Origin of the sequence: Terribacillus saccharophilus, assembly GCF_002272075.1 — a bacterium.
In the GTDB taxonomy this organism is placed as follows: Bacteria; Bacillota; Bacilli; order Bacillales; family Amphibacillaceae; genus Terribacillus; species Terribacillus saccharophilus_A.
On the sequence record NZ_NPBJ01000003.1, the window covers coordinates 1 to 115,343 of the forward strand.

The following is a 115,343-nucleotide window of genomic DNA, read 5'->3' on the forward strand; positions in this document are numbered from 1 at the left end:
GGATTAACGGGCCCGACCGGAGCAGCCGGAATCACGGGCCCGACTGGAGCAGCAGGAGCAACCGGTCCAACCGGAGCAGCCGGAATTACAGGCCCAACCGGAGCAGCCGGAATCACGGGACCAACCGGAGTAGCGGGAATCACCGGTCCAACCGGAGCAGCCGGAATCACCGGTCCAACCGGAGCAGCCGGAATCACGGGACCAACCGGAGTAGCGGGAATCACCGGTCCAACTGGAGCAGCCGGAATCACAGGACCGACTGGTTTAACAGGATCAACGGGAATCACCGGAGCAACTGGAAATACAGGTAGCGCTTTGCCTTCTGTTAGCGCTCTTGCGGCAAACCAAGTGACGGCAACTCTTCCTTTACCCCTTAGTACAGATACAACAATAAATACAATTACACCAACAGTAGTGGCAGGTAACAACGAAAAACTGGATTCAATTGCACAGATTTCTGTTGTGACAACTGCCAACTGGTCAGTCTCTATCACAACTACATTGCGAAGAGGTGCAACTATTCTTGAACAGGTTATAATTACCAGAACTGGTCAAGGAGCAGGGACGCAGCGAATTCTTGTATCGAACACATTTGTAGACGTGGTTCCAACCACTGGAACCGCTACCTATACAATAAGTGTAAACGTGGTCCCAGTAGCAAATATCACATCCGCCTCAGTGGAAACTCGTAATCTGAATGGTACACGTTTTGTATAACAGTGAAAGGCCATAGCTAAGGTGCTATGGCCTTTTCCTTTTGAGAGTATTGCTGAAAAATATCGAACACTAAAACTTTTCAGTTAATATACCAAAGCGTATAATAGAAAGGTAGTTTCAAGGAGGTATACATATGACAAATAAGTACGGACAAACATGGGATCTGGATGCAATTTTCCCTGGTGGCAGTGACTCTTCTGCACTTGCGGAATTCGCTGAGAAAGCAGATCAAGCTTTAAATGATTGGAAACAGGCTCTAGAAGATTTTCAAGTACCTGATCAAGCTGAAGATACTTCTGGCTTGGTACGTATCGTTGAGAAGTGGGAAACATCTGCTAAACATGTATTCGAGGTTGTTGCATTCGTTGAGTGTCTGGTAGCACAGGATGTTACAGACAAAAAAGCAAAGCAATGGTCTGGGAAGAAAGATGAACTCATGGCTGCTTACAGCGGAACGCTTACGGGTGTGGATCAAGTCATCACACAAGTGCCGCAGCAGACATGGGAGCAGTTGCTGGAGCAGCCGGAATTGATCAATTATGCATTCGTTCTTGATGAACGCAAAAAAGAGGCTGCTGAGAAGCTTTCACCGAAACAAGAAGTATTGCTGAATGATTTGGCGATTGATGGCTACCACGGTTGGGGAGGCATGTATGATACGATTGTCGGCAGCATCCAGGTACCGTTGAAAATCGATGGGGAGGAGAAATCCTATTCTGTTGGTCAAGCTGCCAACAAATTAGATGCACCTGATCGCAAGGTAAGGCAGCATGTGTTTGCTAGAATGCAAGAGGCTTGGACAGAAAAAGAAGATTTTTTTGCAGAAACAATTAATCATCTAGCTGGATTCCGTCTTCAGACATACAAGCATCGTAAATGGGACAGTGTGCTGAAAGAGCCGCTGGCTTATAACCGTATGTCCCAAGAGACGCTGGATGCTATGTGGGGAGCTATTTCGGATGAGAAGGATTCATTCGTAAAATACCTGCAGCGAAAAGCGGAGATCCTTGGTCTGGAAAAATTGAGCTGGTATGATATCGATGCGCCGCTCTCCTCTGCGACAAAACATGTATCATACGACGAAGCTGCTGACTTCATTGTGAAGAATTTCCGGACATACAGTAGCCAAATGGCTGATTTCTCACAGCAAGCATTTGAAAAGCGATGGATTGAAGCGGAAGATCGTAATAGCAAACGCCCTGGCGGCTTTTGTACCAGTTTTCCAGAAAAGAAAGAAAGTCGTATTTTCATGACTTTCAGTGGAACAGCTTCAAATGTGTCAACGCTTGCGCATGAATTAGGTCATGCGTATCATAGCTACGCAATGAATGATGTAGAGCAGCTGAATCAGCAATATGCTATGAACGTAGCGGAAACAGCTTCCACATTGGCAGAATTAATAGTCTCCGATGCTGCAGTCAGAGAAGCTGCGACGAAGGATGAGAAAATCGCGTTGATCGAGGAAAAAATCCAACGTAGCATTGCTTTCTTCATGAATATCCATGCGAGATTCTTGTTCGAGACAAGATTCTATGAAGAACGCAAAAATGGACTCGTATCTGCTGCACGCTTGCGTGAGTTGATGGTCGATGCTCAGAAAGAAGCATATAATGACCAGCTAGATGAGTACGATCCGACATTTTGGGCGTCCAAGCTGCATTTCTACGCAACTGATGTACCGTTCTATAATTTCCCGTATACATTCGGATATTTGTTCAGCACAGGTATTTACGCAAAAGCAGCAGAAAATCCGGAAGACTTTGAACGTTCCTATAATGCTTTACTTGAGGATACTGGCCGCATGACGGTTGAGGACTTAGCGATGAAGCATTTACAGGAGGATTTGACCGATAAGGCATTCTGGCTTAAAGCTATCGAAGTTTGCAAGCAGGACATCGAGGAATTCTTGAGATTGACTGCAGAATAATTAAGGGAGACCACTCAATAGAGTGGTCTTTTTTTATGACAATTGTCATTCTTTTTCATGACATTACTTCCTTACTCCTTGTAATCTATCTTGTTATTCTGATAGCAGGAGGTGGGGTTATGCTAAGGATAAATCACGTTAGCAAATCATTTAAAGGACAGCAGGTGCTGAGAGATATTACTTTCCAAATAGCTGAGGGTGAGAGCATTCTCCTGCTAGGTGCGAATGGGGCGGGTAAGTCTACTTTGCTAAAAATAGTTTTACAAATGCTGAAACAAGATCGAGGAAGTATGGAATGGAAAGGCAAAAAGCCTCATATTGGGTATGTACCACAAGCACCTTCTATGATTGGAAATTTAACAGTCTATCAGTTCGCTTCGTATGTGCTTTCTTTGCATGGCAAAAGAGTACAGGTCCTTACAGTTTTACAGGATGCAGGACTGGAACCGAAAAAAAAGGTACTGACAGGGAATTTAAGTACCGGTCAGATGAAACGTCTATTATTCCAGCTTGCTGTTGCAGTTAAGCCAAAGCTGCTAATCATGGATGAACCAACAGCCGGTATGGATTTGGAAGCTAAACGGCAATTTCGCAAGCGGTTGTTAGACGTACGTGCAGAAGGAATCAGTGTTTTAGTAACGACACATATTCTGTTAGAAGCAGAAGAGCTTGCCGATCGATTATTATATCTGGAGGATGGAGTTATAAAAGTCGACCGTCCAATTGAGGATATAATGCTGGATAGAAAGTCAATAAGCTTCCGAACCGATTTCAAGTATAAAGGTTTTTTACTCTCTATGGGATATACACAGCAGGAAGGCTTATACCAAAAGCTGACGGAAGACGCGGATAAAGAACTGCAGTTGCTAATCCAGCATAATATCAAATTTACGCAGCTTGAGATAAAAGGTGATACTCTTGAGCAGTATGTTGAGGGACTGGAAAGAGAGGAAGTTGGCACATGAAATCTATTGTTGTAACAGTGGGGATGGAACTCCAAAGAATGATAAAAGATAGATACTTTCTATGTTTCTCTTTACTAATGCCTTTCATTTTTTATATCCTATTTACTTACATTAATAGAGGTGCGGCTGTCGACGGAATTGAATTTGATTATTATTTTCTCATTTCCATGACCTGTTACAGTTTAGTAGTAACTTCTGTGCAAACATTTGGTATTCAAATAATGTATGATCGCATGCAAACTTGGATGGACTATTTGTTTACCCACCCTCTTACGCCATCACAGTATTTCATTTCTCGTATTATCACGCAGCTTTTGCTGAACACACTCATTGTTTCTTTGTTTTTCCTTGTTGTAAATGCATGGAAACAATTTGATCGCCCCTTGGAAGAATGGATAATGACTAGTTTATGGCTGCTTGCTGGATCGATTCTATTTCTAACAATCGGAATCTTGATTGCTCAGTCTAGAAAGGTTGAGACTGCATCTGTGACCGCCAATATAGTAGTGTTAGGACTAGCTATTTTAGGAGGTCTCTGGATGCCGCTGCAAACATTTCCGAACTGGGTGCAAATGATTGGTGAATGGCTGCCATCATACTTGTTTGCACGGGGTGCTTGGACTATAGCCTCAGGAGAGGGTATTGAAATTTTCAATATTATAATTCTTACCTGTTATTTTTTGGTATTATTTATAGGTGCAATGATTTTACAGTATAGGCAAAGGAGCTGACTACGTGAAGAAATTCCGCCTGTTTCCGGAAGAAGATGGCTATATACCTCATCTTTGGCTTGCCTATTACTACTTCACTTTACTGTATTTGATTGGAGAGCAAGGTTTTCGATTCTGGATCCCTCTCTTAGTAATGGTTGTCATCTTTTTCTGTTATAGGGAAATTTATTGGAGGCCAGAACGGACTTTTTCTTCAGCAATTGTCTTAACCATACTAGTAGCATATTTAATTTTTTTTATCGAACAGGATTTTTTCTATTTGCTCTTATATGCGATTAATATGCTTTATGCAGTGAAAAGTCCAGCTAAGTTCTGGACTGGTTATTTAATTGTTAATGCTGTTACAGGCATCATGCTGCTTACGGATATATATGGGATTCATGATTGGACATGGGGATATATTTCTCCCGGTATCCTGATCAGTCTCATTACACCAGCAGTTTGGAAAGTACAAGAAAAGTGGTACCGCAAATGGGAGGCAGTAAATGAGGAGCTTGCTGACACAAAAAAGCAAGTGGAGGAATTAATAAAAGAGCGAGAACGGGACAGAATTGCACGTGATCTGCATGATACAGTAGGACAGACGTTATCAACGATCTCAGTGAAAAGTGATATATCGAAGAAGCTTTTATACAAGAATCAAGAGCGGGCAGAACAGGAATTAGATGATATCCAGCAGTTATCTCGATCCCTGCTTCAAGAAATGCGGGAAATCGTGAGCGATTTGCGTTTTGTATCTTTGCAGGAGGAAGTGGAAGCAGCGCAGCTTAGATTAAAAGAAGCTGGTATTGCTCCTGAATTAGAACAGCAAATTTCTTCGATAGAAGACAGTTCAAAGGAAACAATGATTGCCTATATACTCAAAGAAGCTGTCACAAATGTCATTCGTCATAGTAACGCTACCGTTTGTAAAATCCGAGTTATACAATCTAATAACTATCTGCATTTACAGGTGGAGGACAATGGCGGCTATGATAATATGCTGTCACAAGACGGAAACGGCTTAGATGGAATTAGAAAAAGAGTCAGTCTAATGAAGGGGGAAGCCCATTTTCATAAGCGGATAAATGGCGGCTTGCACTTGATAGTAAAAGTTCCTATGCAAACCGAAGGAGGAAATAGTAATGATTCGTTTGCTGTTGGCGGATGATCAGAATATGCTTCGAGGTGCCATGGCGGCGATGCTCGATCTTGAAGAAGATTTCGTTGTCATCAAACAAGCTGCCAATGGTGAGGAAGTATTGCAAGCACTTCAAACGCAAACTTTCGATTTACTAATCCTCGATATTGAAATGCCTAAATATGATGGCTTGGAAGTGGTCAAGCAAATGCGGCAAAACAGCCGTAAAGAGAAGATGCTGCTGCTTACTACCTTTTCTACGGCTGCTTATGTTAAAGAAGCTATGAAAATGAAGGTTGAGGGTTATTTGCTAAAGGATACGCCAAGTGAGCAACTGGCTCATGCAGTGAGGGATATTGTGTATCACGGACGCACGGTAATTAGTCCAGAGATAACGTATCAATTTGTACAAGGCGTTGATAACCCGCTAAGTGAACGAGAAATGAAAATCCTTTCTCTTGCGGAAAAAGGCTTCTCAACAAAACAAATAGCAGCTGAACTGTTTTTGTCACCAGGCACCATCCGGAACTATTTTTCGGAACTTCTGGATAAGCTGGGAGCACAGAACCGTTCACAAGCAGTCTACATAGCGAAAGAGAAGGAATACATATAAAAAACACAGCTCCCGTAAGGAACTGTGCTTTTAGGTTTAGTCTCGTGCATCCAGCATGGATTGCAGTTTCTTGGAAACAGCTAGCAGGATTAGACCTACTACGATAGCGACTGCACCGATTATACTGAAAATCTCTACATAACCGAGTGATTCTGTCAATGCAGCAAGCTGTCCAGCGATAAGGCTGGCAATACCAGTTGCGGCCATCCAGACACCCATCAATAGAGAAGCAATTTTCACTGGTGCTACTCGGCTTACCATCGATAGACCAACAGGTGATAAACATAGTTCACCTAATGTGTGGAACAGGTAGGTGAAGACGATGAATAGAATATTAGCTCTATGAACAATATCTCCTTCGTCACTGCCTGTATATAGTACTGCTGGAACTAAGATCATAAATCCTAATCCTAATAGAATCATACCCATGGACATTTTTGTCGTTGTCCGAAAATCTCCGCGTTTTGATTTACTCAATTTCAGCCAAATAGCAGAAATGATTGGTGCAAGGATGACAATGAACAGTGGGTTCACTGATTGGAACCAGGAAACTGGTATAGTGTAACCGCCAATGTTTCGATCAATAAAATCTCTCGTATATAGTGTTAGGGAAGTACCTGCTTGTTCGAAGCCAGCCCAGAAGAAAATGATGAATACAGCTAAAATTAATACTGCACCTGTACGTTTCTTGTCAGCAGCAGTCATTTTGGCTGGAACGCCATCAGCAGAAATATTAGATCGCGCAGGTTTTGTTCCGATATCACCTAAATATTTCTTACCCAAAGTGCTGAAGATCAATTGGCCGATGACCATACCAATGGAAGATGCCAAGAAGGCCCATTTGAAGCCAAAGTGTTCGATACCGGCAGCATCAGTCGTATGGAAAAGATCCTCTGCAAGAAATCCTGCAATTAGAGGAGAGAAGAATGCACCGATGTTGATGCCCATGTAGAAGATGGTGAATGCAGCATCTTTACGTTTATCCATCGGGTGATACAACTCACCAACATGTGTTGAGATATTCGGTTTGAAGAACCCGTTACCAAGTATGAGGAACAACATACCGATGTATAATCCCCACTGATTGTTGAATAGGAATATTGTGAAATCTCCGATCGCCATCGTTACGCCACCAATAGTGATAGCAGTACGCAGGCCGATATACTTGTCAGTCAAGTAACCACCGATAATTGGTGTGAAGTAGATAATTCCTGTGTACAAACCATAAATTATTGCGGCTTGTTGCGTATTCATTCCTAATCCACCGCTAATAGCTGCAGCAGTTAAGTAAAGCATCAGTACAGCACGCATGCCATAGTAGCTATATCTTTCCCACATTTCTGTGAAGAAGAGAAGATACAATCCCTTTGGATGCTTCTTCCCTTGTGGGATTGTAGCTGGTGTATCCATTTTGAATCCTCCCTTTTTTAGAACATTGTCCATTATACGTCATAGTTTTTCTCGAATTCAAACAATTTCGTTAGATGAAGTAAAAGTAATAAAATTGCTAAAATTAGCACTTGGGTAATATTTCATCTAGTGGAAATATTAATATTTCTTGCTAGCGCTATCAATTTTCTATATAATGGATAGACAACAGAAAACAAAACGGTACAAATAAGCCTGCAGGGGGAGCCATTTTGGCTGAGATGGACATATGTCCAGACCCTTCGAACCTGTGAGTTAGCACTCGCGTAGGGATGTAGCTTCTTTGATGGGGAAACAATGCACTTTGGGCCATCGGAAGAGATCCCTCTGCAGCATTGTTTTTTTGTTGCATTCTTTTATTAGGGGAGAAAAAATATGCAATCAAGAAGCAAGGTTTTATTTTTAGTAGAGGTGGCAATATTTGCCGCACTCGCATTCGTACTGGACTTATTCTCATTCAAAGCATGGGCGCAGGGAGGCAGTATCTCCTTGCAAATGGTTCCGATATTCTTAATGGCATTTCGCTGGGGGTGGAAAGGCGGACTTACAACAGGGTTAGTTGTAGGATTGCTGCAGTTAGTCACCGGCCCTTATATAATACATGTTGTCCAAGGTTTTTTAGATTATCCTTTGGCCTTCACTTTAGTTGGACTGGCAGCTGTAACAGCTGGTCCAGCGCGTAAAGCGGCAAAAGAAAATAACCGAACTAAGCTTATTGGGTTCTTAATCATCGGAACATTGATTGGCAGTATCGGGCGGTTCGCTGCGCATTTTGTAGGAGGAATGGTCTTTTTCGGATCTGCAGCTGCTCCTGGACAAACGGTTTGGGCATACTCGCTTATATATAATGGCTCCTACTTGCTGCCAAGCTTTATAGCCAGCATTATTGTTATTCTGATTTTGGTTTTGGCTCAACCGAAACTTATCTTACCAAAGAAATAAAAAAAGGCACTGTCTCATTGGACAGTGCCTTTCCATTTAGATTAGCAAGCCTTCGACGTTGTCTGTTTCTGTGACAATCAAGAAGATTTTCCCTTCATCGAGATCCTCTTCAAAATCCTCAGCTTCTTCCTGAGAAAAACCGATTTCCTTCAATTTCGCACGTAGTTCATCACCTTGTTTACTGAACATGCTGCCTACAGCACTTTTAGCTCCCATCTCGGATAATCCAATCGTATTGGCATCCACTTTACTGGATACACGTTTCGTTCTGTCATCATCATGTGACAATACATAGATGTTATCTTTGTTTACGCCTTTTGTGCTTAAAAGTTGAATGTCTTCTTGCAGCTTTTCATCGTTTGTGTACTCTTTTAAATATGGTTTCATGTTGAATTCTCCTTTTTAAGCTAATTTGATGTACTAAATATCTACCCGCTGGCTAGAAAATAAAACCAACAATAATAGTTACAAAAATTCAATATAGTATGACTATTTATCTGAAAATCGGCATACAGACGCTGTGTGTTGTGATAAACTGAATGTAAATTGAGGTTTCCAGTCCGGGTGAGGAGGAAACAATATGGCAGATATTATTGATATGGATCAAGTTAAAACTAAGAAATGTTTATGTCAGGTCGCCAAAATGAAAGGCATCGAATACGAAATCTATCTTACTGTCGTTAAATATATAGATAAACATACGGAGAATGTACTTCCTGAATATGCTTTCAAAACGACAGCTTCTGATTTGTCTGAAATATATAATGGTAATCGCGAGCTATTTTTGAGAAGTTATTATGAATTGCTGCGTTATTGGGATATCCCGCTGGTTGATGCAGAGAATCCTGCTAATATGGAATTTGAACGCTTTCCGAAAATAGGAGATCTATGTTACTTTATTGACCGCAAAATTCAAACGGGCAAATATACGAGTTGAAAGGACAGCTGAATGGATCAGCTGTCCTTTTTAGATTCAGGATAGAAAATGTTAATGCGTGAGAGCATAGGGAAGATACGTTTAGCTTTCGCATTGGGAGGGCAATACAGAACTAATTGATTCAAAAGGAGAGAGTTGTATGGCGAATAAAACAACAGAAGTTTCCGCAGCAGAAGTGGTGGGGCTGTTGGAAATAGAAGGCGGAGAAAAAGTGATAGTCTTTGGTGCTGGAAATGGGGAACTGGTTATTCCTATCGCACATAAAACAAAAGATCGCGTCACAGCCCTGGAGAAAGACGAAACTTTATTAGAAGAATTAGCCCTTCGTGCAGAGGAGGAAACGCTGGCGAATATCGACCGGATGCCTAGCGGATTAGGCAGGCTGAATTTCCCCGACGCATCCTTCCAACGAGGTCTTGCAGCATTTGTGTTGGATAATACAGATGACCCCGAGCTTGCAGCACAGGAAATGTACAGAGTTACAATTGAAAAGGGTATTATGGTAGCTCTCGGCTACAGCAGAGATCACAGCGCGGATCTGCTTGCAGATAAATTGACTAAGGCTGGATTCGAAGTGACGCAAGGAGACTTTAATGAAGAAGTATATTATGTAAAAGCATATAAAGCATAAGAAAACCGCCAGATATGGCGGTTTTTTCTTGTTCACTGAAGCATGCTAGGAATATCGCTATCCGCTGTCGGATAAGCCCAAAGCAAAGACTGCAGTATTTTAACTGGTGCTTCCATTTCAATTGCCAATGTAAAGACATTAATTAAATGTTCAGCATGAGCTGCATACAAATGCGCACCGACAATAGTTTGTTTTTCTTTATTCAAAATGATTTTGCTGTATCCTTCTTCCAGTCTTGTCGTCTTATTTGTGAAGAAAGAGCTCAAATCTTGTTCGATGACAGAATACTTGTCCTGAGATTTTAGAGCTTCGTCTGCTGATACACCAACTGAAGCAATTCCAGGAATAGTATAAACAACGGAAGGCTGAATATGATTGAAATCATCCTGCTGTTTCCCTTCCAGCATGTGATTAATAACACGGCTTCCGGATTCTGTAGCCAGCGGTGTAAGGGGGAGCTTCCCATCATCAGCACAATCTCCTGCAGCGTAAATATGAGGTGCTGATATACTTTGCTGATTTTTATCTACCTTAATACCCTTCTTGCTATAAGAAATGGATGTCTGATCCAGACCCATATCTTGGACATTTGGTGCTCTGCCAGCACCGTGAATGACGATATCAGCAGATAGCTGTTCTATGTTGTTTTCAGAACGGATGGAAACGGTGAATGCATTCCCTTGCTGTTCTACAGCTTCCAGCTCCGTATTCGTTCTAATATCGATGCCAAGTTTTTTACTGTAGTCGACCAAATGATTGACGACATCCTCATCAAATCCTTCCAGAGGACGTTCTCCACGATGAATAATGGTTACTTTTCGATTAAAACGGACAGCAATATGTGCAAATTCAAAACTGATATATCCTCCACCGATTAGCACCAATTCCTGAGGTAAATCATCGAGCTCAAAAAAAGCATCACTTGAAATGAGATTTTCGTATCCATCTATCGGCAGTTTAGTGGGGGAAGCCCCTGAAGCGATTAGAATATACGCAGCTTGAAGTCTTTCTCCGTTAACCTCTATTGTATGATCATCAATAAATTGTGCGTGTCCTTGGTACACCTCGATGCCGTCATTTTCGAATTCTTCGACAGTCGATTCGGGAATAGGTTTCGTGAATGTCTCCTTATGTTCGCGTAGCTTGCTCCAATCTAGCTGTGCATCTCCAGTCAAACCAAAACCCTTCATCCGCTCAAAAGCATCCTGGATTTTAACTGTTTCAATCAGTACTTTCTTTGGATCACATCCCCATTGAGGGCATGTACCTCCAAATGGTTTATCATCAATAACGGCTACAGTCCAACCCTTTTTTCTAGCTGCTGAAGCCGTGCTGTGACCACTTACGCCAGAGCCTATTACGATTAAATCCAGTTTATGCATAAATATCATCCTTCCTGGCAATATCCTAACTCTGTACCCTGGCACTATGCACAGAAAACATCCTATACACAATACATACGGATCGGAAAAGTTCTGATAAGATAGAGAAAAAGACTTAATTGGACATGTTAAAAGGAGAGGTTATTTGTGAAAACATTTAAACTGGTAGAGCTGACTTTATATCCGACAGATCAAGTGTCATTAAATGAGAAAGAAATGAAACTGTCAGAGGGGTTAATCATCAATAAAGAAGAAGATAACGAATGGGTGCTGGAAGCGGTTCTCGGCAAAGCAGATTTGGAAAGCGTACAAGAAATATCTGAAGACCGAAAAGTACTGCTTGCCCAAGTGCGAATCACAAAACCAGAAAACCGTCCGGCAATGTTCCTTGTTCAAGTACAGGAAGTGAATGATTTAGGTGATGAAGGGAATGTAATCATGAAGGGCACGCTTGCAAGGGAAGAAAAATCGGAACTGTTCGCTTCAATAAAAAGAATGCGTCAAGAAGGAATGGAAGAGGAAGAGATTTTGACCAGCGGAGCCGGAACCACGGAGTGAGTGCGCTTGAAAAAGAGAGCTATTCTCCAATATGCCTGCTATAATAGACTACATTTGAAACGAAACGTACTTTTAAAGGAGCACTTGTATGCGTACCTATGACCCGCGTTGGCGATGGCTCAATAACATTTCGCCAACCAGATTGATCATCTTGTTTTATTTAGCTGCTGTGGTTATTTCTACGTGCTTATTGGCATTGCCAGTGGCACATAAAGAAGGAACTGATATATCCTTCGTAGATGTATTATTTACGGCTGTCAGCGCCATTAGCGTTACAGGACTTGCTTCTGTTCCGATTAATGAATATTTCAACACGACTGGCATCATTTTTATAGCCTTCACGATGCAGTTGGGCGGAATTGGCGTCATGACACTAGGGACGTTTGTGTGGCTGCTGTTTGGTAAGAAAATTGGTTTCAAGGAACGGAGACTGATCATGGTTGATCAGAATCAAGTATCGTTTCGCGGAGCAGTTTATCTTATGCGACAAATTCTGGTTGTTGTCTTGTCGATAGAACTGATTGGATTCCTTGTCCTAGGTACTTATTATCTGCAATATTTCCCTACAGCGGGTGAAGCTTATTTTCAAGGTTTATTTGCTTCAATTAGCGCGACGACCAACGGCGGCTTTGATATAACTGGACAGTCACTTATTCCTTTTCGACATGATTATTTCGTGCAATTCATACATATGCTGCTCATAGTTCTAGGAGCAATCGGTTTTCCGGTTCTGATTGAGGTGAAGCAGTATATCTTTGCTTCTAAGGATGAGCGCACTTTTATCCGATTTTCTTTATTCGCTAAGCTAACAACAATTACTTTTATGGTACTTATTTTTGCTGGTGCAATCATTATTGCATTGCTTGATTCCAGGAATTTCTTTGTAGGGAAATCCTGGCACGAGATACTATTTTACTCCCTTTTCCAATCGGTGACGACTCGAAGTGGGGGACTTGCAACAATGGACATTGCGCAGCTGACAGAACAAAACCAGCTGTTCATGTCTGCACTAATGTTTGTCGGAGCTTCTCCTAGCAGTGCCGGAGGAGGTATCCGTACTACCACCTTGGCATTGGTTGTTATTGCGCTTTACCACTTTGCCAGAGGGAACAAGCAAATTACTGTCCTGCGGCGGGAAATTCACCCGGAAGATCTTTTCAAGGCAATTAATGTGACGATCTTCGGCATGATTTTAGTATTCACCTCAGCTGTGATTCTTGCCTCCATTGAGCCATTTTCGCTGACTGAAATACTATTTGAAGTATGCAGTGCGTTCGGGACGGTCGGCCTAAGTCTCGGCATTACACCGGAGCTGAGTGATACAAGTAAGATTGTTTTGATGTTACTCATGTTTCTTGGGCGTGTCGGTATTCTGACGTTCTTGTATTCCTTGCAGCGAAATTCACAGACAGCTAACTTCCACTATCCTAAAGAGCGAATCATTATTGGTTAAAAAAAAGACGGCATCCGCTTAGGATGCCGTCTTTTTTTTGGTATTAGCAGTAGAACGCTGCACCAACAATAATCAACAAGATGAAAAGTACTACGATCAAAGCAAAGCCATTGCCGCAACCATTGCCGCCGCCGCCGTAGCCGCCTTTGTTGTCACAACCACACTCGTAACCTCCGCCTCCGCCGCCGAAACCGCCGAAGCCACCGTATCCGTAACCCATTCTGTTTCACCTCCTAAAGCTTACACCTTACTATATGGCGCAGAGCTAGAAGGGGTATAGTCGTTAGCCCATTTTCCAATACTATTTCCATCGCGTATTATTGTTCTGTAAAAAGGACGACTGTTGCCTTTATGAATAAAGTTCTAATTTCGTTCCGTCGTCTTTTGACGAATGATAGGAAAGAAGGAGGAAGCTTGTCAGTTACTTATGTAAAAAGTGTGAAAAGTGCTTGTTAAACTTTACTTTCATTCGATCTTTTGGCATGATAAGTTATGGAAAAGATTTGTAACTAATGAGGGATAATGGTGATCAAATGATATTGCCTGAACACGCCAGATATTGTCTGCAGCACTCAAACAAACTAATCAATCTTAATAGGCTGACGCAGCAGATCGAGGTACTGCGTGAGCAGATGGCAGAAGTAGCATTTGAGAAAGGTTTTACAAGCAGTGAATCCATTGCTAAAAGCCAGGAATTGGACAAGCTGCTAAATTTATATGAAGCAAAAAGAAAGATATAAAAAAGGACAGGTACCCCGACCTGTCCTTTTTCTTATAGCAACTTATTAGAAGTTAGGAAACGTTCCAGTCGATCCATGCCTTCTTGGAGCAGCTCCATATTGTACGCATATGAAAGCCGCATATACCCTTCTCCAAGATAAGAGAATGCGTCTCCTGGTACGATAGCAAGACCTGCTTTCTCCACTAGTGCCAAACCAAGTTCCAATGACGTCATTTCCTTGATCGGGAATTTCGGGAAAATATAGAAAGCCCCATTTGGTTTCTCAACAGTCAATCCCATGTTTTTCAATCGCTCCAAGCAGTAGTCCCTGCGTGCACGATATGCTTCGCGCATGTTGACTGGATCGTCCAAACCACTCGTCAGTGCTTCAATTGCAGCATACTGGCTGACAGAAGTTGCGCAAGTAGCGTTGTATTGATGAACTTTGAGCATATGCGTGCTCAGCCATGCGGGTGCCAAAGTAAATCCGATTCGCCAGCCGGTCATGGAATGGGATTTACTCAAGCCGTTAATAATGATCGTCTTATCTCTAACCTGTGGGAAACTGGCAATCGATATATGTGTCTCATCGTACGTCAACTCACTGTAGATCTCGTCTGATAATATGAATATTTCCTTGTCAGCTAAAAAGTCCGCAATCTCTTCCAAGTCATCATATGTAAGTGTTACTCCAGTCGGGTTGGATGGATACGGCAGGATGACACATTTCGTCTTTGGTGTAATGTATTGTTTCAATATGGAAGCCGTCAATTTAAATCCATTTCCGGTTGTATCTGCCAGAACAGGCTTTCCTCCCGCCAGCGAAATAAGCGGTTCATAACCAGGATAAACTGGACCGGGTAAAATTACTTCATCTTCTGGCTGCAGAATAGTCCGCAGCGTGATATCAATAGCTTGTGATGCTCCAACTGTGACGATGATTTCTTCTGCCGGACGGTATGGTGGAGCGTATTTTGTGTAAAATTCACTGATTGCCTGACGTAAAGGCATTAAACCAGCATTTGGTGTATACGTCGTCTTGTCAGAACGGATAGCATCGATTCCTGCTTCCTTGACATGAAGCGGAGTAGGGAAGTCAGGCTGTCCAATCGTCAGACTGATCATATCCTCTTTATCTGCAACAAGATTGTAAAAGCGGCGAATGCCGGAGATTTGTATGTTTGTAACGCGTGGATTGATAAGATGTTCCATCTGAGATCCTCCATTGTCATACTTTCTTAACATAATGTTCAAACAATTTTGATTATAACGTGATAGTATTGGGAATAGCTAAAGGAAAATATATAGGGAGGCTAATAATTATGAGACCCCGCAAGCTTTCTTTAGAAGAATTGATCACGCAAAACAAAAATGAGTTATTACAGGATGATCAGGCAATGCTTAAGATTGAAGAGTCGCTCGATGATAGATATGGCATTCCGGCTGATCATATGGAATAACGATTGATACATTATAACATAGTGTGAGAATACAAAGGAATCCCGGCCGCTAAAGGGATTCTTTTTTTGTTTAGGTGCTTTATTTTTAGTCGAAACTATTGAGAGGAGGTATGGCGTTGATGATTTTACCTATAATGAGTCTGTTGGGCATTCTATCTGTATTTGCAGTTATATTCTTCAGTATCAGATGGCTCGTAAGAAAGCAGTGGTACTATTTTTTATCTGTATTATGTGCGCATGTGGTATTGGATTATTTACATCGTATCGGTTGGCTGCAGTGGGAATCTTTAGAAGGAAATCTCCTCCTGGTAATGACCTTGGTTTGCAGTGTGCTTATCTTATTTAGATTATTTACTATTGTAGCGGAAAAGAAGAAAAAGTGTACAGCGTAGGGGTCAGTCCCTTAGCTGCGACGCTTTTTCTTTTCTGGCCAGGTGAACTGACCAAGTGAGGATGGAGTATAATATGCCGATCTGCTCACAGGTGTCTGCTGTTTTGGTTTGGTATCCTGCTGAGGTAAATCCAAATAGCTGGAAAGGATCCGCTTTGCTTGAGAAAGGGAGAGGTTTGGCCTCGGGTTCCGAAAGGTCTTGTCCAATTCTCCAAGATGCGGCAGTGTTTTGAAATCTTCCTTTGCAGCCGGGATATGAAAGTAATAGTCTGCTATTTGTACCAGCATGGTAGAGTGCTGCCTGCTGAGTTTAGGGTGTTCCGAGAAATGCAGGCCAATTTTCTTTGCTTTGTTCTGTTCCAGCAGTTTTGCTACTGTTTGTTTCTTTAATTGATATAAGTGGCTTGGATCAGAAGCTGTTTTTGCGTGCCGATTGACAACGAACAACGCTTTTGCTATATCCTCTAATGTCCAGTTCACTTTCATGCGATTAAACCTCCTATTGTAGGAATTGACCCTATCGGAGAATGGTACTATAGTACAGAAAAGCTGTACGCTTGGCAAGCTCTTTCTTATTTAAGCTCGACATGCTTTGGTCCATGCTGCAGGGTAAGTATTGATATTTCTGGCGGACATGCAAAACGAATTGGCATCCTGGTCGTGCCGACACCTCTTGAGACGAAGACATGCAAGGGTCGTGAACCGACTTCATAATGACTATCCACATATCGTCTGCCATATGGAGGTACAATCACTTCGCCGTAAAAAGGAATTCGCACCTGGCCGCCATGCGAGTGGCCGGATAATTGAACGTCAACAGGTAAATGTCTGACATTCTCAGCTAAATCCGGTTCATGTGCCAACAGGATGGTAAAGGAATCTTCATCGCTATGACGAGTCGCTGCATGCAGGTTCGGTGTACTTCGGATGACATCATCAATGCCAGCCAGAACGATATGTTCCTGTCCGCGTTTTAGGAATGTAGCTGTGTTGTGCAGGGCAGTGAATCCTCCAGCTTTCATATACTTCGCAACAATTGCTTCACTTTCGTCACGATAATCATGGTTGCCATATATCCAGTACTTTCCGAATGGAGCCTGAAGTGTCGTTAAGCAATCGACAATCTCTTGCTTCCATTTCAGTCGGATCGGACGATCGGCAAAATCGCCAGTAAATACAATGACGTCTGCTTGCTGTTCTTGAATATGACGTACTAAACGTTTAAGCTTCCTAATGGAATAATGATAACCTAAATGCAAATCACTGAACTGAACAATTTTCAGTCCATGGAAAGATTTCGGTAGCCTTTCACTAGTAAGTGTATATGACTTAGTCACCAGTTTTGCTGGTTCTATATGTCGTGCATACATATATCCAAGGCCAGCTGCGGCAACAATAGTTCCCGCAGCAGCTGAAATCCAATTCTTATTCATAACAATCATGCACCTTCTTTTATCCGTAATAAAGGCACTCTTCCCCAATACAATGGAGAGAATGCCTTTTTTAATTAGATGATGAACAGGATGGCGAAGAAATGGAACGCCGAGCCTGCCAGCACGAACAAATGCCATACAACGTGATGGTAGGGAATCTTTCGCCAAACATAGAACACAGCACCAATTGTATAGAAAAGGCCGCCAATAGCCAAATAAAGAATCGTCTGATGCGGCAGCGCCGCCAGCATTGGTTCCCATACTAGGACGATCATCCAGCCCATCAATAGATAGAAGACTGTAGACATGATCAAGAATTTCTTGACAAAGAAAATCTTAAAGATGATTCCTCCAAGTGCAATGCCCCAAACGATGCTAAAAATGGTCCAACCGAGTGAGCTTCTGAGGCCGATCAGCAGTAAGGGTGTATAGGTACCAGCGATGAAAAGATAGATAGCTGCGTGATCGATAATCTGGAAAATATCCTTCACTTTTCCCTCGGGCAAGGCGTGGACGATAGTCGAAGAGAGATACATGAGCAGCATCGTTGTTCCATAAATCGTAACAGAGACGATGATCCATGGATCCTTCGTAAAGCTGGCCAAGACTACCGCAACAACAAGCGCTGCGATACTCAGTAAAGCACCGAACCCATGCGTGATGGAGTGAGCTGCTTCTTCTTTTTTCGTGAAAATATAAGTTTCCAATTATTTACCTCATTTCTGCTTTGTTTCAGTATAATGCTTTTTCTAGCTTTTCACCATAAAAACAGAGTCAATCCTGGAAATATTTTATGGTGCAGATGCCCAAATGTGACACATTGCGGACGTTGTCGAAATTGGTAGCCTGCAGTGGGTTGTGGTAAACTGGTATAGGTGATTGACCTCCTTCTATTGCCGCTGACAAAAGGAGAGATCGAATGGCAAAATTAGAGTTGCAGGAACTCACTGGAATAACGGTAGAGGACTTGATGATCGAGTCTGAAAAAGTTGCTCATGTTCAATTGAATAACCCGTTGGAGCACGCTTTGCTCGTGCTTGTTAAATCAGGTTATTCGGTCATTCCCGTACTTGATCATACGTATAGACTGCAGGGCATGATATCGAAGACAGCAATCCTGAATGAAGTTCTCGGTATGGAGAGATTCGAGATGGAGAAGCTTTCTGAAATTAAAGTGTCGGAAACGATGCTGCCAGATGTACCCGTATTGAAAAAGTCGGATTCGTTTCTAACAGCATTGAAAGCTGTGGTGAACCACGCTTTTCTTTGTGTGCTTGATGAGGAAGGATACTTCGAGGGCATCCTGACTCGAAGGGCGATTCTCAAAAAAATGAACAGGTACTTGCATGAACAAGTGCATTACCATCCAACCGGCGATAAGACCAATGTCTGATGACGTGTTTCCGGCGAACAGCCAGATGGCCGAAAAAGCTTGTTGATTAGTAAAACTTTTGATAAAGTAATTCCATACGTTGTTACATAGGAGGCAAAAACCGTGAAAATGATGGACGCAAATGAAATCATCTCTTTCATTTCGAATAGTAAAAAATCTACACCAGTTAAAGTATATGTAAAAGGAAAAGGCCTGGACACGCTAGCTTACCCAGAAAGCGTAAAAGCTTTCCCTGAAGCGAACACAGCAGTTCTATTCGGCGAATGGAGCGAGTTGGAAGGTTTCTTGACAGATACAGAAGCAATTGAGGATTATGTCATCGAGAATGACCGCCGAAACTCTGCGATTCCTCTATTAGACTTGAAGGGAATCAATGCCCGCATCGAGCCAGGAGTTGTCATCCGTGACCAAGTGGAAATCGGCGATGGAGCTGTTATCATGATGGGGGCTTCCATCAACATTGGTTCTGTTATCGGTGAAGGTACAATGATCGATATGAACGTCGTGATGGGCGGACGAGCAACTGTTGGTAAAAACTGCCACATCGGAGCTGGTACTGTCTTGGCAGGTGTTATCGAACCACCTTCTGCAAAACCAGTTGTCATCGAAGATGATGTTGTCATCGGTGCTAACGTTGTTGTATTGGAAGGCGTTACAGTAGGTAAAGGAGCGGTTGTTGCTGCTGGCGCAATCGTGACAGAAGATGTAGCTCCAAATACACTTGTTGGCGGAACACCAGCACGTGTATTGAAAGAAATCGATGACCAGACGAAAGCAAAAACAGAGATTCGTCAGGAACTTCGTAAATTGAACTAACAAGGAAAAAGGAGCAGCTGCTGCTCCTTTTTTTATTATCAAATAAAGCAGGTGATTGCATGGAAGATACATTGATACAGATCAGACGGGATTTGCATCGTATACCCGAACTTGGATTCCAGGAAGAAAAGACACAGGCATATTTACTGGATTACATCGGCGAACTTCCTCAGGAATATTTAGAAATAAAAACTTGGCGGACTGGTATTGTCGTGAGAGTCACCGGATCTGTCGGATCAAAAACGATCGCATATCGTACTGATATCGATGGATTGCCGATTACGGAAGCCACCGGACTGCTATATCAATCTGAGCACAACGGCCGTATGCATGCCTGTGGGCACGATCTGCATATGACAATTGCTTTAGGAGCATTGACTGCTTGTGCTAAAGATCAGCCTGCACAAAACGTCGTATTTATTTTTCAGCCTGCAGAGGAAGGTCCGGGAGGAGCTCTGCCGCTTATACAAAGCGGCATTTTGAAAGAGTGGTGGCCGGATGAAATATTCGCTCTTCACATTGCTCCTGAGCTGCCAGTTGGTACTGTTTCCTCCAGAACGGGATTGTTATTCGCTAATACAAGTGAGCTTTTCCTTGACTTCAAAGGGAAAGGCGGACATGCTGCATATCCGCATTTGACGAAAGATATGGTTGTGGCGGCTAGTACTTTTGTAACGAATATGCAGGGGATAGTAGCGCGTAATTTGGATCCACTGCAAAGTGCCGTCATAACAATCGGGAAGATGGAAAGTGGATTTGTGCAGAACACAATCGCTGAGACTGCTCGCTTGGAAGGAACAATCAGAACGATGGATCCGGAAGCTATTGCCCTGGTGAAGCAGCATATCGAGCAGCAGGCAAGAGGACTGGAGATCAGCCATAATTGTCAGATTGAGATAGATTATGGTTCGAATTATTACCAGGTGTATAACGACGGAACCAAGGTGGAAGCATTCCGAGAAGTTATAGCAAAAACTTCCTTGACGTATAAGGAAGCTCCGCCGGCAATGACTGGGGAGGATTTTGGCTATATGTTGAAGGAAATTCCCGGATTTATGTTTTGGTTAGGAGTCGATTCACCTTATGGATTGCATCATAGTAAGTTGCAGCCTGATGAAAAGGCATTGGGACATGGAGTCGAAGCTGTTTTAGCTTATATAAATCATGCATAAGAAAAGCGCAAAGCTTATGGCTTTGCGCTTTCTTCTTTTCGCTGCATAAAAACTTGATGCGGATAAGGAATTTCAATACCTTCTCTATCGAAGGCTTCCTTGATTGCCTTTTTCATATCGCGTTCTGCTCCGTATTGTTCCATATTGGCTGTGTGACCAATGATTCGCAAGGTGATTTCAGATGCTCCCAGTTCCTGTACGCCAATCACATCTGGTCCTTCGCGGAAACGTTCATCCTGCTGGAAAGTATTACATATATCCTGCAGAACCTTGAGAGCATGATCAATATCATCCTCATAGCTGATGCCGATATCAACCATAGCGCGCATGTTTCCGCGAGAGTGGTTGCTTATTCCGTTGATATTACGGTTCGGAATGAAATTCAACGTACCATCGAAGCTTCTCACCTGTGTCGTCCGTAACCCTACTTCCTCTACAACACCATTGTAGCCAGATGTGGTAATCACATCACCAACTTCAATTTGACGCTCCAAAAGGATGAAGAATCCAGTCACGATATCACTCACCAAACCTTGGGCACCGAAACCGATGGCAAGTCCGATTATCCCAGCTCCTGCAATCAATGGGCCGATTTGAATGTCGAACACACCAAATATCATGACAATGAGGAGGAAAATCAAGGTATACCCATATGTATTGATAAGCAGTTTTTCTAATGTCATCATTCTGCTTGTAGAAATACGCTGTTTGGAACTTGCTTTGCTTAAGCTCGTAGAGATCAGTTTTTTTCCGACAGCTCGTAAAACGAAATAACCGATAATGATTAGCAGCAGCTGCAGACCGATTGACACGGATTTTTCGATTAAGCCATCGTAGTTGAATTGTAGTCCGTCTGTTAGAAAGTTCATACCATGTCTCCTTTTACAATTTTCTGCTCCTAGGTGAGTTCCCGGAATAGTCAAAGATGAAACGCTCTGTAACACATGCTGCTTCTATGCATATAGTGACACAGGTATAAATGAAGGGGGAGAGCCCATGATCGGAAGTGTTGCACCTCAGTTCGAGCTGCCAGCTGTCATGCCGGATGGTAAGACGGCAACCATCAGCTTGAAACAGTTTGATACGAAGAAATGGCTGGTGCTCTTTTTTTATCCTCGTGATTTCAGTACAGTTTGTCCTACTGAATTGAATGATTTAGCAGATCAAATTAATACAGTACGTGAATTGGATGCAGAAGTAGTTGCAATTTCTACAGATAGTCTCATGTCTCACGCTGCATGGCAAAAATTACCTCGGGAGCAGAATGGTATTCAGCATATCACCTATCCATTAGCTTCGGATTTTACAGGTGACGTGTCACAAGCTTACGGTGTGCTGGATGGGAAAAGCTATACTTCTGTACGAGCTACGATTATCGTCAATCCGGAAGGCCAGATTTGTTATTATTTAATGCATGCTGATTTGGTAGGGAGAGAGACATCAGAATTGCTGCGTGTATTGGAGGCTCTTCAAACAGGAGAAGCCTGTGGTGTGAATTGGCAGCCTGGTGATGAAGTACTTGAGAGGGAGGATGTTCCATTATGATGCCACAACTACCAGATGCAATTGACCAGCAGACATCAAATTGGCTTTATCCACCTCAGCAAATTGCCGGCGGTCGGCCAGTAATCATTTACTTTTGGTCTATTAGCTGTTCAGTCTGTAAAGATAAAATGCCTGTTTTTCTGGATTTTGCAAAACATGAAGGCCAGTTTTTTGACATTCTATTAGTTCATGTTCCTCGCTCAACATCGGATCTAGATATTGAAACGATACATGACTATTTGCTTCCAAAGAATATAGATCTGCCTGTCTATCTCGATCAAAGACATCAGATGAAGAATACATTCAGAGTACAAAAGCTGCCTTGCATTGTCTTGCTGGACAGAAAAGGCAGAGTTCGACATTTACAGTCTGGCGGTAATTTTACGACTATGCTGACAAATCAGCTAGATGCGCTAAGATACAGTTAAGCAGACTTTCTACTTATAAGTGATTCATGGTAAGCTTGCTCTATCAGAACATAAAGGATGATCGATATGAGCAAGCTACTATACAGAGAAGACGCATTTTGTGAGAAGTGGGAAACGGAAGTTGACAATACATATGAAAAAGATGGCCTCTATTATGTATCACTGAAAGAAACAGCTTTTTACCCTGGTGGAGGCGGGCAGCCAGCAGATCGAGGTACAATAGCCGATTTGGAAGTTAAAGCTATAGAAAGCAAGGATGCTGTACCATACTACGGTTTGGAGTCCCGCATCAAAGGAAAGGTCGAATGCCGGATAGAATGGGATTATCGCTTTGATTTAATGCAGCAGCATACTGGACAGCATCTACTTTCTGCTGCTTTTCGTCTCGTTTTAGATCGACCAACGATTGGATTTCATTTAGGACAGGAAGCTGTGACAATTGATGTATCTGGTGACAAACTGACAGAAGCTGAACTGCAATTGACAGAACAAAAGGTGAATGAACTAATCTATGATAACCGTCAGATTTCCAGCTACTATGTGACAGCTGCACAGCTAGCCGAACTGCCTGTTGTCAAGCAGCCGTCTGTAACAGAAGACGTTAGAATAGTTGAAATTGATGGAGTGGAATACAATCCTTGTGGTGGTACACATGTCTTATCTACTGGACAAATAGGATTGATCAAAATCCTTAAAACAGAAAAACAAAAGCAGGGACAGCGTGTTTATTTCCTATGCGGCAAGCGCGCTTTAGAAACTACTAGGAATATGTTTAGCATTGTGGAGAAAGCTGCAGACCAATTCCAAACAAATAGCCAGGAAGTTCTCGACAGAATTCAGAAGCAAGCAGCTGATTTGCAAGCCGCTGTCAAAAGAGCGGAAGAGTTGGAAGCAAGACTTGAAGAATTGGAATTGCAAGAGCTCATACAAACAGAAACCCCTATTGTAGCCCGTTCTTATGAAGGGAAAAACGTTAAAGCATTACAGCGTATGGCAGCAAAACTGCTCGAAGCAGGCAAGGAGTTTGTTATACTGTCAGATGCAGGGGAGCGGAAGCTGGTATTAACTCACCAACTTAATGAATTCCATAGCGGGAATCTATTCCGTACATCCCTATCCGAATTCGGAGGTAAGGGTGGCGGAAGTGCTCAGATGGCACAAGCTAGTTTTCAACAGACAGAGGATTTAGAACGATATGTACGATTCCTGCAAGAGCATTATCGAAGCATCGTGTAAACGATGCTTTTTTTATTTAACATAAATTCAAACTTTTTTAAATAATCGTTAATTTAAGCTGGTAAATTAGTTCGGAACCCGATATATTAGAACATGCGACTAATCTTGGAGGGGGAGAAGGGTTTGCATATATTCAGAAAATTGAAGGAGTTTTATTGGCCATACCGGCGCAACTTCTACTTATCGCTTCTATTCATCGCCATTGTGACAGCTATTACGGTTGTCTATCCAATCATATTGCAAATTACGATTGATGACGTAGTTCTGGGTAATCAGTACAATCTTATTCCGATTATCTCAGCTGGATTCGCCTTATTAATGATTATTAAAGGGATTGCCAATTTCCTGCAGCAGTATCTGGGAGATTTATTCGGAGTTCAAACTGTTTTCCGGATGCGGAACAGTCTATACCAGAAGCTGCAGAGACTGAGCTTTACGTATTATGATAATGCACGCACTGGAGATCTGATGTCCAGACTGACCGCAGATGTAGAGGGGATCCGTTTTTTTCTGTCGGCAGGAGTAGGACAATTCCTGCGCGTTGTTTTGTTGATCGTGATTAGCCTTGCTGTAATGTTCGCTTATTCCATTCCTCTTGCACTTGTTACGATGATTTCTATGCCGTTTTTAGCTGTAGTTGTCTATCGTTTCGACCGGCGTGTGCATCCTGCTTTCCGTAATATTAGAACTTCCCTTGGTGTGCTTAATACTCGGGTGCAGGAAAATATCAGCGGAATGAATACAGTCAAATCCTTATCACGTGAGGATTTTGAGATTGATCGATTCACAGATAATAATTCCACCTACCGTGATAACTATATTTTCACATCCAAGGTGTGGGCAAAGTTTTTCCCGCTCATGGAATTGATCGGCAATATTTGTATGGTAGTTCTCATCTCTTATGGAGGGTATCTTGTGATTTCTGGGCAGCTTGAATTAGGCGCTCTTGTCGCATTCTTCAGTCTTGTCTCCTATATCCTCGGACCGCTCGCGAATCTTGGCTTCATTATCAATATGTTCTCTCAAGCGAAGGCTTCAGGGGAAAGGCTGCTGGAAGTTCTAGAAGCAAGAGAGGATATTAAACAGCTGGAACAGCCGATCGGCACGAGTCAGATCAGCGGTCATGTAACGTTTGATAGCGTTTCACTTCAATATGCCAAGGATGATGATATGGCTCTGAAGGATATCAGCTTCGATGCACCGCCAGGAAAAATCATTGGTCTCGTGGGTGGAACTGGATCAGGAAAGACGAGTATAGCCCAGTTGATGACACGTTTTTATGAACCAACATCAGGCGAAATCTACATAGACGGTAAGCCTGTACAGGATTATGACCTAAGAACGCTTAGACAGCACATCGGCTTCGTCTTACAAGAGGCGTTCCTCTTCTCGACAACAATTAAGGAGAATATTGCATATGGGAATCCGGATAATGTCAGCTTTGAGCAGATAGTGGATGCAGCCAAACGTGCGCAAGCCCATAACTTTATCATGGAATTACCTGATCAGTACGACACACTGCTTGGTGAACGGGGAATGGGTCTATCTGGAGGTCAGAAGCAGCGAATCGCAATTGCACGGGCACTGCTCATTGATCCAAGCATCTTGATTTTAGATGATGCGACGAGTGCCGTTGATATGCAGACAGAAGTGCAGATACAAAAAGCACTGAAAGAAGTAATGAAAAATCGTACAACGTTCATTATTGCGCACCGTATATCATCTGTTAAGCATGCTGATGAGATTCTTGTTTTGGATGATGGAGAAATTGCTGAACGAGGGACACACGATTTCTTGCTGCGAAACGGCGGCTTATACCAGCGTATTTACGATATTCAGTATCAAGATCAAAAGGCAATTATGCGCTCAGCGCAGTAAGGAGGGGAGCCTATGGAAAACCTGCATTATAATAAGAAAAAGCATACAAACAGATTTCATTATTCGCAGGATCAGGCAATGGAGAAGCCGTTTGACTGGGCTCAAATCAGGCGGCTTCTTGGCTTTATGAAACCATATAGCAGAACATTACTGCCAGGATCGATTGTTACGATGCTGCTCTCCACACTTATACGTTTGCTCATTCCGATTCTTATCGGTAAAGTGGCGATTGATATGGCTATCTCATCAGGGGATACCCGCTTTCTTATCTATTTGGTAGTTGTTATCGGAGTGCTATATGTGCTCAACTATGTGGCGAATATACTGCGAATCAAATGGGTGAACATCCTCGGACAGCATGTAATTTATGATTTACGGAAAACACTGTTCAGTCATATCCAGCATCTGTCGCATCGTTTTTTCGATACCCGGTCCGCAGGTTCCATTCTTGTTCGTGTTCTTAATGATATTAACTCCTTACAGGAGCTTTTCACGAATGGAATTATCAACCTGTTAACCGATTCTGTCATGCTGATCGGTATCATAGCTATCTTGTTTTTCCTAAGTCCGAAACTGGCAATTGCAGTTCTTATTATTTTACCGCTCATGTTCTTGATCTCAACACGGCTTAGGAGAAGCATCAGACGTTCCTGGCAGCAAGTGAGAATGCAAAAATCACGCATGAATTCGCATTTAAATGAAGCGATACAAGGCATTCGTGTAACACAATCTTATGCCCAAGAGCCGGAAAACACAGATTATTTCGAAGCGCTTAACCGGGATAACTTTGAAAGTGAACGGATTGCCACGAAAAAGAGTGCGTATTTCGGTCCTTTCGTAGAACTGAGTAATGCCGTCGGTACAGTTATCCTGATCGCATATGGTGCCCATTTGATTCTGTCGGATCAGATTGAAATTGGAACGTTCGTTACTTTTGCTTTCTTCTTAGGAATGTTCTGGGAGCCAATTTCCCGCTTAGGACAAATTTATAACCAGCTGCTTGTCGCAATGGCATCATCGGAACGTATTTTTGAATTTCTCGACGAAGAACCGAATGTAGAGAATCGAAAGGATGCAAAGCCTTTCCCGAACATAAAAGGAGATATCCGGTTCGAGAAGGTTGTGTTTGCTTACAACTCTGATCGGATTGCACTTCAAGAAATCGATTTGCATATGGAAGCAGGGCAGACGGTTGCACTCGTCGGTCATACTGGTTCTGGGAAATCGACGATTGCTAATTTGATCAGCAGATTTTATGACCCCACTGCTGGGGCTGTAAAAATTGATGGTAAGGACCTACGAGATGTTAAACTACAAGACGTAAGGCAGCAAATCAGTGTTGTCTTGCAGGATACATTCGTTTTCTCTGGTACCATCATGGAGAATATCCGATTTGGTAATCCGAAAGCAACGGACGAACAAGTGAAGGAAGCCGCACGTATTGTCGGGGCGGATGATTTCATCCAGCGCTTGGCCGATGGTTATGAAACGGAAGTGGAAGAACGAGGCAACATCCTGTCAGCTGGAGAAAGGCAGCTGCTGTCTTTTGCTCGTACTATGCTCGCTGATCCTCGCATCATCATTCTTGATGAAGCAACAGCCAGTATTGATACAGAAACTGAGCTGAAAATTCAGCATGCATTGAAAACCTTACTGCAGGGGCGAACAGCTATTATGATTGCGCATCGTCTTTCCACAATCAGGGAAGCTGATAATATCATTGTACTGGAACAAGGCCGTATCTTGGAGCAGGGCAATCATTTGACGCTGATGGATGCTGGAGGCAAGTATTACGAACTGGTAAAAACCCAATTTCAATCAGACGAAAAATAGGAAAGAGCGTATCTCGCAAGAGATACGCTCTTTCTTTTGGGTAATTTTATTTTCTCTGGGCATAACAAGAGGAACGATTATCTTTACAGAAAGCAGGGATACACATTGTTTGCTTATGATAGTGTCATTTTAGCCCGTATGCTTACTTCGATGACGCTCGTCTTCCATATTATCTTCGCGACAATCGGTGTTGGTGTTCCATTGTTGATCAGTGCTGCCGAGTATGTCGGTATCAGGAAGCGAGATCCAAGTTATATTTTACTCGCTAGAAGATGGACACGAGGATTCGTCATTATTGTAGCTGTAGGAGTAGTAACTGGTACAGCAATTGGTCTGCAGCTGTTTCTTCTGTGGCCGACATTCATGCAGATTGCAGGTCATGTCATCAGTCTGCCCCTTTTTATGGAGACTTTTGCATTCTTCTTTGAAGCTATTTTTCTCGGTGCTTATATTTATACGTGGGACCGTTTTAAAGGACGATACACGCATTGGTATCTTTCTTTACCAGTTATCATCGGTGGGGGATTGAGTGCTGTTTTCATCACAAGTGTAAATGCCTTCATGAATACACCACAAGGTTTCACACTTGAAGGCAGAACAATCACGTCTGTCGAGCCGCTGACGGCGATACTCAATCCGGCCACACCATCGAAGGTCTTCCATGTACTCACTTCATCGTATATGACGTGTGGTGCCATTCTTGCCGCGCTAACAGCATTCTTCATTCTCAAATATGGCAATAACAAATACTACAAGAAAGCATTAAAGCTTACAATGATTGTGACATTGGTCTTTTCCATATTCACAGCTATTGCCGGAGATACATCCGCTAAATTCCTGGCCACATATCAGCCGGAGAAGCTAGCAGCGGCTGAATGGCATTTTGAAACGGAGAAAGGTGCTGATCTGATTCTCTTCGGGAAATTGACAGAGGATAATGAGATCAAGGGTGCAATCCATTTGCCGAAGCTGTTGAGTTTCTTGTCCTTCGGTGATTTCAATAGTGAGGTCATAGGCTTGGATAGGGTCGATGCTGATTTGATACCGCCTTTGTGGATTCATTATATGTTTGATTTAATGGTCACACTTGGAGCATATAGCATCATGATCAGTATGCTTTTCCTTGTGTTCATGTTTTGGAAAAAAAGAGACCAATATAATAAGTGGTTATTACGCGCAATTGTAGTGAATGCACCATTCGCTATGCTTGCTCTCGAATTCGGATGGATTTATGCAGAGGTAGGGCGACAGCCTTGGATCATGCGGGGATACTTGCGAGTCGCAGAAGGAGCAGTTTCTTCGCCTTATGTGCATTATGCCTTTGCTATGTTCCTGGTTTTATATGTGCTGCTTGGAACATTCGTCACTCTCATTCTTGTCAGGCTGTATAAGAAAAATCCGATTCAGAAAGAATGGGAACAGCGATTTCCAGATACATTGTTTGGAGGTGATCAGAGGTGAGCTACGAAGTATTAGGGCTGTCAGCATTGTGGTTTTTCCTTTTTGCTTATCTGATCATTGCATCAATTGATTTTGGTGCCGGTTTCTTTGCGTATTATGCCAAGCAGACGAAGAAGGATCATATCTTGAACCGCTTGATTGCCCGCTATCTATCTCCTGTTTGGGAGATCACGAATGTGTTCTTTATCTTCTTCTATTATGGACTGGCTGGTTTCTTTCCGGATGCTGGTTATTATTACGGATCTGCCATGCTTATACCAGGATCGATCATTCTCGTCCTGATAGGTATAAGGGGATCCTTTTACGCCTTCGAGAATTACGGATCACGCAGCAGCTTGCTGTACACATTCCTTTATGGTGCAAGTGGATTGCTTATTCCAGCCGCCATTTCAACAGGACTGACGATTTCAGAAGGAGGCTTTTTACGCGAGGAGGGTGGCAGTATACATTTACGTTATACAGAGCTGCTCACAAACCCGTTTTCCTGGGCTGTCGTATTTCTTGCAATCGTCTCTGTACTGTATATCAGTGCTAACTTCCTGACTTATTATGCTAATAAAGCAGGAGATGAACCTGCACGAAAAATATTGCGGTCGTACGCTCTTTTCTGGTCGGCCCCGCAAATCATTGCTAGCTTGACGGCGTTCATTGCAATCAGCAGACAAAATCCAGAGCACTATAACAATATGCTTGATCTATGGTGGATGTTCGGTCTGTCCGTTCTATTTTTCTTAGGCGCAGTCTATTTCATTTACAAAGAAAGAAACTATGGGCTTTCATTCATTTGTGTGATGCTGCAATTCTTCTTTGCACTCCTTGGTTATGGTATCGGTCATATGCCATATATACTATATGATCAGATCCAAGTGACAGCTGACGCAACACTTCCGGCAATGGGTACAGCTCTGCTTTTTGCCTTCGGTGGTGGCTTGCTCATGTTGATTCCTTCCTTGATACTCGTCATGCGGATGTTCCTATTCGATGCAGAGTATGTAAAAGGAAAGAAATAATACAACCTTGACTGTTTGTGATAGACTAAGATTAGTTTATGGAATAGTGGAGGAAGTACGATGAAAAGAGAATTTGCTGTAATCGGATTAGGCCGCTTCGGAGGCAGTATCTGTGTGGAATTAAGCCGGGAAGGATTCAACGTGCTTGCAATCGATATCGAAGAGGACAAAGTAAATGAATATCGTAATATCGCATCACATGCAGTTATCGCGGATACAACGGATGAACAGGTTTTGAAAGAACTGGGTATCCGAAATATCGAGCATGTAATTGTGGCAATCGGTGAAAATATCCAAGCGAGTATTCTGACGACACTAATGCTCAAGGAACTCGGAATCAAGAAAATAACAGTCAAAGCCCAGAATGATTACCATGAGAAGGTACTGAGCAAAATAGGAGCAGACCATGTTGTCCATCCGGAACGAGATATGGGAAGACGGATTGCCCATAAAATAATCAGCAACAATATTCTCGACTACTTAGAGCTTAGTGACGAACATAGTATCGTTGAAGTAAGAGCTGGTAAGAAGATGGCTGGAAAATCTCTTATCGAGCTTGATATACGGGCAGCATTTGGCTGTAACGTAGTCGCAATCAAGCAGGGTAATGAGATAAACGTCAGTCCGTCACCAGATGCCCTGCTCGATACCGAAGATGTATTGATTGTCATTGGTGCAGACCGTGACCTGGCTCGATTTGAACGTTCTCTAGCAGATGATTGAACCGTTAACCCAAACAGTTAAACTGTTTGGGTTTCTTTATGCTCAAAAAAGGATACATACATAAGGAGGAAAAAATTGAAACGGGAGATGTTATTATGTTTGAAAGAAGAACCGGAGCAGTCCTTGCTGATCAATTAGTCGATTGGGGTGTAGATCACATATACGGCATACCGGGAGATTCGGTTAATGAATTCATCAGTGATTTACATAAGAAAGAGGACGAACTGAAATTCATTCAAGTCCGTCACGAGGAAGCCGGGGCACTTGCAGCTGCTGCCTATGCCAAGCTTACTGGAAAACTTGGGGTCTGTTTGTCGATTGCGGGACCAGGGGCTGTCCACTTGCTGAATGGCTTATATGATGCGCGGGAAGACAAGGCGCCTGTTCTTGCTATTGTTGGACAAGTACCGAGTAATGAGTTGGGTACCGGTGCTTTCCAGGAAGTTAAACTCGAGCAAATGTTTGAAGACGTAGCTGTTTTCAACGAGAGGGCAGAGTCATTCGAGCAGTTGCCAGATCTTTTGAATCAAGCAATCCGAGAAGCATATGCTAACTCAGGCGTTAGTGTACTCGTAGTCTCTGATGACCTTTTCGCTGAGAAGCATCCCGAAAAACCCGGTAAAACATCAGCTAATTATGCAAAGCCAAGAATTGCGCCTGCTAAACAGGATCTTGAGGAAGCAGTCAAACTGATCAATCAAGCGAAAAAACCAATTATTCTAGCGGGAAAAGGGGCAAAGCATGCCCGTACAGAGCTTCTCACATTTGCAGAGCATATAAAATCTCCAATAATTTTAAGCCTTCTTGCTAAAGGAATCATTCCTGACCATCACAGTTATTGCTTGGGTCAGCATGGACAAATTGGGACAACGCCTTCTTATGAGGCAATAAATGAAGCGGATTTGCTGCTGCTTGTAGGAACCAGCTTCCCTTATCGTTCGTTCCTGCCGGATAACTTACCTGCTATCCAAATTGATAATAGGGCAAGCGCAATCGGTAGTATCTATCCTGTAGAGGTCGGTTTGCCAGGAGATGCTAAAGAAGTACTAGGGGAATTGACAAGAACGGCAGAGGAAAAGGTTGAGACGGATTATATCGAAAAATATCAAGCAAAAATGAAGGAATGGCATACGCAGCTTCAAATGCAAAAGAAAAGAGAGGAGTCACCAATACAGCCTCCTCAAATTATGTATGCTTTAGAAAAGAATATAGAGAAAGATGCCGTCGTTTCATCTGATGTAGGGAATGTAACTGTTTGGACTACACGATATCTGCCTTTGACACAACAGGAATTCATTGTATCGGGTCGACTTGCAACAATGGGCTGCGGACTGCCTGGTGCCATTGCAGCGAAGATGGCATATCCAGATAAGCAGGCAATAGCCATATGCGGGGACGGCGGTTTTAGTATGAATATGCAGGATTTTGTCACGGCGGTAAAATACGATCTGCCAGTGAAAGTGATTGTTCTTAATAACAGCCAGCTTGGCTTGATCAAATTTGAACAGGCGACGATTGGTTCTTCCAACTACGGTATTGATATGGGAGAAATGAATTTCGCTCAATTCGCTCAATCCTGCGGAGGGGAGGGCTACCGAGTTGAGAAGTTTGAAGACTTGGAAACGAGCATCAAGCAAGCATTCCTATCCGATAAACCGGCGATAATTGATGTGGTAATAGAGGATATGGCGCCGCTGCCAGGGAAGATTTCCTACCAGCAGGCTGTTAAATATACAGAATATCTGATCAAAGAATTCTTCTCTACCGGGAAAATAGAGCTACCGAACATGAAAGAGTCAGTAAAACGTCTCTTGAAATAAGAAAAGCCTGAGCGATAAGCTCAGGCTTTTTATTATACTTCCATGATGATCGGAAGTACCATTGGGCGGCGTTTCGTTTTTTCGAACAAGAACGGCGCGATTGTATCTGTAATTTCATTTTTGATTTCAGACCATTGAGTTGTTTTTCTTTCCATCACTTTATTTAGATGGGCAGAAACGATTTTTTGTGCCTCATTGATAAGGTCTTCTGATTCACGCATGTAAACGAAACCGCGGGAAATGATATCCGGACCAGAAGCAATACGGAATTCTTTCATATTGATGCTTACTACGACAATGACAAGTCCTTCTTCGGAAAGGATGCGGCGATCGCGTAATACGATATTACCGATATCACCAATACCGCTGCCGTCGACATAGATGGAACCAGATGGAATCTTACCTGCAATGGCAGCACTATCTTTGCCTAATGCCAATACATCTCCGTTATCCATGATGAAGGAATTTTCTTCGCTGATACCAGTAAGCTTACCAAGCTTCATATGCTCGACTAGCATACGGTATTCACCGTGGATCGGCATGAAGTATTTCGGATTCATCAAGCGAAGCATTAGCTTTTGTTCTTCCTGACTACCGTGACCGGAAGTATGGATGTTATTCAATGCGCCATGAATGACGTCTGCTCCTGCGCGATACAGCATGTTGATAATACGGCTTACACTAATCGCATTACCCGGAATCGGGGAAGACGAGAAGACAACCGAATCACCAGGCTGAATCTGAATCTGACGGTGTGTGCCGTTAGCAATTCGAGAAAGTGCAGCCATTGGTTCACCTTGAGAACCAGTACATAGAATAACGACTTCATTCGCAGGCAGACGATTAATCTGATGTGAATCGATGAATGTTTCCTTCGGTGCATTGATAAATCCAAGTTCGATACCGAGGTTGATATTTGTTTCCATACTTCTTCCGAAGATGGCAACTTTTCGCCCTGTTTTCACAGCTGAATCGATTACTTGCTGCAACCGGTGGATATTAGAAGCAAAAGTAGCGAATATCAAGCGGCCGTCAACACGTCTGAAAATATCGTTGATACTTTCACCAACAACACGTTCAGACATAGTGAATCCTGGTACTTCACTGTTTGTAGAGTCGGATAGTAAGCAAAGTACGCCTTCTTTGCCGATTTCAGCCATTTTTGCAATGTCAGCTGGCTGTCCGACCGGAGTGAAATCAAATTTGAAGTCACCGGTATGCACGATGTTGCCAGGAGGGGTCTTCACGACTACACCGAATGATTCCGGAATACTATGTGTTGTACGGAAAAAGCTGACAGATGTTTTTCTGAACTTGATGATGTCATCTTCTCCATAAATGTTAAGCTTTGCATTGCGCAAAAGGCCATGCTCATCTAATTTATTTTTGATCATTCCCATTGCAAGTTTTCCTGCATAAATCGGAATGTTCACTTCTTTTAAGAGGTAAGGTACGCCGCCGATGTGGTCCTCGTGACCGTGAGTAATGAACAAACCTTTAATTTTATCCTGGTTTTGCACGATGTAAGTGAAATCAGGAATAACATAGTCAATACCGAGAAGCTCGTCCTCAGGGAATTTGATTCCTGCATCGATTATGATGATTTCATCCTGGAATTGGACACCATACATGTTTTTGCCGATTTCTCCGAGTCCGCCAATGGCAAAAACAGCTGTTTGGTCATTTTTTACGAATTTCATTTCGCTTGCTCCAATTTGAAGTCTTCAGATTGCTTCTCATATGCAAGATGTGCTTCATCGAGCGGCTGGATGAACTCGATGTTGATATCACGATCTGCTAGTGTTTTACGTACCTGTCTTATACTTTCCGCTTCCATGTACAAGCTCTTAGAGCGTTCACGTACAGGAACTTCGGATGGGTTTTCCTGATAAAATACTTTAAATACCATATCTATCTCTCCTATTCTTATGGTTGACAATTGCTTTATATCCATAACGAACGGAGCAAGTCTGTGTAAAAACCGAATTGCTGACGTATTGCTATTCAGTTAGATCTTGTCCGCACGTAGTAGGCACTCGTCGTTTTTGGCCAAATAAATCTTTCCACCGTTTCTTTAACTTTTCCTTCAAACGCTTGAGCACACGAAGCAACTCCTTTCGTTTCGCAGAAAAGCAAGAAAAAACGTTTACCCGTCCAATCCCTCTTACTTACAGTATAGTATGAAAACGCTAAGATGAAAACAAAAACACAGCATACTTTCAAAAAAACTGCCGATAAAAGGAAGGGATGGTTGTTTTCTCTTGGGATTCATGTAAAGATATTTTTCGACGAACCTGCATAACTTATACTCGATTATAAGAAGTAGAGAAGAAAGATGCAAGGGCAGGAAAGACTAAGAGGAGGATGTACTATGGAGAAAAGAATCGTATTCCTGGATATCGATGGCACAATTCTGAACACAAAGGGTGAAATCCCTCAGGCAACTAAGGAAGCTGTTCAAGCACTGAAGGATAATGGTCATTATGTTGCAATAGCGACAGGGCGGGCCCCGTTCATGTTTGAGGATATCCGTAAAGAGCTTGATATTACTTCTTTTGTAAGCTATAACGGTCAGTACGTCGTCTTCGAAGGGGAAGTCATCTATCGCAATCCGATTAAACGGGAGCATTTACTTCATTTATATAATGAAGCGTCCGAGAAAGAGCATGCGATGGTGTTTATGGGAGATACGATCATGAAGGCATCTGAAACTGATAATGGATTTGTACGTGACAGTTTAGCATCTCTAGGGTTTACATATCCGGAAATTGATAAAGATTATTTTCATCATGAACCGATTTACCAAGCGCTCCTATTTTGTGAGGAGCATGAACTACAAGATTATGCGGATCATCATAAGCATGTACGGTTCATCCGATGGCATCCGCTCTCCTGTGATGTACTGCCCGGTGACGGTTCTAAGAAAATCGGAGTTATGAAGTTGCTGGAAGCAGCAGGTCTTTCTGTACAATCAACATATGCTTGTGGAGATGGACTGAATGATTTGGAGATGATTGAATTCGCAGGCACTGGTATTGTGATGGGTAATGCAGTACCTGAATTAAAGGAGCTGGCTGACATACAGACCGCTCATGTGGATGAAGACGGGCTTTCGCTTGGTCTGAAAAAGGCTGGGTTGATATAAAAAGAAGCGCACTCCTTGAGAGTGCGCTTCTTTTACAATTCAATCGGTTTAGAGTTGTCCGGCTGTGCGAAAGGATCTTCTTTATTGATACGATCATAGAACATTGTTCCGTTTAAATGATCGATTTCATGTTGGAAGACCACAGCTGCATAGCCTTTCAGGCGCAATTTGACTTCCTTGCCTTCCAAAGTGACGGCCTTGATTGTGATGCGGGAATAACGAGGTACGTACCCGGGTATTTCACGATCAACCGACAGGCAGCCCTCTCCGCTCATCAAATAAGTATGTTCGACAGAATGACTGACGATTTTCGGGTTAAAAAGACCATATTCATAAAAGGTGCCGTTAGGATCTTCGAAATAGACAGCTATCATTCGCTTTGAAATACCGATTTGAGGTGCAGCCAAACCTACGCCGGGGCGAAGATCATATTTTGCAGCCAGATCATCATCCTGGCTATTTCTCAAGTATTCAAGCATATCTGTCAACGTTTGTTTATCTTCTTCCGATGCAGGCAGCTCCACTTCTTTAGCAACTTGTTCAAGAATCGGATTGCCTTCTCGGATAATATCTTCCATGGTAATCATGCTGATCACTCCTTGCACTGTTACTTTTCCGTTCTATAGTGTATCACAAGAATGTCTGTATGACACCAGAATCAATTTACAGAATCGTTTATCGTATTTCTTTCGCGAATTTTGTGTTTAGTATACAATGTAGGTGAATACATAGAAGCTGTGGGTAACATGGCAGAGGAGGATACGTTTTGCGCAAGTTAGGATTAGGCATACTCCTGATGGGGAGCGCTGTGGGACTCACTGCATGTAACAATGCATCACCGGAGGAGCAGGTCTACAATCATTTAGAGGAGACTGTATCTCTGGAATCGGGATATGTCGAGCAGCAAGAGTCTTTGGCAGATTTAGAAAAGAAAGAACAGAACTTATACAACGAGATTTTGCAGCTGGGTACGGATGAATTGGATCAAATCAAAAGTAAATCCCAGGAAGCAATCGACTTGATCGGGCAGCGTAAAGATGCGCTTGCGAAAGAAAAAGAGAGCTTGGACGAAGCAGAAGCAGAGTTTAAGGAACTGGATTCTATCATCGATGAACTAGAAAGTGATGATGCAAAGCAGAAGGCTCAGACACTTTATGATACGATGGAGGCGCGATATAGTGCATATGACAAACTCCATGAAGCCTATACAAAAGCGTTGGATGAAGATAACACTTTGTATGATATGTTCCAGCAGGATGACATTACGCAGGATGAATTAACCAGCCAAATCGAAAAGATTAATGCAGGTTATGAAGAAATCAAAACGGCCAATGAGGAATTCAATACACAGACAGAAGCGTTTAATGAGCAAAAACAGCAGTTTTATGAATCTGCTGGTCTGAATGTAGAGAACGAATAAGGAAGAACCCTTTTCTCGAAATGAGAGGAGGGTTTTTTTATTGTACTGATACAGTGTTAAAATATTTTGTAGTACAGTTGGGAATCCGAGAATTGTGAAGATTTCTTTAATACCGTTTTCATAAATTATTAGCAATATCTAATCTAAGATGTTGACGTTTTCCGGCAAGATAAGCTAAACTATAACAGGACATGAATTGTATCACTATTTGTTATCGTGATTTATGTAACAGTTTTGTGTACTTCTGTTGTAACCGGTTAAACGGAGCACAGAGCGGGTACAGTAAACTATTGTGGTACTTCCTGTGTTTTTGGAAAGGCTATTACAGTAAATATAGTTCTAGGAAGGATAGGTGACTAGCTTTGAAACGTACGCTAGAAGGTATTGAAGAACAGTTTGAAATGCTTCAGATCCTTAACGAAAATGGCGAAGTTGTAAACGAAGAAGCTTTGCCGGATTTGTCAGATGAAGAATTGAAGGAATTAATGCACAGAATGGTGTATACGCGCATCCTTGATCAGCGCTCCATTGCATTGAATAGACAAGGTAGACTAGGATTCTACGCTCCTACAGCAGGTCAGGAAGCGTCCCAATTAGGTACGCATTTCGCTTTGGAGAAAGAAGACTTCATCTTGCCTGGATACCGTGATGTACCACAGCTTATCTGGCACGGTCTTCCACTTTATCAAGCATTCCTATTTTCCCGTGGTCACTTCCATGGAAACCAGTTCCCTGAAGGTGTGAACGCGCTAAGCCCGCAGATCATCATCGGTGCTCAGTACACACAAGCGGCTGGTGTTGCATTAGGAATGAAACGTCGCGGTAAGAAATCCGTTGCGATCACTTACACAGGTGACGGCGGTACATCACAAGGTGACTTCTACGAAGGCATGAACTTCGCAGGCGCTTATGATGCACCAGCTATCTTCATTGTACAGAATAACCAATTCGCTATCTCTGTACCTCGTGAAAAACAAACAAAAGCTAAAACACTTGCTCAAAAAGCTGTTGCAGTAGGTATCCCAGGTGTCGTAGTAGACGGTATGGACGTACTTGCAGTATATGCAGCTACAAAAGAAGCTCGTGAGCGCGCGATCAACGGCGAAGGCCCTACATTGATCGAAACACTTACTTACCGTTACGGTCCGCACACAATGGCAGGTGACGATCCTACTCGCTACCGTACAGAAGATATGAATTCCGAGTGGGAAAAACAAGATCCATTGGTACGTTTCCGCAAGTACTTGGAAGCTAAAGGCCTATGGTCTGAAGAAGAAGAAAACAAAGTGATCGATCAAGCGAAAGAAGAAATCAAAGCTGCGATCAAAGATGCGGATAACTATCCGAAAATGAAAGTATCCGACTTGATTAACAACATGTACGAAGTACTTCCTTCTAACCTTGAAGAACAATTGGAAGTGTACAAAGAAAAGGAGTCGAAGTAAGTCATGGCACAAATGACAATGATCCAAGCAATCACTGATGCTCTCCGTACGGAACTGAAGAATGACGAAAACGTTATGATCTTCGGGGAAGACGTTGGTAAAAACGGCGGCGTATTCCGTGCGACTGAAGGTCTGCAAGCTGAATTCGGCGAAGACCGCGTATTCGATACACCACTTGCAGAATCTGCAATCGGCGGTATGGCTGTAGGTCTTGCGATCGAAGGCTTCCGTCCGGTACCTGAAATCCAGTTCTTTGGCTTCGTATATGAAGTTATGGACGCAATTAGCGGACAATTGGCTCGTTTGCGCTACCGTTCCGGCGGCACGCAAAGCGCTCCAGTTACAATCCGTGCGCCATTCGGCGGCGGTGTGCACACTCCTGAGTTGCACGCAGATTCCCTTGAAGGACTTATGGCACAACAGCCTGGTCTTAAAGTGGTTATCCCATCTAACCCTTACGATGCAAAAGGTCTCTTGATCTCTGCGATTCGCGACAACGATCCGGTTATCTACCTTGAGCACATGAAACTTTATCGTTCATTCCGAGAAGAGGTTCCTGAAGAGGAATACACTGTTGAACTTGGTAAAGCAGCTGTTAAGCGTGAAGGTACTGATGTTACATTGATCGCTTATGGCGCAATGGTACAAGCTTCTTTGAAAGCTGCAGAAGAACTTGAGAAAAACAATGTATCTGCTGAAGTTATCGACTTGCGTACTGTAAGCCCGATCGATCTTGATACAGTTCTTGCATCTGTTAAGAAAACTGGCCGTGTGGTAGTTGTGCAGGAAGCACAGCGTCAAGCAGGTATCGCAGCTCACTTGATCTCTGAGATCCAAGAGCGTGCTATCCTTCATCTTGAAGCGCCAGTAATGCGTGTCGCGGCACCAGATACTGTATTTGCTTTCTCACAAGCAGAAGAAGTATGGCTTCCAAACCATAACGACATCGTGGAAAAAGCAAACGAAGTAATCAATTTCTAAAAGCAGAATCAGGAGGTAATTATTTTGGCTTTCGAATTCAAAATGCCGGATATCGGTGAAGGTATTCACGAAGGTGAAATCGTAAAATGGTTCGTCAAAGAAGGCGACACAGTAGCAGAGGACGACGTACTTTGCGAAGTCCAAAACGATAAAGCAGTAGTTGAGATTCCATCTCCTTACGAGGGTACAGTAAGCAAGATTTCTGTAGGCGAAGGTGAAGTAGCAATCGTTGGTGATACACTTATCACTTTCGACGGTGAAGCTGGCGATGCTGACGGCGGAAATGCTCCTGCTCCAGCTGAGCAAGAACAAACTTCCATCCAAGCTAATGGTACAGAATCCAACGAAACTGTTGAAAAAATCAAAGAAGAAGGTCCTAAAGCTGAAGCTGGCGAAGCTCCATCTGGCGATCTAATCATCGCAATGCCTTCTGTACGTAAATATGCTCGTGAGCAAGGCGTAGATATTAAACAAGTATCTGGTTCTGGTAAAGGCGGCCGTGTATTAGCTGAAGATATCGACAGCTTCAAGAACGGTGGCGCTGCTAAAGCTGCTCCACAAGCTGAAGCTTCTGAGCCAGCTGCAGAACAGAAAACAGCTGCTACTGTTGTTTCTGGTGATGAGTACCCTGAATCCAGAGAGAAAATGAGTGGAATCCGTCGCGCAATCGCTAAAGCGATGGTTAACTCTAAATCTAAAGCTCCTCACGTTACATTGATGGACGAAGTAGATGTAACTGAGCTAGTTGCACACCGTAAGAAATTCAAAGCGGTTGCTGCTGAAAAAGAAATCAAGCTTACGTATCTTCCATACGTTGCAAAAGCGCTTGTTTCAGTATTGAAAAACTTCCCGATCTTGAACTCTTCCATCGATGATGCGACAGACGAGATCATTACAAAACATTATTACAACATCGGTATTGCAGCTGACACTGAAAAAGGTCTTCTTGTACCAGTTGTGAAAAATGCGGATCGCAAATCTATCTTCACAATTTCCCAGGAAATTAACGAGCTTGCAGTTAAAGCGCGTGATGGTAAACTTGCTCCGGACGAAATGAAAGGTGCTTCAAGCACTATCTCAAACATCGGATCTGCAGGCGGTCAGTGGTTTACTCCGGTAATCAACTACCCTGAAGCAGCTATCCTAGGTGTAGGACGTATTGCTGAAAAAGCAATCGTTAAAGACGGCGAGATCGTTGCAGCTCCAGTGCTTGCACTTTCTCTAAGCTTCGACCATAGAATCGTTGATGGTGCAACTGCTCAAACAGCAATGAACCACTTGAAACGTCTATTGGCTGATCCACAACTAATCATGATGGAGGGATAACAAATGGTAGTAGGAGACTTCCCAATCGAATTAGATACTCTTGTGGTAGGTGCGGGACCTGGCGGCTATGTAGCTGCCATCCGCGCTGCACAAGAAGGGCAAAAAGTAACAGTAGTAGAAAAAGGAAACCTTGGCGGTGTTTGCTTAAACGTCGGCTGTATTCCTTCCAAAGCATTAATCCAAGCTGGCCACAAAGTGGAATATGCTCATGGTGATGCGGATCTTGGTATCTCTACTGAAGGTGCGAAAGTAGACTTCTCCAAAGTACAAGAATGGAAAGCTAGTGTTGTAAACAAGCTTACTTCTGGTGTTGGCGGTCTATTGAAAGGTAACAAAGTAGACGTTGTTAGTGGCGAAGTTTACTTCGTAGATAAAAACACTGTTAAAGTAATGGATGAGAAGAGCTCTCAGACTTATACTTTCAACAACTGTATTATCGCTACAGGTTCTACACCAATCGAGCTTCCTAGCTTCAAGTACACTGATCGTGTTCTAGATTCTACAGGTGCTCTTAATCTTAAAGAAATTCCTAAGAAACTAGTTGTTATCGGCGGCGGTTACGTAGGAATCGAGCTTGGTACTGCTTATGCAAACTTCGGTACTGAAGTTACTGTCCTTGAAGGATTGAAAGATATCCTTGGTGGTTTCGAGAAGCAAATGACATCACTTGTTTCCCGTAAACTGAAGAAAAAAGGCGTTAACATTGTGACTGAAGCTATGGCTAAAGGCGTTGAAGAAACTGCTGACGGCGTAAAAGTAACTTATGAAGCAAAAGGTAAAGAAGAAACTATCGATGCTGATTATGTACTTGTTACAGTTGGTCGTCGTCCTAACACTTCCGAACTTGGTTTGGAAGGAGTAGGAATCAAGATGACTGATCGCGGACTTATCGAAATCGATGAGCAATGCCGTACAAACGTTGAGAACATCTATGCAATCGGTGATATCGTAGAAGGCCCGCCACTTGCACACAAAGCTTCTTACGAAGGTAAGATCGCTGCGGAAGCAATCAGCGGTAAACCATCTGCTATCGATTACAATGGTATTCCGATGGTAGTCTTCTCTGAGCCTGAGCTTGCTTCTGTAGGTCATACAGAGCAGTCTGCAAAAGATGCTGGCTACAAAGTAAAAGCTGCTAAATTCCCGTTTGCTGCAAACGGTCGTGCACTATCTCTTAACGACAGTGATGGTTTCATGAAACTTATCACTCGTGAAGAAGACGGTGTTGTCCTTGGTGCTCAAATCGCTGGTCCAAACGCGAGCGATATGATTGCTGAGCTTGGCCTTGCTGTTGAATCCGGAATCACAGCTGAAGACATTGCACTTACAATCCATGCTCACCCATCTCTTGGTGAGATCACTATGGAAGCTGCTGAAGTTGCAATCGGCACACCTATCCATATCGTAAAATAATAAGAGAGAGCCTATCCTTCATGGATAGGCTCTTTTTTAATTTTTCCATACATTGCATTGATCCCCAAATCTCTACCTGAAAACCAATCCTCTATATCGAGTTCTAATTTATTTCCTCTTGGTAAAGCCGTCATCAATCGTTTCGTTTTAAAAGAATAAGCAAACGTGTGTAATGTACCGAACAGCTGATCATAGTCCTCAAAGAAGAGGGGGGAAGCTGAGTCAGAAAATAATGCAAACAATTCCTTCTGTGTCATACTCGCTGTATTCGTACTTAGAAGAAAATTATCTCGTTTAGCGGAACTCGTCATATCTTGTCGGTTATATGCTTCAAGTTCATCTTGCTTAAAGTGGTTGACACAGTTCAATCCGGCCTCAGAAGATCGGACAGAAGTCTTCTCTGGAGTGACTTCAATGACAGCATGTGCACCCTTAGCATCTCCAACTGAGAAGTTGTAGCAAGCTGCATGTGGCAGCTGTCTAAACAGATCAATGACTTGTTGTGTTGTTTCACACATATCAAGTGCAATCCTAATAACGGTCCAAGCTGACAAACCTTTTCGATAACCGAAATTACTGACGAAGTGCAGGCCTATTGCCAATCCTCTTTCATTTACTCCATCATGTCTGCCGATTAGCTGGAGGTTGTAGCCGATTGAACCATAAGCTTCTGTTGGCGCAATGAAGCTCAGGCAATGATCATAAAGCGAGGGACTAAAATCATAATTGCGTACATAATGGTGTTGATCGACATAAGCGGAGCAGCCAAGTGCTTCCGGTCTCGGCATGTTATAGCCGCTGTATAATACAGCCGCTTCGTGCTGCGTTATACCTAAACCATCTGCTAAGCCCTGGATTTCATCTAATAAATGAGGAGCATAACTAGTGAACAAAGCTTTAATCTCTTCGTATTCGGTTAGCGCGGAGGAGAGCTGGCTGAATTGCTGAAGTATAGGGTTTCCAGTATAAACAGCAGCCGTTTGCTTTCCTATTGTATAAGCACTTCCTCTGGCCTGAATAATGTCGGCTTGTATTTCTTCCATATAATCACCTCTTCTGCAGATTAATCTTCGATAAAATTTGAGAAAAATCCTGCAAAAAGAAAAGACAGGAGAATTACTCTCCTGTCTTGTTCACCTGCTTATCTGTTTTGCTACCTATATTTAGTCGTTTTGCTTCTTTTTTAAGGGTGATGATCAGCGATATCACCACAAGTACCAAGATGATGGCAAATGGGAAAGCAGCAATGATCGAGGCAGTTTGCAAAGCACCCAAACCGCCAACCCAGAGTAAGATGGCAGCAGTTGCTGATTGAATAAGTCCCCAGGTAAGTCTAACGGATTTACTTGGGTTGATATCTCCATTGGTTGTTTGCATACCTAGAACGAAGGTAGCGGAATCGGCTGACGTGATAAAGAATGTCCCAATGAGAACAAGTGCTATTAAGGATATAATTAGCCCGCCAGGAAGGTGGGATAACATAGCGAATAATCCAACTTCCTCACCTAAAGAAGTGATATCGCTCATTAAGTCAATTCCTTCAAAGTATTCCATATGGATTCCGGTTGCTCCGAAGACTGCAAACCACATAGTACCGAAGATGGTAGGAACCAAAAGAACACCTGTTACGAACTCACGGATTGTTCGTCCTCTTGAAACGCGGGCAATAAAAGTAGCTACAAATGGAGCCCAAGCAATCCACCATGCCCAGTAGAATAATGTCCAGTCACCAATCCACGCGTTATCACCATCATAAGGTGTTAGGCGGAGACTCCATTCGGGTAAGTTCTGTACGTACTGTCCTAAAGAAGTTGTAAAGGAACTGAAAATGAAGTTTGTTGGGCCTAAAATCAATACAGCGAGCATCAGTAGTATTGCTATGACGATATTTGCATTACTAAGTATTTTAATACCTCTATCAAGTCCGCTCAATGCCGATGTGATGAACAATACAGTTACTACAGCGATAATAATTAATTCGAGTGTAAATGTTGGTTCTATTCCATCAAACAGATAAGATAGTCCACCGCTGATTTGGATGGCACCCAATCCTAAAGAAGTAGCAACTCCGAAGATCGTTGCGAATACAGCGATGATATCAATCGTTTTCCCTAAAGGACCAAAAATGCGTTTTCCGAAGATCGGTTCCAAGATAGCGCTAATTACGCCCCCGTTGGAATCCTTCCGGAATGTAAAATACGCAATTGCCAGAGCCAGGATAGCATAGATTGCCCATGGATGCAGCCCCCAATGGAAGAAGCTGTAGGATAGAGCGGTTGTTCCTGCCTCAGCTGTTTGCGCGTCTTCTACGATTGTTGGGGGATTATTAAAATGGTTGAGTGGTTCTGAAGCCCCCCAGAATACTAAGCCAATACCCATTCCAGCACTGAACAGCATCGCGAACCAGGATATGTAGCTGTATTCCGGCCTGTCATCAGGTTTACCTAATCTGATTTTTCCATACTTGGAGAACATGAGGAAAAAAGCAAAGCCGAGGAAAATAGTAGCTGCAATCAAATAGAACCATCCAAATTGATCGATAAGGAAGCTCTGAATAATGTTTGTTACATTCGCGGTATTTCCATTAGGTAGTATGGACTCAGGAATACTCCCCCAAATAAGGAAAGCAACTACAATTCCAATTCCCCACCAAAATACACTTGTCGTTTTCTTCATAAACAATTCCTTTCTGCTTTAAAGCTCATATAATCTTGTACAAATGACCATTATAACAATCCCTACTTCATCTTCCTACCCATCCCGACAAATTAGTAAACCTTAACCGGTACATTTCTCCCAAACTCGACATGATATGACCTTCTTACATTACAAGTCCAAATCTTTCCTCTATAATGGCAGTATTATGTCAGTTTGGAGGTTTTTGTAGTGAAGAGATTCTTAGTATTTCCCATGCTCATCTGTTTATCCAGTATACTGATCAGCGGATGTGCCAGTTCAGAGCAGACAAACAGCGAGTCGGAACAGACTGAAAGTACGAAGAGTGCATCTTCCGGACAGGAACAAACGAAGGAGAATGCGCAAGAAGAGAATGATGACCAGCAGGAAGCAGAGGAAAAGCAGGAAGAGGAACAGCAAGAACCGCAATATAAGGTTTCTGAAGTCTCTTCCATCGTTCCAATTGACGATGCCAATTCGCAGGTTGCGCTACTAACTTTCGATGATGCTCCTGACAAGCATGCACTTGAAATAGCTGAATCGTTGAAGGAAGCTGATGCACCGGCAATCTTTTTTGTGAACGGTCACTTTTTGACAACAGATGAAGAGAAAGAAACATTGAAAAAAATTCATGACATGGGGTTTGCAATCGGAAACCATACATACAGTCATGCCAACCTGAATGATTTGACTGAAGAAGAAGCAAAAGAGGAAATTATCAAAGTGAATGAACAGGTTGAAGAGATCATTGGTGAGAAACCCGAATTCTTCAGAGCACCGTTTGGAGAGAATACCGATTACAGCAGGCAGCTGGCAGAAGATGAAGGTATGACAGTAATGAACTGGACTTACGGTTATGATTGGGAGAGTCAGTACCAGGATAGTGATGCTTTAGCGGATATTATGGTTAACACGGAACTGTTAGGGAATGGTGCAAATTTGCTCATGCATGATAGAGAATGGACAGCTGCAGCTGTGCCGGACATTGTGACAGGCTTGAGAGATAAAGGCTATGAGCTTGTCGACCCGGAAACAATTAAGCGACCTTCATAAAAAAACTCCCCATATGGGGAGTTTTTTTATCGGAAGGCACGGTGTTCTTTAATAACTCGGATGTATTCAATTGATTCATCCATTAAACCTTGCACCGGCAAACCTGCTTCCAGATTTCGTTTAATATAGCTGATATTTTCGGCGCTAATGATTTCACCTGGAATGAAAATCGGGATTCCTGGCGGATAGACCATGATGGATTCAGCGCTGATACGACCTTCTGCTTCTGCTAGAGGGATTGCTTCTGTATCTGCATAAAAAGCATCACGGGGACTTAAGGATAAGACAGGTATATCTGGTACAGATACCTCTATCTCGGTAGCTGAAATTTCTGCTTGATGAAGGTCTGCCAAATCTGTCAAAGCATCGATAAGCTGCTGGATTTCTTCAACTGTATCAGCCGGTGTAATCAGAAACAGCAAGTTATACAAGTCAGAAAGTTCAACCTCGATATTTTTTTCTTTTCGCAGCCAGCGTTCTGCTTCGCTACCCGATATACCGAGCTGTTTTACAGACACAAGAAGCTTAGTCGGATCCATAGCAAAAGCTGCCTCTGAACCAAGAATCTCCTTACCAGCACAATATAGGCCCTCTATGCTGTTAATGCCTTGCCGTGCATCATTTGCCAGCTGTATACTATGCGAGTTCATATCCTGGCCTTTGGTAGCAAGCTGGCGGCGCGCTGCATCCAATGATGCTAGCAGAATATAAGATGTACTCGTTGATGTGAGCATAGAAAGAACCGTCTGAACCTGTTCATGACGTACCAATCCCTCACGCAGATTCAAGATGGAGCTTTGTGTTAGTGAGCCTCCAAGCTTGTGGACACTGGTAGCGGCGAGGTCTGCTCCTGCAGCCATGGCTGAAACAGGCATTTCATCGTGAAAGTGAATGTGAACACCATGTGCTTCGTCAACAAGAACAGGGACTTCGTAACGGTGGGATATTTCTACGATATGTGCTAAATCGGCAGCCACACCAAAGTAAGTCGGATTGATGACGAGTACAGCTTTTGCATCCGGATTTGCTTCCAGTGCTTTTTCAACAGCTTCCGGAGTGATACCGTGTGATATACCAAGTGTGTGATCCAGCTGAGGATGCACGAAGACAGGTATCGCTCCAGAAAAGATTAGTGCGCTGGTTACAGATTTATGGACGTTCCGGGGTACGATAATCTTGTCCCCTGGTTTACATACACTCATGACCATTGCCATGATCGGAGTACTTGTTCCCTGGACGGAAAAGAATGTATAGTCTGCTCCAAAGGCTTTGGCCGCAAGCTGCTGTGCTTCTTGGATCATCCCGTGTGGGTGATGCAAGTCGTCCAGAGGTTCTATATTTATCAAATCGATGGAAAGGGCATTCTCACCTATATATTCCGAGAATTCCTTATCCATGCCTTTTCCGGTTTTATGTCCTGGTATATGAAACTGCAATGGTTTATTCGCCGCATGCTTACGCACACCCTCGAATAGTGGTGCTTGTTCTTGTGAAAACATCTTAGCTGACACCTCTTTATATGTTAAAAACAAAAGAATTATAGCAAAACTGTATGGCGATTACTAGCGATTTTTGTACTTAGGTATATATTAGCTAAGTAAAACTTGGTACTTTAATTTGGTTTTGATTCAGAAGTGTCAATTAATACTCTTTTTTTACAAGATAGGACTGTTTGATTGTGTATTGTGGCTATGTTTTTTATTTAATTTAAAGCGTATTTGGAAGTTAGAATCTATGTAACTCGTCTTTAGAACAAAATCTAATAAATATAAAGACAAGGTCTGGCTGATAACCTTGCATCCATTCTGGTTTGCAAACAGTTTGTTTTTGCCCTTCAATCGTTTATTGTCTCATATTTCTTGTCTTCCTTACCGCTTAACTTTTGACATATCCTGTGATTCTATATATACTTTCTTGAAATATGTTTAAAGATGCTATGCCAAACTCAAAAACAAATATTAATAGAATAGAATGTTAGAAAGTGGGTACAACGCGATAATGAAGACTAACTTATTACAAAATAAGTATTCTATATTTTTTTCAATCGCAGTAGTTTTATTGTGGATGAAAACCTATATTGTTCAATTAACACAATTTGAATTAGGAATAGAAAATAAGCTGCAAGAATTTCTATTATTCCTTAACCCTTTGGGATCGTCATTGTTATTTTTGGGATTAGCCTTGTTATTTAAAGGTCGCAAAAAATATATAATGCTTATGGTTATTTATTTTATAATGACGTTTCTTCTATATGCAAATGTGTTATATTACCGCTTCTTTAATGACTTTATTACGGCGCCAACTATGTTCCAGACTCAAAACTTCGGGGATGTCAGCGGTAGTGTAGGCTCATTGTTGAGAGGCTATGACTTCTTGATCTTTATCGATTTCCTGGTGTTGATTGGATTACTAGTTTTTAAGGTTATTAAAATTGAATATTACGATATGAAACGCCGCCAAGTAGCTGTTTTATTCTCTTTGGCATTAGGAGTTTCTTGTTTGAACCTTGCTTTAGCTGAAACAGATCGACCAGAATTATTAACTCGTGGGTTCGACCGTAACTATATTGTTAAGTATTTAGGGATGTACAACTATACTATTTATGATGCGGTTCAAAGTACAAAAGCATCTGCTCAAAGCGTTTTAGCGGAGAGCAACGATATGACGGAAGTGATAAATTTTACGCAAGCTAACTACGCGGAACCAAATCCAAATTACTTTGGCGCAGCTGAAGGGAAAAACGTCATTTACCTCCATCTTGAATCTATTCAGAATTTCTTAATTGATTACAAGTTACACGGAGAAGAAGTAACACCATTTTTAAACTCACTGACGCAAAACGAAAACACACTTTACTTTGATAATTTTTACCATCAAACAGCTCAAGGTAAAACGGCTGATGCTGAGTTTATGCTGGAAAATTCATTATATGGACTACCTCAGGGTTCAGCATTTACAACAAAGGGATTAAACACCTACCAGGCTGCGCCTGCTATTTTAGACCAGCAGGGGTATTCATCAGCTGTCTTCCACGGGAATACAGGAAGCTTTTGGAATCGAAACGAAATCTATAAATCCTTTGGGTTTAACAATTTCTTTGATTCTTCGTTTTACGATATGAATCCGGAAGACTTAGCGGATTATGGACTAATGGACAAACCTTTTTTTGAGCAGTCGGAACCGCTCTTAGAAACATTACCTCAACCATTTTACGCGAAGTTCATTACAGTAACACACCATTATCCGTATCCTATTGATGAAGAGGATGCCACGATTGCACCACATACGACTGGTGATAAATCAGTAGATAATTACTTCCAAACAGCACGTTATGCGGACGAAGCATTGGAGCAGTTCTTTGCATATTTGAAAGAATCAGGATTATATGAAGATTCTATAATCGTTATGTATGGTGATCATTACGGTATTTCAGAAAACCATAATAAAGCAATGGAAACAGTCCTAGATAAAGAAGAAATTACGCCAACTGATAATGCAACTTTACAAGAAGTACCGTTATTTATACATGCACCCGGTTTAGAAGGCGGTGTGAATCATACGTATGGCGGACAGATTGATTTGCTTCCAACACTGCTCCATTTATTAGGAGTTGAGACAAAGGATAAAATTCAATTAGGGACAGATTTATTGTCAGAACAGCACGATCAAGTTGTTCCTTTCCGTAACGGTGGATATGTAAGTCCTGATATCACCTATACAGATGGTAAATACTACGATACTGCTACAGGTTTATTACTGGAAGATGAAAACCAAATACAAAAAGCTGAGGAATATCAAGAATCTGTTGAACATGAGTTATATTTATCAGATAAGGTTGTAAATGGTGATTTATTACGTTTCTATACACCGGAAAATTTTACTCCTGTGGATCGTACGAAATATAACTATGATAATGAAGAATTAGATAAAAATGAAGAGTTAGATGAAAAGGAAGAATAATCAAGAAGGCTACTCAATGCTTTAAACAAAGCCCCTGGCAGATACTTTAAATAAGTGATCTGCCAGGGGCTTTTATCATTATGTAGTATTTCTTCCGATCGTTTGAATAATAAGATCAAGATAAGATAGTCGATATACCGATTCATTCACATACAGGTTCAAATCGCATGGAAAGTTATTTTCGTGTTACACTATTATCCAGAGAAAAGGAGGGGTAGAATGAGTTACAGCTATCCGATTGATGAAACTTGGACAAAAGAGGAAATCATTGATGTAGTGAATTTCTTCTCATTAGTAGAGCGGACATATGAGGATGGAATCTTGCGTGAAGACTTGCTGCTGGCCTATGATCGCTTTAAGCAGATCATACCTTCCAAGTCGGAAGAAAAGCAGATGGACGCTAAATTCCAGAAGGATTCCGGTTATTCCAGCTATAGAGCAGTAAAGAAAGCCAAGGCTGCTTCACCTGGAGAAAAAATTAGAATGTAAAAAAATCCCCATCCTGATTCAGGAAGGGGATTTTTTATATTAAGCAGGTTCAAAAGCTGCCTGTTCATAAAGAATGGCTGTATGTTTCAGTACATCCTGACATACTTTAAGGAATGCTTCTTTGGAAGCAAGTGCAGGGTCATCGGGCTGTAGATGGACACCGCAGACAAGTTCTGCTTTTTTGACATGCTGCAGCCGGTCTGCAATTTTGTCGTAAAGCTCATCAGTAATCGGAGAAGCATCCGGTTTCATATGATCCATTGACCACACGTAGCGGGACGGGATGGAATTTAGAATCTGTGTTTTTGCCTCTGCCATTTTATAGCCGACTGTTTCCTTCAATGGACTTTCATAAATAAGTGCAAATTGCACGAATACATGTGTACCCCAAAGTCCGATTTGGAAATGAGGCAGTTTCTTATATCCGCGTTTGCTGGAAGCAAGAGCGGACCATGTGTCGTTCGGTGCGTTCTTCGTGCGGCGAGCATGCTTGGCTACATGGACATACATATCATGATCGGTTACTTGCTCTGCATATGGAGCTAGTTCTGTTGCAAGCATCTCCAATTTTGGAGAAAGACGACTGCGCAGCACTTCCATTCTTTCATCTAAACCATCTATTGTAAAAACATCGAAATCTTCTTTTGTGAATAATGCGGTCATTCGTGTCACTCCTTGCTGAAATCTTCCTTCATCATACCCGTCCAATAGTTAAAATGCAAGCGAGGAAAGGTTTACAAACCGCATAGCAGTGGTAAAAAAGAAACAACTTGATAGATGGTATAAATAGAATAGGAGGAGATCAAGATGCGTGATGTAATGGAAGCCTTACGTAAAAGGGAAGCACAAGAGAAGGTGCCTGCTATACGTCTTGAGATCGATTATTTTCTAGTTACTTTGTCTGATGCTATGCAGGAGGAAGATGAGATTGCAGTGAAGGAAGCAAAAGCGAAGCTTCGTGTACTCAGCGAGCAATTGAATCGGTTCGAATCGTGAACTATTTGTGATAAGCTAGTGGAAAGAATGGGGGGCACATGATGGAGCAATCAATGAAACATACATTGCATAAGCAAGCGCAACAGTGGGTGCTGGAAGCAGGACAGCTTATCAAAGAGAAGATGGATGAACCATTGGAGATCATGACAAAGTCAAGCCCGAAAGATCTTGTAACAAAGATGGATAAAGCAGTTGAGTCTTTCTTTTTGGAAAGAATACGTGAAAACTACCCATCGCATAAAGTGTTAGGGGAGGAAGGTATCGGAGAAGCTGTTTCCGAAACGAAAGGTACAGTCTGGATAATCGATCCGATAGACGGTACGATGAATTTTGTCCATCAGAAGTCGAATTTCGCTATTTCAATAGGAATTATACATGACGGTATTGCGGAAATCGGGGTAATTTATAATGTAATGGAGGATACGCTTTATCATGCAATGCGTGGCGAAGGGGCGTTCAAGGGTGACTTTCAGCTGCCAAAGCTTCCCGAAAAGACGCTTGATCAATCGATCATCGAGCTGAATCATTTCTGGCTCTGCCCAAACCGTCGGGTGAATGAAGAAAAGCTGCAGCAGCTCGTCTATCGCGCAATGGGAACTCGAGCATATGGATCAGCAGCGTTGGAGCTTGCTTTTCTGGCTGAGGGGATTACGGATGCTTACTTAACCTTCAGTCTGCAGCCATGGGATTATGCTGGGGGCTTTGTAATACTGCAGGAAGTAGGAGGAAAACTGACTGATGCAACAGGCGAGTCCGTCGATTTCCTGAATAAGACGACAGTAGTCGCAGCAAATAGCAGCATTCACGAAGAATTAATCAAGGATTATATCGAATTGAAATAAAAAAGACGGGTTAGCCCGTCTTTTTCACTGTCCTTTTCGTTTAGCGAAGATACCGGCACCCATAATGAAGAAACCGGCGATGATCGCGACTGTCATTAAGCCATAGTTTTGGTAGCTGATCGTCACGCCTGCTGCTACGAAGCAAGCAATAACTAATATTGCTGTCAGTAAAGCTAATCCCTTTGACATCGTTTCACCTCATTTATTAAATTAAAGGTTCATCTGTCTTCTTTTCCCGGTATAAATTAAAATTCCCGGTCGCTTTTCGTTCCTTTGTCCGCAATGAGATACGGTCTGAGCAATCGTTGCATATATGCATGCTATTGCGCCGATTCCGCAGTTTCTTCGCATGCGGACTTCCATCATCTATTTCTTCGACTTTATCGCAAAGTACACATTTTACACGCATGCTATCACCTCAGGAGAGTATAATACTTTTTCAGTTTACCATACGATAAGCCATTATGTGTATCTTACAGAAAGTCTCTATCATTCATATCCGATCATAGTAGATTCTAAACAGGAACCTCAGCAGATCTTTATCTGACGAATTGCTTTGATCGGATCTTCCTTCCTGCTGGGCAAATAGCAGTGAGCAGGTCCGGAATCTTTGATGCTGCGGCCATCTACTGCGAATAGGAACATGCTTGCTTTAAGCTCGTCCAAAGGTACGATTTCTTCACCAGAGTCTGTCATAAATACCGCATGCGTGGCATCTTCTTGTATACTGGCTGTTTTGAGAAAATCGGAAATGGGCATTACATAACTGTTCTCGAGTGCCAGTTTTCTTTCAGCCTTTGTAAGACTCTTATTAATAGGCGGCTTCATCTTTTGCTGATAAATAGAGCGATCCCAGTGCTTTTCTTCCGCAGCAGGAATTGTCTCAACCTCTTTAAAAGCGTTTTCAAAAAGGATTTTGCGATCGTCAAAAATCCAGACGGATGGATCAAGTGTGAGTGGAAAATCCACTCTGCCTGTCAGGGTGATTACCATAAAGCGACACTTCCTTTTCCAGAGTATCTATAGATATAGCTTAACATAAAGATTGTGACAATTGACAACGATTCGACAAAAATATTACCAGGACGTGTCTTGCAATTTAGCAGGACTACCGCTAGAATTGTATAGAAGAAGTCTGTTTAACGGAGGGATAATATTGATATCTGAGATCACCGTTAGTAATCAAGAGAAAGCATATGCCCTTCTTTTGGCGGATGCTGATAAAATACTTAAACTAATTAAAGTACAGATGGACAATTTGACGATGCCGCAATGTCCGCTTTATGAAGAAGTACTCGATACACAAATGTTTGGTTTGTCACGTGAGATAGATTTTGCAATTCGATTGAATCTCGTGAAAGAAGAAGATGGAAAAGAGCTTCTTGAAAACTTGGAAAGGCAGTTGAATGTGCTGCATGAGGCAGCACAGCGGTCTATGCGTCCTTAACAGCTGAAGGCCGCCTGCAATTGCTTGTACGGGCATCCCATACGAAAGATGAAACCCCATTGCCCTTTAATTTGGCGGGGTTTTTTTATTATTCTATGAATCTGGCGATTTGTAACGATTGTAAAATACATACTATGGGAGCTTTAAGATGAAAAAAAGATTGCGTAATTTCGATTTTACTTTGCTATTTACTCCGCTGCTGCTGACTGCATTTGGCGCAGTAATGGTTTATAGTGCAAGCTATACGGTAGCGGTTGTCAAGTTTGATCAGCCAGCCACTTCCTTCTTTATCAGAACGTTGATTTGGATCGCTTTAGCGATGCCAGTCTTTGCGTTTTTCTGTTTTGTTCCATATCAGAAGTTCCAGAAATGGATTAAACCGATCATGCTGGTTATCATTGTTATGCTCGTATTGGTTTTGTTCACTGGTAAAGTGAACGGATCCAGATCTTGGTTTAATCTTGGTTTCTTCAGCCTGCAGCCGGCAGAGCTGGCTAAAGTGGGTATGATCATCTATCTATCTGCAGTTTATGCGAAGAAACAGAAATACCTGGATAGTTTCTCAAAAGGTGTTTTACCGCCTCTTATTGCATTAGGGCTTATACTTGGCTTGATCGTTATTCAGCCGGATGTTGGTTCAGCTTCTATCGTATTCCTGATTTCCTGCTCGATCATAGTCAGTGCAGGTATACGTTTGAGGCATTTGAGCCTTCTGATTGCTGCAGGTGTCGGACTTATACTCGCTGTAATGCCGCACATGATCAATGAAGAACGTATCTCGCGATTCACCGGAGCTTATCAGCCATTCAGTGAAGACAACGTTCAAGACGGAGGTTTCCAGCTTGTACAATCCTATCTAGCTATCGGAAATGGTGGTATATTAGGAGATGGATTGGGACAAGGCATCCAAAAGTTAGGTTATCTGCCGGAACCGCACACAGACTTCATTATGGCTGTCATAGCGGAGGAACTCGGATTTATCGGAGTCGCTGCCGTATTGGCGATGCTTGCGATCATTGTGCTGCGCGGTTTTTATATCGCCAGACAATGTCGAGACAGTTTCGGTTCTTTATTGGCAATAGGCATTTCGTCGATGGTGGGGATCCAGACCTTCATCAACCTGGGCGCAATCACCGGTCTATTGCCAATCACAGGTGTTACACTGCCATTTGTCAGTTACGGTGGTACATCCTTGATGATTCTATTCGCTTCTATGGGTATATTGAATAACATTGCCAAGCATGTACGTTCGCAAGAGCTGATCGTGTCAGAAAGCACCTTCACGCAGGATAAGCGGGGAAGACGTCCCTCCAATCGACAGAGGATCCGCACCACTAGTACTACTACACAAACTAGGGAAAAGACTAGAGGAGGAGAACGATGGACGAACTAAGGGGAATCAACAAAGTTCTAGTAGCAAATAGAGGTGAAATTGCGATACGTGTATTCCGGGCTTGTGTCGAGCTTGGAATACATACAGTCGCAATCTATTCAAAAGAGGACAAATCCTCCAGTCACCGCTTCAAAGCGGATGAGGCATATTTAGTCGGCGAAGGGAAAAAGCCGATTGATGCCTATCTTGACATCGAAAATATTCTTGAAATTGCAAAAACTTCCGGTGCAGGCGCTATTCACCCAGGCTATGGATTTCTTTCTGAGAACATCCACTTTGCAAGACGCTGTGAAGAAGAAGGAATCATCTTTATCGGCCCGCGCAGCGAACAGTTGGACATGTTTGGGGATAAAGTGAAGGCGAGACAGCAGGCGTTGCTTGCAGAAATACCAGTTATCCCAGGAAGTGATGGACCAGTCCAAGAGCTGGACGAAGTGAGAGCTTTCGTCGATACTCATAACTATCCAATCATCATCAAAGCTTCTTTAGGCGGCGGCGGGCGAGGCATGCGTGTCGTACGCTCGGCGGATGAACTTGCCGAGGCTTATGAGCGAGCAAAATCAGAGGCTAAAGCTGCATTCGGCAGTGATGAAGTGTACGTTGAGAAGCTGATTGAAAATCCAAAACATATTGAAGTACAGATCCTTGGGGATAGTGCCGGAAACATTATACATTTATACGAACGTGACTGTTCCATACAGAGAAGGCATCAAAAAGTTATTGAAGTAGCTCCAAGTGTCGGCCTGCCGGAAACACTTCGAATTGCTATTTGTGATGCGGCTGTTAAATTAATGAAAAATGTTTCTTATTTGAATGCCGGAACAGTTGAATTTCTTGTGGCGGATAACAACTTCTATTTCATCGAGGTTAATCCTCGTGTTCAAGTAGAGCATACGATTACCGAGCTAGTTACAGGAGTGGATATCGTCCAAACACAGCTTTTGCTTGCTCAAGGGTACAGCCTTTCAGATGAACGCCTTCATATCCCTGCACAGTCAGAGATAAGAACAAACGGCTATGCGATTCAAGCACGTGTGACAACCGAGGATCCGCTTAATAACTTTATGCCAGATACCGGGAAAATTATGGCTTATCGTTCCAGTGGTGGATTTGGTGTTCGTTTGGATGGTGGGAATGCGTTCCAAGGTTCCGTCATCAGCTCTTACTATGATTCCTTGCTTGTAAAAGTATCGACGTGGGCAGCGGATTACAAACAAGCTGCTTATAAGATGGAAAGGAACCTTCGAGAGTTCCGTATTCGAGGCATCAAGACAAACATCCCATTCTTGGAAAACGTCATCCTGCATGACAAGTTTTTGTCTGCTGACTATACGACTGGCTTTATCGATGAAACACCGGAATTGTTTACCTTCCCGAAACGTCAGGATAGAGGAACAAAAATGCTCCAATATATCGGCTATACAACTGTTAATGGATTTGATGGCAGTGGAAAGGTCGAAAAACCTGAGTTTCCGTATCCAAGAATTCCGAAGCTTTCAAAAGGGCTTGATTATCAAAACGGAACAAAGCAAATTCTGGACGCGCATGGTCCTGAAGGGCTTTCCGACTGGCTGAGAGAGCAGGAAGAAGTCTTGCTAACGGATACAACCTTCCGTGATGCTCACCAATCACTTCTTGCTACACGTGTTAGAACGAAGGATCTATTAACAATCGCTGAGCCAACTGCCAAACTATTGCCTAACCTATTTTCAGTCGAGATGTGGGGCGGTGCTACCTTCGACGTAGCTTATCGGTTCCTAAAGGAAGATCCTTGGGAGCGCTTGACTAAACTACGGGAGAAAATGCCGAATGTGTTATTCCAGATGCTGCTTCGTGCAAGCAATGCTGTCGGTTACAAAAACTATCCGGACAATGTAGTTGAAAAATTCGTCAAAGAGAGTGCTGAAGCTGGCATTGATGTATACCGTATCTTCGATAGCTTAAACTGGATTGAAAATATGAAGCCCGCTATTGAGGCTGTACGACTGCAAAATAAGGTGGCAGAAGCTGCGCTTTGTTACAGCGGGGATATCCTGGATCCGAGCCGGACGAAATACGATCTAGCATATTATACGAAGATGGCAAAAGAACTTGAATCAGCAGGTGCTCACATTATTGGTATCAAGGATATGGCAGGACTGTTAAAACCGCAGGCTGCATATGATCTGGTCAGCGCTTTGAAGGATACTGTATCACTTCCAATTCATTTGCATACGCATGATACGAGTGGCAACGGTGTTCTAACATACATGAAGGCTGTTGAAGCTGGTGTCGATGTCGTCGATGTTGCTGCAGGTTCTATGGCTGGTCTTACCTCTCAGCCTAGCGCCAGCTCTTTTTATCACGCGATGCAAGGGATGGAACGCAGACCATCCATTAATGTCGAAAATTATGACGAGCTCGGTTCTTATTGGGAAGATGTCCGCAACCGCTACAGTGACTTCGAGAGCGGTATGAAAGCTCCGCACGCAGAAGTGTATCTGCACGAAATGCCGGGCGGACAATACAGCAACCTGCTGCAGCAGGCTAATGCAGTTGGATTAGGCGATCGCTGGGATGAAGTGAAGGTTATGTACAGAAGGGTAAACGACCTTTTCGGAGATGTCATTAAGGTAACGCCTTCTTCTAAGGTTGTAGGTGACATGGCGTTATTCATGGTTCAAAACGACTTGGATGAAACTAGTGTCATTGAAAGAGGTGCAGCTCTTGACTTCCCGGATTCTGTAATAGAATTCGCACAAGGCTACCTCGGACAGCCATATGGCGGCTTCCCGAAAGAATTGCAGAAGGTGATTGTGAAGGATCGTGAAATAATTACGAATCGACCTGGCGAATTGTTGCCTCCTGTCGATTTTGATCAGCTGCGAAGTGAATTGGACGAGAAAGTGGAAGCTGACATTACGGAACAGGATGTTGTTGCTTACTCACTGTATCCGAAAGTATTTGAAACATACGCAGCCTTCAAAGAAGCTTATGGTGACTTGTCTGTACTGACAACACCAACATTCTTCTATGGTATGAAGCTGGATGAAGAAATCGAAGTAGAAATCGAACCAGGAAAAACCTTGATCGTAAAGCTTGTCGCAATTGGCGAAGCGGGTTCAGATGCAATGCGGACGATTTACTTCGAATTTAATGGACAGCCTCGCGAGGTTCTAGTGCGTGATGAACAAGTTCAGGCCACAGTAAAGACGACACCAAAAGCTGATAAACAGAACAAGAAGCATATTGGTGCAACAATGCCTGGAACAGTTATTAGATCATTAGTTGCTGGCGGTGCGCAAGTACAAAAGGGTCAGCAGCTCCTAATTACAGAAGCGATGAAGATGGAGACAACAGTACAAGCGCCATTTGATGGTACGATCAAAGAAGTATACGTTAAAGATGGAGAACCAATCCAGGTTGGAGATCTGCTTGTAGAATTTGAATAAAAAAAATCCACTGCCGCTAAGATGGCAGTGGATTTTTTTATAGTTCTTTTTCGTATTTCGCGCTTCGGAAGGACAGCATGATATAGTAAGTCATGATGCCGAAATAGACGCTGATAATCAACGAATGCATGAGAGCCACGAATAGATTCATTCCAGTGAAAATGACAAGCATACCGACGACTGCTTGTGCGGCTAGGAGACAAAAGCTGATGATCCAGCCTTTAGTCATCACGGCGTGCCCTTTGTAACGACGAAGCACCTGAATCATGATGATGAAGGACCAGACAAGCGCTAGCATAGCTGCACCGCGGTGAAGCATCTGTACCATTTGCGCTGTGCTCAATCCGAAAAGACCTGGATCTGCATTCGAGCATAGAGGGAAATCTCCGCAAACAAGGCTTGCATTCATATGACGTACAAGCGCTCCGGTATAAACAACCAAATAAATGAAAATTGTATGCAGATAAAATTGAATTCGCATACCTTTTCTGATAACAAGTGCGCGGGCATCGAACTTCTTGTCCACTTCAAATACTATGAGAGTAAGCAGAAGCACAGAAGCGAAGGAAATAAGTGAGATTCCGAAATGCAGCGCCAATACAGTATCGGATTGCTGCCAAACAACAGCAGCTGCTCCAATTAATGCTTGTATTACAAGAAAGGCTACTGCCACGATGGACAAGAACTTAACTTCTCGAATATGACCGATTTTGCGCCAAGCGAGGATTGCCAGTAACAGAATGACGATCCCCATTGTTGAAGAAACAAATCGGTGGGCGACTTCTATAATAAGCTCGGGCGTAATGTTGGTTAAAGCCCCTTCGCACAACGGCCAGCTTTGTCCGCAGCCATCAGCTGAGCCCGTCTTGGTAACAAGGGCACCGCCAAGCAAGATGAACAGCATACCTATGGTGCTGATCACAGATAAGGTTTTCAATAATTTCACGTATAAACACCTCTTATATACAAACTTATAGCTAGGATAAAAACATTAAGCCTATCGTAACATGAAATCTATTTATAGAAGGACACATTTCTTGTCAATTTTATGACCTGTGCTTTTCCGTGCTTCAATGAATGGAGTGAGAAGATAAAGTATTAGTTCAGCAAATTGTCAAAAACACGTTTCAATTGACGCAGCTGGACGTGTTACAATGTTAAAAGTGTGATAGAATACAAGAATTATGTTTAACCAAGCAGAAAGGATGTGCTGGTGTGGAAAAGATCGAAACAACTTCTTCACAAGTATTGAACGGTGCTGAACAAGCCGATTCTACTACTAGTCTGTGGACAGACTTCAAGGCGCTTATAAAAACTGGTATTATAAATTCAAATCTGTTGACTGCTTTCGGCGGTTTCTGGCTCGCACTTTATATGACGAACCAACAATTCGTCGACCATATCCCGACATTCATTTACATGATGCTCGGAAGCGGATTGGTCATAGCTGGCGGATGTGTGATCAATAATTATTACGATCGTGATATCGACCACGTGATGAAACGGACGAAAAAACGTCCGACGGTAACAGGTACGATTCCGCTTTCTGTCGTTCTTACAATGGGAATCGGATTCACAGTCCTCGGCGTCGGATTTCTATTCCTGACCACTTGGCAAGCTGCAGCAATTGGTATTTTCGGCTGGTTTGCTTATGTTGTACTTTATACGATGTGGTCTAAGCGTCGTTATACAATCAATACAGCAATTGGAAGTTTCTCTGGTGCGGTTCCTCCGCTAATCGGGTACGCTGCTATTGATGGCGGTTTAAGCACAGAGGCTTGGATCGTTTTCGCTATCATGTTTATCTGGCAGACACCGCATTTCTTAGCATTGGCTATGAAAAAAGCAGATGATTATAAAGCTGCTAATATCCCGATGCTGCCTTCTGTATACGGCTTTGGAATTACGAAGCGCCAGATTGTCGTTTATACAGCATGTTTGCTTCCGCTTCCATTCTACCTAACTTCTCTGGGAACTGTATTTGTTGTCATCGCCAGTGTATTAAACGTTGGCTGGCTTGCAATCGGTATCGCTGGGTTCTTTATGAAAAATGATTTGAAGTGGGCGACATGGATGTTCGTCTTTAGCCTGAATTACTTGATGATTTTCTTTATCGCACTTGTGGTTTTCACAACTCCTGCGATCTTCTAATAAAAAACACCTCCATATGGAGGTGTTTTTTTGTGTTTATGCAGTAGGAAGTATCGGGAATAAGAACCATAAATGTGCACCGGAGAGAGGGAAAGTAAATGGATATGGAAACACCGCGTTTAATTATGAAAGCTATAACAATGGAGATGGGAAAGCAGCTCGTTCGATTTCCTGTTACCTTCTTTTATGAACAGGAAATTTCGTATGTGACGGATTGGCCGACAAATGCCCTGAAGGCAGAGTTGCCTCTTTATCTGGAGGAATTTGAAACTGGACAGACAAGCTACGGTTTTGGACCATGGATCTTACATACAAAATATCAAAAGGATATGGTCGGAGATATTTTTATTAAACAGCCTTCTCAAGATGCTGCTCAAGCTGAGTTATATTTTGATATTCGCGAGGAGATGCAGGGAAAAAGATACGAAGATGAAGCAATAATCAGCATTTGCGATTGGCTGCTGAAGCATGGCATCGAGACAATACATGCATTCTGTAAGCCAGAGGAGGAAGAAAAGCAAGAAGTCCTGACAAGATGCGGCTTCAAAAAGCTTGGTCAGATAGAAGGATTGATTCAGTTCCGAACTTATCGACAGCTGCTTCCTGCAGATGGTATGTGAAGCTTGTCGAAGGAGTCGACTATCTCCGAAATGGATTTTGTATTATAATAGGTGCAACTTATGGAAAGGGGGCAGGATGCATGAAGAGCTTACGAATCGTATTATTGTTACTCGTAGTGGGAGCAGGCGTGTTGTTCTTTTGGAACAAGGATGAATATCTGGCTCCTGCCCAGGATGCAAAGTCGGGGGATACAGAGCAAACACCAAAGGCGGAAGCTGCCCAGAAGCCGAATGGGGATATAGAGCGGTGGATCAATCAAGCGCCTGAAACATTAGAAGAGGATCAAGGTGAACCAAATCGAATTGATCAGTCTTCTTATGGTTATGAGTGGTATATATATGATAAAGGTGATGCTTATGCACAGTATGGTGTAAAAGATGGTCGTGTTATCACTGCCTTTGCTGTCGGTGAAGCATCCCTTGCAAAAGCAAAGCTTGGTGAGAGCCGGGAGGAAGTAGAACAGGATTACCCGCTTCAAGAAGAAGTTTCATTTCGATATGATAGCGATCGATATACGTTCAAGCTGAAGGAAAAGGATCAGCAGATACAGCCCCTTGCCCAGATTGGTGATGGTTTGTTCGCTCAGTTCTATTTCGATACATTTGAGGATGAACTGACTGCTGTACGAGTGCTGACTGATGAACAGCTCGTAATGGAGCGTCCTTATGACGTAACATATACTGGTCAGCTGCCTGAGCAGCCTCAGCTATCGAATGAAGAATGGCAGCAGGTACAGGGAGGAATGGAACAGCAAGTCATTGAAATAACGAATGTTATGCGTTCACATTTTGATGTTCCGCCGCTCGAATGGAATGATCAGGTAGCCGCTGTTGCGCTTGGTCATAGTGAAGACATGCAGAAGCAGCAGTATTTCTCTCATGTGACGCCAAGTGGTGAGGAACTTGGAGATCGGCTGGCAGACGGTCAGGTCAGATTCCAAAGTGCAGGAGAGAATATCGCTGCTGGGTATACAGATGCTCCTGCAGCAATGATTGGTTGGCTGAATAGTGAAGGGCATCGTAAGACAATGCTTGACGCATCATATGAAGAGCTTGGTGTGGGCGTGTATCGTTACTACTATACCCAGAATTTTCTTTTACAATAACGGGGTTTCCACTGAGGAATCCCGTTTTTTTTTTGTGTCATTTACCGGAGTCTTTCATACATTGGTCAGAGAGGGTATTTATCTGGTTAGGAGATGAATGTAATGTCCGATACGAATTTGCATCCTTCTATTCAGGAATTTAGACAATTCGTTCAGCAGCATCCTAAGCTGATTCAAGAAGTTAGGCAGAATCAGGCAGGGTGGCAGCCATACTATGAAAAGTGGGTGCTGCTGGGTGAAGAGGATCCGAGCTGGCAAGCATATAAAAATGAAGAGAATGCAAAAGCAGAAACAGAGGAAAAAGCAGAGGCAGAGCAAACAGAAAAGGAATCAGAAGAGACAGGAAAAGAAATGTTTAACAAGGTGATGGGAATGGCAAATCAGTTAGATTTGCAAAAACTGCAGGGCCATATCCATCATTTGAATGGAGCGCTTGAAAATATAAAGCAATTAATTGGACAATATCAAGGTGTGAAACAACAGTTTCCTTCAAAGAAGAAGACGCCAACATTCTTTCATAAGGACTAAAAGGAGGTAGGGTGATGCGGCAAGAAATCTATCAAAGGTTGCAGCACCGGGAAGAACTGCTCCGTTTTGTCAGACTTCACCCGGTATGGTACCGCACACTCGCGCGTGACCCGAGCACATTCACTGATTTGGAAAAGCAGGCGAATTATTTTTACGGTAAAACTGTTCCGCAGCGTATTGGTCAGTTTGGGGATCAGCTGAGCATGGTGAACATGCTGATACAGATGGCAAGAGCAATGCGGGATTAAACACTTTTCATTTCCCTATTATTTGGTATGATAATAGGGGAGGTGGTTCTATGTTTGCAACTATGGAATTCGTTGAGCTTCTGGAGAAGTCCGAGCAATTGGGTGTAATGATCCGTGACTCGGAAGTGATGGCGGCGTATAGCTCCGCGCAATCCGCACTCTACCAGAATAGCGAAACGAAAGCGAAAATCGACGCATTCACAGCTATAAAGGAACAGTATGAAGAAGTGCAGCGATTCGGCAGATACCACCCTGATTACAGCTTCATCATGAAGGAAATCCGCAGCAAGAAGCGTGAGATGGATATGGATGCCAACGTTGCGGCATTTAAAATAGCAGAGCGTAATCTGCAAAAACTGCTTGATGATATAAGTGCCAAACTCGCCTCAACTGTGAGCGAGAATGTCAAAGCTCCGCGCTCTGGTGCAGCTTTGAAAGACTCTGGCTGCGGCTGTGGAAGTGGCGGCGCCTGCGGGTGTGCTTCCTGACAATATTCCGGTAAGCTTAGGCTTGCCGGTTTTTTTGTGTTGCCCCAAGGGGTCAGGCTTTGCTACACTAAGAAAAAAGCTGTAAAGCGAGGAACATCAATTATGTTGACAAAACGGCAAGGAATCGTCGTATGGTTCCAGCATATGAAGAATATCAAGCAGCTGAAGCGGCACGGACACCTGGTTTTCGTATCCAAGAAGCTTAAATATGCGATGATATACGTGAACCTGGAAGAAGCAGAAGAGAGGGAAGCAGTATTGAATAAGCTGCCATTCGTCTCTAAGACGGCGTTATCTTATCGTCCCTTCATCCGTACCGATTTCGAGAATGCGAAACAGGATAAAGCGAAAGAATACGATTATAAGATTGGGATATAAAAAAAGCCTGCAGGAAGAGCCCTGCAGGCGCCTTTTGTTTCCAATGAAAACAAACAGGCAAAGGGAGAGGAGAAACCGGAGGAAGAACTTATGGGGAAACGTAAGTCTTCTCCGTGTTCATGAAGCAGCTATTAGCGTGATAGCCGCTTCAATAGTACAGTATGGACCGGCTTAGGCGGGAATATACATCGTTTTTTTGAAGGAGTGGAATGAAATGCGAGTGATTGCTGGAGAGCATAAAGGCAGGGCGTTAAAGGCTGTCCCGAACCAATTGACAAGACCAACGACGGATAAAGTGAAGGAGAGCTTGTTCTCGGTGCTAGGACCTTTTTTTGAAGGCGGAGAATGCCTGGATTTGTTCGCAGGAAGCGGCGGACTTGGGATAGAAGCTTTGAGTAGAGGAATGACACACTGTATCTTTGTAGATAAGCAAGGGAAAGCTGTCGAGACAATCAAACAGAACCTGACAACCTTGAGGCTGACAGATTATTCGGAAGTATACCGGAATGATGCGCTGCGTGCGCTGAAGGCAGTCGTAAAAAGGGAGAAACAGTTTGATCTTATTTTTCTGGATCCGCCGTATCATAAGATGTCATACGAAGGTCTTCTGGAGCAAATTAGTGAAGCAGGTATTTTGAGAGCGAACGGACGAATTGTTTGCGAGCACGATGCGAAGAAGGAACTACCAGAGTTCATCGCTGGACTGCAAGCTGTAAAACAAGACGTTTATGGAAATACTACCGCTATTACCATCTATCAAGCTGCTCGGGAGGATGAGTGATGACGATTGCTATGTATCCAGGTTCGTTCGATCCAGTCACAAATGGCCATGTAGACATTATCCAGAGAGCCGCAGCAATATTTGATAAAGTAATTGTGGCTGTTGCAGTGAACAGTAAGAAAAAGCCGCTGTTCAACGAAGAAGAGCGAATGGAGCTTTTGCGGCAATCGGTAAGACATATTTCAAACGTATCAGTTGTTAAATCGGAAGGTCTCACCGTTGATTTTGCCAGAAAACATGATGCGAAAGTTCTGGTCCGCGGACTGCGGGCTGTGAGTGATTTTGAAAATGAGATGCAGATTAGCGGTATTAATAGGCATCTAGAGCCAGGAATAGAAACTATCTTCATAACAGCAGATTCAGCTTATAATTTCTTGAGCTCCAGTATCGTGAAGGAGGCAGCAAGTTTTAGAGCTGACATAAGTAAGCTCGTGCCTCCCCCGGTACAAGAAGCCATCAAGCAAAAATTCTAATTTAATCGGCGTTTTAGCAGGATTAGTGTGCCGACTGCAAGCATGATGAGCGTGACTGCAGGACCGAAAGACGAAAGAAAACGAAGCAGCTCCAAGGAAGTATCGGGAGCTGTTTTTTCTTGTAAGAAGGTAAGAATGCTTGTTTCCTGATGCTTGGCGTAAAGCGGTCCATAAAGAATAGCTGCTAAGCCAGCAGCAATGAACCCATGCAGCAGGCGGGCGAAAAAGTACGGAGCAAATCGAATATCTGTTTCAGCGAGAATACTTGCTACTTGGGCTTGGACAGAAAAACCATTGAATGCAAGAATGAAGCTGACGATAATGATAGGGAAGAAAAAGTTAGATCCTGATGCTTGAGCGATCATTTGACCACCCATTGTTATTTCGAATAATCCAGAGAACATTGGGACAACTAATTCAGCAGGAATACCAAAAATACTAGTTAGCAGCTTTAAACCATATGCCAGGGAATCCGTTATGCCTAAGATGAATAATAGCTTATTAAAAACGGAAAACATGATAATGAATCCGCCAATCATAAGTAATGTCTGAATAGAATTTACGACGGCATCTCCAAAAATCTTTCCGAATGGTCTTTTATCAGCCATACGTGTTTCATGCAATTCCCTAAAGGCGCGTTTGACCAGTCCTTTTTCCCTAACGTAAGACGAGCGAGGTTGGGATCGGCCGTAGAAACGCATGCAGATACCTACAAGTATATTACCTCCATAATGCGCTGCGGCTAATAGAATGCCAAGCTCTGCTTCCCCAAAAAAGCTTACGGCAATCACTCCAACTATAAAAAGAGGGTTGCTAGCATTCGTAAAAGAAACAAGACGCTCGGCTTCAATCTTTGTCAGCTGTTTTTCTTGACGCAGCCGGCTTGTCAATTTAGCGCCTGATGGATATCCGCTGGCCATGCCCATTGCTAGCACAAAACTTCCGACACCCGGAACATTGAACAAAGGCCGCATGATCGGCTCACAGAAAACTCCTATAAAACGGACCATTCCAAACGCAATTAGCAGTTCTGCAGTGATAAAGAAAGGCAGGAGGGATGGAAAAACAACTTCCCACCACATATTCAATCCACGTATACTGGCCTGTAATGATGGGTCTGGATACATTATTAAACTTACGGCCAGTAGCAGTGCAGACCCAGCCAGCAGAACTGATTTCATTTTTTGCACAGAAAATCCCTCCGATTTGTGACAGCTGTACTTCTTGAATTCGAAGTAGTAAACTTAAATTCAGCCAGTTTGTACAGGCTATCTTAACTATACGCGTGCTCAAAAGGTAAATATGCTTCTTCTTCTGAATAAGTAGAGAAAGCGGGCACAGAAGGGGAACTTGTAGATGAAACAGAATGCACGTTATATCTTGTTCGTTATTCTGCTGCTGATCATCGTCTTCTGTTTTTCCGGAATTTACAGAATGCCATATTATGTATACAAGCCGGGTGCAGCAGATGCTCTTGATCCAATAGTCTCTGTAGATGGCAGTGAGAAGAGCGAAGGTGATATGCACCTCGTCACCGTACGGGGCGGACAAGCAACGCCATTCCAATATGTGATGGCTAAAATACTGCCATATCATCAAATCGAAAAACTTGAAGATGTTATACCAGAGGGTATTTCTGAGAAAGAATACACCCAAGCGCAGCTGATGCAGATGGAGAGCTCCCAAGAAGCTTCTACCGTCGTTGCCTATGAGGCGGCGGGTGCTGAACTGCAAATTGATTACAAAGGTGTATATGTTGTGTCAGTCGTTAAAGATTTGCCAGCTGATGGCCAGCTCAAGCAAGGTGATCACATCACGGCTGTAGATGACCAGCAAGTAAAGGAAGCAACAGATCTGACAAGTTATGTCACGCCCAAACATGTGGGTGATACCATTACCCTGAGAATAGAACGAGATGACAAACAGCTGGAGAAGAAATTAAAGCTTCAAGCACTGCCAGATACCCAGATACCTGGTATTGGTATTACGCTCGTAACCGATCGTGATGTCACGGAAGATCCTGAAGTGACCTTCTCAAGCGGACAAATCGGCGGACCGAGTGCGGGACTTATGTTCAGCTTGGAAATTTATGATCAGCTGGAAGAGGAAGATATGACGAAGGGCTTTCAGATTTGCGGAACGGGCGAAGTAGATTATGAAGGAAATGTCGGCCGTATCGGTGGAATCGACAAGAAGGTTGTAGCGGCGGATAAAGAAGGCTGTGATGTCTTCTTTGCTCCAAATGAACAAGATGCCGAAGATTCAAATTATCAGGTTGCGAAACAAACAGCAGAAGATATCGATACAGATATGAAGGTTGTACCAGTCAATACCTTTGATGATGCGAAAAAATACTTAGAAGAAATGCCTGCAAAATAATAAAAAGGATGCATCGCGTTGATGCATCCTTTTTATTATTCGAATATAGGCGGAGATATCTCTTGTCTGCGTGAAGCGGCAGCAATTTCGGGAGATAAAATACTGTAATAGGCATCTGCTGCTTGCAGTTCTAAATCAGCAACTGGATGCATACCGTCCTTCAATTGAGTATATAGGGGAACGTCAAGCTGCTTTTTCCTTGAAGAGAGATATGCCTGTCCAGTTTTAGTCATGCCGAGAATACGTATATAAGGGCATGCTGCTCCATTTAGATGTTCGTTAATTATGTGCTTTTGAGTATTAGATAATATGTGAACACAAACGCGCTGCAGCCTTGTCCATGTATAGCGTTTTGTTTTAATCAGAGATAAAAACTGCTGGAAATTCAACGACTGGTGTATATATTTTTTGAAGCGGTATTCCAATCCCTCATCCATCCCATGAATTTGGCGCAGTGTTTCAGCAGGTCGAGTTAAAATAAGATAGCGTAAAAGCGGGAAATAGGCTTCCCAGCTGTGAAGTTCTTCCGTTTCCAATAATTCAAATGTCTTTATTGGCACTGCTGCTTTCACTTCTTGTGTCTTCTCGTCCTGCCAAGCAGAGCGGATTGATGTGGCACTTGCAATCGGGCCGGTAATAGACTGTTCATGATAATCTGCTTGTATACGGCGGATTGTATCTACCTGCATTGGTGTATAAAGCGACTCTGCTGCCTGAAGATATGCAAATCCTAAAATATTATTGGGGCTGCTAAGATCAAGTGTTGAGCTGATTCCGGCTAATTCATACGCTGTACGATTTGCTTCCGGATATGATAAGCCTTTATCCAGTTGTTGTTTCAAGATACTCTCAAATGCTGCCTGATTCTTTATCCGTTCTTTTAGTGCCTGATGGAACGATTCGATAGTTCCGTTTTCAGAACCGAATACAAGATGCTCTACTTTCAGTGCATCAAGGATGGAAACTGCTCCTTTAGCAAACAAATCAGCATGCTGCACCGCATAAAGGAAGGGCAATTCGACAACCAAATCGACACCAGAAGAAAGTGCCGCTCTTGTTCGACTGAACTTATCCAAAATGGCCGGTTCACCCCGCTGTGTGAAATTACCACTCATTACGGCAATTGTGCAATCGCTCCCGGTTAATTTTTGTGCCTGCTGTATATGATAAACATGACCGTTATGTAAAGGGTTGTATTCGACGATGAGGCCGTTTGCCTTCATAAGAAGACTCCTTTCTGTATTTTTTAGGTCTGTCACGGGCTTACTCACTTATTCCTACGTTTCTAAACGGTTTCTTTCGCTTTTCTTAGGGTGTCTAGCTGCGAAAACCAGGAGCTGCGCCGGAATCGATAAATCCCTACAGAAGGAAGGACGCCTCCTTCCGGGCTTTCTCGTTTCCTTCTCCGCTCCTAAACGGTTTTCTCCGCTTTTCTTACGTGTTATAATAGAAATAATGTTCTTTAGTAAGAATATAGGCTAATTATTGCCTTGGTGTAAAGAAAATATATTGACAAAGCTCCTGTTTTTTTTTACAATTACTTTTGTTGCCATGAGGTGAATTAACGTGAAAATTCCGGTTCAAAAGCTTAAAGCTAAAGGTCTTGAACCTTTCGAATTTACAGAGCAAGTGGATGTGTCAGACATCCAGGGCAAAAATGATATTCGTCGGATTGATCCAGTGAAGGTCAGCGGTCAGGCGACATCGTATGGAAACGATATAACTGTCAAGTTCGCAATAGATGGTAAGATGATTCTTCCGTGTGCGCGTACTCTGGTAGATGTACCGTATGAATTCCATGTTGAAACGACTGAACTGTTTACTTTGTCTCCATATGCAAGCGCGGATGACGAGTCAGAGATTCATCCTGTTGAGGGAGAACTGCTTGACTTGAAACCGTATATAGAGGAAAATATCCTATTGGATGTTCCTTTCCGTGTTTTCTCCGACGATCCGCAGGCATTGGATAATGCTGCGAAAGAAGGAGAAGGCTGGCAGCTTGCCAGTGAGAAAGCACAGCAGGACAAGATCGACCCGAGGCTCGAGAAACTGCAAGCTCTCTTGAAAAAGGACGACGAATAAGCATTGTAACGATTGAAGGAGGTGTAGGACCGTGGCAGTACCTAAAAGAAGAACTTCTAAAAAAGTAAAAAACCAACGCCGTACACACAAAAAATTGCATGTACCTGGAATGGTAGAATGCTCTAACTGTGGAGAACTTGCAAAACCACACCACGTTTGCAGATCTTGCGGACATTACGATGGAAAAGCAGTGGTTGAAGCGTAAGAAAGAAAGACGACATCTGTCGGCAATATTGCCGATAGGTGTTTTTTTTATATTCTATCGTCCGTTTTCTAGTCTAGCATTTTTCCCTCTCGCATACATTGATAGCAGAATAGAAGAGGGGGGAAGCGTTTTGAAGAGTACGAGACAAGATGCATGGTCGGATAAAGAGGATGTTTTACTGGCAAATACTGTACTGGATTTTATACAGGAGGGGAAGACGCAGCTGGATGCCTTTCGTGATGTCGCAGTTAAGCTCAACCGTACAGCGGCAGCTTGTGGGTTTCGTTGGAATGCGTCGCTCCGACAATATTATCAAACGGATATCGAAATCGCGAAGCAACAGCGGAAACAGCAGCTTCCAGTGTCAATTAAAGAAACTGCTCCGGTGAAGGATGACAAAGAATCCATCAGTTTGGAAGCAGCAATTGATTTGCTTGAGAAAGTAAAACAGAATTTTCAAGTGCCGAGAAAAGAACCACAGGAAGAACTTCGGACACTGAAAGAAGAGAATGCAAAGCTGAAGGATCAGCTTAAACGGTATCAGGATGCATGCATAGAAATGGAGAAGCTATGCCGTTGGGTAATTGAGGAGGCTGAAACAAAATAAAAAAGCCCAGTTGGGCTTTTTTTTATTTTGTCGGCTGCCATGTCATAACAGACAAGCTATCTTCCTTTTTACTGCTGTCCTTAAAATTCAGTCTGGTCCAGAAAGTTTCCGAATTTACCCTTGCTTTTGTTCGAACTGGTTTGGCGAAGGACTGCACAAATTCAACAAGAGATGACCCAAGTCTATTTCCTTGGTATGCAGGCAGCACTTCCAGTTTGGAGATTTCCACATATCCTTTTGGCGGATAGAATGTATTGTCGCGTTGTTCGTTCACAAAGGTGAGCGCCATTCTCGCTGCAAGCTCTTTATCCATGTAAATTCCGTAGAAAAGCGTATCGTCGTCACTTTCGATGAGACTGAGCTGGAACTCATCCAACATCGAAAGCTCTGCGTTCCCCTGTGCGGCAAAGCGTTCGAAATCCTCAGCTGTTTTATAATTCACTGGCAATTTTTCCACTTTAGCAAATGTCATACAGATTCCCCTCTCCGTATTAAAAAATTTCACTGTGTGCCTTATGCTTCCAATATATATGAAAACGTTTACAAATTCAAGCGTTATATTTCTTATATCCATACTGTCTGTTCTTTTGCTAAAATAAACAATTAGGTATAGTACGAATGGGGGAACGGACATGAAAATCAATGTGATCGGCGGAGGAGCGATCGGGTTACTTACAGCCGCCAAACTCGGCAGGATTCATGATGTGCGGCTTTTGGCAAGAACGCGAGAACAGTCCGAAGAGATTGCAGTGAAAGGTCTTCATATCGGGGATGAAGTGATAGTGGTGGAGACATTGCCTTCTACGGATTGGCGGGCTTTAGGACAAGCGGATGTATGGATTGTCTGTGTAAAACAATACGATTTGCCGCCAATTTGGGAAAAGTTGAAGCTGCATGCTAAAGCTGCAGTCGTTTTCCTCCAAAATGGTATGAATCATACTGACTTTTTACAGGAAGAAGATTTCGATTATCCGATTATCGTCGGGTCTGTTGAACATGGAGCTATAAGGATAGACTCTCATACCGTAGAGCATACAGGAGAAGCGGCAATTCGCCTTGCAGATCTGACTGGCAATTACGCTGAAGTACTTGTGAATCAACTGCATAAACCAGATTTCCCGATTTTATTTGAGCAGGATTGGCGTTTGATGTTAGGCACAAAACTGATTGCGAATGCTGTGATCAATCCGTTGACTGCAATTTATCAGGTGAAGAATGGTGAGCTGCTGGAACACTCTGCCTTTGAGAAGATAGCGGAGGTCTTATGCAAAGAAGCAGCAGATGCGCTAGGTTTAGAGGAAGAACAGCAATGGGCAAATGTTCGCCGAATCATATATGCTACGAAAGCTAATCTGTCCTCTATGCACAGAGATATACAAGCTGGCAGACTAACGGAGATCGAATCTATATCCGGATACGTCCGGAATCATGCAAAACAAGCCGTTCCTTATACGGATTTTGTCTACTATAGTATACTTGGTCTTACCAAACAGCAGGAGAGGACTAATCAATGACCCACTTATTTGCTTACCTTTTAGCGGCAGCGATTACCGTACCGCCGCTTGCTACTTGGATTTATTATTTAATCGTCAGACGGATCATCCATAAAAGACGGAATGCTTTTCTCCATAGCGTGCAAACTACTGCCGTATTCTACATCTTTTCTGTTATGATTATGTTGCAAATCATTTTACAGCATACAGTGTTCGGTTATATGATAGGATTCCTTGCGGTATTGTTCATTATGGTAGTGCTTATGCATTACAAGTACCGCGGTGAGATCGTCTTTAAGCATGTGTGGCGCATCTTTCTGCGTATCTGCTTCCTCTTGTTCGGTCCGCTTTACATCCTGCTGCTTGTGGCAGGTGTTATCGTTACATTTATCAGACAGTAATACATATCAGACGTTATATAAAGGAGTACTTAATATGGTAATACAACCAATGAGACTGGAAAGTCCGAACAAATTGGTGACCGATTATCGGGCAGAGCTTCCTTCTATTATGGGGAAATTCAATTTTTCTCCATTCCGCCAAGAAAGCTATGCGACTAGACTGGAGGAGCTGGAAGCTCGTAAATTCCCGAGAGAGGCGCTAGTTGAACTTCTTCACAAATGTAATAGAGAGTGGGGAGCGGATCAAGCAACAATCCATAATATCGATAAATTAGCTGATTCTAAAACAGTGGCTGTTGTCGGCGGTCAGCAGGCAGGCCTTTTCACGGGTCCTTTATTGACATTGCATAAGATCACCTCCATCATTTCCCTTGCTTCAGAGCAAAGTAAAAAACTGGGCACAACGGTCATACCAGTTTTCTGGATAGCAGGTGAGGATCATGATGTCGACGAGATTAATCATATCTTCCTTCCAAATCGCAACAAACTGAAGAAATTCAAGTGGAAACAGCATCAGGCTGAAAAGATAGCAGCTTCTGATATAGTGCTAGACAACGGATTGATGCACGATTTCTTGCAGGACGTAATAGCTGCTCTGCCAGAGACAGCATACACAAAGGATATTCACTCCACGGTCAGTAATATAATGGACCAATCAGAGACTTTCGTCGATTTCTTCGCGAAATTCATACATTTTCTATACAAGAATACAGGTTTGGTTCTTTTGGATTCGGGTGATCCTGAACTGCGGAAAATAGAACGCCCATTTTTCCGGGAGCTGATCAGCAAGCAACAGGAGATAAGTCAAGGCGTTTATGGAGCGTCTCAGGAACTTCAGCAGATGGGCTACGCAGATGTTTTAGGTGCAGAATCTGAAGATGCTAACCTGTTCTGTTATATTGACGGTGAAAGAACACTGCTTATGCGTGACAGCGAAGGCAAGTGGCGAGGCAAGGCTGATGAAGCAGTCTTTACAGAAGAAGAGCTATTGCTTATAGCGGAAACAGCGCCGGAAAGACTCAGCAATAATGTCGTTACGCGTCCGCTCATGCAGGACTATCTCCTGCCGGTGCTTGGTTTCATTGCCGGCCCTGGAGAAATCGCCTATTGGGCGAATCTTAAACCAGGCTTTCAAGCGGTTGGCTTTACCATGCCGCCAGTTATGCCGCGTCTGTCCTTCACGATGCTGGACAGCAAGACAGAGAAACTGCTCGAGCGTTATCGTCTTAACCCTGAAAAAGCTATTGCTTTCGGTGTTGAAACAGAAAAGATCCATTATCTTGCTGCACAGCAGCAGCCTCCAATTGCAGTTGTATCCGAGCAAGTGAAACGAGCCATGGCTGATTTGCACGCCCCATTGCGGCATAGTGCCGCATCTATAGCTGATGATCTTGGCAGCTTAGCAGAAAAGAATCTTCGTCATTTAGAGGAGGATATTGATTTTCTGGTCAAGCGAATGGAAGCTAGAATAAAAGAACAGCATGGTGTGGCCTTATCCCACTTTGATCACATCCAGTGTACGCTCCACCCAGAAAATGGACTGCAGGAGCGGACATGGAGTATATTTTCAATATGGAATACGCATGGAGTGGAGATTTGGCACGAATTAGCGCAGAAAAGCTATGATTTCACCACCCCCCACCATATCATAACGTTATAATGAAACAGAAAGCGTGTCTGGTCGACGACCATGCACGTTTTTTTGTGCACAAAACTCCGAAAAAGCGCTAGGCAAGGGAGAAAATGCTATTAAAAAGTGTGAATATTGAGGTGGTGAAATGTGGGGCGATGTGGTACTATGAAAATGGAAAGTGGGGGCGGAGTCTATGTTCATGGGGGAATTTCAGCATACGGTCGATACAAAAGGACGTATTATCGTACCTGCCAAGTTCCGAGAAGACTTGGGGGAACGTTTTGTACTGACCCGTGGATTGGACCAATGTCTGTTTGGATACCCTATGGAGGAATGGAGACTCCTAGAAGAAAAACTAAAAAAGCTGCCATTGACCAAGAAGGATGCCCGTGCATTCACTCGCTTCTTCTTTTCAGGAGCAGTCGAATGTGAGCTTGATAAGCAAGGGAGAATCAATATCCCTGCACCGCTCCGGAAATATGCGAAGCTGGAAAAAGACGTTGCCATTATTGGTGTGTCTGGCCGGATCGAATTCTGGGCGGAGAGCGAATGGAATTCCTATTTTGATGAATCTGAGGAATCTTTTGCTGAAATCGCTGAAAATATGCTTGATTTCGATATTTGATGGCAGTCGAAAGGATGTAAGAGCTTGTTTGAACATTATAGTGTGCTGAACAGAGAGACGATTGAAGGACTCGCTGTGAAGCCAGAAGGTACATATGTGGATTGCACCCTAGGTGGAGGCGGTCACTCCGAAGTGATTTTGAAGCAGTTATCTGATAAAGGTAAACTGTATGCGTTTGATCAGGACAAGCAAGCGATCGAGGCAACAGCGGCAAGATTAGCGGAGTATGGCGATCGAATCGAATACATCCAGGCAAATTTCCGAGATCTGAAAAGCGAATTAGAGGAAAGAGGCGTCACGGAAGTCGATGGAGTTGTATTCGACCTTGGTGTATCCTCACCGCAGCTCGATCAGGCAGAACGAGGATTCAGCTATCAGCACGATGCGCCGCTTGATATGCGCATGAACCAGCACCAGGCGCTTTCTGCCTACGAGGTGGTTAATACGTGGTCTTACGAGCAGCTTGTACGGATTTTCTTCCAATATGGAGAAGAGAATTTTTCCAAGCAAGTTGCAAGAAAAATAGAGAAAAGACGAGAAATGAAACCGATTGAAACAACATTTGAACTTGTGGAAGTGATCAAGGAAGCGATTCCTGCACCAGCAAGAAGAAAAGGCGGCCATCCGGCCAAACGGATTTTCCAGGCAATCCGGATTGCGGTGAATGATGAATTACAAGCTTTCCGGGACGCCCTGCAGCAGACAGCAGAGATAGTTGCAGTCGGAGGAAGAGTTTCAGTCATTACCTTCCACTCGCTGGAAGACAGAATGTGTAAGCAGGCATTCAAATCATGGAGCACACCGCTGCCGGTTCCGCGCAATATCCCGATTTTGCCGGAAGATAGTAAGGCACCGTTTGCTCTTGTTACGAGAAAGCCGATATTGGCTAGTGTTGAGGAACTGGAAGATAACAGAAGATCCCGTTCCGCAAAACTCCGCGTAGCAGAGAAAATAAAACCGTGGAGTCCTAAATTCGAATTCTAATACAGGGGAGGAATAAGCTTGAGCGCAGAACGTGCAAGAAGCTGGCAGCAGAGCAGTCCGGCACAAAGACCGCAGCAGCAGCCTAAACGACAGGTAAAAGTAAAAGTTAATAAGAAAACGTGGATTACGCCGGGAGAAAAGGTTCTATATGCCGTATTCAGCTTAGTTATCTTGGCAGCAGCAGCTTATTTCGTCACCTTCGCAGCTTCCACGTATAACGTCAATCGTGACTTGGAAGCACTGGATTCCGAGATCAGCCACCAGCAGGTTGCAAATAAAGATCTGACTTATGAAGTGAAAGAATTAAGCAAACCCGAGCGAATCATCGATATCGCGCGAGATGCAGGTTTGAAGGTACAAAGTGCTAAAGTAAAAGAAGCAAACAAAGTCTCTGAATAAGAAAGGTACTGTCAATATGAAAAAGAACAAGACGACACAAAGAATGGCGATGTTTCTGTTATCTGCCTTTGCCTTGCTCTTTCTTGTCTTAGCTGGACGTTTCTTGTTCATCCAGGCATCCGGTGAAGTTGCCGGGGTCAATTTAAAAGAATTCGCGGAAAGTAAGCGGACCGACTCGTATACGCTCGAAGCGACGAGAGGGAAGATACTGGATCGCAATGGAATGGAGTTGGCGTATGATCAGCCAACTTATTCTATTTATGCGATTGTTAGTGAAAAGTACTCCGCGGATAAGGACCATCCGATCCATGTGACAGATGTGGACAAGACTTCGGAAGAAATAGCGGATATCATTGACGCTGATCCAGCTGACTTAAAGGAACGTTTGCAAAAAGGTATCGATGAAGGTCTATGGCAAGTGGAGTTCGGCTCTGCAGGAAAAGGTCTTACACAGGATCAAAAGAAAAAAATTGAAGAGCTCGATTTGCCCGGCATCCAGTTCACAGAAGAAGCTGAGCGCTTTTATCCAAATGGAACTTTTGCCTCTCAGATCATCGGTCTTGCCCAGCGAAAAGATGGAGTCATTACGGGGATGACAGGTATTGAGCAGCAGCTTAATGATCAACTTGCTGGTAAAAACGGTAATATATCCTATGAAAGAGATGGATATGGATACAAGCTATTGAATCCGAGTGAAGAAGTTCAGGCAGCACAAGATGGGGATAATGTCTATCTGACTATTGATCAGAAGATCCAGACTTTGCTGGAGGATACGCTCACTCAAGTGGATGATAAATGGAATCCAAAGAAAATTAGTGCAGTCGTCATGAATCCGAAAACAGGTGAGATTGTAGCGATGAGCAACCGGCCGAGCTATGATCCGAATGATCCGGAGAACGTGGAGAACTGGTATAATGATGCCATTTCCAATCCGATGGAACCAGGATCGACTATGAAGATGTTCACAGTCGCTTCTGCTATTGAAGAGGGAAAATGGAATCCGGATGAGGAATATAAATCCGGATCCTTTAAAGTGGATAAGGAAACGACAATCTATGATTGGAAGAAGGATGGCTGGGGATCGATTACCAACCTCGAAGGTATACAACGTTCATCCAATGTCATGGTTGCAAATTTGGTTGCAAATAAAATTGGTGAGGACAAGTTTCTTAATTACTTAAAGAAATTCCACTTTGACCAAAAGGCCGGAATCGACCTTCCTGGTGAGATACCTGGTACCATTCTTTATAACTATCAATCCGAGAAAATAAGTGCATCTTATGGCCAAGGAACGACAGCAACACCGATCCAAATGATTACCGCTGCGAGTGCCATTGCAAATGATGGTAAAATGGTGACGCCTCATATCATTGATAAAATCGTCAATCCTGACACGAAAAAAGTAGTAGAACAGAATGAGACTAAAGTCCAAGCAGAACCAATATCGAAAGAAACAGCAGATGAGACTTTGAAAATCCTTGAGTCGGTTGTGACCTCTGAACATGGTACTGGTAAACCGTATAAATTGGATGATTATAGCGTTTCTGGCAAAACAGGTACGGCACAAATTCCTAATCCAAACGGTGGCGGCTATATGGAGGGCAAGAACAATTATCTATTCTCCTTCCTTGGCATGGCGCCTGCTGATGATCCAGAATTGATCATGTATGTTTCCGTGTTACAGCCTGAATTGAAAGAAACGGAGACTGGCAGTGAGCCATCTGCCTTCATCTTCAAAAATGTAATGGAGAACGCGCTGCATTACATGGATATTAGTCCGGACCAAGCCGACGATAAAAATGAAGTCTCTGAAAAACGAGTGCCTGATATTGAAGGTATGTCTTCTAACGCAACAAAGAAAGCCCTAGAAGATACTGGCATGGATGTAGTGGTTGTCGGTGAAGGTAATAAAGTTGCTACAACGAGTGTTGAAAGCGGTCAAACCGTTCTTGAGGGTGAACGCGCCATCATCGTCACGGATGAACCGACGATGCCTGATATTAAAGGGTGGTCCATGCGTGAAGTGCTTGAATTGGGAGAACTGCTGCAGCTGGATGTTGAAACAATCAACAGCGGCTATGCCAAGACACAAAGTATCAAAAAAGGAACGAAACTGAATAAGAACGACTATCTTGCTGTCGAATTCTCGACATAAGAAAACAGGACAGTGGTCTATCCGCTTGCCAACCGTCATAACATGGATACAAGCCTACCTTTGTACACGAGGGAGAGATTTGTTTGAAGAGAGTATCCAATGTTACGATGCGCAAGCGGTTAGTCACTGTTTTTGTTTTGGCTTTTATCGTGTTTCTGGTTATCGGAATCCGATTAGCATACGTCCAGTTCGTCTTAGGTAAGGACTTGGTGGACAAGGCTGAGGATTCCTGGAGCAGAAATATCACGTTTGAGCCCGAAAGAGGGAAGATACTCGACCGTAATGGGGATGTGCTGGCAGAAAATGTGTCTGCACCGACTGTCATGGTCGTCCCACGTCAGATCAAGGATCCTGACAATACAGCAGAGAAGTTAGCTGAAATTCTAGGGATGGAAAAGGACAAGGCATTACAGCATGTTACGAAGAAAGCATCTATCGAAAGGATTCACCCTGAAGGACGAAAAATTTCCGAGGAGCAGGCAGAAGCAATTCAGGCGCTGAACATGGAAGGCGTCTATATTGCCAAAGATTCGAAACGGCACTATCCAAATGGGGATTATCTGTCTCATGTACTTGGTTTCAGTGGTATAGACAACCAGGGATTAATGGGTCTGGAGGCATACTATGATGAAGAATTGAGCGGAGAATCGGGCAGCCTGTCGTTTTTCTCTGATGCAAAAGGACATCGTTTGGAAGATATGGCTGATGTCTATTCGCCGCCGACGGATGGTCTGGACCTTCAGTTGACGATCGATTCTGATATCCAGACAATTATAGAGCGGGAACTGGATAATGCAGAAGCAAAATACAATCCGGACGGTGCGATGGCACTGGCTGTAGATCCAGATACAGGTGAAATTCTGGGAATGTCCTCGAGACCGTCATTTGAACCGGAAAATTATAATGAAGCTGACCCTGATACGTATAATAGGAACTTGCCGATTTGGAGTTCCTATGAGCCAGGTAGTACTTTCAAGATTATTACACTCGCTGCTGCATTGGAAGAGAAGGTAGTTGATCTTGAGAACGATCATTTTCATGATAGCGGTGCAATAAAAGTGGACGGTGCCACACTGCATTGTTGGAAACGCGGCGGGCATGGTGATCAAACATATTTAGAAGTTGTACAGAATTCCTGTAACCCGGGTTTTGTGTCACTGGGACAGAAACTCGGAACGGAACGTCTATTCTCATATATTAAGGATTTTGGGTTCGGTGAGAAAACTGGTATCGATTTGCAAGGAGAAGGGAAAGGGATTCTTTTCGACCCAACGAAAATCGGGCAGGTGGAGACAGCGACTACTGCTTTCGGACAAGGTGTTTCCGTGACGCCGATTCAGCAAGTGATGGGTGTGTCAGCTGCCATCAACGGAGGATACCTGTATCAGCCCCATATCGCAAAGTCGTGGAAGGATTCAGTTACCGGTGACACGGAGACAGCCACCGAGACAGTCATGAAACGACGAGTAGTGTCGGAGGATACATCAGAACAAGTCCGTTATGCACTAGAAAATGTTGTAGCAAAAGGTACAGGTCGAGGGGCCTATCGCGAAGGATTTCGAATTGGCGGCAAAACGGGAACAGCCCAGAAAGTGGGGGCCAACGGAACGTATATGGAAAATAACTATATTCTTTCCTTTGTCGGATTTGCACCTGCAAATGACCCGGAAATCGTCGTCTATGTTGCAATTGATAATCCTAAAAACACGATTCAGTTCGGTGGTAAAGTTGTTGCACCAATCGTAGGTACTATTCTCGAGGACAGTCTTCGTTCGATGGGAGTAGAACCGCAGACGGACGGTTTAGAGAAATCATACAGCTGGCCGGAAGAGCCGCCTACAGAAGCACCTGATTTCGTCGGTATGAAAAAGCGAGAACTGACAGAATACTATACAACGCTGAATCTGGAATTGAGCGGAAATGGCGAGTATATTATTGATCAGGAACCAAAAGCTGGAACAAAGGTGGAGGCAGGATCGACTATCCGGCTGTATTTATCCGAAAACCCGACTGAATAAATCGGATGAACCATTCCTGCGGACATAAATTCTGGTATAATGGGGAAAGGTTTTTACGCCTCAATCAATCAAAATAATATTACTTTGCATTTTGTAAGGATAAATGAAGGACGTGGCAACTTTGAAACTAGCAGTACTTTTATCCGCACTGCCTTTCTATGAACAGCAGGCGGCTCATAAAGAAATCGACATTACCGGATTAACAATCGATTCCCGGGAAATTAAATCTGGCAATCTATTCATATGCATAGACGGAGCCGTAGTCGACGGACATACGTTTGCCAGACAGGCCGAGGAGCAAGGGGCAGCGGCTATTTTAGCCGAACGTCCACTGGATGTTTCTATTCCAGTCATTCTAGTAAAAGACACACTTCGCGCTTTGGCTCCATTAGCAAATGCTTTTTATGCTTACCCATCGAAAGATATGCGGGTAATCGGTATCACTGGTACCAATGGCAAGACGAGCATGACGTATTTGCTGGAAAGTATATTCCGTGCTAACGAGGAAGCTACTGGTGTGATTGGTACGATTCAAATGAAGATCAAGGACGATACGTTTCCAGTGAAAAATACAACACCGGATGCGCTGTTCCTGCAAAAAGGATTCCGCAAGATGGTCGATCAAGGTGTCGATACAGCTGTCATTGAAGTATCTTCTCACGCTTTGGACATGGGTAGAGTGCATGGCACTGATTTTGATATCGCTGTATTCACGAATCTCTCTCAGGATCATCTTGATTATCATGAAAGCTTTGAGGATTATTTCCATGCAAAAAGTCTTTTATTCTCGCAGCTAGGTAATACCTTTGACCCAGAGCATCCAAAATACGCAGTAATCAATTCAGATGATCGTTATGCAGAAGCATTGACTAAATCAACTGCACAACCAATTTGCACATACGGGATTGAAAAGGAAGCAGACATTATGGCCAAGGATATACAGCTGGCTTCCAATGGTACGACTTTCTTACTTCAAACACCAAAGGGTGAAGCAAGAATTACGAGTAAGCTGATGGGTAAATTTAATGTATATAATATGCTTGCTGCTGTAGGAGCGGCTATGTGCAGCGGTATTCCGTTTGAGACCATTTGCAGCACATTACAAGAGACGACTGGCGTAGCGGGTCGATTTGAGCCTGTCATGGCTGGACAGTCATTTGGGGTAATTGTTGACTATGCACATACACCGGATTCGTTGGAGAATGTCCTAACGACGATAAAATCAATCGTGAAGGGCAGTATAATAACTGTAGTAGGTTGTGGCGGTGACCGCGATAAGACAAAACGCCCGCTTATGGCAGGAAAAGCTGTCCAGTATTCTGATACATCTATCTTCACTGCAGATAATCCGCGTTCTGAGGATCCGCAAGATATCCTTGAGGATATGGTCCAAGGATTGGAATCCAATCAGTATGTAATTGTCCCAGACCGGACGGAAGCAATTCGGCATGCCATCGAAATCGCCGGAGATGGTGATATCGTCTTGATAGCGGGGAAAGGGCATGAGACATATCAAATCGTAGGAAATCAAGTACTTGATTTCGATGATCGTCTTGTCGCAGCAGAAGCCATCAAAAGATTGGGATTAGGAGAATGACCATGCTATTTTCAAGTGATTTCCTATATGAAGTGTTCCCAGATGCGACGAAGCAGCAGGAATTCATCATTGCAGAAGTGAATACCGATAGCAGAAAAGAAGCCACAGACAGTTTATTTGTCCCAATCAGGGGAGAACGATTCGATGCACATGCTTTCATTGAACAGGCAGTAGCACAGGGGGCAGTTGCTTCCTTGTGGGACAGAACATTACCGATTCCAGAAGCTGCTTCGAGTATTGTGCTGTTCTTGGTAGATGATACGCTGGAAGCATTACAAAGACTAGCTAAAGCCCATCGCGAAGCAATTGATCCAATTGTTGTCGGCATCACCGGTTCGAACGGAAAAACGACTACAAAAGATCTAGTTACTAGCGTTTTGAAAGAAAAATATGAAGTGCTGGCGACCAAAGGTAATCTTAATAATCATATCGGTTTGCCACTCACTGTATTATCTATGCAGCCTTCCTGTGAAGTGCTTGTTTTAGAAATGGGTATGAGTAACTTCGGTGAAATCGAGCTATTGTCGCAAATTGCGCAGCCGGACTATGCAATCATTACAAATATCGGGGAGTCGCATATCGAATTTCTCGGTTCAAGAGAAGGCATTGCCAAAGCAAAGAGTGAGATTACAGCTGGCTTAGCTGAAGATGGCGTGTTGATTATTGATGGAGATGAGCCTCTGCTTGCGTTCCATCACGATAAAGAGACAACAATCACGTGCGGCTTTGAAGAGCATAATAAACAGCAGCTCAAGATTGAGCAGACACTTGATGCAGCGACTGCTTTTTCAGTGAACGGTGAAAATTACACATTTTCTTTGCTTGGTGCGCATAATGTACGGAATGCGGGCTATGCAATCGTGCTCGGAAAAGAGCTGGGTGTCGATCAGCAGCTAATCCAGCATGCATTGCTTACTCCGTCAATGACAGGAATGCGTATGGAACAGCTTGCGGGTAAGAATGGAAGTAAAATTATCAATGATGCATATAACGCTTCTCCAACTTCGATGAAAGCAGCCATTGGGACAGTACAGGGTCTGCCGTTTGCCAGACGTATTCTCGTGCTTGGGGATATCTATGAAATAGGTACCGAATCCAAACGCTATCATCGGGACATTGCAGAAGCTATCACCGCGGATACTACGCATGTATTTACGATTGGTGAGGATGCGGATGAAATTACCGATGCATTAAAAGATACACCAATTACAGCCGTTCACTTCGGCGACAAGGAATCCTTGGCTAAGGCAGTGTTGCCATTGCTGCAGCAGGATACAATCGTTCTGCTGAAAGCATCACGCGGCATGAAGCTTGAATCCATACTTGACACAATCGCTGTTATGGAAGAGAATTAATAGCTGGTAATTAGAAACATGGCGCCACTGGCGCCAGTAATACACTGGACGGGTGCTTTTTAAAGGAGGAAAACATCAATGAACGTGGCATTATTACTTGTGACAATTGCAGTAGCATTCATCGTCACCGTCCTTATTTCTCCAATAATCATACCATTTCTGCGCAGGTTGAAATTCGGTCAGAGTATTCGTGAGGAAGGACCAAAATCCCATATGAAAAAGTCGGGTACACCGACGATGGGCGGCGTGATGATCATGATCAGCATTGTCGTATCTACATGGATCATGCATGCAATAGGCAATATCCATATTAGCTTGGAAACGTGGCTGCTATTATTCGTATTAATCGGATACGGTTTGCTAGGATTCCTGGATGACTATATCAAAGTGGCAATGAAACGTAATCTTGGATTAACGTCCAAGCAAAAAATGATCGGCCAGATCATTATTGCGATCGTTTTTTATGCACTGCTTCGATACAATGATTTCGGTACTTACATACAGATTCCGGGAACATCGATTCAGTGGGACCTCGGATGGGGTTATTTCTTCTTGATTCTTGTTATGCTTGTCGGCGCATCCAATGCTGTCAATTTGACAGATGGACTGGACGGTCTCTTGGCAGGTACTGCTGCGATTGCATTCGGAGCTTTCGCTGTAGTAGCGTACTATGATGTACAGCAGACACAAATTACTGTATTCTCATTGGCGGTAGTCGGAGCTTTGCTTGGATTCCTTGTATTCAATGCGCATCCTGCAAAGGTATTTATGGGAGACACCGGATCACTGGGACTCGGCGGCGCCATTGCAGCAGTGGCTATCCTCACTAAAATGGAAATCCTGCTGATTGTCATCGGCGGTGTTTTCGTTATCGAGACACTTTCAGTAATGATACAGGTCATTTCCTTCAAAACGACCGGAAAACGGGTCTTCAAAATGAGCCCGCTTCACCATCACTATGAACTGTCCGGTTGGTCAGAATGGCGTGTTGTAACGACATTCTGGGCTGTAGGACTATTATTCGCTGTCATCGGTGTTTACATGAAGGTGGGATTATGATGAGTGATTTTGAAACCAAATTCCCATATCAGAACGTGCTTGTACTAGGTTTGGCCAAGAGTGGATTTGCTGCTGCCAGCACATTGCTTGCCCACGGACGCAATGTTCGGGTTAGTGACCTGAATGCATCCAATCAAGAAGAACTGGTCCAAATTTTAGAGCAAAAAGGTGCTCAAGTGAAACTTGGTGTGCAAGAAGTAGAACTCCTGGAAGATATTGATGTCTTGATCAAGAACCCAGGTATTCGTTATGAAAATGTGATCGTTCAAACAGCAATGGAAAGAAATATTCCAGTGCTGACAGAAGTTGAACTTGCTGGATTGCTTCATAAGGGCACTTTGATCGGTATTACCGGATCAAATGGTAAGACTACGACGACAACGCTTGCTTATGAGATGCTTAAAGAAAGTCAAGTAAGTACGTACGTAGCTGGGAATATCGGTACAGCCGCATCCGAAGTTGCCGACAGGACAACAGAAGATGACCGGCTTGTTTTGGAGCTTTCATCTTTCCAGCTCCAAGGTATTGATCAGTTCCGTCCGAACATAAGCGTTATGCTTAACATTTTTGAAGCACATTTGGATTATCACCATTCTCTTGAAAACTATCAACAAGCGAAAGCGAATATTTTCCGTAATCAAGATGCAGGCGACTATCTTGTTTATAATGCGGAAGATGAGCGCCTTCGTGACATTGTCAAAGCAGCAAAAGCAACACTTGTTCCTTTTTCTGGTTCAAGAAAGCTGGAAGATGGTGCATGGTATGATGATACACATGTGTATTTCAAAGATGAACCGATAGCTGAAATGAAAGATATCTTGCTTGTCGGTGGCCACCAGCTGGAGAATATACTCGCTGCCTTAGCTGCTGCTAAGCTAGCAGGAGCAACTAATGAAGGTATTCAGCAAGTATTGAAGACTTTTTCAGGCGTTGAGCATCGGCTGCAGTATATCAAGCACATCAATGGTCGGGCATTCTATAACGATTCAAAAGCTACTAATATATTAGCAACTTCCAAGGCATTATCATCGTTCGATCAGCCGATCATTCTGCTTGCAGGCGGTTTGGATCGCGGTAATACGTTTGAGACACTTGTTCCGTTCATGGAACATGTGAAAGCATTGATCGTCTTTGGTGAAACAGCTGAAAAATTGCGAGAGACTGCTTATATGGCTGGGATCGAGCTTATCGAACATGCGAAGGATGTCAAAGAGGCAGCTGAAATTGCTTATCGCATCTCTGAAAGCGGCGATGTAATTATGCTGTCTCCAGCTTGTGCAAGCTGGGATCAGTACCGTACATTTGAAGAAAGAGGAGACATGTTTGTTGAAGCGGTGCATACCTTAGAGTAGGGGCTTGTCCTGCTCAGCCGCTTCGCTGCATGCGGACCCCCAATTCCAATCCAAGGAAATGGGGTTTTTCTTTGCGTAAATCTAATCTTCCGAAGACGGACTGGCTATTGCTCTTCTCTATCGGAGGCCTACTGACAATCGGTATCATCATGGTGTATAGTGCTTCTGCTGTATGGGCGGAATATAAATTTGACGATAGCTTCTTTTTTGCCAAGCGGCAGCTATTGTTCGCCGGTGTTGGTTTAGGAGCTATGCTGGTCATTTCCAGGTTGCATTATGAGATTTGGCGGAAATATGCGAAGGTTTTACTTTTGATTTGCTTTGTTTTGCTCATTGCTGTCTTGATTCCAGGAGTCGGATTGGTCCGTGGTGGTGCAAGGAGCTGGATAGGGGTAGGGGCCTTCAGTATCCAGCCTTCTGAATTTACGAAGCTGGGCTTGATCATCTATTTAGCTGTCTATCTTTCGGCTAAGCAGAAATATATAACTTCCTTGAGACAAGGATTCCTGCCCTCGCTCTTACTCGTTTTTACAGCTTTCGGTATGATCATGCTCCAGCCGGATCTGGGAACTGGTGTAGTACTTGTACTTACCTGTATGGTGATGATTTTAGTGAGCGGAGCCAGAATCTCACACTTCGTTGGTCTAGGTATTTTAGGGCTAGGTGCTTTCGCGGCGCTCATCTTGTCTGCGCCATATCGAATTCAGCGTATCACAGCTTTTCTGGATCCGTGGGAAGATCCGTTAGGGGAAGGATTCCAGATCATCCAATCCCTATATGCGATTGGACCTGGCGGGTTAATGGGGCTGGGGTTAGGCAATAGTCTGCAAAAATTCTTCTACTTGCCAGAGCCGCAGACGGATTTCATCTTTGCCATTCTAGCAGAGGAGCTAGGGTTTATTGGCGGCGCAGGTGTTATGCTTCTCTTCCTGCTGTTTCTGTGGCGAGGCATACAAGTTGCGCTTCGGGCGCCTGATGGCTTCAGTAGTCTGCTGGCATTAGGTATCACTGGTATGATTGCTATCCAATGCATGATCAATATCAGTGTTGTAATAGGCTTGATTCCAGTTACTGGTATTACGCTGCCGTTTTTAAGCTACGGTGGATCTTCACTTACGCTTACGCTTAGCTCTGTCGGCATCCTATTGAATGTCAGCAGGTATAGTAAACTCTGAAAACATATGCTACGTGAATGCTGAAATCTTGAATAAAGTTAACTTCCGACAGAGCTTTGGAGAGGTTCACCTAGATATGTAGCTAAAACAGAATGAAATGTATGCCATGCAGGGACTATGATCACATGAGAAGCAAACGGAACAGTTTAAGTATAAATAATCTGCAAGAAAAAAGTACTATATTAAAAATTTTTAGAAAATTACCGTTGACATTTATTAGTAACGCACGTATCATTGTAAACAATTTCATATAGTTCTTATCAAGAGAAGCCGAGGGACTGGCCCGATGAAGCTTCAGCAACCTCTGATTATGTCAGAAAGGTGCTAAATCCAGCAAGATTAATTTCTTGGAAGATAAGAGTGCGGGCGATTATCTCAAGCTCTCTTTTCTTCGGAAAAGAGAGCTTTTTTTCGTTTAGTCACTCTACTACAAAAAAAGGAGAATTGACAAATGACAGACATTATCATTCTAACAGGCAGTCCATCCAAACATTCAAGATCGCAGCTGGCAGCAAATTATGCAGGGAAACTGGCGGAAGCCCAAGGCTATTCTGTGAAGGAGATCAGCGTTACCGATTTTGCTGCGGAGGATCTGATTTATGCAAGATTCGACAGTCCGGCTATTGTGGAAGCAGGTCAAACCGTCAGCAGTGCCAAAGGATTAATTATTGCTTCACCTGTATACAAAGCAGCTTATACCGGCGTATTAAAAGCTTTACTTGATCTACTGCCTCAGGACGCGTTTAAGAATAAGCCGGTACTTCCGATCATGACAGGCGGCAGCCCGGCACATTTGCTTGCGATAGATTATGCATTAAAGCCGCTAATCGCGAATCTAAAAGGAGAGCCTTTACAGGGAGTATATTTATGCGATCACCATATCAATAAAGAGAACCCAAATCAGCCAGTGGCGGACGAAGAAACCGGTGTAAGAATTAACAGGCAGGCGAATCAGCTTGTTGAATCTATTCGCCGTAATCATGCTGCCAGTGCCGTGAAGTAAAGGAGGAAAGTGATGGGAGCAAAGAAAACATTATTTGGTATTCCGATTCAAGTCATTGGCGGGCTGCTGGCAATTTTGTTGTTCATGACTGGGGACGGCATTGAACAGGCATTTCTGTCTAAGTATGTGGTCGACATAGGATTCACTACCAATCAGTCAGCAATTATGTTCAGTGCTTACGGAATCGTACTCACACTGGCTTCTTGGCTTGCTGGTGTGCTTGGGGAAGTCATAGGACCGCGAAGGACGATGCTGATCGGGCTGGTGACATGGGTTGTTTTTGAAATCGGCTTTCTTTATCTGGGTCTTTACTTGGAAAGCTTTTCTATGATGGTGATCATGTATGGTCTGCGCGGTTTTGGCTACCCGTTGTTTGCTTTTGCTTTTATTGTTTGGATCGCCTACCGTACAGAAAAGCATAAGCTTGCAACAGCAATGGGTTGGTTCTTCTTTATGTTTGCTGGCGGTATCGGTTTTCTTGGCTCGTATTATCCGAGTATTCTGCTTCCGTTCATCGGAGAAATGGCTACGCTTTGGAGCTCTCTTATCTGGATTATCCTTGGAGGGATTCTAGGTGTTGCGTTAGTGGATGACAAAGATCGCAATGGAGTCAGGATTCAGGATCAGAATTCGGATAATAAGTGGGCAGAAGCGCTAAAAGGAATTACGATTCTTTGGGTAAGTCCACGTGTTGCTGCCGGTGGCTTGCTTCGAACGATAAACACAGCAGGATGGTATGGCTATGTTGTTGTAATGCCGGGATTTTTCACTAGTTTCTTAGATATATCTACAAGTCAATGGCTTCAGCTTTGGGCGATTCAGTCCGTCAGCAATATGGCAGCTGGTGTGTTATTTGGGATGATAGGTGACCGAATTGGCTGGGTTAAGGTAGTCCGTTGGTTTGGCTGTGTGGGAGCAGCTGTTTGTTCTTTGCTTTACTACTACATTCCGGCAGCATTCGGAGCAAACATTCCGCTGCTTGTACTGAACGCAATTCTTTTCGGTGCCGCAATTGCAGCTTTTGTTCCGCTGTCTGCTATATTACCGACGCTTGCTCCTGCCAACCGCGGGGCAGCGATCTCTGTACTTAATTTAGGTGCAGGAGCCAGTCAGTTTCTTGGTCCGGTGCTTGTCGGGGTACTGAACAATTACTTAGGAATTGTTGGTGTGGTCTGGGGATTTGCCATTTTGTATGCACTTAGTTTTCTGTTAACGCCATTTCTTGCCCCTGCTTCGAAAGCACAAGTACATGCTACAGAAGAACTTGCTGTTAGATAACTAAAGGAGGATTTTCAAATGACGAATAAACGGATCTATTTGAATGCTTTTGATATGAATTGCGTTGGACATCAATCACCGGGGTTATGGACACATCCTGACGATCAGGCACATCGCTACAAAGATTTGGAGTATTGGACGGATCTTGCGCAAATATTGGAGCGTGGCCAGTTTGATGCATTATTTTTGGCGGACGTACTTGGAACATACGACGTTTATCAGAACTCCCGGGAGGGAGCAGTCCGTCAGGCAGCCCAGGTGCCGGTAAATGATCCGCTGCTCGTTGTGCCGGCGATGGCTCAAGTCACAAAGCATCTAGGTTTTGGTGTTACAGCGTCTGTTACGTATGAGCATCCATACAGCTTTGCGCGTCGCGTCTCTACGTTGGATCATTTAACGAAAGGCCGTGTAGGCTGGAATATTGTTACATCCTATTTAGAAAGTGCAGCTAGAAACCTAGGTTTGGATACGCAAATTAAACATGACGAGCGCTATACTATTGCTGAGGAATACTTAGAAGTATGCTATAAGCTTTGGGAAGGCAGTTGGGAAGACGATGCAGTAGTTCGAGATACAGATAGGAAAGTGTACACTAATCCAGAAAAGGTGCATGATATTCACCACAATGGCACGTATTACACTGTTCCAGGAGCGCATCTGTCTGAACCTTCTCCGCAACGGACACCAGTGCTATTTCAGGCGGGATCATCTTCAAAAGGCAGGGCATTTGCCGCCAAGCATGCGGAGTGTGTCTTTATAAGTACGCCGACGGTTACTGTTACAAAGAGCTATGTAGACAAGCTGCGCGAGGAGACAAAACGTCAAGGGCGTGATCCAGAAGAGATAAAAGTGATGAGTCTATTTACTCCAATTGTGGCTGAGACAGAGGAGTCTGCACAGGAAAAACTGGCAGAGTATCGCAGTCATGCAAGCTATGAAGGAGGTCTGGTATTACTCGGTGGCTGGACCGGCATTGATTTTTCCGAATATGACCCAGACGAAGAGCTTCGTTTTGTTGAGAATGAGGCAATTCATTCAGCGGTGGAGACGTTCACGAAGATTGATCCGAATAAGAAATGGACTGTCCGCGAAGTGGCTGAATTTGTAGGTATAGGAGGAATTGGTCCTGTAGTCGCTGGCACACCGGTACAAGTTGCTGATGCAATGGAGGATTGGGTTGAAAAGACTGGCGTTGATGGGTTTAATATAGCGTACGCGGTGACTCCTGGAACGTTTAAAGATCTAGCTGATTATGTAGTGCCGATTTTACAGAGGCGTGGCAGAATCAGAAAGAATTATGAAGGTGCTACATTCCGCGAAAATTTGAGCGGAAATAAGAGACTGCCAGATTATCATCCAGCGCGTCAGATCGGAAAAACAGTCCAGGAACAAGGAAAGCAAACGGTGTAATGACGTGATAAATAAAACAGAATCGAAATTAGAAACCATTTATGCATTGCTAGATGAAATAGTTGACCAGACAATTGCCCCCTCTGCAGATCGGCTCGACCGGGAGAAAATATTTCCTAAAGCAAACATGCAGGAGCTGGCGGTAAAAGGATTAAACGGTATTTTGCTGCCTGAACATTTAGGCGGTCTTCATGCAGGATTTAAAGCATTTTCAATAGTAGCAGAAAAAATCGCGAGCCATTGTCCCTCCACTGGTCTTGTTTACACGATGCATGTGGAAGCTGCCGATGCGATTTACCGGTTCGGAACAAAGGAGCAGCAGGATAAGTGGCTGAAACCGGTACAAGAGGGGTACTTTGGGACAACCTCGACAAGTGAAAGAACTTCTGGAGGCAGATACTGGATTAACACGAGCCGAGCAAAACGCACGCCGGATGGATATGAGCTGAATCTAGAAAAATCTTTTACGACAAGCAGCGGTTTTGCCGATTTCTATATTGTCCAAACTGGTTCACCAGATGCTTCTACAACTGATGATATAAGTTATTTTATCATTGAAGGAACGAACCCTGGTTTAAGCTATGGGAGCTGGGATGCACTCGGGGTGAGAGGGAACCATAGCTCTTCGCTCACGCTCAACAGCGTGCAAGTGCCGAAAGAAAATCTGCTCGGGAGTGAAGGGTCTGGTCGTGCAATCGTGGAAACAAGTATTGCATATTTGCTTGGCCTGGGCTCTGTCTGGACAGGACTGGCTGGTGGAATTATTGATATAGTTACAGAATACGTAAAGCGGAATCATCACCATGATGTTGGAAAAAGCCTTGGAGACTATCAGGTTATCCGCAGTCTGCTTGCTAAAGCAGTAATTAAACACAAAGGGCTCACTGCCTGGTTAAATCAGCTTCGAGACAAAATTGATCAACAGTTTAAAAATGGATCTGGAAAGTTAAGTATCGCTACACAGCAGGATTTACTGTCATTTAAAATATATGCTTCAGATACGGTAAATGAGATTGCACAGATTGCCATGGACATTACCGGAGGTTATGGGTATAAAATCGGTAAGCTGGAGAGGTTTTACCGTGATGCCAGAGCGGGTATTGTAATGGGGCCTTCCAACAATCTCGCTCGTGAAATTCTTGCAAACCAGCTTATTGGTATTTCAGATGATTTGTGGGGAGAAACCTCTTAATAAGAGGTTTCTTTTTTCTGCAACACGATTATTTACATAGCTAAACTCCTTTTAAATATGAAATGGATAGTTTTTCCGCATGAAAAAAACGAGGCTTGACCGACAAAACAACATACGTTGGAACGAATGTAATGGTAGAATGGGAAAGAATAATAGTAGTGGAGACGAAATTAAAGAGTAAAAGAATGGATAGAAGTTTTCATTTCTTTGCCCCATTGAAGAAGGAGATTGGCGGCTTCTTATGTAATTAGGTAAAGAAACCTTTTTAAAAGGCGGATTATTTACAATTTGTTGGTTACTGACTCTTTCCGCTATATGAATGTGTTATAATTTTATAATTACAATACAAGCAGTTTTTCGACTGTACAGCATAGGAAGAAGAGGAAATGAGCGAAAAAAAGAAAATTGTTTCCATCGAAGACCGTATCCCGAAATTAAAACAAGCGAGAAAGAAAAAGGCGAATAGACGACTTATATTCTACTTGTCTATTTTCTTCGTACTAATCTTCATCATTGTGTATCTGCAATCGCCATTAAGCAATATTCACCGTCTTGAAGTGGAAGGGAATGAATTTCTGCCTAAAGAAACTATTATTCAAAGCAGCGGACTGACTACTTCAGATAATATGTGGCGTATTGATAAGGATGAAGCAATCAAACGGATAGAAGAAAATGAAGAAGTCGAAAAGGTATCAATAAGCCGAGGCTTTCCTGCCACTGTCACGATCAAAGTGACGGAACTTGGGAGGGTAGGGTATCTGCAGCAGGATAACAGTTATCGCGCGCTGCTTACCAATGGCAGTATCTCCGAGAAGAAATGGGATCAGCCAAATTCGGATGCCCCGACACTCTATGGTTTTTCTGATGATAAGTATCTTAAAGAGCTGGCAGAAGAGCTTGGCCAGCTACCAGCTTCTATAACCGGTCTCATATCTGAGATACATTACAAGCCGACAGAAGACAATCAATTCGTCATTCAGCTATTCATGAACGACGGCAGGGAAGTGCAAGGAACAATCCGCACTTTCGCCACGAACATGGAGGCGTATCCTAGTATTGCGGCACAGCTTGATCCAGACGTCGATGGTGTACTCCATATGGGAGTGGGCACCTATTTCGAGCCTGCCGAGAAGGAAAAAGAAGATAGCGAGCAAGAAGAAGGCCAATAAACAGAAATTCATGGTATTTTGTCAGTTTATGTAGAATAAACGGGCTATATGCGGTATAGTCGAATCAAATACGAGTATATTAGGCTAAATTCTTACAGAATGTCGCTTTTTAGGCAAAATTTCTCGTGAAATTTGTTATAATTATGCGTGTCTCAATACAAATGTTAATTTATGAAACAAAATTGTAAAAACAATGCTGGGCGACATGTCTCTAGGATTAGGAGGTGCCTTACGTGAACAACAGTGAAATTTTAGTCAGCTTAGATGTAGGAACATCAAATATTAAAGTGATTATCGGGGAAGTATTTCAGGATTCCCTTAACATAATCGGTGTCGGTACGGCAAAATCTAAAGGCCTGAAAAAAGGCGCCATCGTCGATATCGATCAAACAGTCCAATCGATTCGTACTGCTGTTGAACAAGCAGAGCGGATGGTCGGTATGCAAATCGAACGTGTAGTCGTCGGTGTCAATGGTAATCAGATTCAACTGCATCCATGTCATGGTGTGGTGGCTGTATCCAGTGAAACCAGAGAGATAGACGATGAGGATATTGCACGTGTACTTGACGCAGCGCAGGTTGTGTCCATTCCGCCAGAACGTGAGATAGTCGATGTGATTCCTAAACAGTTCATCGTAGATGGATTGGACGGTATCAATGACCCGCGTGGCATGATCGGTGTACGATTAGAAATGGAAGGTACAATTATTACCTGTTCCCGCACAGTCTTACATAATCTATTGAAATGCGTCGAGAAAGCCAACTTAGAAGTGATGGATATATGTCTGCAGCCATTGGCTGCAGGGGCTGTCGCCCTTTCAGAGGATGAAAAGAACCTTGGTGTCGGATTAATCGACATCGGCGGAGGCAATACAACTGTCTCTGTGTTCGGCAATGACCAGCTTATGGCGACTAGCGTCGTTCCTCTTGGCGGCGAGAATATTAGCAAGGATATATCTATCGGGCTGAAGACTTCCTCTGAACAAGCGGAAGAAATCAAAATTGGATATGGACATGCTTTCTACGATGATGCCAGGGAGGAAGAGACATTCGAAGCTTCGATTATCGGCAGCAATAAGAAACAAAACTTCTCCCAGCTTGATGTCGCGGATATCGTAGAAGCCCGCGTTGAGGAGATATTTGCATACGCTGATAGTGAAATTAAGCGTATGGGCTTCCCGGAACTCCCGGGTGGCTATGTCCTCACCGGAGGAACATCCATGATGCCAGGTATGCTTGAACTGGCACAGGATTGCTTCCAAGCGAATGTAAGACTTGCGATCCCGGATTATCTAGGAGTGCGGGAACCGCAGTTTACAAGCGCCGTCGGAATCTTGCAATTTGCCTATCGGAATGCGAGAATACAAGGGAAGGAAATCTTCTCTGCTGTAACAGAGGGAGACTTCGATGAGCCGGAAAGAAGACCGGCGAAACCTGCTAAATCAGAAAAGAAAAAAGGCGAAGAAAAAAAGAAAGAATCAGGTATTGCCAACCTGTTCAAGTACTTTTTCGATTAAGACAGACACGTCAGACCAATTGATGGAGACGGCGGTTTGTAAATAGGAGGACGTTAAGATGTTAGAGTTTGACACAAATATGGAAACATTAGCGACAATAAAAGTCATCGGCGTCGGCGGAGGCGGAAGCAACGCCGTCAACCGAATGATCGAACATGGCGTCCAAGGTGTGGATTTTATTGCAGTGAACACTGATTCACAGGCATTGAATCTATCTAAAGCAGATGTCAAAATGCAAATTGGTGCGAAACTGACTCGTGGTCTTGGTGCTGGTGCCAACCCGGAAGTAGGTCGCAAAGCAGCAGAAGAAAGCAAAGAACAGATCCAGGAAGTTCTTCAAGGAGCTGACATGGTATTTGTTACAGCTGGTATGGGAGGCGGAACTGGTACAGGTGCTGCACCAGTTATCGCACAGATTGCTAAAGAGCTTGGCGCTCTAACAGTCGGAATCGTTACACGTCCTTTCTCATTTGAAGGACGTAAACGTCAGACACAGGCTTTAGCTGGAACAGATGCACTAAAGGGCAGCGTAGATACACTTATCGTTATCCCGAATGACCGCTTGCTTGAAATCGTTGATAAAAACACACCGATGCTTGAGGCATTCCGTGAAGCGGATAATGTCCTTCGTCAGGGTGTACAAGGTATTTCTGAATTAATTGCCGTTCCAGGTCTGATCAACGTCGACTTTGCTGACGTGAAGACGATCATGGCAGATAAAGGATCAGCACTTATGGGTATCGGTATTGCAACTGGTGAAAACCGCGCGACTGAGGCTGCGAAGAAAGCTATCAGCTCTCCGTTGCTAGAGACTTCAATTGACGGAGCACACGGTGTTCTTATGAATATCTCAGGCGGCACGAACCTAAGCCTGTATGAAGTGCAGGAAGCAGCTGATATCGTAACGAGTGCAGCTGACCAGGAAGTGAACGTAATCTTCGGTTCCGTTATCAATGAAGATTTGAAAGATGAAATCGTTGTGACTGTTATTGCGACAGGCTTTGATGAAGCTCAAATCCAGCAAGCTATGAATGCTCCTCGTCCGAAAGCGCGTCCGGTAGAGAAAGAAACACAAAGCACGCAACAGCCGGCAACTTCGGAAAGAAGAAGAGAGCGGGAAGAACTGCGTCGAGAAACACCATCTCCACAGCAGCAGCAACCGCGCAAGCAGGAAGAGGATACATTGGATATCCCGACATTCCTTCGCAACCGCAACCGCAGAAAATAAGTTCAAAGGATAGCATCCTATGATGCTATCCTTTTTTTTATGCCAAGAAATGTTAGACAAAAAGCAAGGAAAATACATAAAAATAGTGCGGTGCTGAGTGCATAAACTGACAGCATTTGAATCGGCTCTCCGTTATACTAGCTTCATCTATTAAAGGAGAAGGGGATAGCTGACGTGACAATCTATCTGGATGCAGTCTGGACACTCAATCTTTTTTTGGACTGGCTGCTGCTATTATGCACGCAAGCAATTGCAAGGTTGCAAGTACCAAAGCTTCGTATATTTGCCGGCGCCGTTGTTGCTTCACTTATTGTTCCAGTAACAGTCTATTTTCCGGATAGCTTTCTGGCCCACCCAGTGGGAAAGTTACTTTTCTCCATGCTAATCATCTGGACTGCTTTCGGCTTCCGGTCTGTCACCCGTTTTCTTAAAATGCTGCTGCTTTTTTATTTTATTACGTTTGCAGCAGGCGGCAGCCTATTCGCCATCCATTATATGCTGCAGACTCAAGCTGCATTCACTCCTGCTTCCTTTTTGACTGTAAGCACAGGATACGGAGATCACGTCAGCTGGCTTTTCGTAGCCATTATGTTTCCGATTGCTTTGTACTTTACTAAAAGCAGAATGGACAAGCAGCGCTTTGAACAATTCCGTTACGATCAGCTTTACACCGTTCAAGTTAGCATCAATGGCATTGCACATAAAACAGAAGGCTTCATCGATAGCGGAAATCATCTGTCTGATCCGTTGACGAAGCGGCCTGTCGTAATCTGTGATCAGCTTTTTTTACGAAACTGGTTCAATGAAGAAGATTGGCAGCTGTTAGCTCAAGCAAACGACAATTTGGATTTGGGTTTGCTGCCGGAGGATTGGCCATATGAATTTTCTGTCGTTCCGTATCAGGGTGTGAATGGAGAAGGCGCTCTTATGTTGGTTTTAAAGCCGGATAGCATTCTGATTGAAATGGATCAAAGCCCAATCGAAACAGACCGGGTCTGGATTGGAATTCAATTCGGCAATCTTACCGCAGATCGCCGTTATCATTGTCTGCTTCATCCGTCACTTGTACACGATGCCAGCACGCAAGCGGGCTAAGGAGAAGGGAGATAAACATGGGAATGAAAGCATGGAAGCTAAAAATATGGTGGTACAAGATTCTCGTCAAGCTTAAAATCAAGCAAAAGGAAATCTACTATATCGGCGGTAGCGAGGCCCTGCCTCCCCCATTATCGAAAGAAGAGGAGTTCAAATTGCTCCAGCTTCTGCCTACAGGCGATAAATCTGCAAGGGCGATGCTCATCGAGCGCAATCTTCGTCTAGTGGTGTATATCGCGAGGAAGTTCGAAAACACTGGTATCAATATCGAAGATTTGATTAGTATTGGGACAATCGGTTTGATCAAAGCAGTGAATACTTTCAATCCAGAGAAAAAAATCAAGCTTGCAACTTACGCTTCCCGCTGTATCGAAAATGAAATCCTTATGTATTTACGCCGTAATAGCAAACTAAAATCAGAAATTAGTTTTGATGAACCGCTCAATATTGATTGGGATGGCAATGAACTGCTTTTATCAGATGTTCTAGGAACAGATGATGATATCATTACGAAGGATATCGAGAAAAATGTAGATAAGAATTTATTAAAAAGAGCATTGGAACAGCTTAATGACAGAGAAAAGCAAATCATGGAACTTCGCTTTGGACTTATCGGTCAGGAAGAGAAAACGCAAAAAGATGTGGCTGACATGCTTGGTATCTCTCAATCCTACATTTCGCGTCTGGAGAAAAAAATTATCCGCCGACTGCAAAAAGAATTTAATAAAATGATCTAAGCCCTACTGGTGCCTGTATTTGTCCTAAGTCGGACAATGTCAGGTACTTTTTGTCTTTGCATAAAAAAATTCCCGCGGGGAGATACTGTGCTTGCATCGTATCTTCATTCGGGAGGTCAAGTAACATGTCGAGACAGAAAGTAGAAATATGTGGAGTAGATACTTCAAAACTGCCAGTACTCAAAAATGAGGAAATGAAAAAGCTATTCATCCGCATGCAGCAAAAAGACGACATTTCAGCCCGTGAAGAACTCGTCAATGGAAATCTCCGCCTCGTGCTCAGTGTTATTCAGCGCTTCAATAACCGAGGAGAATATGTCGACGATCTTTTTCAAGTAGGCTGTATTGGACTAATGAAATCCATTGATAATTTCGATTTGAAGCATAATGTGCGTTTTTCTACATACGCAGTGCCGATGATCATTGGAGAAATTCGCCGCTACTTAAGAGATAACAATCCGATTCGTGTGTCACGTTCCTTGCGTGATACAGCATACAAAGCTTTGCAAGTACGTGAGCAGCTAATCGCGAAAACTTCTAAAGATCCAACAACAGCAGAGATCGCTGCAGAGCTTGGCGTGCAGCCTTCTGATATAACATTTGCAATGGATGCCATCCAAGATCCGGTTTCCTTGTTCGAACCGATATATAACGATGGTGGTGACCCGATATTCGTTTTGGATCAGCTTCGCAGTGAGTCAGAAAATGATGCTAACTGGCTTGATAACCTTTCGTTAAAAGAGGGAATGCATCGTCTGAATGAAAGGGAGAAAATGATATTGAATAAGCGTTTCTTCCAAGGCAAGACACAGATGGAAGTCGCAGATGAAATCGGTATATCTCAAGCACAAGTATCGCGTTTGGAAAAAGCAGCAATCGAAGAGATGAATAAACAAATGTTCGAGTGAGTCTGGGAAATAACTAATTAGTTAAATAATGCTTTAAGAGTAACGTGATTGGAAGTTCAAATCGCCGCTCCGGAAATACATTGCGCTTTCCGTGGCGGCTGGTGAGCCTCCCCGTGCTGGCGCACTTCGGGGTCTCACCTAGGACCGCGGAAAGCGAAGTATTGTGCTGGAGCGGGACTAATAATCTAATCTGAATAAAATCCGAACGGTGCAAATTCATTGAGAGATTTGCACCGTTCGGATTTTTGTTTTGCCATAATTCTTTTTACTCAATCTCTTTTATATTTGAATGCTATTTCTGGGGCTTGGCCGCATAGACTAGAGAAAAAAGAAAAGGGGCTAAGTATTGATGACTCTAACCGAATTGCAAATGAAGGATATTGTTCTGATGGAGAATGGGAAAAAAGTAGGGAATGTGTCTGATTTAGAGATTAATGAACAAAATGGTCATATATCAGCAATTATCGTGACACTTCGCGGGAAGATGATGGGGCTCTTCGGAAAGGAAGAAGAATTAGTCGTTCCATGGAATCAGATCATCACGATCGGGACAGATGTCATCCTAATCAAAAGTCCTGAGCAAGCTCCTGTTACGGAAGTGGCGAGCAAGTAATCTTGTACAGAATACAGCAGAAATATGGTACTATAAAAGCAATCAGAGGAGTGAGTACCATATGAAAGAAACAGCTTCCAACCTAAAGGGGATGTATATGGAGCTTGGCGGATGGTCAGTTCCCACTAACATCGTTAGCGGTATTACAACAAAATATAATGGTGTTAGCAAAGCACCTTTTGATAGTCTGAATATGGGGCTGCATGTTGGAGACGCGCCAGAAGATGTTGTCCGCAACCGTCAGCTTCTCGCCGAAGCTATTCAGTTTCCTTTGGATACGTGGGTATTAGGTGAGCAAGTCCATGGGACGGAAATTGCAGTCGTCACCAAAAATGAAGCTGGTCGTGGAAGTCGGGAATTAACTGATAGCCTCCCATCAGTGGATGGCCTTATCACTAATGAAAAAGGTATGCTTCTAGCTGCTTTCTTTGCTGACTGCGTACCTCTTTATTTTTTCGATAGCACAAGTGAGTGGATTGGAATGGCACACGCTGGCTGGCGCGGAACTGTCGCTAATATGGCAGGGAAAATGGTTCAAGCTCTTTGTGCAAATGGAGCAAACAAGGAAAGTATACAAGCGATGATCGGACCATGTATATCGAAGAACAGATATGAAGTGGACGATCATATTGTACAGCAGATACCCGAGGAATTCCGGGCTAAAGTGCTAGCACCAAGCGGAACTAACCGATACTATCTGGATCTGCAGATGCTTAATCGGCTGTACCTGCTGCAAGCAGGCATTCTGGATGAAAACATACTTACAGCAGCATATTGTACATACGATTCCCCAGAATTTTATTCGCATCGGGAAGACCAAGGAAAAACCGGCAGGATGATCGGTTTTATCGGGATGAAAGAGGAGCAGGCATGAATACAGTACAAGAGAACTTGAAACAGATCCAGCAGGATATTAATGCAGCAGCGGCTAAAACCGGCCGAAATTCCGAGGATATAACACTCCTTGCCGTTACGAAATATGTTACAATTGAACGAACAGAAGAAGCTGTCGATGCCGGTATTGTCGATTTGGGTGAGAATCGGATCGAGGGTTTTCTTGAGAAGCAGGCAGTTATCGGAGAAAAAGCTGTATGGCATTTCATCGGCAGCCTGCAAACAAGGAAAGTAAAAGATGTCATCAATCAGGTGGACTATCTGCATGCATTAGACAGATTGTCACTTGCGAAGGAAATTCAAAAGCGGGCAGCAAAGAAAATCAAATGTTTTGTACAAATCAATGTGAGCGGAGAAGTTACCAAATCAGGCGTGTCACCTGATGAAACGCTAGCTTTCATCCAGCAGCTTGCAGAATTTCCGGCAATTGAAGTTGTCGGTTTGATGACAATGGCACCGAATACAGAGAAGGAAGATGTACTTCGCAGTGTGTTCAGCGGCTTGAGGCAGCTTCGAGATGAAGTGAAAGCTGCAGGTATGCTGCATGCACCTTGTACATTCTTATCCATGGGAATGAGTAATGATTACACAATCGCGATAGAAGAAGGAGCGACTCATATCCGGGTCGGTTCTGCTCTTGTAGGTCCATATAAATAAGCGAGGTGAAGAAAATGAGTTTCAAAAATAAGATGAGAAATTTCTTTACTGTAGATGATGAAGAATATGAATACGTCGAAGAACAGTCGAACGAACAAGAGGAAATCGAGCCGTATCCACAGAGCGGGCGAGAGCGTAATCAGAATCAGAACGTTGTCAGCCTGAAAAGTGTACAATCGTCCTCTAAAGTCGTTCTTTGTGAGCCGAGGACATATAACGAAGCGCAGGAAATCGCTGATCATGTTGTGAACAGGAGAGCTGTCGTGCTCAATTTGCAGCGTGTTGACCATCATCAGGCAAAACGAATCGTCGATTTTCTTAGCGGTACAGTCTACGCCCTTAATGGAGATATCCAGAAACTGGGCAGTCAAACCTTCCTGTGTGCTCCGGACAATATTGAACTTGCCGGCAGCATATCCGATATGATAGAGGAGCAGGATGATTATAATAAGAGGTGGTAGAAGCAAATGCTTTTGAGCATAATTAGTACGGCTTTCACAGTATATTCCTTTGCATTGATCATTTATATCCTCATGTCATGGTTCCCGGGAGCCAGGCAATCAGCGTTTGGCGAAATGCTAGGTCGGATCTGTGAACCATATCTGGATGTATTTCGACGGTTCATTCCGCCGCTAGGAATGATTGATTTGTCCCCAATCGTTGGGATCATTGTTTTGCGCTTAGCGGAGAGTGGAGTAAGAACTATTTACTTTATGATTTTTTAATGATGAGGAGTACAACGTAACGTGAGTATCTATCAGCATTACCGGGAAGAGGAACGTCCTTTTATCGACCAGATTCTTTCCTGGATGGAACAAGTGGAACGTCAATATCAGCCCCGGATGACTGATTTCCTGGATCCCCGGGAACAGCTTATCTTCCGACAGCTGTTAGGCGGCCAAACTGAGCTGCAGTGGGCTTTGTCAGGCGGAACGGAGAAAGCGGAAAGAAATCGGGGAATCATTGCACCGCTTTATGATTCAATTACACCAGAGGATTTTAGTATCGAGCTGCTTGAGGCTACTTATCCCGATAAGTTTGTCACACTTGAACACCGTGATGTATTGGGATCCTTCCTTTCCCTTGGAATTGATCGTAAAAAATTGGGCGATATCAGTGTGGGTGAAGGTGTAATCCAACTTTTCACTACATCAGACATTGCTCCCTACATACGTGCGAATTTAGTTGAAGTCAAAAGAGCCAAGGTAACATGGGAATCAGTGGATCCAAATCGGTTCAGGCCAGAAGAGGTGGAATGGGTTACTAGCGAAACAACTGTTTCCTCTCTTAGGCTGGATGCTATCATAAAGGAGCTATATCGCATGTCTCGCCAGCAGGCAGCTGAGCGTATCCAGAAAGGACTTGTCAAAGTCAATTTCAAGACGGTCGAGGATGTCAGCTTTCAGCTGGCTGAGGGAGATCTCTTGTCCCTGCGAGGCATGGGCAGAGGCAAGCTTGCAGAAGTGAAAGGTACAACAAAGAAAGACAAGCAGCGCATTACATTGGAAAAATTAAAGTAGCCGTAACGGTTAATTTATGCTATCTTTGTCGAATAACAGCTATTAAAGATTCTTTAACAGGAGGTGGCCGTCGTGCCATTAACACCTTTGGATATTCACAATAAGGAGTTCGCCCGCGGATTCCGCGGTTATGATGAAGATGATGTAAACGACTTCCTCGATAGGGTAATCAAGGATTATGAGATTATCATTCGTGAGAAGAAGGATTTGGAAGAGCGCATGCAGCAGCTCGAAGAACGACTTGGTCATTTCAACAATATTGAAACGACACTAAATAAGTCAATCCTTGTGGCGCAGGAAACTGCTGAAGAAGTGAAAGGCAATGCAATGAAAGAGTCCAAGCTGATCATCAAGGAAGCTGAAAAGAATGCAGACCGTATCATCAATGAGTCCCTCACGAAGTCACGCCAGATTGCATTGGAAGTCGAGGATCTTAAAAAACAAGCAAAAGTATTCCGTACACGATTGAAAATGCTTGTAGAAGCGCAGCTCGAGATGATTGAAACGGACGATTGGGATGGTTTATTCGCAACAGAGGTAGCGTATGAGCCAGAGGAAGAGACGGCGGAATAAAGTCCGCTTGACGTTTTTCGCAAACTTACATATAATTTTACTATTAATTAGTTAACAACATGACCATGATATAAAGACTGTGATCGGGACAGTAGGAAGTCCATACCGCTTTCAAAGCGAGCCAGGGAAGGTGAGAGCCTGGTACGGTATTTCTTTCGAACATCACCCGCTAGTTTCCATTCGAACCGCAAGCAGTAGAAATGGACGTCTCATTCACGTTACGAATTCGAGTGGATAGATGATACTAGTCTGTCTATAAGGGTGGTACCGCGAGTCTCTCTCGTCCCTTCTGGGATGATGAGGGACTCCTTTTTTTGCCCAAAAATATCGGTCATCATAAGGAGGAAAATACATTGGATTACAAAGAAACATTGCTGATGCCGGAAACGGCTTTCCCGATGCGCGGCAACCTGCCGAACAAAGAACCGAAAATGCAGCAGGAATGGGAAGAACAAAACATCTACAAAAAAGTGCAGGAAAGAACGGAAGGGCGTCCGCTCTTCGTCTTGCATGACGGACCTCCATATGCCAATGGTGACCTTCATATGGGCCATGCACTTAACAAAGTACTGAAGGACTTTATCGTTCGCTATAAATCAATGTCCGGCTTCCATGCACCCTATGTTCCAGGCTGGGATACACACGGACTACCAATTGAACAAGCGCTTACGAAGAAAAAGGTTGACCGCAAGAAAATGACGGTTGCAGAATTCCGCCGACTTTGCGCGGAATATGCAATGCAGCAAATCGACAACCAGCGTACCCAGTTCAAGCAGCTAGGTGTTCGTGGTGATTGGGATAATCCTTATATTACGTTGACAAAGGATTATGAAGCAGCACAGATTAAAGTGTTCGGTGAAATGGCAGAACGCGGCTACATCTACAAAGGTATGAAGCCGGTATACTGGTCTCCATCTTCTGAATCTGCTTTGGCAGAAGCGGAAATCGAGTACCAAGACAAACGTTCTGCATCCATTTATGTAGCGTTCCAAGTGAAAGACGGTAAAAACTTGTTCCAAGGTGACGAGAAATTCATCATCTGGACGACAACTCCTTGGACATTGCCTGCGAACGTCGCAATCTCGCTTCATCCAGAAGTGACATATGTGGTAGCACAAGTTGGCAGCGAGAAATATGTCGTAGCAGAAGATTTGCTTGGCAACGTTACAGAAACACTTGAATGGAGCAGTCCTGAGATACTGAAAACATTCAAAGGAAAAGAAGCGGAGTATGTAACAACACAGCATCCTTTCTATGATCGCGAATCTTTGATTATCCTTGGTGAACACGTTACAACAGACAGCGGTACAGGCTGTGTACACACAGCACCTGGACACGGGGAAGAAGATTTCTTTGCCAGCCAGAAATACAAATTGCCGATCATCAGTCCTTTGGATGACAAAGGTGTCTTCACTAGTGAAGCTCCTGGTTTTGAAGGTGTATTCTATGATAAGGCGAATAAAGAGATCACAGAACTGCTTGAAGAAAAAGGTGCATTACTAAAACTTGAATTCTTCACGCATTCTTACCCGCATGACTGGCGTACAAAGAAGCCAGTTATCTATCGTGCAACGGCGCAATGGTTTGCTTCCATCAAAGCATTCCGCGAGCAAATCATCGAACAAATCAAAGAAGTGGAATGGTTCCCGAAATGGGGCGAAACACGTCTTTATAACATGTTCCGTGATCGCGAGGACTGGTGTATTTCCCGTCAGCGTGCATGGGGTGTTCCGATTCCTGTATTTTATGGGGAAAATGGAGAACCAATCATTACAGAAGAAACGATCCAGCATGTTTCTGACCTGTTCCTTGAGCATGGCTCAAATATCTGGTTCGAAAGAGAAGCGAAAGATCTATTACCGGAAGGCTTCACTTCCGAGCATAGCCCGAACGGCATCTTCACGAAAGAAACAGATATCATGGACGTATGGTTCGATTCTGGTTCTTCTCACCAAGGTGTGTTAGTAAACCGACCGGAATTGCAGCGTCCAGCTGACCTTTACTTGGAAGGCTCTGACCAGTATCGCGGCTGGTTCAACTCTTCTTTGACAACTGCTGTCGCTGTAACAGGCAAAGCACCGTACAAAGCAGTCCTCAGCCACGGATTCGCATTAGACGGTAAAGGTAAAAAGATGAGTAAATCGCTTGGCAACATCGTTGTTCCAGCGAAAATCATGAAGCAGTATGGTGCGGATATTCTTCGTCTATGGGTTGCTTCTGTTGATTATCAATCCGATGTTCGCATCTCCGATGAGATCATCAAACAGACATCCGAAGGCTACCGCAAAATCCGAAATACTTTCCGCTTCTTGCTAGCTAACTTGCATGATTTCGATCCTGCTAAGGACAGCGTAGCGCATGCTGACATGGTCGAAGTAGATCGTTATATGCTTGCGAAGCTTTCTGATTTGACTAAGCACGTACGCGAGAGCTATGACAATTACGAATTTGCGGATGTATATTCTGCAATCCTAAGCTTCTGTTCTGTAGAACTTAGTGCGTTCTACCTTGATTTCGGTAAAGATATCCTTTATATCGAGGCTGCTGATCATCCAGCACGCCGCAGCATTCAGACTGCGTATTACGAAATTGTAAAATCGCTTCTGCAAATGCTTGCACCGATTCTTGCTCATACAACGGAGGAAGCATGGAGTTACGTCCCTGGTGAGAAAGCAGAGAGCATCCAGCTGTCAGACTTCCCAGAAGCTGTAGCAATTTCAGATCATGAGGAACTGCTAACAAAATGGGATCATTTCATCAAAGTACGTGATGATGTTCTGAAAGCATTGGAAATTGCCCGCAGTGAGAAAGTCATTGGTAAGTCATTAGAATCCAAACTTACGATTGTTGCCAAAGATGATGAAACGAAACAGCTTCTTCAAGGAATTGATAATTTGCATCAATTGCTTATTGTATCTGAAGCTAACGTGGTGGATTCAGATGCTGATGCTGCTGATTATGAGCATGTGGCTGTCCGTGTCGAAAAACATCCGGCAGACCGATGCGAACGCTGCTGGGTTGCTTCCGACACAGTAGGGCAGGATGAGTTGCATCCTGAACTATGTTCACGCTGCGCAAGCATCGTAGAAGCACACTATCACGCGTAAGAAGAGAAAGCTTCGCTTTTAAGCGGAGCTTTCTTTTTATCTGGACAATCTTTTTCATCGTATCTATGGTAAAATGCAAGATAGATTGTATTGAACGGAGGAAATGGAGTCCATGTATTTTGTGATCGCGATCATTCTGATCATCATTGATCAGCTAACGAAATTGGCAGTAGTGAAAAATATGACAGAAGGAGAATCAATTCCGGTCATCGATAATTTCCTGTACCTGTCTTCCCATCGGAACAGAGGAGCAGCGTGGGGGATATTGGAAGGTCATTTTTGGTTCTTTTATCTTGTAACAGCGATTGTTATTGTCATAGTCAGCTATTATATTGTGAAATATAGCAAGGAAAGCAAATTGATGGGTACCGGACTTTCGCTTGTACTTGGAGGAGCTATTGGTAACTTTATTGATAGGCTGTTTCGCAAGGAAGTTGTCGACTTTGTCGATACACGATTCGGTGACTATCATTATCCAATCTTCAACGTGGCGGATTCCTGTCTAGTTGTAGGTGTAATCCTCATCATTATTGCTATGCTGCTTGATGAACGAAAGAAAGGAAGAAAAGAAGCATGAGTAAGTTGGAACATACAGTCGCAGCCGAGCAGGCGGGCTTGCGCATCGATAAGCTGTTATCTGATATCCAGGAGGATGTTTCCCGGAGTCAGGCTCAGAGCTGGATCAAAGAAGATCTAGTTACTGTGAACGGCACCAAGGTTAAGAATAAGTATACTGTGCAAGAGGGGGACGTGATCGAGTGGTCGATTCCGGAACCTGAGGAAATGAAAATTGAAGCGGAGAATATCCCGCTTGAGATCATCTATGAAGATGCTGATATCGCAGTTGTGAACAAGCCGCGCGGAATGGTCGTACATCCATCCAACGGTCATCAGTCTGGTACAATGGTTCACGCGCTGCTTTACCATCTAAAAGATCTTTCTGGTATCAATGGTACAATGCGTCCTGGGATTGTACACCGTATCGATAAGGATACAAGCGGCCTTTTAGTAGTCGCTAAGCATGATAAGGCGCATCAAAAATTGACTGATATGCTGAAGGAACATGATATTGAACGGAAGTACCGAGCAATTGTCCATGGTGTAATTGACCATGAATTTGGTACAATTGAAGCACCAATTGGACGTGATACGAATGACCGTCAGAAAATGGCAGTCGTTGAAAACGGAAAGCCTGCTGTGACGCATTTCGAAGTGCTGGAGCGCTTTGAAGAATTCACGTATATAGAATGTAAGCTTGAGACAGGCAGAACACACCAGATTCGTGTGCATATGCAATATATTGGCTATCCACTTGCTGGAGATCCGAAATACGGTCCGCGCAGAACGTTGGATATCGATGGTCAAGCGCTGCATGCTGCAGTTCTTGGCTTCAATCATCCAATTTCAGGTGAATGGATGCAATTCGAAGCACCAGTTCCAGACGTGTTTCAAGAGGAATTGGACAAGTTGAAGTTCAATGCTTGACAGTCATTCCCTGACATGCGATACTGAATGAAGTTGAATAAGAACCTTTAAGACAGTCCAGAGAGGCTGATAAGGAAGCGGAGATGAACGGGATACGTATGTATCCAAGCCCCTTATTACCTCATGGTGATAAGGGGTTTTTTTCATAGCTTCAAAGGAAGGTGGGAAGAAAATGAATAAGAAAGCAACCCTGCTGGATCAGGCTGCAATTGGACGTGCGCTCACACGGATTGCACATGAAATCCTAGAACGCAATAAAGGACCGGAAGATTTGGTTCTTGTCGGTATCCAGACCAGAGGTGTTCCCATCGCGAAACGCCTGCAGCAGAAGATAGAAGGAATCGAACAAGTGACTATACCGCTTGAAGAAGTGGATATCACGTTATACCGAGACGATTTGGCACATGCCTCTGATAATCAGGAGCCGATGGTGCAGCCAGTAAAGCTCGGAACTGATTTAACGAATAAGAATGTCATCTTGATTGATGATGTATTATACACAGGAAGAACGGTGAGAGCTGCAATGGATGCGATCATGGACGCGGGACGTCCAGCGCAGATCCAACTAGCAGTTTTGATCGACAGAGGACATCGGGAACTACCGATTCGGGCCGATTATATCGGGAAGAACATCCCGACCTCGCAATCGGAAGTCATTGTCGTCGAGTTGGAAGAGACAGATGATTACGAGAGCGTCGATATTTACGAAAATGAATAAGGACCTTTAATGGAAGTCCAGAGAGGCTTACAAGGTCGCAAGCTACAACGTCGTCACGGAAGTGGCAGACGTGTGCCTCTTTGCGACCATAATCGCGAAGAGGCTTTTTTTATAAGGAAAAAGAGGAGAGAAACAGATGAAGCCAGCACTAAACATACATGACATCCCAAAATGGAATCAATGGATCATATTCAGCTTACAGCATTTATTCGCAATGTTCGGTGCCACTATCCTGGTGCCGGCGCTAACCGGACTTGATCCAGCTGTAGCGCTTGTTTCAAGCGGCGTCGGCACACTCGCATTCATCTTGATAACAAGAGGGTCAGTACCAGCTTATCTAGGCTCGAGTTTCGCCTTCATCTATCCGATAACGCAATCGATTGAAGCTGCTGGAATCGGAGGCGCCATGATTGGCAGCTTTTTCGCAGGTCTTGCCTACGGCGTAGTAGCAATCGCCATCCGTCTCGGCGGAATGAAAAGTATCATCAAACTGCTTCCGCCGATTGTTGTTGGGCCAGTCATCATCGTCATCGGTCTGGCACTGGCACCGACTGCGGTGGATATGGCAATGAATGCACCTGATACTGGGGAATACAGTACAAAATACTTCACAATCGCACTGGTCACATTAGCAATAACAGTAGTGGCGTCCATCTTTCTCAAAGGGTTCCTTGGATTGATTCCGGTCTTGATCGGAATCATCGGTGGGTACGTCTTCGCCCTCACACAAGGAATTGTTGACACAAGCGGCGTACAGGCAGCTTGGAACCAGATCGTTACAGCAGATAGCATCGGTGCTTTCTTTAGCGGAATCTTCACTGTACCGAACTTTACCATACCGTTTGTCGATTATAACGTCGCCGATGTATTCAGCTGGCAGCTATTCTTCACGATGGTGCCTATCGCTGTCGTAACAGTATCCGAACATATCGGACACCAACTGGCACTATCCAAAATTGTCGATCAAAACATGCTCGTCAAGCCAGGGCTGCATACTTCCTTGGCAGGTGATGGAGTCGCGACAATAATCGCATCCATGCTTGGAGGACCGCCAAACACGACTTACGGGGAAAACATCGGGGTGTTGGCGATCACAAGAGTGTTCAGTGTATTCGTCATCGGAGGTACGGCAGTACTTGCTATTCTGTTCGGGTTTACCGGGTTGATCACGGCCTTGATCAGCTCAGTACCATCCGCAGTCATGGGTGGGGTGAGCATCATGCTCTTTGGGATAATCGCTGCAAGCGGTCTTCGAACGATGATAGACAGCCAGCTTGATCTTGGGGACAAACGTAACTTAATCATCAGCTCGATTATCTTGGTCATCGGAATTGGCGGAGCTTTCCTTCGCTTCCAGATCGCCGATTTAGACTTGGAGATCAACAGCATGGCATTAGCAGCGCTAGTTGGTGTCGTCTTGAACCTTGTATTGCCGGGTAAAGAATCCGGCCTTGGAAATGGCAGTCTGTTCACAGCCGAGGATCAGAAACAAACAGCATCCAAATAAGGAGGAGAAGGACATGAAGCATTTCGTATCGATGAAGCATCTCACCGCAGGGGAACTGCTACAGCTCGTACAGCTCGCTACAGACATACAGGTACAGGGGGTATCAGGATACAGGGAGCAGCTGTTCGCAGCCAATCTTTTCTTCGAGCCGAGCACACGGACGAAGATGAGCTTTACCGTAGCAGAACGAAAACTCGGCCTGGAAGTACTGGACTTCGCCGCAGAGGCATCCAGTGTGACAAAAGGCGAGACCGTCTATGACACCGCAAAGACCCTTCAATCGATCGGCGCTTCGGTCCTTGTCATCCGTCATCCAGAGGAACATACAGCTGCAAGGCTTGCTGAGAGGCTGGATATTCCGGTTATTAATGCCGGTGACGGAAAAGGAGAGCACCCGACGCAATGCTTGCTTGATTTAATGACGATTTACCAGGAGTATGGACGTTTCGAAGGACTGAAAATCGTTATTGCCGGTGATATACGTCACAGCCGGGTTGCCAGAAGCAATGCAATGGCACTGCGCAAATTGGGGGCGCAAGTCTTTGCAGCGGGCAAGCCGGAATGGATGGATGAGACACTTGGTATCCCGGTGTTGAGTATGGATGATGCAGTGGAACAATGTGATGTCATGATGCTGCTTCGCATCCAGTTTGAGCGTCATGAAACAAAAGAGGAAGAAGCAGGTTACTTGGAACAATACGGTCTGACCAAAGCAAGGGAACAAAGAATGCAGCAGCATGCGATCATTATGCACCCGGCACCGGTCAATAGAGGCATCGAAATCGACGACAGTCTCGTTGAAGCACCACGCTCGAGGATCTTTCGTCAGATGGAAAACGGCGTAGCAGCACGAATGGCAGTTATCATTACACTATTGGAAGGATGGGGAATCAAGCATGGCTACAATCTTAACAAACGCGAAACAGTTAACAGCTGATCAGAAACTAGAAGAAGTAATGGTGAAAATCGAGGATGGCATTATCACAGATATTGCTAATCAAATCGAAATTACAGCAGAAGACCATGTGGAAGATTTGGAAGGTCAGCTTGTCACAGCTGGTTTTGTGGATGTGCATGTGCATTTGCGTGAACCGGGAGCAGAAAAGAAGGAAACGATTGAAACAGGTACAAAAGCAGCTGCTCGAGGCGGGTTCACGACAGTAGCTGCTATGCCAAATCTCCGACCTGCACCAGACTGTCCAGAAACGCTCCAATCTATCATGGCTCGCAACGAAGAAAGCGGCGTAATCCGCGTACTGCAGTATGCTGCTATCACTAAAAAGCAATTAGGCCGTGAAATAGTGGACATGGAAAACATGCAAGAAGCTTTTGCCTTCACCGATGATGGTCTTGGCATCCAGTCAGCCGGAATGATGCTGGAAACGATGCAGCGAGCAGCTAAGCTCGGAATTCCTGTTGTGGCACACTGCGAAGATGACAGCCTTGTTCCAGGAGGAGTCATGCACGAAGGTACAGCTAGTGAGCGGCTAGGTCTGCCAGGCATCAATAGTGTTTCCGAGTCGGTACATATAGCGCGCGATATTCTGCTGGCCGAAGCTGCTGGCTGTCATTATCATATCTGCCATGTGAGCACAAAGGAATCAGTCCGGGTAATCCGAGATGCAAAACGCGCCGGTATTCGTGTGACTGCAGAAGTAACACCGCATCACTTGCTTCTTGTTGATGAAGATATCAAAACAGATGATGGAAACTTCAAGATGAATCCGCCGCTCAGATCTGAAGCTGATCGTCAGGCGCTAATTGAAGGACTGCTTGATGGAACGATAGATGTGATAGCGACGGATCATGCACCACATACAGCAGAAGAGAAGAACGTCAGCATGCTGGATGCTTCATTCGGTATCGTCGGATCAGAAACTGCTTTCAGCCTGCTTTATACACACTTTGTTGAGACAGATATCTTTACGCTCAATCAGTTGATTGATTGGCTTACGATCAAGCCATCACAGGCATTTGGACTTCCATTTGGCCGCTTCGAAATCGGTGCAGCAGCAGACATAGCTGTATTGGACCTCGATGCTGATGGAGAAGTAAATCCAGCTCAGTTCCAATCAAAAGGAACAAACACACCATTTATCGGCTGGCGCTATAAAGGAGAGCCGACGATGACAATTTTTGGCGGAGAAATCGTCTACAGAAAGGAAGCGGTAAAATGAAGAAACGACAACTTATCCTAGAAGACGGTACAGTATTTACTGGCACAGCGTTTGGCAGCGATGCTGCAACAACTGGAGAGATCGTCTTCAACACAGGAATGACAGGCTATCAAGAGATTATATCTGACCCTTCCTACTGCGGTCAGATCGTTACACTGACGTATCCGCTGATCGGCAACTATGGTATTAACAGCGATGACTTCGAAAGCATCCAGCCATCCATTCAAGCGCTAGTTGTGAAAGAAGCTGCTGCAGCACCTTCTAACTTCCGGAAACAGTATACAATTGATGCTTTCCTTAAGTTCCATCAGATTCCTGGCATTGAAGGTATCGATACTCGTAAACTGACAAAAATCATCCGGAAACAAGGAGCAATGAAAGCTAGATTAACAGAAGCAGTCGATACACTTGAAAAACATGCTTCTTGGGAATCTATCACACTTCCGAACGATCAAGTACAACGTATGAGTACAGCCAAACCTTATGTCGTACCGGGACGCGGCAAACGTATCGTCGTCATGGATTTTGGCATGAAGCACGGCATCCTTCGTGAATTGGCAGCCCGCGACTGTCATATCACAGTTGTACCATGGCATTACACAGCCGAACAAATCCTCCATTTAAACCCGGATGGTATCATGCTGACGAATGGACCTGGAGATCCGAAAGACGTGGACCCAGCCATACAGACCATTCGTGAGCTTATAAGCCAAGTACCTATTTTCGGTATCTGTCTCGGTCATCAGCTGATTGCACTGGCAGCAGGTGCAAATACAGAAAAACTGAAATTCGGACATCGGGGCTCCAATCACCCTGTCAAAGACTTGGAGACGGGAAAAACCTACCTAACTTCACAAAATCATGGCTATACGGTCACCAAGGAATCATTGGCTGCAACAGATCTCATTCTGACGCAGGTAGCCTTAAATGACGGAACTGTTGAAGGGCTTAAACACCGTCAATATCCGGTCATGTGTGTCCAATACCATCCGGAAGCAGCACCTGGTCCGGAAGATACCCGTCATCTATTCGATAACTTCTTAAACATGACAGCACAAAGCAAGCATTCATCCAAGGGGGAAGCAACTTATGCCTAAACGCACTGATATCCAAAAAATACTTGTCATCGGCTCCGGACCGATTGTAATCGGCCAAGCGGCAGAATTCGATTATTCCGGCACACAGGCATGCCAGGCTTTGCGTGAAGAAGGATTCACCGTCATTCTTGCCAACTCAAATCCTGCTACAATCATGACGGATCACACCGTTGCGGATACTGTTTACATGGAGCCGCTCACGGTGGAATTCCTGAGCAAGATTATCCGTAAAGAACAGCCGGATGCCTTGCTGCCGACACTTGGCGGTCAGACTGGTTTAAACTTGGCTGTGGCGCTAGACAACTCAGGTATTTTAAAGGAATTCGGTGTTGAGCTGCTTGGCACATCCCTTGAAGCAATCCAGCAGGCAGAGGACCGAGAGCAGTTCCGAGATTTGATGCATCGTCTTGGAGAACCCGTTCCAGAGAGTCAGATTGTCACAACAGTAGAAGGAGCAGTAGCTTTTTCAGAAGAGATCGGTTTCCCCCTTATCGTACGTCCAGCTTACACGCTTGGCGGAACGGGCGGTGGAATGTGCTATAACTTGGAGGAGCTAAAACAAATCACAAAGAATGGATTAGCGCTCTCCCCAGTAACACAATGTCTAATTGAACGGAATATTGCCGGATTCAAAGAAATCGAATATGAAGTAATGCGAGATAAAAATGATCAGGCAATCGTCGTCTGTAATATGGAAAACGTCGATCCAGTCGGCATCCATACAGGTGACAGCATTGTCGTAGCACCGTCCCAGACACTTAGTGACCGGGAATACCAGTTGCTGCGCAACGCTTCAATAAAAATCATCAAAGCACTGCAGATCGAAGGAGGCTGTAATGTACAGCTCGCTTTGGATGCGCACAGCTTCAACTATTACATCATTGAGGTGAACCCTCGTGTCAGCCGATCAAGCGCTCTTGCTTCCAAGGCAACAGGTTATCCAATCGCCAAGATGGCAGCTAAAATTGCAGTAGGTTTGACACTGGATGAAATTAAAAATCCTGTAACAGGTACAACATATGCTTACTTTGAACCAGCACTAGACTACGTTGTTGCCAAGCTACCACGATTCCCGTTTGATAAGTTTGTCAGCGGCAACCGTAAACTAGGTACGCAAATGAAAGCGACTGGCGAAGTAATGGCGATCGGCCGCAATGTGGAGGAAGCTTTACTGAAAGGTGTCCGCTCCCTTGATAATAAAGCGAACGGTCTTGCATCCATCAGTCTTGATGCAATGAGCGATGAGGAGATGGAACATCGACTTATCAAAGCAGATGATGAACGTCTGTTTGTCCTGGCTGAGGCTTTTCGCCGCGGGTACACTATTGAACAGCTGCATGAACTAACTATGATCGATCGGTTCTTCCTTTGGAAAATTGAAGCTTTGATCAAAATGGAAACAGCTTTGCAAGAACAGCCTTGGGAACTGGAATTGTTAGAGGAAGTGAAACAAAAAGGATTCTCTGACCGGGAAATAGCTCATTGGTGGAACACAACTGAGGATAAAGTATACGAGTTCCGTACAGAAAACAACCTCGTACCTGTATATAAGATGGTAGATACATGCGCAGCAGAATTCGAATCGCAAACACCTTATTTCTACAGCACCTATGAAGAAGAAAATGAATCAATAGCGTCTGATAAAGAAAAAGTGATTGTGCTCGGTTCCGGACCGATCCGTATCGGACAGGGAATTGAATTCGACTATGCAACAGTCCATAGCGTTCTAGCTATACGGGAAGCAGGCTATGAAGCAATCATCATCAACAGCAATCCAGAAACAGTTTCGACGGATTTCAGTGTATCCGATAAGCTTTATTTCGAACCGCTAACACTTGAAGATGTCATGCATGTCGTCAACCTGGAAAATCCGCTAGGTGTGATCGTACAATTTGGCGGTCAGACTGCTATCAACCTGGCAGAAGGATTGGAACGCCGCGGTGTGAAGGTGCTCGGAACCTCTTTGCAGGCAATTGATGCAGCTGAAGACCGGGATAAATTCGAAAGGCTGCTTGATGAATTGAAGATTGCTAAACCAGACGGGGCTTCCATCACGAAACTTGCGGATGCAGCAGCAACAGCAGAAAAGATAGGTTATCCTGTACTAGTCCGTCCTTCCTATGTGATTGGCGGAAGTAATATGGAGATCGTCTACAATGACGAGGAATTAGAGACTTACATGGAAAAACGGGTGCATGTCAGACATGATCATCCAGTTTTGATCGATCAATACTTGACTGGTATCGAGGTGGAAGTGGATGCCATTAGTGATGGAGAAACAACAATCATCCCGGGAATCATGGAGCATATCGAACGCGCCGGCGTCCATTCCGGAGATTCAATTGCAGTGTATCCGACACAGACGATAACCGAGGAATGCCGCCAACAATGCATCGATGCGACAATGCAAATCGCGAAGGCTCTT

General features: G+C 43.7%; 113 protein-coding genes, 2 pseudogenes, 2 riboswitches and 1 other annotated feature (1 of these 118 running past the window's edge). Of the genes and pseudogenes, 92 read left to right on the forward strand and 23 right to left on the reverse strand.

The window, feature by feature from the left end; all coding sequences use genetic code 11:
* The 6 genes and pseudogenes from CHH48_RS19870 to CHH48_RS00725 all read left to right on the forward strand — a co-directional run.
* Positions 1 to 717: pseudogene (locus CHH48_RS19870) on the forward strand (collagen-like triple helix repeat-containing protein); the annotation flags it as partial.
* 133 nt (positions 718 to 850) lie between these two features.
* On the forward strand, positions 851 to 2,644 hold the full coding sequence (locus CHH48_RS00705; protein WP_095217452.1) for a M3 family oligoendopeptidase: 1,794 nt from the start codon (positions 851 to 853) through the stop codon (positions 2,642 to 2,644).
* Between the two features lie 119 nt (positions 2,645 to 2,763).
* Complete coding sequence (locus CHH48_RS00710) at positions 2,764 to 3,609, forward strand: ABC transporter ATP-binding protein (RefSeq protein ID WP_176466336.1); 846 nt, start codon at positions 2,764 to 2,766, stop codon at positions 3,607 to 3,609.
* On the forward strand, positions 3,606 to 4,340 hold the full coding sequence (locus tag CHH48_RS00715) for an ABC transporter permease (RefSeq protein WP_095217454.1): 735 nt from the start codon (positions 3,606 to 3,608) through the stop codon (positions 4,338 to 4,340). The genes CHH48_RS00710 and CHH48_RS00715 overlap by 4 nt, the downstream gene beginning before the upstream one ends.
* Before the next feature lie 4 nt (positions 4,341 to 4,344).
* Positions 4,345 to 5,490 (forward strand): sensor histidine kinase, encoded by a 1,146-nt coding sequence (locus tag CHH48_RS00720; protein ID WP_095217455.1) that lies wholly within the window; start codon positions 4,345 to 4,347, stop codon positions 5,488 to 5,490.
* A complete protein-coding gene (locus CHH48_RS00725) occupies positions 5,465 to 6,073 on the forward strand; it encodes a response regulator transcription factor (protein ID WP_095217456.1) in 609 nt (202 codons plus the stop codon). The genes CHH48_RS00720 and CHH48_RS00725 overlap by 26 nt, the downstream gene beginning before the upstream one ends.
* A 36-nt stretch (positions 6,074 to 6,109) precedes the next feature.
* Here the strand turns inward: CHH48_RS00725 and CHH48_RS00730 are convergent, their stop codons facing one another.
* A complete protein-coding gene (locus tag CHH48_RS00730; protein WP_095217457.1) occupies positions 6,110 to 7,483 on the reverse strand; it encodes a peptide MFS transporter in 1,374 nt (457 codons plus the stop codon).
* A 208-nt stretch (positions 7,484 to 7,691) separates the two neighbouring features.
* Positions 7,692 to 7,791, forward strand: a riboswitch (TPP riboswitch).
* An 85-nt stretch (positions 7,792 to 7,876) separates the two neighbouring features.
* Between CHH48_RS00730 and thiT the strand changes: the two genes are divergently transcribed.
* Positions 7,877 to 8,443 carry an energy-coupled thiamine transporter ThiT gene (gene thiT / locus CHH48_RS00735; protein WP_095217458.1) on the forward strand — a complete coding sequence of 189 codons (567 nt, stop codon included), beginning with the start codon at positions 7,877 to 7,879 and terminating at the stop codon, positions 8,441 to 8,443.
* 36 nt (positions 8,444 to 8,479) lie between these two features.
* Here thiT and CHH48_RS00740 read toward each other — a convergent pair whose 3' ends face one another.
* A complete protein-coding gene (locus tag CHH48_RS00740; RefSeq protein WP_095217459.1) occupies positions 8,480 to 8,830 on the reverse strand; it encodes a general stress protein in 351 nt (116 codons plus the stop codon).
* A gap of 193 nt (positions 8,831 to 9,023) precedes the next feature.
* On the opposite strand from CHH48_RS00740, the gene CHH48_RS00745 reads away from it, so the two are divergent.
* Together CHH48_RS00745 and CHH48_RS00750 are read left to right on the forward strand one after the other, a co-directional pair.
* Entirely contained in the window at positions 9,024 to 9,380 is a 357-nt protein-coding gene (locus tag CHH48_RS00745) for a hypothetical protein (protein WP_095217460.1), read from the forward strand.
* 139 nt (positions 9,381 to 9,519) lie between these two features.
* Positions 9,520 to 10,011: a class I SAM-dependent methyltransferase gene (locus tag CHH48_RS00750; RefSeq protein ID WP_095217461.1), complete on the forward strand. Its 492-nt coding sequence runs from the start codon at positions 9,520 to 9,522 to the stop codon at positions 10,009 to 10,011.
* Between the two features lie 32 nt (positions 10,012 to 10,043).
* On the opposite strand, the gene CHH48_RS00755 is transcribed toward CHH48_RS00750, so the two are convergent.
* On the reverse strand, positions 10,044 to 11,393 hold the full coding sequence (locus CHH48_RS00755; protein ID WP_175075021.1) for a dihydrolipoyl dehydrogenase family protein: 1,350 nt from the start codon (positions 11,391 to 11,393) through the stop codon (positions 10,044 to 10,046).
* Between the two features lie 147 nt (positions 11,394 to 11,540).
* On the opposite strand from CHH48_RS00755, the gene CHH48_RS00760 reads away from it, so the two are divergent.
* Positions 11,541 to 11,951: a YwpF family protein gene (locus tag CHH48_RS00760; RefSeq protein WP_095217463.1), complete on the forward strand. Its 411-nt coding sequence runs from the start codon at positions 11,541 to 11,543 to the stop codon at positions 11,949 to 11,951.
* 88 nt (positions 11,952 to 12,039) lie between these two features.
* Entirely contained in the window at positions 12,040 to 13,404 is a 1,365-nt protein-coding gene (locus CHH48_RS00765; RefSeq protein ID WP_095217464.1) for a TrkH family potassium uptake protein, read from the forward strand.
* Positions 13,405 to 13,447: 43 nt separating this feature from the next.
* Here CHH48_RS00765 and CHH48_RS19995 read toward each other — a convergent pair.
* Positions 13,448 to 13,525: pseudogene (locus tag CHH48_RS19995) on the reverse strand (YjcZ family sporulation protein); the annotation flags it as partial.
* Positions 13,526 to 13,916: 391 nt separating this feature from the next.
* On the opposite strand from CHH48_RS19995, the gene CHH48_RS00775 reads away from it, so the two are divergent.
* The gene (locus CHH48_RS00775; protein ID WP_306452922.1) at positions 13,917 to 14,144 is read left to right on the forward strand and encodes an aspartyl-phosphate phosphatase Spo0E family protein; all 228 of its coding nucleotides are present in this window, start codon (positions 13,917 to 13,919) and stop codon (positions 14,142 to 14,144) included.
* Positions 14,145 to 14,176: 32 nt separating this feature from the next.
* Here CHH48_RS00775 and CHH48_RS00780 read toward each other — a convergent pair whose 3' ends face one another.
* Positions 14,177 to 15,337, reverse strand: a complete 1,161-nt coding sequence (locus CHH48_RS00780) for an aminotransferase A (RefSeq protein ID WP_095217466.1) — start codon at positions 15,335 to 15,337, stop codon at positions 14,177 to 14,179.
* 110 nt (positions 15,338 to 15,447) lie between these two features.
* Between CHH48_RS00780 and CHH48_RS00785 the strand changes: the two genes are divergently transcribed.
* Together CHH48_RS00785 and CHH48_RS00790 are read left to right on the forward strand one after the other, a co-directional pair.
* Positions 15,448 to 15,585 (forward strand): FbpB family small basic protein, encoded by a 138-nt coding sequence (locus tag CHH48_RS00785; RefSeq protein ID WP_095217467.1) that lies wholly within the window; start codon positions 15,448 to 15,450, stop codon positions 15,583 to 15,585.
* Positions 15,586 to 15,704: 119 nt separating this feature from the next.
* Positions 15,705 to 15,977 (forward strand): hypothetical protein, encoded by a 273-nt coding sequence (locus CHH48_RS00790; RefSeq protein WP_095217468.1) that lies wholly within the window; start codon positions 15,705 to 15,707, stop codon positions 15,975 to 15,977.
* A gap of 11 nt (positions 15,978 to 15,988) precedes the next feature.
* On the opposite strand, the gene CHH48_RS00795 is transcribed toward CHH48_RS00790, so the two are convergent.
* The 3 genes from CHH48_RS00795 to trhA all read right to left on the reverse strand — a co-directional run bounded on the left by CHH48_RS00795 (position 15,989) and on the right by trhA (position 18,116).
* Entirely contained in the window at positions 15,989 to 16,462 is a 474-nt protein-coding gene (locus CHH48_RS00795; RefSeq protein ID WP_095217469.1) for a YkyB family protein, read from the reverse strand.
* Positions 16,463 to 16,548: 86 nt separating this feature from the next.
* On the reverse strand, positions 16,549 to 17,409 hold the full coding sequence (locus tag CHH48_RS00800; protein WP_176466337.1) for a metallophosphoesterase: 861 nt from the start codon (positions 17,407 to 17,409) through the stop codon (positions 16,549 to 16,551).
* A gap of 74 nt (positions 17,410 to 17,483) precedes the next feature.
* Complete coding sequence (gene trhA, locus CHH48_RS00805) at positions 17,484 to 18,116, reverse strand: PAQR family membrane homeostasis protein TrhA (RefSeq protein ID WP_095217471.1); 633 nt, start codon at positions 18,114 to 18,116, stop codon at positions 17,484 to 17,486.
* A 212-nt stretch (positions 18,117 to 18,328) separates the two neighbouring features.
* Between trhA and cbpB the strand changes: the two genes are divergently transcribed.
* From cbpB to CHH48_RS00820, 3 genes are all read left to right on the forward strand, one after another.
* Positions 18,329 to 18,802 carry a cyclic-di-AMP-binding protein CbpB gene (cbpB, locus tag CHH48_RS00810; protein WP_095217472.1) on the forward strand — a complete coding sequence of 158 codons (474 nt, stop codon included), beginning with the start codon at positions 18,329 to 18,331 and terminating at the stop codon, positions 18,800 to 18,802.
* 102 nt (positions 18,803 to 18,904) lie between these two features.
* Complete coding sequence (dapD, locus tag CHH48_RS00815; RefSeq protein ID WP_175073261.1) at positions 18,905 to 19,618, forward strand: 2,3,4,5-tetrahydropyridine-2,6-dicarboxylate N-acetyltransferase; 714 nt, start codon at positions 18,905 to 18,907, stop codon at positions 19,616 to 19,618.
* Positions 19,619 to 19,677: 59 nt separating this feature from the next.
* Entirely contained in the window at positions 19,678 to 20,790 is a 1,113-nt protein-coding gene (locus tag CHH48_RS00820) for an N-acetyldiaminopimelate deacetylase (RefSeq protein WP_095217473.1), read from the forward strand.
* A 14-nt stretch (positions 20,791 to 20,804) separates the two neighbouring features.
* Here the strand turns inward: CHH48_RS00820 and CHH48_RS00825 are convergent, their stop codons facing one another.
* Positions 20,805 to 21,659, reverse strand: a complete 855-nt coding sequence (locus CHH48_RS00825; RefSeq protein ID WP_095217474.1) for a mechanosensitive ion channel family protein — start codon at positions 21,657 to 21,659, stop codon at positions 20,805 to 20,807.
* 127 nt (positions 21,660 to 21,786) lie between these two features.
* On the opposite strand from CHH48_RS00825, the gene CHH48_RS00830 reads away from it, so the two are divergent.
* From CHH48_RS00830 to CHH48_RS00870, 9 genes are all read left to right on the forward strand, one after another.
* Positions 21,787 to 22,335: a peroxiredoxin gene (locus CHH48_RS00830; RefSeq protein ID WP_095217475.1), complete on the forward strand. Its 549-nt coding sequence runs from the start codon at positions 21,787 to 21,789 to the stop codon at positions 22,333 to 22,335.
* On the forward strand, positions 22,332 to 22,763 hold the full coding sequence (locus tag CHH48_RS00835; RefSeq protein ID WP_095217476.1) for a TlpA family protein disulfide reductase: 432 nt from the start codon (positions 22,332 to 22,334) through the stop codon (positions 22,761 to 22,763). The genes CHH48_RS00830 and CHH48_RS00835 overlap by 4 nt, the downstream gene beginning before the upstream one ends.
* 66 nt (positions 22,764 to 22,829) lie before the next feature.
* A complete protein-coding gene (locus CHH48_RS00840) occupies positions 22,830 to 23,999 on the forward strand; it encodes an alanyl-tRNA editing protein (protein ID WP_176466338.1) in 1,170 nt (389 codons plus the stop codon).
* 123 nt (positions 24,000 to 24,122) lie between these two features.
* Positions 24,123 to 25,877: an ABC transporter ATP-binding protein gene (locus CHH48_RS00845; RefSeq protein ID WP_095217478.1), complete on the forward strand. Its 1,755-nt coding sequence runs from the start codon at positions 24,123 to 24,125 to the stop codon at positions 25,875 to 25,877.
* Positions 25,878 to 25,889: 12 nt separating this feature from the next.
* Positions 25,890 to 27,710 (forward strand): ABC transporter ATP-binding protein, encoded by a 1,821-nt coding sequence (locus CHH48_RS00850; RefSeq protein ID WP_095217479.1) that lies wholly within the window; start codon positions 25,890 to 25,892, stop codon positions 27,708 to 27,710.
* Between the two features lie 105 nt (positions 27,711 to 27,815).
* Positions 27,816 to 29,171: a cytochrome ubiquinol oxidase subunit I gene (locus tag CHH48_RS00855; protein WP_245840267.1), complete on the forward strand. Its 1,356-nt coding sequence runs from the start codon at positions 27,816 to 27,818 to the stop codon at positions 29,169 to 29,171.
* Positions 29,168 to 30,181, forward strand: coding sequence for a cytochrome d ubiquinol oxidase subunit II (locus CHH48_RS00860; protein WP_095217480.1), 1,014 nt, complete (start codon positions 29,168 to 29,170; stop codon positions 30,179 to 30,181). The genes CHH48_RS00855 and CHH48_RS00860 overlap by 4 nt, the downstream gene beginning before the upstream one ends.
* A 60-nt stretch (positions 30,182 to 30,241) precedes the next feature.
* Positions 30,242 to 30,904 carry a potassium channel family protein gene (locus CHH48_RS00865; RefSeq protein ID WP_095217481.1) on the forward strand — a complete coding sequence of 221 codons (663 nt, stop codon included), beginning with the start codon at positions 30,242 to 30,244 and terminating at the stop codon, positions 30,902 to 30,904.
* 95 nt (positions 30,905 to 30,999) lie between these two features.
* Complete coding sequence (locus tag CHH48_RS00870; RefSeq protein ID WP_095217482.1) at positions 31,000 to 32,724, forward strand: pyruvate oxidase; 1,725 nt, start codon at positions 31,000 to 31,002, stop codon at positions 32,722 to 32,724.
* Between the two features lie 32 nt (positions 32,725 to 32,756).
* Here CHH48_RS00870 and rnjA read toward each other — a convergent pair whose 3' ends face one another.
* Together rnjA and CHH48_RS00880 are read right to left on the reverse strand one after the other, a co-directional pair.
* Positions 32,757 to 34,424 (reverse strand): ribonuclease J1, encoded by a 1,668-nt coding sequence (gene rnjA / locus CHH48_RS00875; RefSeq protein WP_038559819.1) that lies wholly within the window; start codon positions 34,422 to 34,424, stop codon positions 32,757 to 32,759.
* On the reverse strand, positions 34,421 to 34,633 hold the full coding sequence (locus CHH48_RS00880) for a DNA-dependent RNA polymerase subunit epsilon (protein WP_095217483.1): 213 nt from the start codon (positions 34,631 to 34,633) through the stop codon (positions 34,421 to 34,423). Before CHH48_RS00880 ends, rnjA begins: the two co-directional genes overlap by 4 nt.
* A 462-nt stretch (positions 34,634 to 35,095) precedes the next feature.
* Here CHH48_RS00880 and CHH48_RS00885 point away from each other — a divergent pair, with 462 nt between their 5' ends.
* Positions 35,096 to 35,869 carry a Cof-type HAD-IIB family hydrolase gene (locus CHH48_RS00885; RefSeq protein WP_095217484.1) on the forward strand — a complete coding sequence of 258 codons (774 nt, stop codon included), beginning with the start codon at positions 35,096 to 35,098 and terminating at the stop codon, positions 35,867 to 35,869.
* A 32-nt stretch (positions 35,870 to 35,901) separates the two neighbouring features.
* Here CHH48_RS00885 and def read toward each other — a convergent pair whose 3' ends face one another.
* Entirely contained in the window at positions 35,902 to 36,456 is a 555-nt protein-coding gene (gene def, locus CHH48_RS00890) for a peptide deformylase (protein WP_095217485.1), read from the reverse strand.
* 179 nt (positions 36,457 to 36,635) lie between these two features.
* Between def and CHH48_RS00895 the strand changes: the two genes are divergently transcribed.
* From CHH48_RS00895 to lpdA, 5 genes are all read left to right on the forward strand, one after another.
* A complete protein-coding gene (locus CHH48_RS00895) occupies positions 36,636 to 37,289 on the forward strand; it encodes a YkyA family protein (RefSeq protein WP_095217486.1) in 654 nt (217 codons plus the stop codon).
* A 401-nt stretch (positions 37,290 to 37,690) separates the two neighbouring features.
* Complete coding sequence (pdhA, locus tag CHH48_RS00900) at positions 37,691 to 38,734, forward strand: pyruvate dehydrogenase (acetyl-transferring) E1 component subunit alpha (protein WP_175073307.1); 1,044 nt, start codon at positions 37,691 to 37,693, stop codon at positions 38,732 to 38,734.
* 3 nt (positions 38,735 to 38,737) lie between these two features.
* Positions 38,738 to 39,715 (forward strand): alpha-ketoacid dehydrogenase subunit beta, encoded by a 978-nt coding sequence (locus CHH48_RS00905; protein ID WP_095217488.1) that lies wholly within the window; start codon positions 38,738 to 38,740, stop codon positions 39,713 to 39,715.
* A gap of 24 nt (positions 39,716 to 39,739) precedes the next feature.
* Complete coding sequence (locus CHH48_RS00910; RefSeq protein ID WP_095217489.1) at positions 39,740 to 41,041, forward strand: dihydrolipoamide acetyltransferase family protein; 1,302 nt, start codon at positions 39,740 to 39,742, stop codon at positions 41,039 to 41,041.
* A gap of 3 nt (positions 41,042 to 41,044) precedes the next feature.
* Complete coding sequence (gene lpdA, locus CHH48_RS00915; protein WP_095217490.1) at positions 41,045 to 42,454, forward strand: dihydrolipoyl dehydrogenase; 1,410 nt, start codon at positions 41,045 to 41,047, stop codon at positions 42,452 to 42,454.
* A gap of 11 nt (positions 42,455 to 42,465) precedes the next feature.
* On the opposite strand, the gene CHH48_RS00920 is transcribed toward lpdA, so the two are convergent.
* Together CHH48_RS00920 and CHH48_RS00925 are read right to left on the reverse strand one after the other, a co-directional pair.
* Positions 42,466 to 43,497, reverse strand: a complete 1,032-nt coding sequence (locus CHH48_RS00920; RefSeq protein WP_095217491.1) for a C45 family autoproteolytic acyltransferase/hydolase — start codon at positions 43,495 to 43,497, stop codon at positions 42,466 to 42,468.
* Positions 43,498 to 43,570: 73 nt separating this feature from the next.
* A complete protein-coding gene (locus CHH48_RS00925; protein ID WP_095217492.1) occupies positions 43,571 to 45,130 on the reverse strand; it encodes a glycine betaine uptake BCCT transporter in 1,560 nt (519 codons plus the stop codon).
* 210 nt (positions 45,131 to 45,340) lie between these two features.
* Here CHH48_RS00925 and CHH48_RS00930 point away from each other — a divergent pair, with 210 nt between their 5' ends.
* Complete coding sequence (locus CHH48_RS00930; protein WP_245840269.1) at positions 45,341 to 46,183, forward strand: polysaccharide deacetylase family protein; 843 nt, start codon at positions 45,341 to 45,343, stop codon at positions 46,181 to 46,183.
* Positions 46,184 to 46,209: 26 nt separating this feature from the next.
* Here the strand turns inward: CHH48_RS00930 and CHH48_RS00935 are convergent, their stop codons facing one another.
* On the reverse strand, positions 46,210 to 47,682 hold the full coding sequence (locus CHH48_RS00935; protein ID WP_095217493.1) for an aminotransferase class I/II-fold pyridoxal phosphate-dependent enzyme: 1,473 nt from the start codon (positions 47,680 to 47,682) through the stop codon (positions 46,210 to 46,212).
* 499 nt (positions 47,683 to 48,181) lie between these two features.
* Here CHH48_RS00935 and CHH48_RS00940 point away from each other — a divergent pair, with 499 nt between their 5' ends.
* Complete coding sequence (locus CHH48_RS00940) at positions 48,182 to 50,143, forward strand: LTA synthase family protein (protein ID WP_095217494.1); 1,962 nt, start codon at positions 48,182 to 48,184, stop codon at positions 50,141 to 50,143.
* A gap of 219 nt (positions 50,144 to 50,362) precedes the next feature.
* A complete protein-coding gene (locus CHH48_RS00945; protein ID WP_095217495.1) occupies positions 50,363 to 50,632 on the forward strand; it encodes a UPF0223 family protein in 270 nt (89 codons plus the stop codon).
* Positions 50,633 to 50,671: 39 nt separating this feature from the next.
* On the opposite strand, the gene CHH48_RS00950 is transcribed toward CHH48_RS00945, so the two are convergent.
* A complete protein-coding gene (locus CHH48_RS00950) occupies positions 50,672 to 51,295 on the reverse strand; it encodes a YktB family protein (RefSeq protein WP_095217496.1) in 624 nt (207 codons plus the stop codon).
* Positions 51,296 to 51,439: 144 nt separating this feature from the next.
* On the opposite strand from CHH48_RS00950, the gene CHH48_RS00955 reads away from it, so the two are divergent.
* Together CHH48_RS00955 and CHH48_RS00960 are read left to right on the forward strand one after the other, a co-directional pair.
* Positions 51,440 to 51,628 carry a hypothetical protein gene (locus CHH48_RS00955; RefSeq protein ID WP_095217497.1) on the forward strand — a complete coding sequence of 63 codons (189 nt, stop codon included), beginning with the start codon at positions 51,440 to 51,442 and terminating at the stop codon, positions 51,626 to 51,628.
* A gap of 41 nt (positions 51,629 to 51,669) precedes the next feature.
* Positions 51,670 to 52,470, forward strand: coding sequence for an inositol monophosphatase family protein (locus CHH48_RS00960; RefSeq protein ID WP_095217498.1), 801 nt, complete (start codon positions 51,670 to 51,672; stop codon positions 52,468 to 52,470).
* A 24-nt stretch (positions 52,471 to 52,494) separates the two neighbouring features.
* On the opposite strand, the gene CHH48_RS19390 is transcribed toward CHH48_RS00960, so the two are convergent.
* The 3 genes from CHH48_RS19390 to CHH48_RS00970 form a co-directional block, all read right to left on the reverse strand.
* Complete coding sequence (locus CHH48_RS19390; RefSeq protein ID WP_164072046.1) at positions 52,495 to 52,659, reverse strand: DUF5325 family protein; 165 nt, start codon at positions 52,657 to 52,659, stop codon at positions 52,495 to 52,497.
* A gap of 16 nt (positions 52,660 to 52,675) precedes the next feature.
* The gene (locus tag CHH48_RS00965; protein ID WP_095217499.1) at positions 52,676 to 52,879 is read right to left on the reverse strand and encodes a YlaI family protein; all 204 of its coding nucleotides are present in this window, start codon (positions 52,877 to 52,879) and stop codon (positions 52,676 to 52,678) included.
* Positions 52,880 to 52,998: 119 nt separating this feature from the next.
* Positions 52,999 to 53,463: a hypothetical protein gene (locus tag CHH48_RS00970; protein WP_095217500.1), complete on the reverse strand. Its 465-nt coding sequence runs from the start codon at positions 53,461 to 53,463 to the stop codon at positions 52,999 to 53,001.
* Positions 53,464 to 53,626: 163 nt separating this feature from the next.
* Between CHH48_RS00970 and CHH48_RS00975 the strand changes: the two genes are divergently transcribed.
* The 3 genes from CHH48_RS00975 to pyc all read left to right on the forward strand — a co-directional run bounded on the left by CHH48_RS00975 (position 53,627) and on the right by pyc (position 58,741).
* A complete protein-coding gene (locus CHH48_RS00975; RefSeq protein ID WP_038559874.1) occupies positions 53,627 to 53,917 on the forward strand; it encodes a YlaN family protein in 291 nt (96 codons plus the stop codon).
* A gap of 148 nt (positions 53,918 to 54,065) precedes the next feature.
* Positions 54,066 to 55,310 (forward strand): putative lipid II flippase FtsW, encoded by a 1,245-nt coding sequence (gene ftsW / locus CHH48_RS00980; protein WP_095217501.1) that lies wholly within the window; start codon positions 54,066 to 54,068, stop codon positions 55,308 to 55,310.
* The gene (gene pyc / locus CHH48_RS00985; protein ID WP_095217502.1) at positions 55,298 to 58,741 is read left to right on the forward strand and encodes a pyruvate carboxylase; all 3,444 of its coding nucleotides are present in this window, start codon (positions 55,298 to 55,300) and stop codon (positions 58,739 to 58,741) included. Before ftsW ends, pyc begins: the two co-directional genes overlap by 13 nt.
* Positions 58,742 to 58,778: 37 nt before the next feature.
* On the opposite strand, the gene CHH48_RS00990 is transcribed toward pyc, so the two are convergent.
* Positions 58,779 to 59,687 (reverse strand): COX15/CtaA family protein, encoded by a 909-nt coding sequence (locus tag CHH48_RS00990; protein ID WP_175073249.1) that lies wholly within the window; start codon positions 59,685 to 59,687, stop codon positions 58,779 to 58,781.
* A gap of 269 nt (positions 59,688 to 59,956) precedes the next feature.
* On the opposite strand from CHH48_RS00990, the gene cyoE reads away from it, so the two are divergent.
* The 9 genes from cyoE (at position 59,957) to coaD (ending at position 65,514) form a co-directional block, all read left to right on the forward strand.
* Positions 59,957 to 60,892 carry a heme o synthase gene (cyoE, locus tag CHH48_RS00995; protein WP_095217503.1) on the forward strand — a complete coding sequence of 312 codons (936 nt, stop codon included), beginning with the start codon at positions 59,957 to 59,959 and terminating at the stop codon, positions 60,890 to 60,892.
* Between the two features lie 98 nt (positions 60,893 to 60,990).
* Positions 60,991 to 61,512 carry a GNAT family N-acetyltransferase gene (locus CHH48_RS01000; protein WP_095217504.1) on the forward strand — a complete coding sequence of 174 codons (522 nt, stop codon included), beginning with the start codon at positions 60,991 to 60,993 and terminating at the stop codon, positions 61,510 to 61,512.
* 80 nt (positions 61,513 to 61,592) lie between these two features.
* Complete coding sequence (locus tag CHH48_RS01005; protein ID WP_176466339.1) at positions 61,593 to 62,618, forward strand: CAP domain-containing protein; 1,026 nt, start codon at positions 61,593 to 61,595, stop codon at positions 62,616 to 62,618.
* A 102-nt stretch (positions 62,619 to 62,720) separates the two neighbouring features.
* Positions 62,721 to 63,146: a YlbD family protein gene (locus CHH48_RS01010; RefSeq protein ID WP_176466340.1), complete on the forward strand. Its 426-nt coding sequence runs from the start codon at positions 62,721 to 62,723 to the stop codon at positions 63,144 to 63,146.
* Positions 63,147 to 63,160: 14 nt separating this feature from the next.
* Entirely contained in the window at positions 63,161 to 63,394 is a 234-nt protein-coding gene (locus CHH48_RS01015) for a YlbE-like family protein (protein ID WP_038559896.1), read from the forward strand.
* Positions 63,395 to 63,444: 50 nt separating this feature from the next.
* Positions 63,445 to 63,882 (forward strand): YlbF family regulator, encoded by a 438-nt coding sequence (locus CHH48_RS01020; RefSeq protein ID WP_095217507.1) that lies wholly within the window; start codon positions 63,445 to 63,447, stop codon positions 63,880 to 63,882.
* A 102-nt stretch (positions 63,883 to 63,984) separates the two neighbouring features.
* Positions 63,985 to 64,260, forward strand: coding sequence for a YlbG family protein (locus tag CHH48_RS01025; protein WP_095217508.1), 276 nt, complete (start codon positions 63,985 to 63,987; stop codon positions 64,258 to 64,260).
* Between the two features lie 214 nt (positions 64,261 to 64,474).
* On the forward strand, positions 64,475 to 65,041 hold the full coding sequence (gene rsmD, locus CHH48_RS01030) for a 16S rRNA (guanine(966)-N(2))-methyltransferase RsmD (protein WP_095217509.1): 567 nt from the start codon (positions 64,475 to 64,477) through the stop codon (positions 65,039 to 65,041).
* A complete protein-coding gene (gene coaD / locus CHH48_RS01035; RefSeq protein ID WP_095217510.1) occupies positions 65,038 to 65,514 on the forward strand; it encodes a pantetheine-phosphate adenylyltransferase in 477 nt (158 codons plus the stop codon). Before rsmD ends, coaD begins: the two co-directional genes overlap by 4 nt.
* On the opposite strand, the gene ylbJ is transcribed toward coaD, so the two are convergent.
* Positions 65,511 to 66,695, reverse strand: a complete 1,185-nt coding sequence (ylbJ, locus tag CHH48_RS01040) for a sporulation integral membrane protein YlbJ (protein WP_095218059.1) — start codon at positions 66,693 to 66,695, stop codon at positions 65,511 to 65,513. The genes coaD and ylbJ overlap by 4 nt on opposite strands.
* Before the next feature lie 175 nt (positions 66,696 to 66,870).
* On the opposite strand from ylbJ, the gene CHH48_RS01045 reads away from it, so the two are divergent.
* Positions 66,871 to 67,893, forward strand: a complete 1,023-nt coding sequence (locus CHH48_RS01045; protein WP_095217511.1) for a SepM family pheromone-processing serine protease — start codon at positions 66,871 to 66,873, stop codon at positions 67,891 to 67,893.
* Positions 67,894 to 67,928: 35 nt separating this feature from the next.
* Here the strand turns inward: CHH48_RS01045 and CHH48_RS01050 are convergent, their stop codons facing one another.
* Positions 67,929 to 69,116 (reverse strand): nucleotidyltransferase, encoded by a 1,188-nt coding sequence (locus tag CHH48_RS01050; RefSeq protein ID WP_095217512.1) that lies wholly within the window; start codon positions 69,114 to 69,116, stop codon positions 67,929 to 67,931.
* 343 nt (positions 69,117 to 69,459) lie between these two features.
* Here CHH48_RS01050 and CHH48_RS01055 point away from each other — a divergent pair, with 343 nt between their 5' ends.
* From CHH48_RS01055 to CHH48_RS01065, 3 genes are all read left to right on the forward strand, one after another.
* Complete coding sequence (locus CHH48_RS01055) at positions 69,460 to 69,975, forward strand: YceD family protein (protein ID WP_095217513.1); 516 nt, start codon at positions 69,460 to 69,462, stop codon at positions 69,973 to 69,975.
* Positions 69,976 to 70,006: 31 nt separating this feature from the next.
* On the forward strand, positions 70,007 to 70,180 hold the full coding sequence (rpmF, locus tag CHH48_RS01060) for a 50S ribosomal protein L32 (RefSeq protein WP_077309792.1): 174 nt from the start codon (positions 70,007 to 70,009) through the stop codon (positions 70,178 to 70,180).
* Between the two features lie 130 nt (positions 70,181 to 70,310).
* The gene (locus CHH48_RS01065) at positions 70,311 to 70,787 is read left to right on the forward strand and encodes an RsfA family transcriptional regulator (protein ID WP_095217514.1); all 477 of its coding nucleotides are present in this window, start codon (positions 70,311 to 70,313) and stop codon (positions 70,785 to 70,787) included.
* A 22-nt stretch (positions 70,788 to 70,809) separates the two neighbouring features.
* Here CHH48_RS01065 and CHH48_RS01070 read toward each other — a convergent pair whose 3' ends face one another.
* Entirely contained in the window at positions 70,810 to 71,259 is a 450-nt protein-coding gene (locus CHH48_RS01070; protein WP_176466341.1) for a GNAT family N-acetyltransferase, read from the reverse strand.
* Between the two features lie 160 nt (positions 71,260 to 71,419).
* Here CHH48_RS01070 and CHH48_RS01075 point away from each other — a divergent pair, with 160 nt between their 5' ends.
* From CHH48_RS01075 to carB, 39 genes are all read left to right on the forward strand, one after another.
* A complete protein-coding gene (locus CHH48_RS01075) occupies positions 71,420 to 72,301 on the forward strand; it encodes a 2-dehydropantoate 2-reductase (protein ID WP_095217516.1) in 882 nt (293 codons plus the stop codon).
* Positions 72,298 to 72,681 carry a DUF3397 domain-containing protein gene (locus tag CHH48_RS01080; protein WP_095217517.1) on the forward strand — a complete coding sequence of 128 codons (384 nt, stop codon included), beginning with the start codon at positions 72,298 to 72,300 and terminating at the stop codon, positions 72,679 to 72,681. The genes CHH48_RS01075 and CHH48_RS01080 overlap by 4 nt, the downstream gene beginning before the upstream one ends.
* A 34-nt stretch (positions 72,682 to 72,715) precedes the next feature.
* Complete coding sequence (bshC, locus tag CHH48_RS01085; protein ID WP_176466342.1) at positions 72,716 to 74,341, forward strand: bacillithiol biosynthesis cysteine-adding enzyme BshC; 1,626 nt, start codon at positions 72,716 to 72,718, stop codon at positions 74,339 to 74,341.
* A gap of 166 nt (positions 74,342 to 74,507) precedes the next feature.
* Positions 74,508 to 74,939 (forward strand): division/cell wall cluster transcriptional repressor MraZ, encoded by a 432-nt coding sequence (gene mraZ / locus CHH48_RS01090; RefSeq protein WP_038559932.1) that lies wholly within the window; start codon positions 74,508 to 74,510, stop codon positions 74,937 to 74,939.
* Between the two features lie 24 nt (positions 74,940 to 74,963).
* The gene (gene rsmH / locus CHH48_RS01095) at positions 74,964 to 75,923 is read left to right on the forward strand and encodes a 16S rRNA (cytosine(1402)-N(4))-methyltransferase RsmH (protein ID WP_095217519.1); all 960 of its coding nucleotides are present in this window, start codon (positions 74,964 to 74,966) and stop codon (positions 75,921 to 75,923) included.
* Between the two features lie 18 nt (positions 75,924 to 75,941).
* Positions 75,942 to 76,322 carry a cell division protein FtsL gene (gene ftsL / locus CHH48_RS01100; protein WP_038559938.1) on the forward strand — a complete coding sequence of 127 codons (381 nt, stop codon included), beginning with the start codon at positions 75,942 to 75,944 and terminating at the stop codon, positions 76,320 to 76,322.
* 16 nt (positions 76,323 to 76,338) lie between these two features.
* Positions 76,339 to 78,477, forward strand: a complete 2,139-nt coding sequence (locus tag CHH48_RS01105) for a penicillin-binding protein (protein ID WP_095217520.1) — start codon at positions 76,339 to 76,341, stop codon at positions 78,475 to 78,477.
* A gap of 83 nt (positions 78,478 to 78,560) precedes the next feature.
* On the forward strand, positions 78,561 to 80,495 hold the full coding sequence (locus CHH48_RS01110; RefSeq protein ID WP_095217521.1) for a stage V sporulation protein D: 1,935 nt from the start codon (positions 78,561 to 78,563) through the stop codon (positions 80,493 to 80,495).
* A 121-nt stretch (positions 80,496 to 80,616) separates the two neighbouring features.
* Positions 80,617 to 82,092 (forward strand): UDP-N-acetylmuramoyl-L-alanyl-D-glutamate--2,6-diaminopimelate ligase, encoded by a 1,476-nt coding sequence (locus CHH48_RS01115; protein ID WP_095218060.1) that lies wholly within the window; start codon positions 80,617 to 80,619, stop codon positions 82,090 to 82,092.
* Positions 82,093 to 82,094: 2 nt separating this feature from the next.
* Positions 82,095 to 83,447, forward strand: a complete 1,353-nt coding sequence (locus CHH48_RS01120; RefSeq protein ID WP_095217522.1) for a UDP-N-acetylmuramoyl-tripeptide--D-alanyl-D-alanine ligase — start codon at positions 82,095 to 82,097, stop codon at positions 83,445 to 83,447.
* Positions 83,448 to 83,525: 78 nt separating this feature from the next.
* Entirely contained in the window at positions 83,526 to 84,506 is a 981-nt protein-coding gene (mraY, locus tag CHH48_RS01125; RefSeq protein ID WP_038559955.1) for a phospho-N-acetylmuramoyl-pentapeptide-transferase, read from the forward strand.
* Entirely contained in the window at positions 84,506 to 85,858 is a 1,353-nt protein-coding gene (gene murD, locus CHH48_RS01130) for a UDP-N-acetylmuramoyl-L-alanine--D-glutamate ligase (RefSeq protein ID WP_095217523.1), read from the forward strand. The genes mraY and murD overlap by 1 nt, the downstream gene beginning before the upstream one ends.
* Before the next feature lie 71 nt (positions 85,859 to 85,929).
* Positions 85,930 to 87,033: a stage V sporulation protein E gene (gene spoVE, locus CHH48_RS01135; protein ID WP_255212156.1), complete on the forward strand. Its 1,104-nt coding sequence runs from the start codon at positions 85,930 to 85,932 to the stop codon at positions 87,031 to 87,033.
* Positions 87,034 to 87,287: 254 nt separating this feature from the next.
* A riboswitch (SAM riboswitch) is annotated at positions 87,288 to 87,394 on the forward strand.
* Between the two features lie 90 nt (positions 87,395 to 87,484).
* Complete coding sequence (gene ssuE, locus CHH48_RS01140) at positions 87,485 to 88,036, forward strand: NADPH-dependent FMN reductase (RefSeq protein WP_095217525.1); 552 nt, start codon at positions 87,485 to 87,487, stop codon at positions 88,034 to 88,036.
* 12 nt (positions 88,037 to 88,048) lie between these two features.
* A complete protein-coding gene (locus CHH48_RS01145) occupies positions 88,049 to 89,314 on the forward strand; it encodes an MFS transporter (RefSeq protein ID WP_217903009.1) in 1,266 nt (421 codons plus the stop codon).
* 18 nt (positions 89,315 to 89,332) lie between these two features.
* On the forward strand, positions 89,333 to 90,724 hold the full coding sequence (locus CHH48_RS01150; RefSeq protein WP_095217526.1) for an LLM class flavin-dependent oxidoreductase: 1,392 nt from the start codon (positions 89,333 to 89,335) through the stop codon (positions 90,722 to 90,724).
* Positions 90,725 to 90,728: 4 nt separating this feature from the next.
* A complete protein-coding gene (locus CHH48_RS01155) occupies positions 90,729 to 91,916 on the forward strand; it encodes an acyl-CoA dehydrogenase family protein (RefSeq protein WP_095217527.1) in 1,188 nt (395 codons plus the stop codon).
* A gap of 386 nt (positions 91,917 to 92,302) precedes the next feature.
* On the forward strand, positions 92,303 to 93,085 hold the full coding sequence (locus CHH48_RS01160; protein ID WP_095217528.1) for a cell division protein FtsQ/DivIB: 783 nt from the start codon (positions 92,303 to 92,305) through the stop codon (positions 93,083 to 93,085).
* Positions 93,086 to 93,318: 233 nt separating this feature from the next.
* Positions 93,319 to 94,602, forward strand: a complete 1,284-nt coding sequence (gene ftsA, locus CHH48_RS01165) for a cell division protein FtsA (protein ID WP_095217529.1) — start codon at positions 93,319 to 93,321, stop codon at positions 94,600 to 94,602.
* A gap of 58 nt (positions 94,603 to 94,660) precedes the next feature.
* On the forward strand, positions 94,661 to 95,830 hold the full coding sequence (ftsZ, locus tag CHH48_RS01170) for a cell division protein FtsZ (RefSeq protein WP_095217530.1): 1,170 nt from the start codon (positions 94,661 to 94,663) through the stop codon (positions 95,828 to 95,830).
* Positions 95,831 to 96,004: 174 nt separating this feature from the next.
* Entirely contained in the window at positions 96,005 to 96,925 is a 921-nt protein-coding gene (gene spoIIGA, locus CHH48_RS01175) for a sigma-E processing peptidase SpoIIGA (RefSeq protein ID WP_095217531.1), read from the forward strand.
* Positions 96,926 to 96,948: 23 nt separating this feature from the next.
* Complete coding sequence (gene sigE, locus CHH48_RS01180; protein WP_095218062.1) at positions 96,949 to 97,662, forward strand: RNA polymerase sporulation sigma factor SigE; 714 nt, start codon at positions 96,949 to 96,951, stop codon at positions 97,660 to 97,662.
* A 125-nt stretch (positions 97,663 to 97,787) separates the two neighbouring features.
* Positions 97,788 to 98,570: an RNA polymerase sporulation sigma factor SigG gene (gene sigG, locus CHH48_RS01185; protein WP_095217532.1), complete on the forward strand. Its 783-nt coding sequence runs from the start codon at positions 97,788 to 97,790 to the stop codon at positions 98,568 to 98,570.
* 349 nt (positions 98,571 to 98,919) lie between these two features.
* Complete coding sequence (locus CHH48_RS01190; protein WP_095217533.1) at positions 98,920 to 99,183, forward strand: YlmC/YmxH family sporulation protein; 264 nt, start codon at positions 98,920 to 98,922, stop codon at positions 99,181 to 99,183.
* A 61-nt stretch (positions 99,184 to 99,244) separates the two neighbouring features.
* Positions 99,245 to 100,057: a peptidoglycan editing factor PgeF gene (pgeF, locus tag CHH48_RS01195; RefSeq protein ID WP_245840270.1), complete on the forward strand. Its 813-nt coding sequence runs from the start codon at positions 99,245 to 99,247 to the stop codon at positions 100,055 to 100,057.
* On the forward strand, positions 100,054 to 100,734 hold the full coding sequence (locus CHH48_RS01200) for a YggS family pyridoxal phosphate-dependent enzyme (protein WP_095217534.1): 681 nt from the start codon (positions 100,054 to 100,056) through the stop codon (positions 100,732 to 100,734). The genes pgeF and CHH48_RS01200 overlap by 4 nt, the downstream gene beginning before the upstream one ends.
* Positions 100,735 to 100,748: 14 nt before the next feature.
* A complete protein-coding gene (locus CHH48_RS01205) occupies positions 100,749 to 101,195 on the forward strand; it encodes a cell division protein SepF (RefSeq protein ID WP_095217535.1) in 447 nt (148 codons plus the stop codon).
* Positions 101,196 to 101,201: 6 nt separating this feature from the next.
* Positions 101,202 to 101,459 (forward strand): YggT family protein, encoded by a 258-nt coding sequence (locus CHH48_RS01210; RefSeq protein ID WP_095217536.1) that lies wholly within the window; start codon positions 101,202 to 101,204, stop codon positions 101,457 to 101,459.
* A 21-nt stretch (positions 101,460 to 101,480) separates the two neighbouring features.
* A complete protein-coding gene (locus tag CHH48_RS01215) occupies positions 101,481 to 102,254 on the forward strand; it encodes an RNA-binding protein (protein ID WP_095217537.1) in 774 nt (257 codons plus the stop codon).
* Positions 102,255 to 102,326: 72 nt separating this feature from the next.
* Positions 102,327 to 102,827: a DivIVA domain-containing protein gene (locus tag CHH48_RS01220; RefSeq protein ID WP_038559994.1), complete on the forward strand. Its 501-nt coding sequence runs from the start codon at positions 102,327 to 102,329 to the stop codon at positions 102,825 to 102,827.
* A 70-nt stretch (positions 102,828 to 102,897) separates the two neighbouring features.
* Positions 102,898 to 103,118: a binding site (T-box leader), on the forward strand.
* 62 nt (positions 103,119 to 103,180) lie between these two features.
* Positions 103,181 to 105,934 (forward strand): isoleucine--tRNA ligase, encoded by a 2,754-nt coding sequence (gene ileS / locus CHH48_RS01225; protein WP_095217538.1) that lies wholly within the window; start codon positions 103,181 to 103,183, stop codon positions 105,932 to 105,934.
* Between the two features lie 112 nt (positions 105,935 to 106,046).
* The gene (lspA, locus tag CHH48_RS01230; RefSeq protein WP_095217539.1) at positions 106,047 to 106,511 is read left to right on the forward strand and encodes a signal peptidase II; all 465 of its coding nucleotides are present in this window, start codon (positions 106,047 to 106,049) and stop codon (positions 106,509 to 106,511) included.
* On the forward strand, positions 106,508 to 107,419 hold the full coding sequence (locus CHH48_RS01235; RefSeq protein WP_095217540.1) for an RluA family pseudouridine synthase: 912 nt from the start codon (positions 106,508 to 106,510) through the stop codon (positions 107,417 to 107,419). The genes lspA and CHH48_RS01235 overlap by 4 nt, the downstream gene beginning before the upstream one ends.
* 172 nt (positions 107,420 to 107,591) lie before the next feature.
* Entirely contained in the window at positions 107,592 to 108,137 is a 546-nt protein-coding gene (pyrR, locus tag CHH48_RS01240; protein ID WP_095217541.1) for a bifunctional pyr operon transcriptional regulator/uracil phosphoribosyltransferase PyrR, read from the forward strand.
* 136 nt (positions 108,138 to 108,273) lie between these two features.
* Complete coding sequence (locus CHH48_RS01245) at positions 108,274 to 109,644, forward strand: solute carrier family 23 protein (RefSeq protein ID WP_095217542.1); 1,371 nt, start codon at positions 108,274 to 108,276, stop codon at positions 109,642 to 109,644.
* Positions 109,645 to 109,657: 13 nt separating this feature from the next.
* Entirely contained in the window at positions 109,658 to 110,581 is a 924-nt protein-coding gene (locus tag CHH48_RS01250; RefSeq protein WP_095217543.1) for an aspartate carbamoyltransferase catalytic subunit, read from the forward strand.
* Positions 110,541 to 111,821 (forward strand): dihydroorotase, encoded by a 1,281-nt coding sequence (locus CHH48_RS01255; protein WP_095217544.1) that lies wholly within the window; start codon positions 110,541 to 110,543, stop codon positions 111,819 to 111,821. Before CHH48_RS01250 ends, CHH48_RS01255 begins: the two co-directional genes overlap by 41 nt.
* Positions 111,818 to 112,918 carry a carbamoyl phosphate synthase small subunit gene (locus tag CHH48_RS01260; RefSeq protein WP_095217545.1) on the forward strand — a complete coding sequence of 367 codons (1,101 nt, stop codon included), beginning with the start codon at positions 111,818 to 111,820 and terminating at the stop codon, positions 112,916 to 112,918. Before CHH48_RS01255 ends, CHH48_RS01260 begins: the two co-directional genes overlap by 4 nt.
* Positions 112,911 to 115,343, forward strand: partial view of a carbamoyl-phosphate synthase large subunit gene (gene carB / locus CHH48_RS01265; RefSeq protein WP_095217546.1) — the 5' portion only. Its footprint extends 765 nt past the window's final position; 2,433 of the gene's 3,198 nt are visible here — the first part of the coding sequence; the start codon lies at positions 112,911 to 112,913; its stop codon lies off the right edge, out of view. Before CHH48_RS01260 ends, carB begins: the two co-directional genes overlap by 8 nt.

Excerpts from the sequence above, each read along its gene's own strand:
- CHH48_RS00705 (WP_095217452.1), top strand. The coding sequence starts at position 851 with ATGACAAATAAGTACGGACAAACATGGGATCTGGATGCAATTTTCCCT.
- CHH48_RS00710 (WP_176466336.1), top strand. The coding sequence starts at position 2,764 with ATGCTAAGGATAAATCACGTTAGCAAATCATTTAAAGGACAGCAGGTG.
- CHH48_RS00715 (WP_095217454.1), top strand. The coding sequence starts at position 3,606 with ATGAAATCTATTGTTGTAACAGTGGGGATGGAACTCCAAAGAATGATA.
- CHH48_RS00725 (WP_095217456.1), top strand. The coding sequence starts at position 5,465 with ATGATTCGTTTGCTGTTGGCGGATGATCAGAATATGCTTCGAGGTGCC.
- CHH48_RS00730 (WP_095217457.1), bottom strand. The coding sequence starts at position 7,483 with ATGGATACACCAGCTACAATCCCACAAGGGAAGAAGCATCCAAAGGGA.
- thiT (WP_095217458.1), top strand. The coding sequence starts at position 7,877 with ATGCAATCAAGAAGCAAGGTTTTATTTTTAGTAGAGGTGGCAATATTT.
- CHH48_RS00740 (WP_095217459.1), bottom strand. The coding sequence starts at position 8,830 with ATGAAACCATATTTAAAAGAGTACACAAACGATGAAAAGCTGCAAGAA.
- CHH48_RS00745 (WP_095217460.1), top strand. The coding sequence starts at position 9,024 with ATGGCAGATATTATTGATATGGATCAAGTTAAAACTAAGAAATGTTTA.
- CHH48_RS00750 (WP_095217461.1), top strand. The coding sequence starts at position 9,520 with ATGGCGAATAAAACAACAGAAGTTTCCGCAGCAGAAGTGGTGGGGCTG.
- CHH48_RS00755 (WP_175075021.1), bottom strand. The coding sequence starts at position 11,393 with ATGCATAAACTGGATTTAATCGTAATAGGCTCTGGCGTAAGTGGTCAC.
- CHH48_RS00765 (WP_095217464.1), top strand. The coding sequence starts at position 12,040 with ATGCGTACCTATGACCCGCGTTGGCGATGGCTCAATAACATTTCGCCA.
- CHH48_RS00775 (WP_306452922.1), top strand. The coding sequence starts at position 13,917 with ATGAGGGATAATGGTGATCAAATGATATTGCCTGAACACGCCAGATAT.
- CHH48_RS00780 (WP_095217466.1), bottom strand. The coding sequence starts at position 15,337 with ATGGAACATCTTATCAATCCACGCGTTACAAACATACAAATCTCCGGC.
- CHH48_RS00785 (WP_095217467.1), top strand. The coding sequence starts at position 15,448 with ATGAGACCCCGCAAGCTTTCTTTAGAAGAATTGATCACGCAAAACAAA.
- CHH48_RS00790 (WP_095217468.1), top strand. The coding sequence starts at position 15,705 with ATGATTTTACCTATAATGAGTCTGTTGGGCATTCTATCTGTATTTGCA.
- CHH48_RS00795 (WP_095217469.1), bottom strand. The coding sequence starts at position 16,462 with ATGAAAGTGAACTGGACATTAGAGGATATAGCAAAAGCGTTGTTCGTT.
- CHH48_RS00800 (WP_176466337.1), bottom strand. The coding sequence starts at position 17,409 with ATGAATAAGAATTGGATTTCAGCTGCTGCGGGAACTATTGTTGCCGCA.
- cbpB (WP_095217472.1), top strand. The coding sequence starts at position 18,329 with ATGGCAAAATTAGAGTTGCAGGAACTCACTGGAATAACGGTAGAGGAC.
- CHH48_RS00820 (WP_095217473.1), top strand. The coding sequence starts at position 19,678 with ATGGAAGATACATTGATACAGATCAGACGGGATTTGCATCGTATACCC.
- CHH48_RS00825 (WP_095217474.1), bottom strand. The coding sequence starts at position 21,659 with ATGAACTTTCTAACAGACGGACTACAATTCAACTACGATGGCTTAATC.
- CHH48_RS00830 (WP_095217475.1), top strand. The coding sequence starts at position 21,787 with ATGATCGGAAGTGTTGCACCTCAGTTCGAGCTGCCAGCTGTCATGCCG.
- CHH48_RS00835 (WP_095217476.1), top strand. The coding sequence starts at position 22,332 with ATGATGCCACAACTACCAGATGCAATTGACCAGCAGACATCAAATTGG.
- CHH48_RS00840 (WP_176466338.1), top strand. The coding sequence starts at position 22,830 with ATGAGCAAGCTACTATACAGAGAAGACGCATTTTGTGAGAAGTGGGAA.
- CHH48_RS00850 (WP_095217479.1), top strand. The coding sequence starts at position 25,890 with ATGGAAAACCTGCATTATAATAAGAAAAAGCATACAAACAGATTTCAT.
- CHH48_RS00865 (WP_095217481.1), top strand. The coding sequence starts at position 30,242 with ATGAAAAGAGAATTTGCTGTAATCGGATTAGGCCGCTTCGGAGGCAGT.
- CHH48_RS00870 (WP_095217482.1), top strand. The coding sequence starts at position 31,000 with ATGTTTGAAAGAAGAACCGGAGCAGTCCTTGCTGATCAATTAGTCGAT.
- rnjA (WP_038559819.1), bottom strand. The coding sequence starts at position 34,424 with ATGAAATTCGTAAAAAATGACCAAACAGCTGTTTTTGCCATTGGCGGA.
- CHH48_RS00880 (WP_095217483.1), bottom strand. The coding sequence starts at position 34,633 with ATGGTATTTAAAGTATTTTATCAGGAAAACCCATCCGAAGTTCCTGTA.
- CHH48_RS00885 (WP_095217484.1), top strand. The coding sequence starts at position 35,096 with ATGGAGAAAAGAATCGTATTCCTGGATATCGATGGCACAATTCTGAAC.
- def (WP_095217485.1), bottom strand. The coding sequence starts at position 36,456 with ATGATTACCATGGAAGATATTATCCGAGAAGGCAATCCGATTCTTGAA.
- pdhA (WP_175073307.1), top strand. The coding sequence starts at position 37,691 with ATGCTTCAGATCCTTAACGAAAATGGCGAAGTTGTAAACGAAGAAGCT.
- CHH48_RS00905 (WP_095217488.1), top strand. The coding sequence starts at position 38,738 with ATGGCACAAATGACAATGATCCAAGCAATCACTGATGCTCTCCGTACG.
- lpdA (WP_095217490.1), top strand. The coding sequence starts at position 41,045 with ATGGTAGTAGGAGACTTCCCAATCGAATTAGATACTCTTGTGGTAGGT.
- CHH48_RS00920 (WP_095217491.1), bottom strand. The coding sequence starts at position 43,497 with ATGGAAGAAATACAAGCCGACATTATTCAGGCCAGAGGAAGTGCTTAT.
- CHH48_RS00925 (WP_095217492.1), bottom strand. The coding sequence starts at position 45,130 with ATGAAGAAAACGACAAGTGTATTTTGGTGGGGAATTGGAATTGTAGTT.
- CHH48_RS00935 (WP_095217493.1), bottom strand. The coding sequence starts at position 47,682 with ATGTTTTCACAAGAACAAGCACCACTATTCGAGGGTGTGCGTAAGCAT.
- CHH48_RS00940 (WP_095217494.1), top strand. The coding sequence starts at position 48,182 with ATGAAGACTAACTTATTACAAAATAAGTATTCTATATTTTTTTCAATC.
- CHH48_RS00945 (WP_095217495.1), top strand. The coding sequence starts at position 50,363 with ATGAGTTACAGCTATCCGATTGATGAAACTTGGACAAAAGAGGAAATC.
- CHH48_RS00950 (WP_095217496.1), bottom strand. The coding sequence starts at position 51,295 with ATGACCGCATTATTCACAAAAGAAGATTTCGATGTTTTTACAATAGAT.
- CHH48_RS00955 (WP_095217497.1), top strand. The coding sequence starts at position 51,440 with ATGCGTGATGTAATGGAAGCCTTACGTAAAAGGGAAGCACAAGAGAAG.
- CHH48_RS00960 (WP_095217498.1), top strand. The coding sequence starts at position 51,670 with ATGGAGCAATCAATGAAACATACATTGCATAAGCAAGCGCAACAGTGG.
- CHH48_RS19390 (WP_164072046.1), bottom strand. The coding sequence starts at position 52,659 with ATGTCAAAGGGATTAGCTTTACTGACAGCAATATTAGTTATTGCTTGC.
- CHH48_RS00965 (WP_095217499.1), bottom strand. The coding sequence starts at position 52,879 with ATGCGTGTAAAATGTGTACTTTGCGATAAAGTCGAAGAAATAGATGAT.
- CHH48_RS00970 (WP_095217500.1), bottom strand. The coding sequence starts at position 53,463 with ATGGTAATCACCCTGACAGGCAGAGTGGATTTTCCACTCACACTTGAT.
- ftsW (WP_095217501.1), top strand. The coding sequence starts at position 54,066 with ATGAAAAAAAGATTGCGTAATTTCGATTTTACTTTGCTATTTACTCCG.
- pyc (WP_095217502.1), top strand. The coding sequence starts at position 55,298 with ATGGACGAACTAAGGGGAATCAACAAAGTTCTAGTAGCAAATAGAGGT.
- CHH48_RS01000 (WP_095217504.1), top strand. The coding sequence starts at position 60,991 with ATGGATATGGAAACACCGCGTTTAATTATGAAAGCTATAACAATGGAG.
- CHH48_RS01005 (WP_176466339.1), top strand. The coding sequence starts at position 61,593 with ATGAAGAGCTTACGAATCGTATTATTGTTACTCGTAGTGGGAGCAGGC.
- CHH48_RS01010 (WP_176466340.1), top strand. The coding sequence starts at position 62,721 with ATGTCCGATACGAATTTGCATCCTTCTATTCAGGAATTTAGACAATTC.
- CHH48_RS01015 (WP_038559896.1), top strand. The coding sequence starts at position 63,161 with ATGCGGCAAGAAATCTATCAAAGGTTGCAGCACCGGGAAGAACTGCTC.
- CHH48_RS01020 (WP_095217507.1), top strand. The coding sequence starts at position 63,445 with ATGTTTGCAACTATGGAATTCGTTGAGCTTCTGGAGAAGTCCGAGCAA.
- CHH48_RS01025 (WP_095217508.1), top strand. The coding sequence starts at position 63,985 with ATGTTGACAAAACGGCAAGGAATCGTCGTATGGTTCCAGCATATGAAG.
- rsmD (WP_095217509.1), top strand. The coding sequence starts at position 64,475 with ATGCGAGTGATTGCTGGAGAGCATAAAGGCAGGGCGTTAAAGGCTGTC.
- ylbJ (WP_095218059.1), bottom strand. The coding sequence starts at position 66,695 with ATGAAATCAGTTCTGCTGGCTGGGTCTGCACTGCTACTGGCCGTAAGT.
- CHH48_RS01045 (WP_095217511.1), top strand. The coding sequence starts at position 66,871 with ATGAAACAGAATGCACGTTATATCTTGTTCGTTATTCTGCTGCTGATC.
- CHH48_RS01050 (WP_095217512.1), bottom strand. The coding sequence starts at position 69,116 with ATGAAGGCAAACGGCCTCATCGTCGAATACAACCCTTTACATAACGGT.
- CHH48_RS01070 (WP_176466341.1), bottom strand. The coding sequence starts at position 71,259 with ATGACATTTGCTAAAGTGGAAAAATTGCCAGTGAATTATAAAACAGCT.
- CHH48_RS01075 (WP_095217516.1), top strand. The coding sequence starts at position 71,420 with ATGAAAATCAATGTGATCGGCGGAGGAGCGATCGGGTTACTTACAGCC.
- CHH48_RS01080 (WP_095217517.1), top strand. The coding sequence starts at position 72,298 with ATGACCCACTTATTTGCTTACCTTTTAGCGGCAGCGATTACCGTACCG.
- bshC (WP_176466342.1), top strand. The coding sequence starts at position 72,716 with ATGGTAATACAACCAATGAGACTGGAAAGTCCGAACAAATTGGTGACC.
- mraZ (WP_038559932.1), top strand. The coding sequence starts at position 74,508 with ATGTTCATGGGGGAATTTCAGCATACGGTCGATACAAAAGGACGTATT.
- CHH48_RS01105 (WP_095217520.1), top strand. The coding sequence starts at position 76,339 with ATGAAAAAGAACAAGACGACACAAAGAATGGCGATGTTTCTGTTATCT.
- CHH48_RS01120 (WP_095217522.1), top strand. The coding sequence starts at position 82,095 with ATGCTATTTTCAAGTGATTTCCTATATGAAGTGTTCCCAGATGCGACG.
- mraY (WP_038559955.1), top strand. The coding sequence starts at position 83,526 with ATGAACGTGGCATTATTACTTGTGACAATTGCAGTAGCATTCATCGTC.
- murD (WP_095217523.1), top strand. The coding sequence starts at position 84,506 with ATGAGTGATTTTGAAACCAAATTCCCATATCAGAACGTGCTTGTACTA.
- ssuE (WP_095217525.1), top strand. The coding sequence starts at position 87,485 with ATGACAGACATTATCATTCTAACAGGCAGTCCATCCAAACATTCAAGA.
- CHH48_RS01145 (WP_217903009.1), top strand. The coding sequence starts at position 88,049 with ATGGGAGCAAAGAAAACATTATTTGGTATTCCGATTCAAGTCATTGGC.
- CHH48_RS01150 (WP_095217526.1), top strand. The coding sequence starts at position 89,333 with ATGACGAATAAACGGATCTATTTGAATGCTTTTGATATGAATTGCGTT.
- CHH48_RS01160 (WP_095217528.1), top strand. The coding sequence starts at position 92,303 with ATGAGCGAAAAAAAGAAAATTGTTTCCATCGAAGACCGTATCCCGAAA.
- ftsZ (WP_095217530.1), top strand. The coding sequence starts at position 94,661 with ATGTTAGAGTTTGACACAAATATGGAAACATTAGCGACAATAAAAGTC.
- sigE (WP_095218062.1), top strand. The coding sequence starts at position 96,949 with ATGAAAGCATGGAAGCTAAAAATATGGTGGTACAAGATTCTCGTCAAG.
- sigG (WP_095217532.1), top strand. The coding sequence starts at position 97,788 with ATGTCGAGACAGAAAGTAGAAATATGTGGAGTAGATACTTCAAAACTG.
- CHH48_RS01190 (WP_095217533.1), top strand. The coding sequence starts at position 98,920 with ATGACTCTAACCGAATTGCAAATGAAGGATATTGTTCTGATGGAGAAT.
- pgeF (WP_245840270.1), top strand. The coding sequence starts at position 99,245 with ATGAAAGAAACAGCTTCCAACCTAAAGGGGATGTATATGGAGCTTGGC.
- CHH48_RS01200 (WP_095217534.1), top strand. The coding sequence starts at position 100,054 with ATGAATACAGTACAAGAGAACTTGAAACAGATCCAGCAGGATATTAAT.
- CHH48_RS01205 (WP_095217535.1), top strand. The coding sequence starts at position 100,749 with ATGAGTTTCAAAAATAAGATGAGAAATTTCTTTACTGTAGATGATGAA.
- CHH48_RS01210 (WP_095217536.1), top strand. The coding sequence starts at position 101,202 with ATGCTTTTGAGCATAATTAGTACGGCTTTCACAGTATATTCCTTTGCA.
- lspA (WP_095217539.1), top strand. The coding sequence starts at position 106,047 with ATGTATTTTGTGATCGCGATCATTCTGATCATCATTGATCAGCTAACG.
- CHH48_RS01235 (WP_095217540.1), top strand. The coding sequence starts at position 106,508 with ATGAGTAAGTTGGAACATACAGTCGCAGCCGAGCAGGCGGGCTTGCGC.
- pyrR (WP_095217541.1), top strand. The coding sequence starts at position 107,592 with ATGAATAAGAAAGCAACCCTGCTGGATCAGGCTGCAATTGGACGTGCG.
- CHH48_RS01245 (WP_095217542.1), top strand. The coding sequence starts at position 108,274 with ATGAAGCCAGCACTAAACATACATGACATCCCAAAATGGAATCAATGG.
- CHH48_RS01250 (WP_095217543.1), top strand. The coding sequence starts at position 109,658 with ATGAAGCATTTCGTATCGATGAAGCATCTCACCGCAGGGGAACTGCTA.
- CHH48_RS01255 (WP_095217544.1), top strand. The coding sequence starts at position 110,541 with ATGGCTACAATCTTAACAAACGCGAAACAGTTAACAGCTGATCAGAAA.
- CHH48_RS01260 (WP_095217545.1), top strand. The coding sequence starts at position 111,818 with ATGAAGAAACGACAACTTATCCTAGAAGACGGTACAGTATTTACTGGC.